The organism is Agrobacterium sp. LAD9 (genome assembly GCF_003031125.1).
In the GTDB taxonomy this organism is placed as follows: domain Bacteria; phylum Pseudomonadota; class Alphaproteobacteria; order Rhizobiales; family Rhizobiaceae; genus Agrobacterium; species Agrobacterium radiobacter.
Genome location: NZ_PHGS01000025.1, coordinates 230,686 through 346,028, shown reverse-complemented (window position 1 = coordinate 346,028; position 115,343 = coordinate 230,686). Strand labels below are relative to the sequence as shown.

98 protein-coding genes and 1 riboswitch (1 of these 99 running past the window's edge) are annotated in these 115,343 nt (G+C 59.9%); of the genes, 59 read left to right on the top strand and 39 right to left on the bottom strand.

All coding sequences use genetic code 11. The features are described 5' to 3' along the window. The 10 genes from DA915_RS23055 to DA915_RS23010 form a co-directional block, all read left to right on the top strand. Positions 1-617, top strand: partial view of an ABC transporter substrate-binding protein gene (locus DA915_RS23055; protein ID WP_060726856.1) — the end only. Its footprint begins 994 nt before the window's first position; the window shows 617 of its 1,611 coding nt (coding positions 995-1,611); the start codon falls outside the window, past its left edge; its stop codon occupies positions 615-617. Between the two features lie 9 nt (positions 618-626). Continuing rightward, positions 627-1,616 (top strand): ABC transporter permease, encoded by a 990-nt coding sequence (locus DA915_RS23050; RefSeq protein WP_107677422.1) that lies wholly within the window; start codon positions 627-629, stop codon positions 1,614-1,616. Then, the gene (locus tag DA915_RS23045; protein ID WP_099087125.1) at positions 1,613-2,443 is read left to right on the top strand and encodes an ABC transporter permease; all 831 of its coding nucleotides are present in this window, start codon (positions 1,613-1,615) and stop codon (positions 2,441-2,443) included. Before DA915_RS23050 ends, DA915_RS23045 begins: the two co-directional genes overlap by 4 nt. Continuing rightward, complete coding sequence (locus DA915_RS23040; RefSeq protein ID WP_107677421.1) at positions 2,440-3,243, top strand: ABC transporter ATP-binding protein; 804 nt, start codon at positions 2,440-2,442, stop codon at positions 3,241-3,243. Before DA915_RS23045 ends, DA915_RS23040 begins: the two co-directional genes overlap by 4 nt. Continuing rightward, complete coding sequence (locus tag DA915_RS23035; RefSeq protein WP_107677420.1) at positions 3,240-4,019, top strand: ABC transporter ATP-binding protein; 780 nt, start codon at positions 3,240-3,242, stop codon at positions 4,017-4,019. Before DA915_RS23040 ends, DA915_RS23035 begins: the two co-directional genes overlap by 4 nt. 9 nt (positions 4,020-4,028) lie before the next feature. Continuing rightward, the gene (locus tag DA915_RS23030) at positions 4,029-5,147 is read left to right on the top strand and encodes an alanine--glyoxylate aminotransferase family protein (RefSeq protein WP_107677419.1); all 1,119 of its coding nucleotides are present in this window, start codon (positions 4,029-4,031) and stop codon (positions 5,145-5,147) included. A 164-nt stretch (positions 5,148-5,311) separates the two neighbouring features. Continuing rightward, entirely contained in the window at positions 5,312-5,500 is a 189-nt protein-coding gene (locus DA915_RS29020; RefSeq protein ID WP_003506556.1) for a hypothetical protein, read from the top strand. A 66-nt stretch (positions 5,501-5,566) separates the two neighbouring features. Further along, positions 5,567-6,073 carry a helix-turn-helix domain-containing protein gene (locus DA915_RS23020; protein WP_107677418.1) on the top strand — a complete coding sequence of 169 codons (507 nt, stop codon included), beginning with the start codon at positions 5,567-5,569 and terminating at the stop codon, positions 6,071-6,073. Further along, a complete protein-coding gene (locus DA915_RS23015; RefSeq protein WP_107677417.1) occupies positions 6,070-6,474 on the top strand; it encodes a VOC family protein in 405 nt (134 codons plus the stop codon). The genes DA915_RS23020 and DA915_RS23015 overlap by 4 nt, the downstream gene beginning before the upstream one ends. A gap of 38 nt (positions 6,475-6,512) precedes the next feature. Next, entirely contained in the window at positions 6,513-6,731 is a 219-nt protein-coding gene (locus DA915_RS23010; protein WP_107677416.1) for a hypothetical protein, read from the top strand. A gap of 139 nt (positions 6,732-6,870) precedes the next feature. On the opposite strand, the gene DA915_RS23005 is transcribed toward DA915_RS23010, so the two are convergent. Then, positions 6,871-8,682 (bottom strand): IlvD/Edd family dehydratase, encoded by a 1,812-nt coding sequence (locus tag DA915_RS23005; RefSeq protein ID WP_003506552.1) that lies wholly within the window; start codon positions 8,680-8,682, stop codon positions 6,871-6,873. A gap of 521 nt (positions 8,683-9,203) precedes the next feature. Here DA915_RS23005 and ytfQ point away from each other — a divergent pair. The 5 genes from ytfQ (at position 9,204) to DA915_RS22975 (ending at position 14,535) form a co-directional block, all read left to right on the top strand. After that, entirely contained in the window at positions 9,204-10,163 is a 960-nt protein-coding gene (gene ytfQ, locus DA915_RS22995; RefSeq protein ID WP_003506544.1) for a galactofuranose ABC transporter, galactofuranose-binding protein YtfQ, read from the top strand. 75 nt (positions 10,164-10,238) lie between these two features. Beyond that, positions 10,239-11,762 carry a sugar ABC transporter ATP-binding protein gene (locus tag DA915_RS22990; RefSeq protein ID WP_107677415.1) on the top strand — a complete coding sequence of 508 codons (1,524 nt, stop codon included), beginning with the start codon at positions 10,239-10,241 and terminating at the stop codon, positions 11,760-11,762. Then, the gene (locus DA915_RS22985; protein WP_192886641.1) at positions 11,762-12,805 is read left to right on the top strand and encodes an ABC transporter permease; all 1,044 of its coding nucleotides are present in this window, start codon (positions 11,762-11,764) and stop codon (positions 12,803-12,805) included. The genes DA915_RS22990 and DA915_RS22985 overlap by 1 nt, the downstream gene beginning before the upstream one ends. After that, positions 12,802-13,782 carry a galactofuranose ABC transporter, permease protein YjfF gene (gene yjfF / locus DA915_RS22980; RefSeq protein WP_003506538.1) on the top strand — a complete coding sequence of 327 codons (981 nt, stop codon included), beginning with the start codon at positions 12,802-12,804 and terminating at the stop codon, positions 13,780-13,782. Before DA915_RS22985 ends, yjfF begins: the two co-directional genes overlap by 4 nt. 18 nt (positions 13,783-13,800) lie before the next feature. Next, positions 13,801-14,535, top strand: coding sequence for a FadR/GntR family transcriptional regulator (locus DA915_RS22975; protein ID WP_020011781.1), 735 nt, complete (start codon positions 13,801-13,803; stop codon positions 14,533-14,535). 69 nt (positions 14,536-14,604) lie between these two features. Here the strand turns inward: DA915_RS22975 and DA915_RS22970 are convergent, their stop codons facing one another. Next, positions 14,605-15,822 (bottom strand): MFS transporter, encoded by a 1,218-nt coding sequence (locus tag DA915_RS22970; RefSeq protein ID WP_080867432.1) that lies wholly within the window; start codon positions 15,820-15,822, stop codon positions 14,605-14,607. Between the two features lie 182 nt (positions 15,823-16,004). Here DA915_RS22970 and DA915_RS22965 point away from each other — a divergent pair, with 182 nt between their 5' ends. Beyond that, positions 16,005-16,943, top strand: coding sequence for an AraC family transcriptional regulator (locus DA915_RS22965; protein ID WP_003506534.1), 939 nt, complete (start codon positions 16,005-16,007; stop codon positions 16,941-16,943). Positions 16,944-17,026: 83 nt separating this feature from the next. Continuing rightward, positions 17,027-17,665, top strand: a complete 639-nt coding sequence (locus DA915_RS22960) for a bifunctional 2-polyprenyl-6-hydroxyphenol methylase/3-demethylubiquinol 3-O-methyltransferase UbiG (protein WP_107677413.1) — start codon at positions 17,027-17,029, stop codon at positions 17,663-17,665. A 12-nt stretch (positions 17,666-17,677) separates the two neighbouring features. On the opposite strand, the gene DA915_RS22955 is transcribed toward DA915_RS22960, so the two are convergent. The 3 genes from DA915_RS22955 to DA915_RS22945 are packed head-to-tail and all read right to left on the bottom strand — an operon-like array spanning position 17,678 to position 23,146. Then, positions 17,678-20,953, bottom strand: a complete 3,276-nt coding sequence (locus DA915_RS22955) for an error-prone DNA polymerase (protein WP_107677412.1) — start codon at positions 20,951-20,953, stop codon at positions 17,678-17,680. Then, positions 20,950-22,467, bottom strand: a complete 1,518-nt coding sequence (locus DA915_RS22950; protein WP_192886640.1) for a DNA polymerase Y family protein — start codon at positions 22,465-22,467, stop codon at positions 20,950-20,952. Before DA915_RS22950 ends, DA915_RS22955 begins: the two co-directional genes overlap by 4 nt. Then, positions 22,382-23,146, bottom strand: coding sequence for an ImuA family protein (locus DA915_RS22945; RefSeq protein WP_107677410.1), 765 nt, complete (start codon positions 23,144-23,146; stop codon positions 22,382-22,384). The genes DA915_RS22950 and DA915_RS22945 overlap by 86 nt, the downstream gene beginning before the upstream one ends. 223 nt (positions 23,147-23,369) lie before the next feature. On the opposite strand from DA915_RS22945, the gene DA915_RS22940 reads away from it, so the two are divergent. The 3 genes from DA915_RS22940 (at position 23,370) to DA915_RS22930 (ending at position 25,366) form a co-directional block, all read left to right on the top strand. Next, positions 23,370-23,723, top strand: coding sequence for a DUF1304 domain-containing protein (locus DA915_RS22940; RefSeq protein ID WP_003506524.1), 354 nt, complete (start codon positions 23,370-23,372; stop codon positions 23,721-23,723). Between the two features lie 4 nt (positions 23,724-23,727). Further along, complete coding sequence (locus DA915_RS22935) at positions 23,728-24,999, top strand: glycerate kinase (RefSeq protein ID WP_107677409.1); 1,272 nt, start codon at positions 23,728-23,730, stop codon at positions 24,997-24,999. A gap of 118 nt (positions 25,000-25,117) precedes the next feature. Continuing rightward, positions 25,118-25,366 (top strand): hypothetical protein, encoded by a 249-nt coding sequence (locus tag DA915_RS22930; RefSeq protein WP_003506519.1) that lies wholly within the window; start codon positions 25,118-25,120, stop codon positions 25,364-25,366. A 72-nt stretch (positions 25,367-25,438) separates the two neighbouring features. Here the strand turns inward: DA915_RS22930 and DA915_RS22925 are convergent, their stop codons facing one another. From DA915_RS22925 to DA915_RS22900, 6 genes are all read right to left on the bottom strand, one after another. Next, on the bottom strand, positions 25,439-26,626 hold the full coding sequence (locus DA915_RS22925; protein WP_003506517.1) for a Gfo/Idh/MocA family protein: 1,188 nt from the start codon (positions 26,624-26,626) through the stop codon (positions 25,439-25,441). A gap of 21 nt (positions 26,627-26,647) precedes the next feature. Beyond that, positions 26,648-27,700: a sugar phosphate isomerase/epimerase gene (locus DA915_RS22920; protein ID WP_060724713.1), complete on the bottom strand. Its 1,053-nt coding sequence runs from the start codon at positions 27,698-27,700 to the stop codon at positions 26,648-26,650. 144 nt (positions 27,701-27,844) lie between these two features. Beyond that, positions 27,845-28,918: an ABC transporter ATP-binding protein gene (locus DA915_RS22915; RefSeq protein WP_107677408.1), complete on the bottom strand. Its 1,074-nt coding sequence runs from the start codon at positions 28,916-28,918 to the stop codon at positions 27,845-27,847. 17 nt (positions 28,919-28,935) lie between these two features. Further along, the gene (locus DA915_RS22910; RefSeq protein WP_003506513.1) at positions 28,936-29,784 is read right to left on the bottom strand and encodes a carbohydrate ABC transporter permease; all 849 of its coding nucleotides are present in this window, start codon (positions 29,782-29,784) and stop codon (positions 28,936-28,938) included. Continuing rightward, a complete protein-coding gene (locus DA915_RS22905) occupies positions 29,777-30,715 on the bottom strand; it encodes a carbohydrate ABC transporter permease (RefSeq protein ID WP_003506511.1) in 939 nt (312 codons plus the stop codon). The genes DA915_RS22910 and DA915_RS22905 overlap by 8 nt, the downstream gene beginning before the upstream one ends. A gap of 70 nt (positions 30,716-30,785) precedes the next feature. Beyond that, positions 30,786-32,087: an ABC transporter substrate-binding protein gene (locus DA915_RS22900; RefSeq protein WP_107677407.1), complete on the bottom strand. Its 1,302-nt coding sequence runs from the start codon at positions 32,085-32,087 to the stop codon at positions 30,786-30,788. A 195-nt stretch (positions 32,088-32,282) separates the two neighbouring features. Here DA915_RS22900 and DA915_RS22895 point away from each other — a divergent pair, with 195 nt between their 5' ends. Genes DA915_RS22895 through DA915_RS22885 form a run of 3 tightly spaced genes read left to right on the top strand, consistent with a single transcriptional unit; the run spans position 32,283 to position 35,294 of the window. Continuing rightward, positions 32,283-33,482 (top strand): ROK family transcriptional regulator, encoded by a 1,200-nt coding sequence (locus DA915_RS22895; protein ID WP_003506508.1) that lies wholly within the window; start codon positions 32,283-32,285, stop codon positions 33,480-33,482. Positions 33,483-33,534: 52 nt separating this feature from the next. Beyond that, positions 33,535-34,635 (top strand): Gfo/Idh/MocA family protein, encoded by a 1,101-nt coding sequence (locus tag DA915_RS22890; RefSeq protein WP_107677406.1) that lies wholly within the window; start codon positions 33,535-33,537, stop codon positions 34,633-34,635. A gap of 17 nt (positions 34,636-34,652) precedes the next feature. Then, positions 34,653-35,294 carry a ThuA domain-containing protein gene (locus DA915_RS22885; RefSeq protein ID WP_003506506.1) on the top strand — a complete coding sequence of 214 codons (642 nt, stop codon included), beginning with the start codon at positions 34,653-34,655 and terminating at the stop codon, positions 35,292-35,294. A 45-nt stretch (positions 35,295-35,339) separates the two neighbouring features. On the opposite strand, the gene DA915_RS22880 is transcribed toward DA915_RS22885, so the two are convergent. Further along, entirely contained in the window at positions 35,340-36,698 is a 1,359-nt protein-coding gene (locus DA915_RS22880; protein ID WP_107677405.1) for an amidase, read from the bottom strand. 344 nt (positions 36,699-37,042) lie between these two features. Here DA915_RS22880 and DA915_RS22875 point away from each other — a divergent pair, with 344 nt between their 5' ends. The 3 genes from DA915_RS22875 (at position 37,043) to DA915_RS22865 (ending at position 41,260) form a co-directional block, all read left to right on the top strand. Further along, entirely contained in the window at positions 37,043-39,361 is a 2,319-nt protein-coding gene (locus DA915_RS22875) for an EAL domain-containing protein (protein ID WP_107677404.1), read from the top strand. 30 nt (positions 39,362-39,391) lie between these two features. After that, positions 39,392-40,285 (top strand): amino acid ABC transporter substrate-binding protein, encoded by an 894-nt coding sequence (locus DA915_RS22870; RefSeq protein WP_003506503.1) that lies wholly within the window; start codon positions 39,392-39,394, stop codon positions 40,283-40,285. Between the two features lie 72 nt (positions 40,286-40,357). Beyond that, a complete protein-coding gene (locus DA915_RS22865) occupies positions 40,358-41,260 on the top strand; it encodes an amino acid ABC transporter substrate-binding protein (protein ID WP_003506502.1) in 903 nt (300 codons plus the stop codon). 42 nt (positions 41,261-41,302) lie between these two features. Here DA915_RS22865 and minE read toward each other — a convergent pair whose 3' ends face one another. From minE to minC, 3 genes are read right to left on the bottom strand one after another with little or no spacing between them, the layout of a single operon-like run. Beyond that, entirely contained in the window at positions 41,303-41,563 is a 261-nt protein-coding gene (gene minE / locus DA915_RS22860; RefSeq protein WP_003506500.1) for a cell division topological specificity factor MinE, read from the bottom strand. Continuing rightward, positions 41,560-42,375, bottom strand: coding sequence for a septum site-determining protein MinD (gene minD, locus DA915_RS22855; protein ID WP_003506498.1), 816 nt, complete (start codon positions 42,373-42,375; stop codon positions 41,560-41,562). The genes minE and minD overlap by 4 nt, the downstream gene beginning before the upstream one ends. Before the next feature lie 35 nt (positions 42,376-42,410). Beyond that, complete coding sequence (minC, locus tag DA915_RS22850) at positions 42,411-43,139, bottom strand: septum site-determining protein MinC (RefSeq protein ID WP_003506496.1); 729 nt, start codon at positions 43,137-43,139, stop codon at positions 42,411-42,413. 408 nt (positions 43,140-43,547) lie between these two features. Here minC and DA915_RS22845 point away from each other — a divergent pair, with 408 nt between their 5' ends. The 7 genes from DA915_RS22845 to uxuA all read left to right on the top strand — a co-directional run bounded on the left by DA915_RS22845 (position 43,548) and on the right by uxuA (position 50,710). Continuing rightward, on the top strand, positions 43,548-44,234 hold the full coding sequence (locus DA915_RS22845) for an HAD family hydrolase (protein ID WP_003506495.1): 687 nt from the start codon (positions 43,548-43,550) through the stop codon (positions 44,232-44,234). A gap of 336 nt (positions 44,235-44,570) precedes the next feature. After that, positions 44,571-45,287, top strand: a complete 717-nt coding sequence (locus tag DA915_RS22840; protein ID WP_003506492.1) for a FadR/GntR family transcriptional regulator — start codon at positions 44,571-44,573, stop codon at positions 45,285-45,287. 62 nt (positions 45,288-45,349) lie between these two features. Further along, positions 45,350-46,324 carry a sialic acid TRAP transporter substrate-binding protein SiaP gene (locus DA915_RS22835; protein ID WP_003506490.1) on the top strand — a complete coding sequence of 325 codons (975 nt, stop codon included), beginning with the start codon at positions 45,350-45,352 and terminating at the stop codon, positions 46,322-46,324. A gap of 61 nt (positions 46,325-46,385) precedes the next feature. Next, a complete protein-coding gene (locus DA915_RS22830; RefSeq protein ID WP_003506488.1) occupies positions 46,386-46,958 on the top strand; it encodes a TRAP transporter small permease in 573 nt (190 codons plus the stop codon). Between the two features lie 4 nt (positions 46,959-46,962). Next, entirely contained in the window at positions 46,963-48,369 is a 1,407-nt protein-coding gene (locus DA915_RS22825; RefSeq protein ID WP_003506486.1) for a TRAP transporter large permease, read from the top strand. A gap of 69 nt (positions 48,370-48,438) precedes the next feature. Next, a complete protein-coding gene (locus DA915_RS22820) occupies positions 48,439-49,485 on the top strand; it encodes an L-idonate 5-dehydrogenase (protein ID WP_107677403.1) in 1,047 nt (348 codons plus the stop codon). 16 nt (positions 49,486-49,501) lie between these two features. Further along, positions 49,502-50,710 carry a mannonate dehydratase gene (gene uxuA, locus DA915_RS22815; protein ID WP_107677402.1) on the top strand — a complete coding sequence of 403 codons (1,209 nt, stop codon included), beginning with the start codon at positions 49,502-49,504 and terminating at the stop codon, positions 50,708-50,710. Between the two features lie 28 nt (positions 50,711-50,738). Here the strand turns inward: uxuA and DA915_RS22810 are convergent, their stop codons facing one another. After that, complete coding sequence (locus tag DA915_RS22810) at positions 50,739-51,092, bottom strand: hypothetical protein (RefSeq protein ID WP_003506481.1); 354 nt, start codon at positions 51,090-51,092, stop codon at positions 50,739-50,741. 244 nt (positions 51,093-51,336) lie between these two features. On the opposite strand from DA915_RS22810, the gene DA915_RS22805 reads away from it, so the two are divergent. Both DA915_RS22805 and aztD read left to right on the top strand, forming a co-directional pair. Beyond that, the gene (locus DA915_RS22805; protein WP_107677401.1) at positions 51,337-52,848 is read left to right on the top strand and encodes an aldehyde dehydrogenase (NADP(+)); all 1,512 of its coding nucleotides are present in this window, start codon (positions 51,337-51,339) and stop codon (positions 52,846-52,848) included. Positions 52,849-53,143: 295 nt separating this feature from the next. Next, on the top strand, positions 53,144-54,394 hold the full coding sequence (gene aztD / locus DA915_RS22800) for a zinc metallochaperone AztD (RefSeq protein ID WP_107677400.1): 1,251 nt from the start codon (positions 53,144-53,146) through the stop codon (positions 54,392-54,394). Positions 54,395-54,463: 69 nt separating this feature from the next. On the opposite strand, the gene DA915_RS22795 is transcribed toward aztD, so the two are convergent. The 4 genes from DA915_RS22795 to DA915_RS22780 are packed head-to-tail and all read right to left on the bottom strand — an operon-like array spanning position 54,464 to position 59,316. Further along, a complete protein-coding gene (locus tag DA915_RS22795) occupies positions 54,464-55,462 on the bottom strand; it encodes a TRAP transporter substrate-binding protein (protein ID WP_107677399.1) in 999 nt (332 codons plus the stop codon). Between the two features lie 16 nt (positions 55,463-55,478). Then, on the bottom strand, positions 55,479-57,311 hold the full coding sequence (locus DA915_RS22790) for a TRAP transporter large permease subunit (protein WP_099087148.1): 1,833 nt from the start codon (positions 57,309-57,311) through the stop codon (positions 55,479-55,481). A gap of 29 nt (positions 57,312-57,340) precedes the next feature. Then, a complete protein-coding gene (locus DA915_RS22785; RefSeq protein ID WP_107677398.1) occupies positions 57,341-58,468 on the bottom strand; it encodes an LLM class flavin-dependent oxidoreductase in 1,128 nt (375 codons plus the stop codon). After that, the gene (locus DA915_RS22780; protein WP_107677397.1) at positions 58,465-59,316 is read right to left on the bottom strand and encodes an ABC transporter substrate-binding protein; all 852 of its coding nucleotides are present in this window, start codon (positions 59,314-59,316) and stop codon (positions 58,465-58,467) included. The genes DA915_RS22785 and DA915_RS22780 overlap by 4 nt, the downstream gene beginning before the upstream one ends. 211 nt (positions 59,317-59,527) lie before the next feature. Between DA915_RS22780 and DA915_RS22775 the strand changes: the two genes are divergently transcribed. Both DA915_RS22775 and DA915_RS22770 read left to right on the top strand, forming a co-directional pair. Next, entirely contained in the window at positions 59,528-59,893 is a 366-nt protein-coding gene (locus DA915_RS22775; protein WP_107677396.1) for a helix-turn-helix transcriptional regulator, read from the top strand. A gap of 1 nt (position 59,894) precedes the next feature. Next, positions 59,895-60,524 (top strand): glutathione S-transferase family protein, encoded by a 630-nt coding sequence (locus DA915_RS22770; protein ID WP_107677395.1) that lies wholly within the window; start codon positions 59,895-59,897, stop codon positions 60,522-60,524. 6 nt (positions 60,525-60,530) lie between these two features. Here the strand turns inward: DA915_RS22770 and DA915_RS22765 are convergent, their stop codons facing one another. Beyond that, on the bottom strand, positions 60,531-62,366 hold the full coding sequence (locus DA915_RS22765) for an ABC transporter ATP-binding protein (protein ID WP_107677394.1): 1,836 nt from the start codon (positions 62,364-62,366) through the stop codon (positions 60,531-60,533). 49 nt (positions 62,367-62,415) lie between these two features. Further along, positions 62,416-63,612 (bottom strand): aminotransferase class V-fold PLP-dependent enzyme, encoded by a 1,197-nt coding sequence (locus DA915_RS22760; protein WP_107677538.1) that lies wholly within the window; start codon positions 63,610-63,612, stop codon positions 62,416-62,418. 89 nt (positions 63,613-63,701) lie between these two features. Between DA915_RS22760 and DA915_RS22755 the strand changes: the two genes are divergently transcribed. After that, positions 63,702-64,538, top strand: a complete 837-nt coding sequence (locus DA915_RS22755) for an IclR family transcriptional regulator (RefSeq protein ID WP_192886639.1) — start codon at positions 63,702-63,704, stop codon at positions 64,536-64,538. Positions 64,539-64,544: 6 nt separating this feature from the next. Here DA915_RS22755 and DA915_RS22750 read toward each other — a convergent pair whose 3' ends face one another. The 5 genes from DA915_RS22750 to DA915_RS22730 all read right to left on the bottom strand — a co-directional run bounded on the left by DA915_RS22750 (position 64,545) and on the right by DA915_RS22730 (position 69,798). Further along, positions 64,545-65,039 carry a RidA family protein gene (locus DA915_RS22750; RefSeq protein WP_003506459.1) on the bottom strand — a complete coding sequence of 165 codons (495 nt, stop codon included), beginning with the start codon at positions 65,037-65,039 and terminating at the stop codon, positions 64,545-64,547. Between the two features lie 84 nt (positions 65,040-65,123). Further along, complete coding sequence (locus tag DA915_RS22745) at positions 65,124-66,347, bottom strand: amidohydrolase/deacetylase family metallohydrolase (protein ID WP_080864912.1); 1,224 nt, start codon at positions 66,345-66,347, stop codon at positions 65,124-65,126. 1 nt (position 66,348) lies between these two features. Then, complete coding sequence (locus DA915_RS22740; RefSeq protein WP_003506456.1) at positions 66,349-67,224, bottom strand: ABC transporter permease; 876 nt, start codon at positions 67,222-67,224, stop codon at positions 66,349-66,351. Next, on the bottom strand, positions 67,224-68,165 hold the full coding sequence (locus DA915_RS22735) for an ABC transporter permease (protein ID WP_162729863.1): 942 nt from the start codon (positions 68,163-68,165) through the stop codon (positions 67,224-67,226). The genes DA915_RS22740 and DA915_RS22735 overlap by 1 nt, the downstream gene beginning before the upstream one ends. 106 nt (positions 68,166-68,271) lie before the next feature. Next, complete coding sequence (locus tag DA915_RS22730) at positions 68,272-69,798, bottom strand: ABC transporter substrate-binding protein (protein WP_107677391.1); 1,527 nt, start codon at positions 69,796-69,798, stop codon at positions 68,272-68,274. Between the two features lie 504 nt (positions 69,799-70,302). Here DA915_RS22730 and DA915_RS22725 point away from each other — a divergent pair. The 4 genes from DA915_RS22725 to DA915_RS22710 all read left to right on the top strand — a co-directional run bounded on the left by DA915_RS22725 (position 70,303) and on the right by DA915_RS22710 (position 77,744). Continuing rightward, positions 70,303-71,427, top strand: a complete 1,125-nt coding sequence (locus DA915_RS22725; RefSeq protein WP_003506450.1) for a glycosyltransferase family 4 protein — start codon at positions 70,303-70,305, stop codon at positions 71,425-71,427. A gap of 415 nt (positions 71,428-71,842) precedes the next feature. Continuing rightward, the gene (locus DA915_RS22720; RefSeq protein WP_107677390.1) at positions 71,843-73,039 is read left to right on the top strand and encodes a polysaccharide biosynthesis/export family protein; all 1,197 of its coding nucleotides are present in this window, start codon (positions 71,843-71,845) and stop codon (positions 73,037-73,039) included. A gap of 290 nt (positions 73,040-73,329) precedes the next feature. Next, the gene (locus tag DA915_RS22715) at positions 73,330-74,607 is read left to right on the top strand and encodes an efflux RND transporter periplasmic adaptor subunit (RefSeq protein ID WP_107677389.1); all 1,278 of its coding nucleotides are present in this window, start codon (positions 73,330-73,332) and stop codon (positions 74,605-74,607) included. Next, entirely contained in the window at positions 74,604-77,744 is a 3,141-nt protein-coding gene (locus tag DA915_RS22710; protein ID WP_107677388.1) for an efflux RND transporter permease subunit, read from the top strand. Before DA915_RS22715 ends, DA915_RS22710 begins: the two co-directional genes overlap by 4 nt. Here the strand turns inward: DA915_RS22710 and DA915_RS22705 are convergent. From DA915_RS22705 to DA915_RS22685, 5 genes are all read right to left on the bottom strand, one after another. Next, positions 77,741-78,322: an invasion associated locus B family protein gene (locus DA915_RS22705; protein WP_107677387.1), complete on the bottom strand. Its 582-nt coding sequence runs from the start codon at positions 78,320-78,322 to the stop codon at positions 77,741-77,743. The genes DA915_RS22710 and DA915_RS22705 overlap by 4 nt on opposite strands. Further along, a complete protein-coding gene (locus DA915_RS22700; RefSeq protein ID WP_107677386.1) occupies positions 78,322-82,446 on the bottom strand; it encodes an autotransporter domain-containing protein in 4,125 nt (1,374 codons plus the stop codon). Before DA915_RS22700 ends, DA915_RS22705 begins: the two co-directional genes overlap by 1 nt. Before the next feature lie 223 nt (positions 82,447-82,669). Then, the gene (locus tag DA915_RS22695; protein ID WP_003506438.1) at positions 82,670-83,194 is read right to left on the bottom strand and encodes a flavin reductase family protein; all 525 of its coding nucleotides are present in this window, start codon (positions 83,192-83,194) and stop codon (positions 82,670-82,672) included. Further along, a complete protein-coding gene (locus tag DA915_RS22690) occupies positions 83,194-84,087 on the bottom strand; it encodes an aldo/keto reductase family oxidoreductase (RefSeq protein ID WP_080866809.1) in 894 nt (297 codons plus the stop codon). The genes DA915_RS22695 and DA915_RS22690 overlap by 1 nt, the downstream gene beginning before the upstream one ends. After that, positions 84,087-85,244 (bottom strand): LLM class flavin-dependent oxidoreductase, encoded by a 1,158-nt coding sequence (locus DA915_RS22685; RefSeq protein WP_107677385.1) that lies wholly within the window; start codon positions 85,242-85,244, stop codon positions 84,087-84,089. Before DA915_RS22685 ends, DA915_RS22690 begins: the two co-directional genes overlap by 1 nt. A 100-nt stretch (positions 85,245-85,344) precedes the next feature. On the opposite strand from DA915_RS22685, the gene DA915_RS22680 reads away from it, so the two are divergent. The 3 genes from DA915_RS22680 (at position 85,345) to DA915_RS22670 (ending at position 88,555) form a co-directional block, all read left to right on the top strand. Next, on the top strand, positions 85,345-86,049 hold the full coding sequence (locus tag DA915_RS22680) for a GntR family transcriptional regulator (RefSeq protein WP_060724746.1): 705 nt from the start codon (positions 85,345-85,347) through the stop codon (positions 86,047-86,049). Further along, entirely contained in the window at positions 86,046-86,411 is a 366-nt protein-coding gene (locus tag DA915_RS22675) for a hypothetical protein (RefSeq protein ID WP_107677384.1), read from the top strand. Before DA915_RS22680 ends, DA915_RS22675 begins: the two co-directional genes overlap by 4 nt. 548 nt (positions 86,412-86,959) lie before the next feature. Continuing rightward, a complete protein-coding gene (locus DA915_RS22670; RefSeq protein ID WP_107677383.1) occupies positions 86,960-88,555 on the top strand; it encodes an EAL domain-containing protein in 1,596 nt (531 codons plus the stop codon). A 54-nt stretch (positions 88,556-88,609) separates the two neighbouring features. Here DA915_RS22670 and DA915_RS22665 read toward each other — a convergent pair whose 3' ends face one another. Next, complete coding sequence (locus DA915_RS22665) at positions 88,610-89,422, bottom strand: DUF2865 domain-containing protein (RefSeq protein WP_192886638.1); 813 nt, start codon at positions 89,420-89,422, stop codon at positions 88,610-88,612. 337 nt (positions 89,423-89,759) lie between these two features. Then, complete coding sequence (locus DA915_RS22660; RefSeq protein WP_192886637.1) at positions 89,760-92,528, bottom strand: autotransporter outer membrane beta-barrel domain-containing protein; 2,769 nt, start codon at positions 92,526-92,528, stop codon at positions 89,760-89,762. A 1,278-nt stretch (positions 92,529-93,806) separates the two neighbouring features. On the opposite strand from DA915_RS22660, the gene DA915_RS22655 reads away from it, so the two are divergent. From DA915_RS22655 to DA915_RS22635, 5 genes are all read left to right on the top strand, one after another. After that, positions 93,807-94,883, top strand: a complete 1,077-nt coding sequence (locus tag DA915_RS22655) for an ABC transporter ATP-binding protein (RefSeq protein WP_060724752.1) — start codon at positions 93,807-93,809, stop codon at positions 94,881-94,883. A 50-nt stretch (positions 94,884-94,933) separates the two neighbouring features. Further along, on the top strand, positions 94,934-96,184 hold the full coding sequence (locus DA915_RS22650) for an ABC transporter substrate-binding protein (RefSeq protein ID WP_107677380.1): 1,251 nt from the start codon (positions 94,934-94,936) through the stop codon (positions 96,182-96,184). A 174-nt stretch (positions 96,185-96,358) separates the two neighbouring features. After that, positions 96,359-97,270, top strand: a complete 912-nt coding sequence (locus DA915_RS22645) for a carbohydrate ABC transporter permease (RefSeq protein WP_003506425.1) — start codon at positions 96,359-96,361, stop codon at positions 97,268-97,270. Between the two features lie 4 nt (positions 97,271-97,274). Then, positions 97,275-98,129 carry a carbohydrate ABC transporter permease gene (locus DA915_RS22640; RefSeq protein ID WP_060726889.1) on the top strand — a complete coding sequence of 285 codons (855 nt, stop codon included), beginning with the start codon at positions 97,275-97,277 and terminating at the stop codon, positions 98,127-98,129. Positions 98,130-98,140: 11 nt separating this feature from the next. Beyond that, the gene (locus DA915_RS22635; protein ID WP_107677379.1) at positions 98,141-100,135 is read left to right on the top strand and encodes an alpha-glucosidase; all 1,995 of its coding nucleotides are present in this window, start codon (positions 98,141-98,143) and stop codon (positions 100,133-100,135) included. 22 nt (positions 100,136-100,157) lie between these two features. Here DA915_RS22635 and DA915_RS22630 read toward each other — a convergent pair whose 3' ends face one another. Then, positions 100,158-101,447 carry a pilus assembly protein TadG-related protein gene (locus tag DA915_RS22630; protein ID WP_080864900.1) on the bottom strand — a complete coding sequence of 430 codons (1,290 nt, stop codon included), beginning with the start codon at positions 101,445-101,447 and terminating at the stop codon, positions 100,158-100,160. 196 nt (positions 101,448-101,643) lie between these two features. After that, a riboswitch (TPP riboswitch) is annotated at positions 101,644-101,746 on the top strand. Positions 101,747-101,872: 126 nt separating this feature from the next. Here DA915_RS22630 and DA915_RS22625 point away from each other — a divergent pair. Genes DA915_RS22625 through thiD form a run of 5 tightly spaced genes read left to right on the top strand, consistent with a single transcriptional unit; the run spans position 101,873 to position 105,785 of the window. Next, the gene (locus DA915_RS22625) at positions 101,873-102,658 is read left to right on the top strand and encodes an ABC transporter permease (RefSeq protein ID WP_107677378.1); all 786 of its coding nucleotides are present in this window, start codon (positions 101,873-101,875) and stop codon (positions 102,656-102,658) included. Further along, a complete protein-coding gene (locus DA915_RS22620) occupies positions 102,655-103,605 on the top strand; it encodes an ABC transporter substrate-binding protein (protein WP_162724134.1) in 951 nt (316 codons plus the stop codon). The genes DA915_RS22625 and DA915_RS22620 overlap by 4 nt, the downstream gene beginning before the upstream one ends. Further along, positions 103,602-104,342 (top strand): hydroxyethylthiazole kinase, encoded by a 741-nt coding sequence (locus DA915_RS22615; RefSeq protein ID WP_107677377.1) that lies wholly within the window; start codon positions 103,602-103,604, stop codon positions 104,340-104,342. The genes DA915_RS22620 and DA915_RS22615 overlap by 4 nt, the downstream gene beginning before the upstream one ends. Continuing rightward, the gene (gene thiE / locus DA915_RS22610; protein WP_107677376.1) at positions 104,329-104,991 is read left to right on the top strand and encodes a thiamine phosphate synthase; all 663 of its coding nucleotides are present in this window, start codon (positions 104,329-104,331) and stop codon (positions 104,989-104,991) included. The genes DA915_RS22615 and thiE overlap by 14 nt, the downstream gene beginning before the upstream one ends. Beyond that, entirely contained in the window at positions 104,988-105,785 is a 798-nt protein-coding gene (thiD, locus tag DA915_RS22605; protein ID WP_107677375.1) for a bifunctional hydroxymethylpyrimidine kinase/phosphomethylpyrimidine kinase, read from the top strand. The genes thiE and thiD overlap by 4 nt, the downstream gene beginning before the upstream one ends. Positions 105,786-105,993: 208 nt before the next feature. Here thiD and DA915_RS22595 read toward each other — a convergent pair whose 3' ends face one another. After that, the gene (locus tag DA915_RS22595; protein ID WP_003500727.1) at positions 105,994-106,452 is read right to left on the bottom strand and encodes an Lrp/AsnC family transcriptional regulator; all 459 of its coding nucleotides are present in this window, start codon (positions 106,450-106,452) and stop codon (positions 105,994-105,996) included. 126 nt (positions 106,453-106,578) lie between these two features. Here DA915_RS22595 and alr point away from each other — a divergent pair, with 126 nt between their 5' ends. After that, the gene (gene alr / locus DA915_RS22590; protein WP_107677536.1) at positions 106,579-107,745 is read left to right on the top strand and encodes an alanine racemase; all 1,167 of its coding nucleotides are present in this window, start codon (positions 106,579-106,581) and stop codon (positions 107,743-107,745) included. Between the two features lie 7 nt (positions 107,746-107,752). Next, positions 107,753-109,009 (top strand): D-amino acid dehydrogenase, encoded by a 1,257-nt coding sequence (locus DA915_RS22585; protein ID WP_003506393.1) that lies wholly within the window; start codon positions 107,753-107,755, stop codon positions 109,007-109,009. A gap of 52 nt (positions 109,010-109,061) precedes the next feature. Here DA915_RS22585 and DA915_RS22580 read toward each other — a convergent pair whose 3' ends face one another. Then, complete coding sequence (locus tag DA915_RS22580) at positions 109,062-109,772, bottom strand: GntR family transcriptional regulator (RefSeq protein WP_003506391.1); 711 nt, start codon at positions 109,770-109,772, stop codon at positions 109,062-109,064. Positions 109,773-109,951: 179 nt separating this feature from the next. Between DA915_RS22580 and DA915_RS22575 the strand changes: the two genes are divergently transcribed. After that, complete coding sequence (locus DA915_RS22575; RefSeq protein ID WP_003506390.1) at positions 109,952-110,443, top strand: BA14K family protein; 492 nt, start codon at positions 109,952-109,954, stop codon at positions 110,441-110,443. Between the two features lie 99 nt (positions 110,444-110,542). On the opposite strand, the gene DA915_RS22570 is transcribed toward DA915_RS22575, so the two are convergent. Both DA915_RS22570 and DA915_RS22565 read right to left on the bottom strand, forming a co-directional pair. Beyond that, positions 110,543-111,907: a sigma-54 dependent transcriptional regulator gene (locus DA915_RS22570; RefSeq protein WP_107677374.1), complete on the bottom strand. Its 1,365-nt coding sequence runs from the start codon at positions 111,905-111,907 to the stop codon at positions 110,543-110,545. A gap of 1 nt (position 111,908) precedes the next feature. Beyond that, positions 111,909-113,750 (bottom strand): sensor histidine kinase, encoded by a 1,842-nt coding sequence (locus tag DA915_RS22565; protein WP_107677373.1) that lies wholly within the window; start codon positions 113,748-113,750, stop codon positions 111,909-111,911. Between the two features lie 236 nt (positions 113,751-113,986). On the opposite strand from DA915_RS22565, the gene DA915_RS22560 reads away from it, so the two are divergent. Then, complete coding sequence (locus DA915_RS22560; RefSeq protein ID WP_060724764.1) at positions 113,987-115,333, top strand: dicarboxylate/amino acid:cation symporter; 1,347 nt, start codon at positions 113,987-113,989, stop codon at positions 115,331-115,333. The last annotated feature ends 10 nt before the right edge of the window (positions 115,334-115,343 follow it).

The window sequence follows — 115,343 nt, the reverse complement described above, 5'->3', positions numbered from 1 at the left end:
CGGTGCCGAAAAACGCGCCGGAATTTTATACCGACGATGTCGAGACCTATGATTTCGATGTGGCCAAGGCCAATGCCCTGCTGGACGAGGCGGGTTATGCGCGCGGCGCGAGCGGAACACGTTTCTCACTGAAACTTCTTCCGGCACCCTATTTCAATGAAACCAGACAGTTCGGTTCCTATCTTCGTCAGGCGCTACAGGAAGTCGGCATTGATGCCGAGCTGGTCAATAATGATTCAGCCGCCCACCAGAAGGCCGTCTACACCGATCATGCCTTCGATCTCGCCATCGCGCCGCCGGTCTTCCGCGGTGATCCGGCGATTTCCACCACCATTCTCGTGCGTTCCGGCATTCCGGCGGGCGTCGGTTTCTCCAACCAGGGCGGTTACGAGAACAAGACGCTGGACGAACTGATCGACAAGGCGGCGGTAACGGTGGACACGGCGGCACGCACGGCGCTTTACAAGGATTTCCAGAAGCAGGTCACCGCCGATCTGCCGCTGATCAACGTCGCCGAATGGGGTTTCATCACGGTGGCACGCGATACGGTCAAACATGTCGCCAGCAATCCCCGCTGGGCCGTTTCCAACTGGGCGGATACGACCGTCGACACCTGAGGTCTCGCCGTGAAGCGTGCAACGACATTGCTGAAGCGAAGGGCAGTCAGCGCCATTCCGGTGTTGCTGATTGTTCTCGTCTTCACCTTCGTGTTGCTTGAAAATGCGTCCGGAGACGCTGTGGATGCCTATCTCGTCTCCATCGGCGGCGGCGATGCCGGGCTGCGGGATGTGCTTCGCGAACAATATGGGTTGAACGGTTCCGTGCTGGCCCGTTTCTGGCTCTATGCCAGTTCGGTCCTGCGGTTCGATCTCGGCTGGTCGCTTGCCTTCGACCGGCCTGTGCTGGGGCTGATCCTCGAGCGGCTGCCGAACACGCTTCTCCTGATGGGTAGCGCCACCACACTCGCCTTCATCCTCGGCACCGCGCTTGGCATCGTGGCGGGGGCGCGTCCCGGCGGGCTGGCGGACCGCGTGCTTTCAACGCTTTCGCTGGCGCTTTACGCCACCCCCGGCTTCTGGCTTGGCCTCGTGCTGGCCATCGTCTTCGCCGTTCAACTCAAATGGCTTCCCACCTCAGGCATAGAAACCATCGCCTCGGGCAAGCAGGGATTTGCAAGGGCTCTCGACATCGGCCGTCATCTCGTGTTGCCGGTGGCCAGTCTCGGCCTCATCTACCTGGCTCTTTTCCTGCGCGTCACGCGCACCGCCATGGCGGCGGTCTGGCCGCTGGATTTCGTGCTTTTTGCTCAATCCAAGGGGCTTTCCAAACGGCGGATCTTGCTGCGCCATGTCGCGCGCAATGCCGCTCTTCCGCTTGTCACCGTGCTTGGCCTGCAGGCCGCAACCATGCTGGGCGGCAGCGTGGTGATCGAAAGCGTCTTTGCCATTCCCGGTTTTGGCCGGCTGGCGCAGGAAGCCGTCAGCGGCCGCGACACGCCGCTTTTGATGGGGATTATTCTGACCAGCGCCGTCTTCGTCATCCTCGTCAATCTCGCCGTCGATATTCTCTATGCCGTTCTCGATCCGCGCATCGGCAGCGGGGAGCGACAGGCATGAGTTTCGCTCTCCGGCTGCTGCGCAGTTTCGAAGGTGCCACGGGCACCATCATTCTGGTGCTGCTTGCCATGACGGCGCTCGTCGCACCCGTCGTTTTTCCGGGCGACCCGCTGGCCATCGTCGGCGAGCCGCTGATCGCACCCTTTACCGATGCCGCCCTGCCTCTCGGCACCGACCGGCTGGGCCGCAACGTGCTGGCAGAACTTGCCCATGGCGCGCAGGCCTCCCTGCTCGTCGGCATCGGCGCCGCCGCCGCCGCATTGGTTATCGGCACCGTCATCGGCACCATTGCCGGATTTGCCGGCGGCCTCGTGGATGAAGCTTTGATGCGCGTCACCGACGCCTTTCAGATCGTGCCGAATTTCCTGCTCGCACTCGCCTTCGTCAGCACCATCGGCCCCTCCATGCCCATTGTCATTCTCGCCATTGCGCTCGGCGCATGGGCTGATCCGGCGCGGCTGATGCGGGCGCAGGTCTTGAGCATCCGCGAGCGCGATTATGTTCAATCCGCCCGCGCCATCGGCATGCATCCGCTGGAAATCGCGTTCAGGCAGATCCTGCCCAACGCGCTGCCGCCGGTTCTGGCGCTCGCCGCCATCATCGTCGCGGCAGCCATCCTAACCGAGGCGGCACTGTCCTTCCTCGGGCTCGGCGATCCCAATATCGTCACCTGGGGTTCGATGATTGCCGAAGGACGTAACGTCCTGCGCTCAGCTGCGTTTTTGTCCGTCATCCCCGGTATCGGCCTTCTGGTCACGGTTCTCGGTGTTTATCTTCTCGCAGAAGGCATCAACAGGGCGATGGCGACAAGGAGGCAAGCGCCATGAGCGGCAATGCGCTGTGCCGGATCGACGATCTCAGCGTTTGTTATGCGACAGGCGATGCGCCTGCCTTGCAGAATGTTTCGCTGACCATCCGGCAGGGGCAGAGGCTGGCGATCATCGGCGAAAGCGGGTCGGGAAAATCCACGCTCGGCAGAGCCATTGCCGGGCTTCTCCCCGGCAATGCGCGCGTTTCCGGTGATATTTCCTGGAGCCGCGATAGCGGCCTGTTTCACGGCAGGCCGCTGCCGGGGCGCGATATCGGCACGATCTTTCAGGATACCGGCGCGACGCTAAACCCGGTTCTCACCATCGGCGAACAGGTGGCGGAAGGGGCCGTGCGGCATCTCGGCCTGTCATGGAGGCAAGCGCGCGATCTTGCCCGTGGCCTTCTGGAGCGGGTGCGGCTGCCGCATCCCTCCCATCTGCTCGCCACTTATCCGCACCAGCTTTCCGGCGGCCAGAGGCAACGCGTGGCGATTGCTGCCGCGATTGCAGCCAGTCCTTCGATCCTGATTGCCGACGAGGCCACGAGCGCGCTCGATACCGTCAGCCAAGCCGCCATCGCCACGCTGCTGGACGATCTGGTGCGGCAGGAAAACAAAACGCTGGTCTTCATCACCCATGATATCGGCCTAGCTTCCAGCCTTGCCGACGAGATCGCGGTTTTGCGCGCGGGGCTACTGGTAGAACACGGTTCGACACGGCGGGTGCTCTCCGCACCCGCCCATGACTACACACGCGGGCTGCTTGCCGATTATCTCGATCTTTCCACCCCGCCGCTCATCAGCGAGGCCGCGTCATGAACGAGGCCTTTCTGAGCGTCGACGGACTGTCGAAGACCTATCGCACCGGCGCAAGAACGGTGGCAGCGCTTTCCGATATCTCCTTTTCGCTTCAAACCGGCGAGACGCTGGGACTTGCCGGTCCCTCCGGCTGCGGAAAATCGACGCTGGCGCGCATTCTGATGCGGCTGATCCCGGCCGACGAGGGCACGATGCATTTCAAAGGCCGCGACTGGCTGGCGCTTGACGGCGGGAAGCTTCGCGCCGCCCGCCAGCACATGCAGATGGTGTTTCAGGATACGCACGGCGCATTCAATCCGCGCGCGAGCGTCGAAGATGCCGTTGGCGAACCGTTGCGCATTCATCGCATGGTCGCAAGACGCGAGCGTGCAGCAGAAATACACCGTCTCCTCGACCGCGTGGGCCTGCCCGCCAGCTATGCCAGCCGATCGGTCTTCGAGCTTTCCGGCGGCCAAAGGCAGCGCGTCGCGATCGCGCGGGCCATTGCACTCAAGCCGTCGCTTCTCATTCTGGATGAAGCCGTCTCTGCGCTGGATGTTTCAGTTCGCAGGCAAATCCTCGAACTACTGGTGGAAATACAGCGGGAGACGGCCGTTTCCTGTATTTTCGTCTCCCACGACCTCGCAGTCATCCGCGCCGTCTGCCACCGCGTCGCCATCATGGAAGCAGGACGGATCGTTGAAATCGGCAGGACGGGAAATATCGTCTCGGCGCCGCAATCCTCGACCGCAAGAACACTGATCGACGCCGCACCGCGACTGACCATTACCACGTAAGGAAAAGACATGCCCGTTCCCGATTATGCATTGCTGCTCGACCCACCCGCTTTTCCTGCGGAGCGTTATGCCGTTCTTGCCGACCGGCTGGCAGCCTTGATGGGCACGAGGAACGACGTCCTTCTCATACAGGCAGAAGCCGTGCTGGCGCTCGAGGCAGCAGCGACAAGCCTTGCACGACCAGGCCTGCGGGCGCTCAACATCGTTACCAGCCCCTATGGCGCGTGGTTCGGCGGTTGGCTGGAAAGGGGTGGCGCGACGGTGCGCAACCTGACGGCCAGCCCGGCAAAGCCGGTCACACTGGAGGAGGTGGAGCAGGCGCTGGACGAAGGGCCGGATTTCGATCTTCTCGCCATCGTCCACGCGGAATCGGCAAGCGGCATTCTCAACCCCCTGCCCGCCATCGCCACGCTCGCTCGGCAAAGGGGCATCGTAACCCTTGTCGATGCCGTCGCGTCCATCGGCGGACATGCCTTCGAGGTTGACCGGCTGGGCATCGATATCGCCGTCATCGGCCCGCAAAAGGCGCTGGCCGGGCCGACCGGGGTTTCCGCGATTTCCGTCAGCGAAAAAGCGTGGGAGCTTCTTTCGCACGAGAATGCGTCCGACAACTCCATGCTCTCGCTTATGGACCAGAAGAAACTCTGGCTCGATGCCGGCCGCGGAGCGCTGCCCGGAACGCCCGCTCCGCTGGAATTCTATGCCCTGGAGGCCGCACTTGACCGGATAGAGGCGGAAGGTCTGGCATCTGCCAATGAACGCCACGAGAGGGCTGCTGCGGCCACACGAAACGGCATCAGGGCGCTTGGTATTCCAACCTGGGTGAAGGAGGCGCACGCCTCCGCCCTCGTTTCCACGGCAATCCTGCCGGATACCGTCGAAGCCAAGGCATTCCTCGCCGCTGCATCCCAAAAGCATGGCGCGGATATTTCCGCCGGAGTGGGCCCCGGTGCGGAACGGCTGATAAGGCTCAACCACACCGGTCGACGGGCGCATCCGGAGGCGGTGAAAGCCAATATCGTGGCCTTCTCCAGTGCCTTGAAAAGCCTCGGCCATGCCGCAGATACCGATTCCGCGCTGGAAGCGAGCGAAAAAGCCTATTCTGACGCCGATCCGAACCGCGTTTGAAGGTGGCGATAAACATTCATTGCGCAAAATCCGGCAGCAGTGAAACGTCAGTCACGACATTGTTGTTAAAAATGGTAGACAAATTCCTCGGTCAATCTTGACGAAATCATGGCAACGCGCGAAACTTAACACACCGTTAACTCGCGTGAAGAAGGGAACTGGCCATGGTAGCAGGGTTCAACATGCTCTCCTTTGACCTGTTTGGCATCGGCCGAAGGATGCCCGTCGTCAATGAGCGGGTGGAGACCGAGTTTCAGGACAAAACGCCGCGCAGACCGGACGACGAGTCGCATGACGACGACCGCGATCAGGAATATGAACTGTTCTTCTGGTCGCTTTATCCGGTGATCTAGGAGGTTTCGGTAGCCTGCCGGGCATGAAACTTGCCAAGGGCCGCCGGTTCATTCAATGATTGGAGCATGCGCCGGTCCGGAAATGATAAAAACTCTGCAAACAGAGACTTGAAACTGCTGCGCCGTCTTCTGCGCGCCAGGGATCATATGGATGCCGCACCCCATGAGGCGTGGCCTGTTTCACGACTTGCCAGTGTCAGCGGCGCCTCGCAGGCCCATTTCGCAAGATCGTTTCGCGATGCCTTTGGCATACCCCCTCACCGCTATCTACTGACCCGCCGGGTGGAGCGCGCCGTGGCGCTTTTGCGTGACACCGATCTTCCTATCATCGAAATCGCGTTGCAGACCGGCTGGAACAGCATCGGCACATTTGGCCGTGTTTTCCGCGATGTGACCGGGGAAAACCCGAGTGAATTGCGGCAACGGATGCGGCTTTCGCCTGCCGATCTCGAGCAGGTTCCCCATTGCTTCGTCAGCGCCGCAAGTCGCCCTCATCTCACAATCGCAGTTTCGGAGAAGCGCCGACGAACGAAAAGCGCTAGGCACGACGAGCGAAAGGGAGATATCTCATGAAAAATGGTGTTCAAGTTGTCGGGCTTTACGTTCATGATCAGGACGAAGCGCTGCAATTCTACGTCGAAAAACTTGGATTTCGTGTGCACACCGACGCGCGCAACGGCGATTATCGCTGGTTGACCGTGCAGCACCCGGACCAACAGGATTTCCAGCTGGGCCTGTTTCGGCCACAGGCTCCGACCGTTGACGAGGCGACGGCGCAAGATCTGAACGAAGCCGTGGCCAAAGGCGCGATGCCGCCGCTGGTTCTGGTGGTCGAGGATTGCCAGAAAGCCTTTGACGTGATGCACAAACGCGGCGTCGAATTCACCCAGGAACCGATCGCCCGCTACGGCTCGGTGGATGCGAGCTTCCGCGATCCTTCCGGCAATGGCTGGAAGCTCGTTCAGGCCCGCTGAAGCGCCCATGTGTCACATTCCATCATGGATGCTTTTTCTTGGGGGCGACTTTGATCTTGCGAAACTGGATAAGGCAGAGCCATCGGTGGCTGGGCATTCTGCTGACCATCACCATTCTGGCGAACTTCATCTCGATGGCTTTCGGTCCGACGCCACCGGTGATCGTCTATGCTCCGCTGTTGCCGCTGACTTTCAGCGGGCTGTACATGTTCTTCCTGCCGTATCTGGGAAAGTCGGCAGCCCCATCGGGGAAGTAGGCAGATAAGCAACGAAACTATAATGCTCTTCGGCCGCCCACAAAGTTTACGCGGTTGCGGAGCACGGTATTTAAAATGCTTCAGCCCCGGGTTTTACCCCGGGGCTAATTAAAAAGCGGTCGGCCGAAACGGCCTTGCCTTAGTGGTTGTCGCGCGGCAGGCCCTTGGTCTGGGCGATGCGCTGATACTTCACGGCCGGTTCCAGAACCGCACCGGTTTCCATCTGGCTGACGATGCCGCGCTGGATTTCCTGCCATGGCGTCTGATGGTCAGGGAACTTGTAACCACCCTCGGCGGAAAGCGCTTCGTAACGCTTGGCCAGTTCCTCACCTGATATCAGGATATCGGCCTTGCCGCGACCCACATCGATGCGAACGCGGTCACCCGTCTGCAGGATGGCGAGACCGCCACCGGCCGCAGCTTCCGGGGAAGCGTTGAGGATGGACGGGCTGCCCGATGTGCCGGACTGGCGGCCGTCACCGATGCAGGGCAGCGAATTGACGCCTTCCTTCAAGAGATAATCCGGCGCGCGCATGTTCACCACTTCCGCTGCACCCGGATAACCGATCGGGCCTGCACCGCGCATGAAGAGGACGGTGTTGGCGTCAATGCCGAGCGACGGATCGTCGATGCGGTGGTGGTAATCTTCCGGACCATCGAACACTACGGCGCGGCCTTCGAAGGCCTCCGGATCGTTCGGGTTGGAGAGGTAACGGTTGCGGAATTCTTCCGAAATCACGCTCGTCTTCATGATGGCGGAGGAGAACAGGTTGCCGCGCAGAACGCGGAAACCGGCGCGCTCCTTGAGCGGCTGGTCATAAGGACGAATAACCTTTTCGTCCTCGATGATGGCACCACGGCAGTTGTCGCCAATGGTCTTGCCATTGACGGTCATCGCGTCTTCCTTGATGAGCCCCTGGGTCATCAGCTGGTTGACGACCGCCGGAACGCCGCCGGCATGGTAATAGTCCTCACCGAGATATTCACCGGCCGGCTGCAGGTTGACGAGCAACGGCACGTCTTCGCCATAGGTCTGCCAGTCATCGACGGTCAGTTCGACGCCGACATGGCGCGCAAGGCCGTTCAGATGGATCGGCGCGTTGGTGGAGCCGCCAATGGCCGAGTTGACGCGGATGGCGTTGATGAAAGCATCCTTGGTCATGATGTCTGATGGTTTCAGGTCTTCCTTGACCATTTCGACGATACGCAGGCCGGTCAGGTAGGAGACTTCCTGACGGTCGCGGTAAGGCGCCGGAATGGCGGCCGAACCCGGAAGCTGCATGCCGAGCGCTTCGGCAAGCGAGTTCATGGTCGTCGCCGTGCCCATGGTGTTGCAATAACCGGTGGAAGGTGCGGACGAAGCAACAAGCTTGACGAAGCCCTGATAGTCAATCTCGCCCTTTGCCAGCAGTTCGCGCGCCTTCCAGACGATGGTGCCGGAACCGGTGCGCTCGCCACGGAACCAGCCGTTCAGCATGGGGCCGACGGAAAGGGCAATCGCGGGAATGTTGACGGTGGCCGCCGCCATAAGACAGGCAGGCGTGGTCTTGTCGCAGCCGATGGTCAGAACAACGCCGTCAAGCGGATAGCCATAAAGCACTTCCACGAGGCCGAGATATGCGAGGTTACGGTCGAGACCGGCGGTCGGACGCTTGCCGGTTTCCTGGATCGGATGCACCGGGAATTCGATGGCGATGCCACCCGCTTCACGGATGCCTTCGCGCAGACGGTTAGCAAGTTCCAGATGGTGGCGATTGCAGGGAGAAAGGTCCGAGCCGGTCTGCGCAATGCCGATGATCGGGCGGTCAGACTGAAGTTCAGCCTGGCTCAGGCCGAAATTCATGTAACGCTCGAGATAAAGCGCCGTCATATCCGCATTGGCGGGGTTGTCGAACCACGCGCGCGAACGAAGCTTGCCTTGGGTTGCGGGCAGATTGTCGGATTTGGTCATGATGCGGTCTCCAGCCGGAAGTGGCCAACGGTAAAATATTACGAAATGCGACAAGCTTATGTTGTGCGCAAGGAAAATGGAATCAGCTTTCGGAGATCACGCATAACCGACAGTGAGAGCCCAGACGAGTAGGCTTGGGCTGCTCTGCGGCTTTAACCGAATATTTTTCGGCATTTACGGCCATCGCAGGATTGCGCAAAGGAATCTCCCTCCCTCTTTTGCCGATTGAACTCCGATCACAAGACCCAAAATTCCGGCAAAAATCATCTTCTTATTTGTATTACTATTAGACACGTCCATATGCTGTCAAGCGCTATAGCGGTGTGAGCAGCAGCAGTGCCGGTTGTTCGAACCACAAAAGATGAATCGTTTATCCATTTGATATTAATTGATATATTTCAAAATCTGAGATCAGACACACCATTCTGAAATTGAAATATGCGAAAATGCCTCTTTTCAAGAGTATTACTATATGCTCATAGTGTCTCCGTCACGCTGACATCATCTCTGGGAGGATTAAGATGAGAAAAGCTCTCGCGACAGTTACTGTCGCCGTTTCGCTGTGCCTTGCATCAAGTGTTTCCGCCAAATCGCTTACCGTCGGCTTCTCGCAGATCGGTTCGGAATCCGGCTGGCGCGCGGCTGAAACCACCGTCACCAAGCAGCAGGCAGAGAAGCGCGGCGTCACGCTTAAATTCGCCGACGCGCAGCAGAAGCAGGAAAACCAGATCAAGGCCGTTCGCGGCTTCATCGCGCAGGGCGTGGACGCGATCCTGATCGCGCCGGTCGTCGCGACCGGATGGGATGCCGTGCTTAAGGAAGCCAAGGAAGAAAAAATCCCTGTCATCCTGCTCGACCGCCAAATCGAGGCTCCGGACGATCTTTACCTGACCGCCGTAACCTCCGATCAGGTTCATGAAGGCAAGGTTGCCGGCGACTGGCTGGTCAAGGACGTCGGCTCCAAGGATTGCAAGGTGGTAGAACTGCAGGGCACGACCGGCTCTTCGCCCGCCATCAACCGCAAGAAGGGTTTCGAAGAGGCCATTGCTTCGCACAAGAACATCAAGATCGCACGCTCGCAGACGGGTGATTTCACCCGCACCAAGGGCAAGGAAGTGATGGAAAGCTTCATCAAGGCCGAAGGCGGCGGCAAGGACATCTGTGCGGTCTACGCCCACAATGACGACATGGCCGTCGGTGCGATCCAGGCGATCAAGGAAGCCGGTCTGAAGCCCGGAACCGACATCAAGATCGTCTCCATCGATGCCGTGCCTGACATCTTCAAGGCCATGGCAGCCGGTGAAGCCAACGCCACCGTCGAGCTGACGCCTGACATGGCCGGCCCGGCCTTCGACGCGCTCGAAGCCTATCTGAAGGACAAGAAGGCGCCAGCGAAGTGGATTCAGACCGAATCCAAGCTTTACACGGCATCCGACGACCCGATGAAGGTCTACGAGGCGAAGAAGGGTCTGGGTTACTGATACCCCATTCTTCGGAAGGAGCGGCGCGTCGTTCGTGCCGCTCCATCATGGCATTCTTCATGCGGAACCTGCTCAATGTCCGAAACGGCACCACTTCTGGAAGCACGCGCCATCGGCAAATCCTTTCTGGGGATCACGGCGCTCGATGGCGTCGATTTTTCGCTCGGGCACGGTGAAATCCATGCCCTGCTTGGCGAAAACGGCGCGGGCAAATCGACGCTCATCAAAATCCTGACTGGCGTTTATCACCGCGACAGCGGTTCGATCTTTCTGGAGGGCGGCGAAATCTCGCCCGCCAATGTGGGCGAGGCGCAGGCGCTTGGCATCGGCACGGTCTATCAGGAAGTGAACCTTCTCGAAAATCTGACGGTTGCCGAAAACCTGTTTCTCGGCCGCCAGCCGCGCCGCTTCGGGCTGATCGACCGCAGCACGATGCAGAAGAATTCGCAGGCGCTGCTCGCCCAATACGGGCTTTCCATCGACGTCAACGCCCTGCTTTCCAGCTATTCCGTCGCCATTCGCCAGATCATCGCCATTGCCCGCGCCGTCGACCTTTCCGGCAAGGTGCTGGTGCTGGACGAACCGACCGCCAGCCTTGACGCCCATGAGGTCGAGATGCTGTTCGGGGTGTTGAAAAACCTGCGCGCCCGCGGCATCGGCATCATCATCATCACCCACTTCCTCAATCAGGTCTATGATATTGCCGACCGGGTGACGGTGCTGCGCAATGGCCGCCTCGTCGGCACCCGCGACATCGGCAGCCTGCCGAGATCCGAACTCATTTCGATGATGCTCGGTCGCGAGCTTCAGCATATTACCCACGAACACCAGGCGACCGAAGATACGGTCGCCGAGGGCGAGCCGCCAATCCGGTTCGAAGCCTATGGCAAGCGGGGCAGCATCGCCCCCTTCGATCTCGGCATCCGGCCGGGAGAGATCGTCGGCGTTGCCGGTCTTCTTGGCTCCGGACGAACGGAGACCGCCTTCCTGCTGTTCGGCATCGACCGTCCCGATACCGGAACGGCGATGATTGACGGAAAACCGGCGGCGATTTCGTCTCCCGAGGCCGCCATTGCGGCCGGGTTCGGCTTCTGTCCAGAAGAGCGCAAAACGGATGGCATCATCGGCGACTTTTCCGTCACCGATAATATCGCGCTGGCGCTTCAGGCCCGGCAGGGCTGGGCACGGCCACTGTCGCGCCGGCAGAAGGCAGAGCTGGCCGAAAGCTTCATCAAATCGCTCGATATCCGCCCGGCCGACCCCAACCGGCCGATAAAATTCCTGTCCGGCGGCAATCAGCAGAAGGCCATTCTGGCACGCTGGCTCGCCACCCAGCCCAGACTGCTGATACTCGACGAGCCGACACGTGGCATCGATATCGGCGCGCATGCGGAAATTCTCAAAATGATCGAAAAACTCTGCGGCGAAGGCATGTCGCTCGTCGTCATCTCCTCCGAACTGGAAGAACTGACGGCCGTTGCGCATCGTGTGGTCGTGCTTTCCGACCGCCGCCATGTCAGTGAATTGAAAGGCAGCGAAGTGACCGCCGACAACATCATGCGGGCAATTGCGGATGCGGCGAAAACGGAGGCGGCGTGATGGTGGCTGTGACACGACGCTTCAAAAGACTTGCTCCCCAGCTTGCCGCGCTCTTTATCATTCTGGCAGCGATTACAATCATTTCGCCGGGTTTTCTGCATGTTTCTTTCCAGAATGGCCGGCTCTATGGCAGTCTGGTGGATATTCTCGTGCGCGCCGCTCCCGTGGCGCTGCTGACCATCGGCATGACGCTGGTTATCGCCACCAAGGGTATCGATCTTTCCATCGGCGCGGTCATCGCCATCTGCGGCGCGGTCGCGGCCACGCTCATCAGCAATGGCCATTCCATTCCCTCGGTCATCGTCATCTCACTTGCGGTGGGCATTGCCTGCGGCCTGTGGAACGGCGTGCTGGTCGCCCTTCTCGATATACAGCCGATCATTGCCACCTTGATCCTTATGGTGGCGGGACGCGGCATCGCCCAGCTTATTACCGAGGGTGTCATTCTCACCTTCAACAATGACAGCTTTGCCGCCATCGGCTCCGGCTCGTTCGCAGGCATCCCGCTGCCCGTCATCATCTGGGTGGCCGCGGCGCTGTTGCTCGGCCTTCTGGTGCGTAAAAGCGCGCTCGGTTTCCTGATCGAGGCCACAGGCATCAATCGCCGTGCAGCGGCGCTCGCCGGCGTGCGGGCGCGCTTCCTGCTGTTTTTTGTTTATGCCGTCTCCGGCCTCTGCGCGGCCATTGCCGGCATGATCGTGACCGCCGATATTCGCGGCGCGGATGCCAACAATGCCGGGCTGTGGCTGGAACTGGACGCGATCCTGGCGGTCGTGATCGGCGGCACATCGCTGAATGGCGGCCGCTTCTCCATCACGGCTTCATTGATCGGCGCGCTCATCATCCAGACCATCAATACCGGCATCCTCGTCTCGGGCTTTCCGCCGGAATTCAACCTCATCATCAAGGCAGGCATCATCATGGTGGTGCTCACACTGCAATCGCCGGCAATCATGGCCGTCCTCGGTTTCGTGAAAGCGCCGAAGCCGCACGTCAAACCGGCGGCGACCAATGGCATGACCAAGGAAGGAACCGCGCGATGATCCACAGCCGCAATCTGCCCTTCCTCACCACGCTGACGATCTTCGTGGTCGCCTATCTGCTGTGTGTGCTGCAATATCCGTCGATCCTGTCGACGCGCGTAATCGGCAATCTTCTGACAGACAATGCCTTCCTCGGCATCGCGGCGGTGGGCATGACCTTTGTCATCCTGTCGGGCGGCATCGATCTCTCCATCGGTTCGGTCATCGCCTTCACCAGCGTCTTCGTGGCGGTCATGGTCGGCACCTATAACATCCATCCGCTGCTGGCCTTCGCCATCGTGCTGGCAGTCTCGACGCTGTTCGGCTGCCTGATGGGGGCGATGATCCGCTTCCTGTCGATCCCGCCTTTTGTGGTGACACTGGCGGGCATGTTTTTGGCGCGCGGCGCGGCCTATCTGATTTCCACGCAGTCGGTGCCGATCTCCCACCCGTTCATCGATGCGATACAGGGCTTTTATTTCCGCTTTCCAGGCGGCGGCAGGCTGACGGCGCTGGCCATGCTGATGCTTCTCGTCTTCGCCGCCGGCATGCTGATCGCCAGCCGCACCCGCTTCGGCGCCAATGTCTATGCGCTGGGTGGCAATCCGCAATCGGCCGAGCTGATGGGTGTGCCGATTGGCGCGACGACCATCGGCATCTATGCGCTTTCCGGTTTCCTGTCGGGCCTCGCTGGCATCGTTTATACGCTCTATACCTCGTCAGGTTATTCGCTGGCGACGGTGGGCGTGGAACTGGACGCCATCGCCGCTGTCGTCATTGGCGGTACGCTTCTGACCGGCGGCACCGGGCTGGTGGCGGGAACCTTTATCGGCCTTCTGATACAGGGGCTGATCCAGACCTACATCGTTTTTGACGGGACGCTTTCTTCCTGGTGGACGAAAATCGTCATCGGTGTGCTGCTTTTCGTCTTCATCGTGTTGCAGCGCGCAATCATCTGGTATTCAAACAGGAGACTGGCCGGACCGCATCCGGCATAATTGCCAAGGGAGGCTTGCTTGGGGCTGCTCGAAACGACGATAAGCGGGCGAAAACGCCGGAACAGCCACGCCCATGTGGTCTCCGAACTCGGCAGCGCCATCGTCTCGGGCAGGATTGCGGAAGGCTCCCTGCTGCCCAATGATGCCGAACTTTCCTTGCGGTTCGGCGTCTCCCGCACCGTGCTGCGCGAGACGATGAAGACGCTGGCGGCGAAGCGTCTGGTGGAACCAAAGGCCAAGGTGGGCACCCGCGTTCTTGACCGCTCCAGCTGGAATTTCTTCGATCCCGACGTGCTGGGCTGGCGCTGCGAGGCCGGCATAGATCAGGAATTCGTCACGCATCTGGCGGAGATCCGCCTGGCGCTGGAACCAGCGGCGGCGGCGGCGGCGGCCCTGCAGGCCTCCAATGACGATATCGTTTCCCTTTACGTCATCGCCGCCAAATTCGACAATCCGAAACATACACCGGAAAGCATCGCCAAGGTCGATCTCGAATTCCACCTTGCGGTCGCGCATATGTCTGGCAACCCCTTCATGCGCTCGGCAAGCGGGCTGATCGAAGCTGCACTTGCGATATCCTTCCAGCTCTCATCGCCGGCCGCTTCGCCTGGCACCATCGCCGAGATCGCGTCCAATCATCTGCGCATCGTACATGCGATTGCGGCGCGTGACGCGGATGCGGCGGTGAAAGCCATGCGCCATGTGATCGAGGTAGGCAAAGACCGGACGCAGAATGCGATAAAGGCGCCCTAAAGACGGAATAACGCCTTCTCTTCTCTTAAGACCCGCACGAAGGCGGGTCTTTTTTCTTCGAGGGGTGGCTTACCCCTGCGAGGCCTCGACCTGCGGGACTACCCCGCGGCGCGACGCCATCAGCGATGCACCGAGAAGGGCGGCAATCGCCACGAAGACGAAGACCATCGTCGCACCCTGAAGATCGATCAGCAGACCGCCCAGAACCGCACCGCTGGAAATCGCGATCTGGAACGTGGTGAGCAGCAGCGCGCCGGCACTTTCGGCTTCGTCGGAAGCGGCCCTCGTGATGAAGCTCTGCACGCTGACTGGAAGTGCGCCGAAGGCAAAACCCCAGGAGGCGATGGCAAGGCCGGCAATCAGGGGCGACGCACCCGCCACGACCAGAACGGAAGCCGATGCGGCGATCAGGGTGGCGGCAAACGTCACCGCCCATGCCGTGTTTTTCTCGGAGAGGAAACCGCCGAAGAGATTACCGAAAAAGCCGCCGACACCATAAACCAGAAGGACGAGCGAAATCGCCTCGACGCCAAGAAGCGTCACATCTTCCAGGAACGGACGGACATAGGTGAAGCCGGCAAAATGACCCGCAACGATGAACAGCGTCGTCAAAAGGCCGATCCGGACCTGCGGCCGCTGCAACAGGCGGAACATGGTGGAAAGACCCGGTGCGCCAGCCGGCGGCAGCGACGGAACAGTGAGCAATTGCGCGAGAAGCGCGATGACACCGAGCGCACCTGCAACCACGAAGGCAGAACGCCAGCCAAGTGTCGCGCCGATCCACGCGCCCACGGGCGCGGCGCAGACGGTGGCGACCGAAACTCCTGTCAGGATAATGGCCATGGCACGCGGCATTTTATCAAGCGGTACGAGTCTCAGCGCCAGCGCCGCGGACATGGCCCAGAAGCCGCCAAGGCCGATGCCGAGCAGAACGCGCGAGGCAAACAGCATGAAGAGACCGTTTGCGAAGGCGGCCAAAGTGCTGGAGATGATCAGCAGCGTGGTCAGCCCAAGCAATGTCCAGCGGCGATCGATGCTGCGTGTGCCAATGACAACGCCGGGGCCGGCGACCGCCGCGACCAGCGCCGTAACGGTAATGGATTGGCCGGCGATGCCGGAGCTGACGGCGAGATCGGCCGAAAGCGGCGTCAGCAGACTGACCGGCAGGAACTCCGCCGTCACCAGCCCGAAGACGCCGAGCGAAAGCGAAACCACGGCGGCCCACTTCGCATCCGGCTCTGTCTTGCGCGGCACATATTCGAGTTCGTTTATGGTCCGGTTGCTCATGTAAATCTCCTGATGCGCATTTCCGGAATGCGCTCTGAAACGGAATGGCAAAATGGTGAAACCGGTGGGAGGCCAGTTCATATTCTGCAAATCAATGGTCGTAAGCTATGCGTGACAGCCCGGCGTTTCCATGCTAGAAAATCCGTATTCCTTAACCAAACATCCAAATTTGCGAGAGCGCCATGAATGATGCCCTGACGGAAATGTTGCGTGGCCTGAGGCTCGACGGCGTGGAATACGGCCGATGCCGCATGGCCACCCCCTGGGCGACAGCTTTTCCCGAGCAGGAAGCGGCACGGTTCCATTTCATCGGTGTCGGCCAGGCGAAATTGCGCAAACCCTCCGGCGAGTGGCTGACGCTGACATGCGGCGACGCCGTTCTTCTGCCCCGCGGCCACGCCCATGTGCTGGGTAGCGGCGAGGATGTGACGCCTACCCCCTTCGACCGTTTCGGCAAGAAGGAAGTCTGCCAGGGCGTTTTCGACCTGCAATGCGCCAGCGCCGGCGGCGATACCGTGGCCTTTACCGCTTCGATGCGTTTCAACATGGATAATCTGCACCCTCTCCTGCAGCTGATGCCGGATGTGATGTTGACCAGTGATCTCGCCAAAAGCGATCCGGCCATTCCGCATCTGCTGGAGGCCATGACGCGTGAGGTGGAACTGAACCGCGTTGGCGCGGGCGGCATTCTGGCAAGGCTTGCCGATGTGCTGACCGCGACGTTGATCCGCACATGGGTGGAGTATGGCTGCGGCGATTCCAGCGGCTGGCTGGCTGCGGTGCGCAACCCCGAACTCGGACGGGTGCTGGCCGCCATCCACCTCAATCCCGAAAAGGACTGGAGCGTGGAGGAGCTTGCTTCCCTGATGGGCGCTTCCCGCTCCAGTTTCGCGGAGCGCTTCACCCGCGTGGTGGGCGAAAGCCCGGCGCGCTATGTGGTGCGCGTGCGCATGCACCAGGCACGGCTGTGGCTGCGCGAAGGCATGCGCGTGACGCTGGCGGCGGAAAAACTCGGTTACGATTCCGAAGCCTCCTTCAGCCGCGCCTTCAAACGCGTGCTCGGCGCACCCCCCAGCCAGTTTCGCCGGAAGGACACGGCCGGGTTGGAGGATGCGGCTTAAAAGCTACAAACAAACCGGATAGGATATCCGCGTGAGAGCAGATCCGCCCGAAGCGGAAGGGCGCCGTCCGGGGAGCATCCACCATGAGTATTGCCGACGACGCCCGTTTCTGGAACCGGACCGCTCGGAAATATGCAAAGGGCAGGATTTCGGATGAGGCCGGATATGAGCGCACGCTGGAGCGGACCCGTGCCCTGCTGAATCCGGATGACAGGGTATTGGAACTGGGTTGCGGCACCGGGACAACGGCGATCCGGCTTGCGTGCAGCGTCAAAGACTATCTTGCGACGGATATTTCCGCCGGCATGATCGCAATCGCCGAGGAAAGAAAACACGCCGCCGGCCCTCTCCCGAACCTCGTTTTCAGCACTGCGACCGTGGAAACGCTTGCCCCCGACCCTCATCAGTTCAACGTGGTGCTGGGTTTCAACTATCTTCATCTGGTGCGCGACCTGCGCGGCACATTGCAGCACATTCATTCCCGGCTTGGCCCGCGCGGGCTGTTCGTCACCAAGACCCCCTGCGTTAGGGATATGAACCCGTTTATCCGCCTTGTCCTGCCGGCGATGCGTGCGATCGGCAAGGCGCCCTTTGCCGGCGTGTTCAACGCGGCCGAGCTTGGCCGGCATATAAACGCCGGCGGTTTTGACATTCTGGTCACGGAAATCCACGCGACAAAGGGCAATGACAATCGTCCTTACATCGTGGCGCGCAAAAGGTGATCTGAGCCGCCTTCAGTGAAAATTGCGGGAAATGACCTTTATCCGCTCCACCTCGTCCGCATCATCCACGGCAGGCGGCGGATGCTTCCTGATAGTGCGGTGATCATCCGGTGGAATGCCGTGGTGGAACTCATCACCACGCCCATGCGGCAGGGGAAAGGCATGGTTGCGTTCGCCCACGCTGGCCAGCGCCTCCGACAAATCTGTCAGCCGATGGGCGACCAGATGCACCACCTCACCCTCCCGCTGGATCTTGCCGTAAATACCGACCATGCCGGCAGACAACACCACGCGCCGGTATTTTTCGAAGGTTTTCACCCACAGCACCGCATTGGCGATGCCCGTCTCATCCTCCAGTGTCATGAAGATCACCCCCTTTGCCGAGCCGGGGCGCTGGCGCACCAGCACCAGACCCGCCGTTTCCAGCCATGCGCCATCACGGGCGCGCACGGCCTCCGCACAGGTGACGATGCGGCGGCGGGAAAGATCGCGCCGCAGGAATATCATGGGATGTTCGCGCAGCGTCAGCCCGACATGGCCGTAATCCTGAACCACCTCACCACCGTCAGTCATGGGCCTGAGCGCGACGGAGGGTTCCTGAAGCTCATCCACCACGGTGTTTTCCCGGCTGGCGGCGGCGGCGAAGAGCGGCAGCGGCTCATCCCGCAAGGCCTTGATGGCCCAGAGCGCCTCGCGTCTGGCAAGCGAAAGCGACGGTAAAAAGGCATCGGCTTCGGCGAGACAGACGAGGGCAGCGGCGGGAACGCCCGCCCTTCGCCAGAGATCATCCACTGAGGCAAAAGGCCGATCCTGCCGCACATTGACTATATCGGCAGCATGTTTGTTGGAAAGCCCTTTCACCAGGCGCATACCGAGCCGCACGGCAAACCGCTCGTCGCCTTTCGCATCCTTCTCACCCGTGGGCTCCAGCGTGCAATCGAAGCGGCTGTTATTGACACAGACCGGGCGCACCTCCACGCCATGATCGCGCGCATCGCGCACGATCTGCGCCGGGGCGTAAAACCCCATGGGCTGTGAATTTAGAAGGGCAACACAGAAAATATCGGGATAATGGCATTTCAGCCATGAAGAGGCATAGGCAATCAGCGCGAAGGAGGCCGCATGGCTTTCGGGGAAACCATAGCTGCCAAACCCTTCCAGCTGCTTGAAGATGCGTTCGGCGAATTCTTGCTCATAACCGCGCTCCACCATGCCATCGATCAAATCCTGCCTGAATTTGGAGATGGTGCCGACATTCTTGAAGGTCGCCATCGCTCGGCGAAGCTGGTCCGCCTTACCGGGGGAGAAACCGGCGCATTCGATAGCGACGCGCATGGCTTGCTCCTGAAACAATGGCACACCGAGTGTTTTGCCCAGTACCCCTCTAAGCTCTTCTTTCGGATAATGCTCATCCTCTTGTCTGTTACGGCGGCGCAGATAAGGATGCACCATATCGCCCTGAATGGGACCGGGACGAACGATAGCGACCTGAATGACGAGATCATAAAATTTTGCCGGTTTCAGACGCGGCAGCATCGACATCTGCGCCCGGCTTTCGATCTGGAAGGTACCAAGCGTATCGGCCTTCTGGATCATTTTGAAGGTTGCGGGATCATCTTCCGGCATGGAAGTAAGGTCATATTTTTTACCATAGCGCTCCTCCAGTATGTCAAAACCGCGTTTCATGCAGGACAGCATACCGAGAGCCAGACAATCCATTTTCATGAACTTCATGACATCTATATCGTCCTTGTCCCATTCGATGATCTGGCGATCATCCATGGCGGCGGGTTCGATTGGCACCAACTCGTCCAACCGGTCATGGGTCAGAACGAAGCCGCCCGGATGCTGGCTGTGGTGACGCGGCGTACCGACAAGCTGATTGGCAAGCTCAAATGCAAGCCTCAGGCGGCGATCCTCCATATTGAGGTTCAGCTCCTTCACCTGCTTCTCGTCCACCCCCTCGCTCCAGCGCCAGACCTGCGAGGATAGAAGTTTCGTCAAATCTTCCGGCAGGCCGAGAACCTTGCCGACATCGCGCAGCGCACCCCTTCCGCGATAACGGGTGACGACCGAACACAGCGCGGCCTTGTCGCGCCCATAGGTGTCATAGACCCACTGGATGACCTCCTCACGCCGCTGATGTTCGAAATCCACATCGATATCAGGCGGTTCACGCCGTTCTTCAGAAACGAAACGTTCAAACAGAAGATCGACCTTGACGGGATCGATGGCGGTAATGCCAAGCACGTAACAGACAACCGAATTGGCCGCCGAGCCACGTCCCTGGCAGAGAATATCCAGCGAGCGTGCATGGCGAACGATGGCGTTTACCGTCAGGAAATAGGGGGCGTATTCCAGCCTGCCGATCAGTGTAAGCTCATGTTTCAGCGCCTTTTCCACCTTCTCCGGCAAACCCTTCGGATACCGCCCCGGCACCGCCTCCCAGACCATTTTTTCCAGCGCCTGCTGCGCCGTCAGCCCCGGCAGCGTGCGCTCTTCGGGATATTGATAGACCAGTTCCTTCAGCGAAAAAGTGCAGCGCTTCGTGATTTCGAGACTGCGGGCCAGCGCTTCGGGGTAGCGGGCAAATAGCCGGTGCATTTCCTCCGGCGGCTTCATATAGCGGTCGGCATGCCGCTCGCGGCGGAAACCCGCCTCGTCGATGGTGCAATTATGCCGGATGCAGGTGACGACATCCTGCAGCATGCGCCGCTCGGGCACATGGAACAGTACTTCATTGGTCACCACCGTCGGTATACCTGCGACTTGAGCCATATTGGACAATTCGAAAAGCCGCATCTGGTCATTGGGACGTCTTCTGAGGCTGAGCGCCATATAGGCGCGATCCGTAAAAGCGGCTTTCAGCCGCCGCAGGCGAAGCGCGCAGAGATCATCCGCGAGATCAGCGAGCAGCACCACGATCAGGCCTTCGCCATAGGCGACGAGATCATCCCATGTCAGCCGGCACTTACCCTTGCCGCCCCTTTTCTTGCCCACGGAAAGCAGCCGGCAAAGCCGGCCGTAAGCCGGGCGATCCATGGGATAAACAAGCACGGAAAGGTCGTCATCCAGATCGAGCCGGCAGCCGATGACGAGCCGGATGCCGTTGGTACTTGCCGCCTCGTAAGCGCGGGGAATGCCCGCAAGGCTGTTGCGATCGACGATGCCGAGCGCCTCGATGCCGAGGTTTTTGGCCTGTTCGAACAGCTCCTCACAGGAGCTTGCGCCGCGCAGGAATGAAAAATGCGTGGTCACCTGAAGTTCAGCATAACGCGGCGTGCTCATGCAAAGACCCCGTGGATGAACCAGCCCTGCGAGCCTGTCTCCGCATGTTCGCCATCGCCGGAGCGGAAAATCCAGAAGCGCTCGCCGCTTTCATTTTCCACCGTGAAATAATCGCGCACGGCTTCCTTTTCCCGGTCGCGTTTCCACCATTCGCCGAACACCCGTTCCGGCCCGTCGGCGCGCCGCACATTATGGCGCACGCCTTTCCAGATGAAATAACGCGGCGGATGATCCGGCAGCAGCGCCAGCGTCTCGATGGGTTCCGGCCTTGCAAAAAGCCTGATCGGGCGCGGCCAGTGGCCGGGCCAGCCGAGGGTATCCTCAGATGCAAGCGCCGCAACGCGGGCAACGGAGCGTTCCGGCACATCGCTTGCCACCGCCGCATAACGATAGACCCTGTGGCCGCGATTGAGGATAACATCGACCGTATCGGCGATGTCCGCACGCCCCTCCTCCAGAAGCGAGGACCGGGCCTGCGCGGCGAGAAGCGGCTCGGCATGGGTGGCAGTCAGCACCATCATCTCGATACCGAAACCGGGATCAATGGTGTCGATACGGTCGGTCAAAAGCCGGACAAGCTGCTTGATGTCGCGCACCGGTCTGGAGGTGCCGGCCCGCACCGCCTGCAGACCGCTATCGACCCGATGCAGCACCAGATCAACCCTGCGGGCGCCGAGGCCGCGCTTTTCAAGTGCTGCGCAAAGCCCCGTGACCAGCTTTTGTGTATAACGGGCAATCGTCTCCGCCGCTGCGATCGGCTCGGGAAAGGCGCGACGCACCTCCACCAGTTCGGCCGCGCGCACCGGCTCTATGGGTTCGCCGATCTCCCCGAAAGCCTGGGAAAGACGCCGGACGAGTTCGGGGCCAAAACGCAGGGTCAGCGGCGCGCGCGGGGCTTCGGCAAGCTCGCCGATGCTGCGAAAGCCGAGTACCTTCAACCCGGAAACGATACGCTCCTCCAGCCTCAACGCGGCAAGCGGCAACCCGCTGATCGCTGCCCGCTGTCCGCCCGGCGGTATGATGCTGATCTGCTCGCGGCCGAAGCGGGCCAGCGCATGGGCAGCACCCCAGCTATCGGCAATGGCAGCACGGGCGGCAAAGCCTGCGGCATGCAGGCGGTTGACCATGCCGCTCAACATCAGCGTCTCACTGCCGTGCAGATGGTCCGCTCCCGTCGTGTCCAGCACCAGCCCATCCGGCGCATCGGAGGCGACGATGGGGGCATAGATGCGCAGAAAATGAAAGGCCAGCTGCTGCAGGGCGCGGGCATCTCCAGCCGCATCCAAATCTTCCACGAGAAGGCCCGGCACCAGCGCCTGCGCCTTGCTGACCGGCGTGCCGGGCCGGATGCCCGCCGCCTTTGCCGCTTTGTCCAGCGCCAGCGCCAGCCGGCGGCTGCCCTGGCGGCCGATCATGACCAGCGGCTTTTCAACCGGTGGCGCGTTCTCTCCCGAAAGACGCCGGAAGCGATCCGTCGGCCATGTCGGCAGGTAGAGCGAGACGACCCTTTGCATCACAGGCTTCCACTTCAAATTCGGCACTTTCGCCGCCGCGACATCGCAAAAGTTCGAGAAACCAGCGCGGCCTGCCCACCCCCGGCACCGGCAAGGGCGAAGAAGGACGGACGGAGATGCGCCAGCGGGTCACCGCCGCCGTCGGCTCGCCGTACAGCGCCGCATCGGCCGCACGCCGGAAATGGCGGATGGCGATGCCGGTAACACCGGAGGTTTCCGCCGCCAGTTGCAGCCGTCGCGAGGCGTTCATCGGCAATTTTGCCACCTCACCCATCACCGCGCCGAAACCATTGCAGCGTAAACCCTCCTCGAAACAGTCGAGCACGCCCTTCTCATCGCGGCATTCAACAATGATGAGCCGGTTCTGCGAAAGGCCGGCCTGCGTCAGCCCCGGCATGAACAGATCCCGCCGGGTAACGCACCATAAAACCTTGCCGGAAAGCCTTGCCGCCACACCGGCCGCAAAAAGGGCGGCCGCCGCACCATCGGCAGCGCCATTGCCGCCGCCGCTCAGCTCATGCAGACAGCCGAGCTTGAGCCCGCCTCCCGGCAGGCGATGGTCGATGGCATCCACGCCGAAAGGCAAGGTCTCGTGCAGCCGCTCAGGGCCGTTACCGATCCTTTCCAGCCTTTCACGCAGCTCTTCGACAACGAGCAACTGATCCGCGCGCTTTTGCATGGCATGACAGGTTTCAATTCCGGTTATTCATCTCTATTGTTCTTGTTTTGTTCCTATTTCAGCAAAGAGTCAAGCAACAGGTCACCACTCTTCAACAGTTTGCACGGGAAGAGGAGATTCTGGCCTTGCAGCCCTTCGTCCCGACGTTAAAACGGAAGTGACCGCTCGCCGCCTGTTCACCCTGACAACGGCAACGGACATCATGGTTTGGAGGAACCCGCCGATGATCGCCAGCATTCTGATTGCCGTGGTTGCGGCCATCCATATTTACATCGTCATTCTGGAAATGCTGCTGTGGGAAAAGCCAGCCGGGCGCAAGGCTTTCGGTCTTTCGGCAGATTTTGCCCGGCAGACAAAGGTGCTTGCCGCCAATCAGGGCCTTTATAACGGCTTTCTCGCGGCCGGGCTGATCTATGGGCTCATGCAGGGCGATGAAGGGCTGAGCTTCAAGGTTTTCTTCCTGACCTGCGTTTTGGTGGCCGGTATTTTCGGCGCCATGACAGCCAATATGAAGATCCTGTTCATTCAGGCATTGCCGGCATTGTTTGCGCTCGGCTTCCTCTGGATCGGAGCATGAGCCGATGAGCGCATGGAACGACACGTCCGCAAGAGACGCGCTCAACCGCATCTTCATGGCCGCAGTCGCAAGCGCCGATCCGGCAAAGGTGTTGCAACACCACCTTCCCTCCCCGCCCAAAGGGCGGTGCGTGGTGGTGGGCGCCGGCAAGGCTTCCGCCGCCATGGCCGCAGCGCTTGAAGCGGCATGGCCACATGTCGATCTCTCCGGTGTGGTGGTGACGCGTTACGGCCATGCTGTCCCGACTGCGCGTATCGAGATCATCGAGGCTTCCCATCCCGTGCCTGACGATAAGAGTGCGGAAGCGGCGAAACGCATTCTCGCCGCCGTCGAGGGATTGACCACCGACGACATGGTGATCGCGCTGATTTCCGGCGGTGGTTCGGCGCTGATGGTGGCACCGGCCGAAGGCATGACGCTTGCCGACAAGATGGCCGTCAACCGCGCTTTGCTTGCCAGCGGCGCGACGATTTCCGAAATGAACGCCGTGCGCAAGCATCTCTCCCGCATCAAGGGCGGACGGCTGGCACTGGCCGCCAGACCGGCCAAGGTTGTTTCGCTGCTGATTTCCGACGTGCCGGGCGACGACCCCTCGGAAATCGCCTCCGGCCCGACGGTTGCCGATCCGAGCGACATCGAAACCGTGCGGGAAATCATCTCCCGTTATGCGCTCGATCTTCCGGAAAACGTGCGCAAGGTGCTGGAAAAAGGTGAGGAAACCCCGAAGGCCGGCGATATCGACGAGGATATCCGGCTCATTGCCGCTCCTTCGCTCGCCTTGCAGGCGGCAGCGGATGAGGCCGTGAAACTCGGGCTTACGCCGCTCATCCTCGGGGATTCGCTGGAAGGCGAATCCAAGGATGTCGGGGCTGTCATGGCCGGTATAGCGCTCTCCGCCAGTCGCAAGGGCCTGCCGGTCAAGGGCCCGGCCGTTTTGCTTTCCGGCGGCGAAACCACGGTCACGATTGGCAAGGGGCCAGCCGGCAAGGGCGGCCGTAACACGGAGTTCCTGCTGAGCCTCGCACTGACGCTGAAGGGCGCGGGCAGCATCTGGGCCATTGCCGGCGATAGCGACGGCATAGACGGCGTCGAGGATGCGGCGGGTGCTGTGGTGACGCCGGATACGCTTGCCCGCATGCGCGAAGTCGGTGTCGATCCGCGTCAGTTGCTCGTAAGCCACGACAGCTACACCGCTTTCAAGGCGGCAGGAGACCTTGTCGTCACAGGTCCGACCCTGACGAATGTGAATGATATCAGGGCGATTTTGATCGGGTGATAGCGGGGGAATTCGCAGGGCTGCTACCCGCAGAGGGCACGCATCACAGGCAAAGGCCGTTTTTGACTATGCCCTCGGACAGGAGTAATCTGGCAGGATATCCTTTGGAGCTTCAGCCATGCGTACTGGAGTGCTCATACTTGGCCTGATCATGGCCCTTATTCCTACCTTGGCGGATGCCCATAATTGCAAATGCCGAAATCGCGGCACCATGTTCGAACTCGGCCAGACATCCTGCCTGAAGGTCGACGGTGGCTCCTATCTCGCGCGCTGCGAGATGAAGCTCAACGTTTCGTCCTGGACCAAGCTCCAGGATGGCTGCCCCATAACGGAACGGGTGCAGCGACAGACGACACGCGTCAATTGATCCCGTCCGCAGATGACGTCAGGGGCATCTTCTCCCCGGCAACGGGGAGAAGAAATATGCCGCAACCTCGTCTTACAGCTTCACCCAGCCGCCATTCTTCTTGCCGGACTCGATGCAGGCCGTAACAAAGGCGACGCCTTTAACCCCGTCATCGACGGTCGGGTAAATAACCGCCTTATCGAGCGCCGAACCGGTGCGGCGGGCTTCGATGGCATGCGCCGCCTCGGTATAGATCGTGGCGAAGGCTTCGAGATAACCTTCCGGATGGCCGGACGGAATGCGGGTGACGCGTGCTGCCGCAGCCCCTGCCCCGGCACCGCCGCGGGTGATCAACTGCTTCGGCTCGCCAAGCTTCGTAAACCAGAGATAGTTCGGATCGGCCTGCGTCCACTCGATGCCGGCCTTGTCGCCATAAACACGGACCTTCAGCCCGTTTTCGTGACCGACCGCAACCTGGCTGCACCAGAGTAGCCCCTTGGCTGCCTGCTTGCCGCCCTTCGGCTTGAAGCGCAGCATCACATGCGCATTGTCATCCAGCCGGCGGCCTTCGACAAAGGTATGCACATCCGCCGCCAACTCATCCGCTTCCAGACCGGAAATGAAGCAACCGAGATTATAGGCATGGGTGCCGATATCGCCGGTGGAGCCGCCGACGCCGGATTGCGCCGGATCGGTGCGCCAGACGGCCTGTTTCGCGCCGGTCTGTTCCACCGCTTCCGTCAGCCAGTCCTGCGGATATTCCATCTGCACCAGACGGATCGTGCCGAGCGCGCCTGACTCCACCAGTTCCCGCGCATGCCGCACCATCGGATAGCCGGTGTAGTTGTGCGTGAGGATGAACAGTGCATCGGCCTTGTCGGCCACCTGCTTCAGCTTTTTGGCGTCTTCCAGATTGGAGGTCAGCGGCTTGTCGCAGATGACATGGATGCCGCGCTCCAGAAACGCCTTCGCTGCCGGATAATGCACATGGTTGGGGGTAACGATCGCCACCGCCTCGATGCCATCCTCGCGCAGCGCTTCCTTTTCGGCCATTTCCTCGAACGAACCATAGCAACGCTCGGGATCGAGCCCCAGCTCGTGGCCGGAAGCGAGGGATTTTTCCGGCGTCGAGGACAGGGCCCCTGCCACGAGATCGAAACGATTGTCGAGCCGCGCCGCCATGCGGTGAACGCCGCCGATAAATGCGCCCGAACCACCACCGACCATGCCAAGGCGAATCCGCTTGTTCGCCTTGTCCGTTGTCTTTCCTTCAATAGCCATAATATCTCCCCTGAAATGCTTTCAAAGCCCAAGCATACGGCGGTTGGCCGCATCATCGGTGCCGCTTGATGCGAAATCGTCAAAGGCTTTTTCCGTGACGCGGATGATATGCGCCTTGACGAATTCCGCCCCTTCCCGGGCGCCGTCTTCAGGGTGTTTCAGTGCGCATTCCCATTCGACGACGGCCCAGCCGTCAAAATCATTGGCCGCCATCTTGGAGAAGACCGCACCGAAATCAACCTGCCCGTCGCCCAGCGAACGGAAGCGACCAGCGCGGTTCACCCAGCCCTGATAACCGCCATAAACGCCCTGCCGCCCGGTCGGGTTGAACTCCGCATCCTTGACGTGGAACATCTTGATGCGGTCCTTGTAGATGTCGATATTGTCGAGATAATCTAGGCATTGCAGCACGTAATGCGAGGGATCGTAGAGCATGTTGGCGCGTTTGTGGTTCTTCACCCGCTCGAGGAACATCTCGAACGTCACGCCGTCATGGAGATCTTCGCCCGGATGGATTTCGTAGCAGACATCCACACCCTGCTCATCAGCGTAATCGAGGATCGGCGTCCAGCGTTTCGCCAGTTCATCAAAGGCTGTTTCCACCAGACCGGCCGGACGCTGCGGCCACGGATAAACGAACGGCCAGGCAAGCGCGCCGGAAAACGTCGCATGCGCCTTGATGCCGAGATTTTTCGAGGCTTTCAGCGCGAGCTTCACCTGCTCCACCGCCCATTGCTGACGCGCCTTCGGGTTGCCGCGCACTTCCGGTGCGGCAAAACCGTCAAAGGCCTCGTCATAGGCCGGGTGAACGGCGACGAGCTGACCTTGCAGATGGGTGGAAAGCTCGGTTACTTCCACGCCGTTCTGGCGCGCGACACCGGCAAACTCGTCGCAATAATCCTTCGATTCCGCCGCTTTTTTGAGATCGATCAGCTGCCCGGCCCAGGTCGGCACCTGCACACCGGCGTAACCCTTTTCCGCCGCCCATTTGGTAATGCCATCCCAGCTGTTGAAGGGGGCTGCATCACCGGCAAACTGACCGAGAAAAAGACCCGGCCCTTTGATCGTTCTCATAAAAATCTCCTCCTGCATCGATACAGTTGCGCGGTAACCCGCTTTGTTCCCAAGCGCCAAGCTAACCGCTCGTGATTTTCAAACAAGCCCCAAAAGCGGAGGGGCAAGAGAATTTCCGTATTTCATTTAAAAGACGGGAGGCGCTTAAAGCGCCAGTCCGCTCGCCCTGTCGAAGACGTGCACGCGCTCATGGTGCACGGTGGCTGCGAAGGGGGTGTTCACCTTCACCGGCTGCTCACCATCCACCACTGCCGTAACCTGATCGCCCGCCAGTTCGAAGACCACATGGGTCTGCGCGCCCGTCGGCTCCACCAGCACCGTCCGTCCGGTAAGCGAGATATCGCCGCCAATCGCCGAACCGATATGTTCGGGGCGAAGCCCGATCGTCACCGGCTGGCCGCGCTTGACCTTGCGGGAGGCGGCAATGCGGATCGCGGTGCCGTCCTTCAGCCGGGCGGCGGGCTGGTCACCCTCGCCATCGACCACGCCTTCGATGAGGTTCATGGCCGGCGAACCGATAAAGGCGGCGACGAAGAGATTGGCGGGTGTCTTGTAAAGTTCGAGCGGCGTGCCCTGCTGTTCGATGCGGCCGTGATTGAGCACCACCACCCGGTCCGCCAGCGTCATGGCCTCGATCTGGTCATGGGTTACATAGATGGAGGTCGTCCCAACCTTCTGGTGCAGAGCCTTGATTTCGCTGCGCATCTGTACGCGAAGCTTGGCATCGAGGTTGGACAGCGGCTCATCGAACAGGAAGACGGCCGGGTTGCGCACCACGGCGCGGCCCATGGCGACACGCTGGCGCTGGCCGCCGGAAAGCTGTGAGGGCTTGCGATCCAGAAGCTTGCCGAGATCGAGCATGCGGGCGGCTTCCGCAACACGTTCTTCAATGACGTTTTTTGGCTGGCCGGCGAGCTTCAGATTGAAGCCCATGTTTTCGGCCACCGTCATATGCGGATAAAGCGCATAGGACTGGAACACCATGGCGATGTTGCGCTCGCGCGGGGTCATGCCATTGACCACCCTGTCGCCGATGAGAATATCCCCATCGGTGATCTCCTCCAGCCCGGCGATCATGCGCAGAAGGGTGGATTTGCCGCAGCCGGATGGACCGACCAGCGCGATGAATTCACCATCCGTTATATCAAGCGAGATGCCGTGGATGACATCGAGCGCGGCATAGGACTTGCGGATATCCTTAAGTTCGACGGAAGCCATTTTTTGCTCCTTTCACGTCACGATTTGACGGCACCGGCCGTCAGACCCGCGATGATGTGTTTCTGTGCGAGGAAGAAGACGATGACGGTCGGCAGGATCGTCAGCGTGATGAAGGCGAGAACGAGCTGCCATTCCGTGCCGAATTCGCCGCGATAAACCATGATGCCGAGCGGCCAGGGATATTTCGATTCCGAATTCAGCATGATGAGCGGAAGGATGTAGCTGTTCCAGCTGCCGACGAAGGAGACAATGCCAACGGTCGCCACGATCGGCCGCGAAAGCGGCACGGAAATATGCCAGAAGAAGCGTAGATAACCGCAACCATCCACGAAGGCCGCCTGAAACAGCTCGTCCGGCAGATTACGGAAATAATTGCGGAACAGGAGAATGCTCATGCCCAGCCCGAAGGCTACCTGCGGCAGCACCACACCCCAGTAGGTATCGAGCAGGCCGAGATCGCGGATACGAATGAACAGCGGCAGGATGGCGGTCGCCGCCGGAAACATCAGCCCCAGCAGAAAATAATTGAGCAGGAAGGACGAGCCGAAGAATTTCACATGCGCGAAGGTGAAGGCCGCCATGGCCGAGACAGTCAGCGTCAGGAATACCGTCAGCAGCGCGATGACCAGCGAGTTGAAGATTTGCAGCCAATAGCGTTTGCCAAGCAGGATATCGCCGTAGTTGGACCATTGCCATTCGGCCGGAATACCGAACGGGTTGACACGCAGGTCTCCCAGCGTCTTGAAACCGCCGAGCGCGGTGGTGAGCAACGGGATAAGCACGATGGCCGCAATCAGGCTCAGCGATATGTAAAGATAAAGCTTGGTTTGCAGCGGCATGCGGACGGAAGTGGATGTGTCAGTCATGGCGCATGAAAATCCTTTTGTAACCGAAGGCGAGCGTCACGCAGATGACGAAGAGAACGACGCCGACTGCGCTGCCAAGCCCCACCTGCATGCGCATGACGCCGTAGGTGTAGAGGAAGGTGACCATGGTTTGTGTGGAGTTGGACGGGCCGCCGCCGGTGAGCGGCATGATCATGTCGAACAGCTGCAGCGAACCGATCACAGCAAAGAAGACGGACAGGCGCACCGTGGAACCGAGCATCGGCAGCGTGACATAACGGAATTTCTGCCAGCCGGACGCGCCGTCGATTTCGGCTGCTTCCAGCACGTTCTTGTCGACGGATTGAAGGCCGGCGATGAACAGCATCATATGGAAACCGAAATATTTCCAGACGATGACGCCGAGCACGGCGTAGATCGCCACATCCTTGTCGGCCAGCACGTAAGGATTTGCGAAGCCGAAGAAATTGGAAATGGCGGCGAACAGACCATAGTCGCCATCATAAACGAAGCGCCAGATCAGGCCCGCTGCGACGTCAGCCAGAACATAAGGCAGAAAGAACACCAGCCGGAAGGCTACGACGCCGGGAATGCGGTGCGCCAGCATCATGGCCAGCCAGATCGCCAGCGGAATCTGGATCAGGATAGAGATAAGGATGATCAGGCCGTTATTCATAAGGGCCTGCGAGAAGGCGGCATTACCGAACAGGACCTGGAAATTCTTCAAACCGACAAAATCGGTCGGCGTGCCGTAACCGTTCCAGCGGTAAAGGCTGTACCACGCCGCCTCGCCCATGGGCAGGATGACGAACAGGGTAAAGAGCAACAGGGCGGGCGGCAGAAACACCAGAAGGGTCAGCGCCCGGTCATGCGCGACCGAACTTTGCTTGCGCTTGGCCTTTGTCGCGCCGCGCGCCGGTATGGACGCAGAAGTCATGGAAATATCCGTCATCTCTATCCGCTTTCATGGAGGCAGATAAGCAGCGCCGCACATTCGCGGCGCTGCCATGAAAACCGTCAGATCAGCGCAGTTCGAATGCGTCCTGAATCTGCTGGGCGCCCTCTTCGGAGGTCATCTGGCCGGAAACGATCTCGACTGAAATATCGTTGACGACGCGGCCGACGGCGGCGCCCAGTGTCTGGTCGAAGAAGTTCTGGTGCCAGGTGGAGGCGGCAAGCTGTTTTGCCGAATCCGCCAGCAGCGGGTTCTTCACCGCACCGGCGGCACCCGTGGCAACCGGCAGGATCATGCCGGCGGTCGCCATTTTCTCTTCGCTTTCCTTGCTGGTCAGGAAGGCCGCGAAATCGATCGCTTCCTTGGAAGCGTTCTTGGTGAGCGCCCAGCCGTTCAGGCCGCCCAGCGTATCAGTGGCCTTGCCGGCACCGCCTTCGACAACCGGGAAGGCGAAGCGGCCGATATTTTCAGGGGCGAGCCCCTTGCCGTCGCCGGCATTCTTGCGCTGGTTGGCTTCCGTATTGTCGAAGCCGAGAATAATTGCCGCCTTGCCGTCGCCGAAGACACCGAGCGCCTGTGGCCAGGTGGAGCCGAGATAACCGGGCTGGAAGGGTTCGAGCTTGCCGAACTCGGCCAGCTGTTCACCGGCCTTGATGATCGCCGGGTTCATGAAACCTTCGCCTTCGCCCTTGCGGGCGGCATCGAACACGGCCTGCCCGCCATTGCGCATGACGAGATAGCTCCAGTAGAAATGGATCGGCCATTTTTCACCGCCACCGCCCGCGATCGGGACGATACCGGCTTCCTTGATCTTCTTGACCGTGGCGCTGAAATCGTCCCAGGTCTTGATATCCTCCGCCTTCACACCGGCCTTGGCGAACAGCTCCTTGTTATAAAAGAAGCTGACGAGGCTGACGCGGTACGGTACGGCCCAGACCTTGCCGTCAAAGGACAGGCCGTCGATTGCGGATGCATTATAGGCCTGACGCAGCTTGCCGCCGTCGGCGTCGAAAACTTCGGTCAGATCTTTCAGCGCGCCGGTCTTGGACTGTTCCTCAAGGACGCCGCCACCCCAGCTGTAGAAGAAGTCAGGCACGTCATTGGATTGCAGCAGCGTCGGCAATTTTGCCTTGAAGGCCTCGTTTTCGAGGAACTGCAGCTGAACATCGACATCGGGATGCTTGGCCTCGTATTCCTTGGCAATCTCCTCCCAGACAGCCACGGATTTGGGGTCCAGCTCCACATGCATCCATTTAACGACGGTCGCTGCCGAGGCGCTGGCCGCGCCGAGCATCAGGGCTATGCTTGTCGTTGCGGCAAAGGCAATCCGCCTGCCGCTCAGGCTTGCGCCTGCGTGCCAATACGTCATGATCGTGATCCTCCCTGGGGTTCCTCACCATTTATTCCCCAATGCGGATTAATTCACCCCACGCCCTGCCCGATGTCAAGGCGGTTTGCCAATTTTTTACCCAAACCGCTTGACACACCCCTCCCGACAGACGTTATTTAATCCGCAATCCGATATAAATTCGTTTTAGATCGAACCCGATCGCAGCAGGACCTCATGAAGACCGCAGACCCCGAATTGATGCGCGCGATCAACAGGCTGAGCGTGCTTGATAGCATCCGCCGCCATGGCCCGATCTCGCGGGTGGAAATCAGCGAAAGAACGCAGCTCTCCACCACGACCGTTTCGGCGATTACCGCCTCGCTGCTCGATGACGGGCTGATTCTCACCCGCCATATCGGTGATATCCGTACCGAAGGGGCGCGCGGCAGACCGCGCGTGATGCTGGAACTGAACCCGGATGCCGCCCGCGTTGTGGGCGCCAAGATCGCCGCAAACCGCATGGTTTTCGTCGTCACCGATTTCTGCGGCAATGTGCTGTCCACCCTTGCCTTGCCGATCCGCGTCGACCGCCAGCCCATCGGCGTCATCGCCGATCTGGTGGAAGACGGCGTACGACGCTGCGTCGTCGATGCCGGTCTTTCGCTTGAGGATGTGGACATGGTCTGTCTCGGCCTGCCCGGTGTCATCGAACACCGCACCGGCAGGATCCGCAGCAGTCCTATCCTGCGCGAAGTAAACGTCAACTTTGCCGAGGAAATGACGGCGCGGCTGAATTCGCCAACCATCATCGAAAGTGACGCACACGCCATCACGCTCGCCCACCACTGGTTCGGCCATGCGCGCGATCTCGAAGACATGGTGCTGATTTCGCTGGAACAGACACTCGGGCTTGGCGTGCTGCACCAGAACCAGCTGTTTCGTGGTGCGGGCGGTCTCAGCCACAATCTCGGCGACCTCGTCATCGGCCTTGCCAATGAAGGCACGGTGCGGCTGGCAAGCCAGGCGGGCGAAAATGCCATTTTAGGCTCGCGCCCGGTGGACGGGCGTTTTGCCGAAGCGATCCGGCTCGGCCGTGGCATGCAGCATGCCCATGCGCTGATTGCGGCTGAAGATCACGATCTCATCGCGGCGGCCCTGCGCGCCGGCGCAGCACTTGGCCTGACACTTGCCAATATCGTCACGCTGTTTGCGCCGCCGCGGGTCATCATCACCGGCTCCAGCCTCGAACTTGGCGAACCTTTCATCGCCAGCATTCGCAACAGCTACAACGCCGCCGTGCCGCCATCGCTGGCCGGTGTCGCGGAACTGGTTTTCGATGTTGCGAGCGACGAATTGTGGGCGCAGGGGGCCGCGGCCGTTGCGCTTTACGAACTTTACGAATCGCCATGGAACACAACCGGGCCAGCGCTCTAGCCCGCAGGGTTGAGCACAGGCCCAGGCATTTCTGATTTACGGGAGGAATCATATGAACAAGGTCGGTATCGGCATCATAGGCTGCGGCAACATTTCCAGCGCCTATCTCAAGGCCATGGCGTCGTTTCCTATTCTCGATATTCGCGGACTGGCGGATATGAACGAGGAAGCGGCGAAGGCGCGGGCGAACGAATTCGGCCTGAAGGCAACCAGCATCGACGCGCTTCTCTCCGATCCCTCCGTGGAAATCATCGTCAACCTGACGATCCCCAAGGCGCATGTGGAAGTGGGCCTGCGCGCGCTCGATGCCGGCAAGCACGCCTATTCGGAAAAACCGCTCGGCATCAATTTCGCCGAGGGTAAACGCCTTGCGGATGCGGCAAAGGCCAAGGGCCTGCGCATCGGCTCGGCTCCCGATACATTCCTCGGGGGCGGACACCAGACCGCACGCCGCCTGATCGATGAGGGTGTGCTGGGCGAGCCCGTTGGCGGAACGGCCACCTTCATGTGCCCCGGCCATGAGCGCTGGCACCCCAACCCGGCCTTCTATTACGAGGTCGGTGGCGGGCCGATGCTGGATATGGGCCCCTATTACATTACCGATCTCGTTAACCTGTTCGGCCCGGTCGCCAAGGTGGCGGGCTTTGCCGTTGCACCGCGCAATGAGCGCCTCATCACCAGCGAACCGAAGAACGGTGAAAAAATCCCCGTCCATGTCGCCACCCATGTGTCCGGCATGCTGGCCTTCGAGAACGGCGCCGTTGTGCAGGTGGGCATGAGCTTTGATGTGGCGGGCCACAAACATGTGCCGCTGGAACTCTACGGCACCGAAGGCACGCTGATCGTGCCCGATCCCAACCATTTCGGCGGCGAGGTGCAATTGCTGAAAAAGGGCGGCCAGTTCGAGCCGCAGGCGCTGTCGTCGCCCTATGCTGACGGCAATTATCGCTCCATCGGCGTTGCAGATATGGCCTACGCGATCCGCGAGAACCGTCCGCACCGCGCCAATGGCGATCTCGCCCTGCATGTGCTGGAAGTCATGGAAGCCTTCCAGACGGCATCGGACAGCGGCACGACCGTTTCCATCACCACCAAAGCGGAGCGCCCTGCGCCGCTCGAAACATCGCTGGTCGACGGCCAGCTCGGCAAATAATCCCGAGGAGGAAATAAATGCGCGAAGCACTCATCGTCTGGGGCGGCTGGAGCGGCCACGAGCCGCAGGAATGCGCCACCATCGTCAAGGACATATTGGAGGAAGACGGTTTCAAGGTCTATGTGGAGCACAGCACGGAGGCTTTCGCCGATCCGTCGGTGCATGATCTCAGCCTCGTCGTGCCTATTGTCACCATGTCGAAGATCGAGAAGGAAGAGATCAAGAACCTCACGGCCGCCGTCGAAAACGGCGTCGGCATTGCCGGTTTCCATGGCGGTGCGGGCGACAGTTTCCGCGAATGCGTGGAATATCAGTTCATGATCGGCGGCCAATGGGTCGCCCACCCCGGCAATATCATCGATTACACGGTCAACATCACCCGCCCCGACGACCCGCTGATGGAGGGAATTTCCGATTTCCCCTATACGTCGGAGCAATATTACATGCATGTCGACCCTTCCAACGAAGTGCTGGCGACGACGAAATTCACCGGCGACCACGCATGGTGGATCGACGGCGTGGTGATGCCGGTGGTCTGGAAACGCAAATACGGCAAGGGCCGCGTCTTCTATTCGGCACTCGGCCATCAGGCCAAGGAATTTTCCGTGCCGCAAATGAAGACCATGTTCCGCCGCGGCGCCAACTGGGCGGCGCGTTGAAGCATGCATTGAGAGGCGGCCAAACAAGGCCGCCTTTTCCTTTCATCAGCCGCGAATAATCTCTTCCGCCGCCATCGCCACGCTGAGAACATGGTCATCCGTGCCGTGTAGACCGGAAAGCAGCAGGCCAACCGGCATGTCTGCTTCACCCGTTCCGCAAGGGATGGAAACGCCGCAGAGATCGAAGAAATTGCCGATCTGGGTGTTTCGCAGGGTTTTCGCATTCATGGCGAAAAAGGCATCGTCGTCATCGAGAAGCGGCGCGACCTTGGCCGCAACATGCGGCAATGTCGGCGACACCAGCAGTTCCTGCCTGCCGATCATGCCTGAAAACGCCGCCGTCATGCGTTCGCGCGCCTCGATGATGGCGATATAATCAGGCATTGAAATATTTGCACCAAGCCTCGTTCGCGCAACCACGCGCGGGTCCATGCGCGCGGCATCCGCACCTTCCAGCCGTGTCTTGTGCAGGGCAAAGGCTTCCGCCGTCACCAGCGCACCCTTTTCTTTGATAAGATCGAATAGCTCCGAAAAAATGGGAAATGCCTGCCGCCGCACCGAGGCACCGGCGCGGACAAGACGTTCCACCGCCTGCTCGAAAGCGGCTGCAACGCCATCCTCTATGCCATCGAAAAATACAGTTTCCGGCACCACCAGCGAAAGGCCCGCGAGAGGCGCACGCTGGACGTCTGCAGCCGCCTTGCCGCGCATGGCGGCATCCACCCAGACGGCGTCCTGCACGGTGTGCGTGAGCGGCCCGAGCGAATCCAGGCTTTTTGCCAAGGGATAAACGCCACGCATCGAATAGCGGCCGCGGCTTGCCTTGTAACCCACCACACCGTTGAAGGCGGCGGGAATACGCACCGATCCGCCCGTATCGGTGCCGATCGCTACCGGCACCAGACCGGCTGCGACAGTGACGCCCGCGCCAGACGAAGAGCCGCCCGGCAGACGGTGACCATCCTTAGAAGCAGGATTGCGCGGCGTGCCATAATGCGGATTGATGCCGAGACCGGAAAACGCGAACTCGCTCATATTGGTGCGGCCGATGCAGATCATGCCCGCCTGTTTCAGCGCCGTCACCACATCCGCATCGCGAGACGCAGGCGCATCATCCGCAAGCACCGTCGATCCGGCCGTGGTCGCCATGCCTTCCAGATCAAAAAGGTCCTTCCAGGCCACCGGAATGCCATCAAGCACGCCACAGGAACGGCCCTCGGCAATGCGTTTTGACGCGGCTTCCGCCTCCAGCATGGCCCGCGCCGCCGTCAACTCGACAAAAATGGCCTGATCGCCCTCATTGCCGATCGCATCCAGCGTCTCCTCCGCCAAGGTACGCGGATCGAGATGGCCGCTCTGGATGAGAACGGAAAGCTGCGCGATATTTTTGCCTCTGTGAGCCATGGATATCTTCCCTGAAAACAGCATGTTGCGCACAACATGCCGTTTATCGACCCGTTGGCAAGGTCAATCATCGCGCCATCTATGCCCCACACGCCAGATCAGGAAACATGACGGAGATCGCAGAATTTTGGAGTCTATCCTTGACGCTTCATCTCTAACCTCCGATTTTTTCAACCTGAGGTGCAGGAACGCCATTTCTTATATAAGCTACGACTATAAAAAGACGGATTAATTCTTAATCGCCTCTAAACTTTGTTGAATTATTTAGCAGACATCATTGAAACGCATGCCCTATAAAATTCCATAAAACAATTATAACGCGACATCGCGGGGGACTATCGCGAATGGAAGAGACTGCCTATCGCGGGACGGATAGACAGGTTGAACCGGGCCACACGCTTCGCTCACCGACGCAGCCGGAAACAGGCCGGTTTTCGCGGCGGCGGTCGCTTGCCAGCAAGATAACCCTGATATTCCTGGGCGGCGTGATCTTTTCCTACAGCATCGGCGCGCTCGTCGGCTGGTACATGTTCGTTGCCGCCGCCAGCGAGCAATGGCTCAATCAGGCCCGCGTCAATTCGCAGATCGCCAGCGCCACGCTTCGCAGCATCTATACCTATGTCAGCGTCACCGCCGATGCCGACGGGCAGGTCAACGGCATATTGACCGACAAGCCGATCGGCGATGATGACTCCATTCTCGTCACCGGCTTCAACCCCAGCGACGTTCTCGCGCTTATCGGCGCGCAGACCAAGAATGCCGTCTGGCTTTTCCGTTATGATGAGGCCGATTCCGGCTTCCGCCAGATCGCCGCAGCCTTTGACAACGCCACCGATGACGACGAAAAGCCGCTCGCCACCGATCCCATCTTTTCCAGAGACGCGGTCGCCGCGCGTTTTTCCACCGGTTTTGCGACCATCGGCGAATCCAGCCATTATATCGGCCTGCTGCCGATCATCAGCACGGAAACGAAGAAACCGATCGGCGCGGTCGCCGTCAGCATCGGCGGCTCGGACGCGCTTTATGGCGCGCAGCGCAAGCTCATCTATAATTCACTCGCCGCGCTGATCGTGGTCTTGACCGTCACCGGCGTACTTGTGACGGTGATTGCCCGGCATTTCCTGAAACCGGTCCCGGCGCTGGTGCAGGCGACACTTCGGATTGCCCGCGAGGAAACAGATGTCGCCACGCCGTTTCAGGAGCGGAGAGACGAGATCGGCGACATGGCCACCGCCATCGAAACGTTGCGCGAGGCGGTTCTGGAGCGTGGACGCCTGCGGCAGATACGCGATATGGCGCAGCAGCTGGAGCATATGGCCCATCACGACGCGCTGACCGGACTTCCAAACCGCGTGCTGTTGATGAAGACGCTGGAAAACCGTCTGGAGCAACTGTCGGCGTCCGGCCAGCCCTTCAATGTCATGCTGCTCGATCTCGACCGCTTCAAGGCCGTCAATGACACACTCGGACATGCCGCCGGTGACGCCTTGCTGGTGGCGGTGGCTTCGCGGATTTCCTCCGTGCTCGGTGAAAACGATATGGTGAGCCGCCTCGGTGGCGACGAATTCGCAATCATACAGTCGACAAACGGTGACTGCGAGAGCGATGCGGCGATGCTGGCCGCGCGGGTGGTGCATGCCGTCTCGCGCAGTTTTGGCCTCGAAGGCAGCGACATCAGCATTGATACCAGCATCGGAATCGCCTGCGCGCCGGGCCACGGCACATCCGCCACGCAGCTTCTGCAACACGCCGATCTCGGCCTTTACCGGGCGAAATCCATGGGCTGTGGTTATTTCGTTTTCTATGAGGCGGGCATGGACATGGCGGCGCAGCATAAGCATGCGCTGGAAATAGACATGAAATCCGCACTCGAAAACCACGAATTCGAGCTGCACTACCAGCCCGTGGTCAATCTGCAGAGCGGTCGCATTGTGGCTTATGAGGCGCTGGCGCGCTGGCGGCACAGCAAGCTTGGCCTCATTACCCCGGACCGCTTCATCACGCTTGCCGAAGAAAACAACTTCATCAGGCCGTTGGGCGAATGGGTTCTGGCACAGGCCTGCATGGATGCGATGACCTGGCCGAAGGATATCAAGCTCGCCGTCAACCTATCCGCCGTTCAGCTCTATAATGACGACATCGTCCCTGTCGTCGACCGGGCGCTTGAGAAATCCGGTTTCCCGGCGGAACGGCTTGAACTGGAAGTGACGGAAACGGCCATGCTGGAGCGTGACAGCAGCGCCCGGGCCCTGAAACTGCTGAAGGAAAGAGGCGTTCGCCTCGCTCTTGATGATTTCGGCACCGGTTACGCCGGGCTCAGCACGTTAACCCATGTCGCTTTCGACAAGATCAAGATCGACCGGGAATTCGTCTCCGGCCTGCCGGCCAATCCCATGTGTTCGGCCATCGTCAACACCGTCATCGACATGGCTGAACAGATTGGCCTGAAGGTCACCGCCGAAGGCGTTGAGAACAGTGAGCAGGTCGAAGCGCTCAAGCTTTCCGGGTGCGACGAAGCGCAGGGCTATTATTTTGCCGAGCCCGCGCCGCTTGCCCGAATTCTCAAGAACCGCGCCGTCATCGCTCCGATTGCGCAGGATGAATTCGGCGACATCGGTCGACCGACACAGGAAATCTATTGCCCACCACAAAAAGCCATTTGAGAAACCGGCCGCCGGCCCAGAGGACATAAAATGCGTCTTTCAGTATTTTGCCTTTTCCTCACATGCTTTGCTCCCATCACGCCCCTTCAGGCCGCCGGCGAAGGCGACACGCTTCAGCAGATTGCCAGAACCGCCAAGATCCGCATTGGCTATCGCGAGGCCGAACCGCCCTTTTCCTATCAATTGCCTGATGGCGAGGTCACTGGTTTCTCGACTGATCTTTGTCGGGCGATCAGCGAAGATATTCGCAGGAAGCTGAAGCTCGACCGCATCGAGCTCGAATATGTCAAGGCAACGCCCGCGACACGCTTCATCCTTGTCCGCAGCGGCCAGATCGACATTGAATGCGCGGCCACGACCAATAATAACGAACGCCGCAAGATCGTAGATTTCTCCTATCCCAATTTCATGACCGCGACGCAGTTTCTCTCCCGCAGGCAGGACAATCTGAAAAGCCTTGCCGATCTCGCCGGACGGTCCGTCACATCCGCCTCCGGCACGGTCAATATCGAGCAGCTCAACGCCGTCAACCGGGCGAAGAACCTCAATATCTCGGTGATGCCGACAAAAACCAACGAGGAGGCCTTCGAACTCGTGGTTTCCGGCAAGGCTTCCGCCTTTGTCATGGATGGCATATTGCTCGCGGCACTGGCGGCGACATCGGAAAACCCGGACCTCTATGCGCTTTCCGAGGAAACGCTGAGCGCACCCGAACCCTATGGCCTGGTTTTCCGGCGCAACGACCCGGCTTTCAAAGCGGCTGTCAATGAAAGCCTCAGGCATATCTTCACCGGGCCGGCCATTCACGGCCTCTATGAAAAATGGTTCACCAAGCCCATTCCCCCCAACGGCATGAACCTGAACCTGCCAATGGCCGCGTCATTAAAGCAGGCCTACGAATATCCAAGCGAATACCAGGATTGAGAGCGCAAAGCGCCAACTCCTATCGATTTTCATGAAGATGTTTTGACGGATTATTTTGGCTGGAGATGCGCGATGCAGAGATCGACATTATGGCTTCTGTTGTTTTTCCTCAGTCTTCTGCCCGCCCAGGCGGCCAGTGACGGTGCCCAACCGCCGACGCTTGATACCATTGCCAGAACCGGCACGATCAAGCTCGGTTATGCCGATCGCAATATTCCCTTTTCTTATCTTGGCACCGGATCGGAACCGATCGGTTACAGCATCGAGCTCTGCCTGAGGGTGGCGGATTCCATCAAGAGAAAGCTCGGCCTGCCGGAACTGAAGGTCGAATTCGTCAAGCGCACGCCCAGCAACCGCATCATGCTTCTCAATGACGGCACGATGGATATGGAATGCGTGGCAAGCACGAATACGGAGGAAAGGCGCAAGGCCGTGTGGTTCTCCTACAGCCACTTCATCACCGGCACGCGTTATGTCGCGCTGAAATCGAGCGGTCTGAACACCGTCGCCGATCTTGCCGGACGAACGGTGGTGGTGACGACGGGAACCATCAATATCAGCCAGCTCAACGTGCTCAATCGCAAATTGGGGCTGAACATTGCCGTGCTGCAGAATGACAGCACGGAGGGCAGTTTCGACATGGTGACGGAAAACCGCGCCTCAGCCTTCGTGATGGACGATATTCTCTTGCGATCCTTCGTCGCCGAAACGGGCAAGCCGGAAGACTATGTCATCTCCAACGAATATCTCGCCCCGCCTCAGCCCTATGGGCTGATGCTCCGGCACGGTGATACCGGCTTCAGGGATGCCGTCAACGAAGCGCTCGGCGAAATCTATGCCAGCGGCGAAATCGAAAAAATCTACGACAAATGGTTCAACGCGCCGATCCCGCCGAACGGGATAAACCTGAAACGCCCGCTGCCCGGTGACCTGGAGGAAGCGTTTCACAAACCCGTCGATACGACGGCGGAATAAAAAAGCCGCCCGGTGGCGGGCGGCGTCTTTGGCGGAATGTCTTCAGGCAGCGCGCAGGTCCGCGCCAAGCGGGATTTCGACGTCGATCTCCAGAATGGAGACATGTTCGTCGCGATCCATCTTCACATGCACCCGGTCGCTGTCGATCTGCACATGCTTGGCGATGACACCGAGAATTTCTTCCCGGAGGATAGCCACGAGATCGGAGCCGGACGATGCCCTTTCGTGGGCGAGCAGCACCTGCAGACGCTCACGCGCAAGCGGTGCCGACTTCTGTTTGCGGAAAAGACTGAAGATGCTCATGCAGCCCTCCTTGCGAAGATCTTGGAGAAGATGCCGCGCTTCTCACCCGGGATGACCACCGGAATATCCTCGCCGGACAGACGGCGGGCGGCGTCGAAATAAGCCATGGCCGGCGCGCAACGGGCATCAGCCAGCGTTACCGGCGCACCCACGTTGGAGGCGCGCAGCACGTCCGTGCTTTCGGGAATGATGCCGAGCAGCGGAATGGAAAGGATTTCCAGAACGTCATCGACCTTCAACATGTCGCCACGCTCGGCGCGGGAAGCATCGTAACGCGTCAGAAGCAGGTGCTTCTCCATCCGCTCGCCGCGTTCGGCCTTCAGCGTCTTGGAATCGAGCAGGCCGATGATGCGGTCGCTATCACGCACCGAGGAGACTTCCGGATTGGTGACAACAACCGCCACATCCGCGTGGCGCATGGCGAGCGTCGCGCCGCGTTCGATACCGGCCGGGCTGTCACAGATCACCCAGTCGAAATGTTTCTTCAGTTCGTTGATGACCCATTCGACGCCTTCGGGCGTCAGATTGTCCTTGTCACGCGTCTGCGAGGCCGGCAGGAGGAACAGCGTCTCGAGGCGCTTGTCGCGGATTAGCGCCTGCGTCAGCTTGGCGTCGCCCTGGATGACGTTGACGAGATCGTAAACCACGCGGCGTTCAGCACCCATGACGAGGTCGAGGTTGCGCAGGCCGACATCGAAATCGACGACCACGACCTTCTCTTTATTCTGCGCCAATGCCGCGCCAAGCGCTGCGGTCGAGGTGGTCTTGCCGACCCCGCCCTTGCCGGAAGTTACAACGACTACCTTCCCCATATGGCTCTCTCCTGTTCCTGTGTGTTTATCTGTTATCAGCCGAGTTTTGCGGCCTTGATCGTATCGTTTTCCAGCCAGAGCTGAACGGGCTGGCCGCGCAGCTTGTCGTCAATATCCTCGGCCACCTTGTAGACGCCGTCGATGGCCAGAAGCTCCGCTTCGAGCTTGCGGCAGAAGATGCGCGCCGAAACATTGCCGAGCGAACCGGCCATGGCGCGACCGCGCAGGGCGCCGTAAATATGCACCGAACCGCCGGCGATGATTTCCGCGCCCGAGGCGACCGAGCCGATGACGGTCACGTCGCCTTCGGGAAACATGATCGACTGGCCGGAGCGCACCGGCTCGTTGATGACCAGTGACGGCACGACGGCCCTGACCTCACCGGCAGCACGCGGCTTTTCTTCCGGCAACTCGGCAGCGATGGCGACCGGCTCCACCTCGACATCGGAAGCGGGCTTTCCACCCTTCAGCGATGGCGGCATGCCCGGCTCGATCATCGACGGGCGAACACCCTCAATGCCCATAATGCCGACATTGCGCTCCGTCAGCGCCGCCAGCAGTTCTTTCAGGCCCGCCTTGTCGAGCGACAGCTCAGAGACGTCGAGAACCACCGGCCGCGACAGAAAGAAGCCCGCCGAACGGGCGGCGAGATCATCAAGCCTCTCCAGCCATTGATCGACCGGAGATTCGGGGGACAGGACGACTGCGAGGAAGGAGCGGCCTTTGATACGGATCGAACGCTGGTCTGTTAGCACTTTGGTCATCTTGGTAAATAAATCGTTGACAATTAGGTACCTCGAATATGGTTAACAAATGGTTAACGCCGACCCCAAAGAAGGGAAATCGTTAAGAAAATTCCCCTTGCGAAACTCCTCGCGCAGAACTTTCAAAAACCTCGGCTACCTTTTGATTTCGCGATATTCCACCCGCTGTGAATGCCTATGATGACAGCTCATCCTTGCAGCAGGCTGACGTCTCAGCGAAGACACGCCCTCACCTCCTTCCCTGCCCCGGGGAGATCGACTCGACGGGATCGCGGCACGTCCGATTCTGGCACAGGATTTCCGACCGACCTTGCGCCGGCCTTCGATTCCCTGGATGGAAAAGCGATTCCGTTATGTCTCCCAATACTGTAGATACGGGCTGCCCCACAGTTCCAATGGAAGAATGAGATGCACAGCAAAGTCCCGCCGCAGAACCAGATTTTTTCGCAAGAGTTTGCGGCCTTCCTGTTCGACATGGATGGAACACTCGTCAATTCGATCGCCGTCGTCGAGCGGGTCTGGCGGGAGTGGGCCGTTGCTAACGGCATCGAGCCGGTTGCTTTCCTGCAGCGCATTCACGGCATGCGGGCTTCGGAGGTGATCCGCCGGGAGGCGGTTCCCGGCCTTAATGTGGATGCAGAGGCGGACATGATATTGCGCGCCGAAATGGATGATGTGGACGGCATCATCCAGATACCGGGCGCCGCAGCCTTCCTCGCATCTTTGCCGGCAGGCAAGTGGGCCATCGTGACCTCAGCCGTGCGTGAACTGGCGGAACGGCGGCTCGCCGCGGCCGGCATTACGCCGCCACCCGTCATGATCTGTGCGGACGATGTCGTCAACGGCAAGCCCGATCCCGAAGGCTACAGGAAGGCGGCCGAAAGGCTGGGCGTTGCGCCGGAAAGCTGCGTCGTCTTCGAAGACGCGCCCGCAGGCATTCAGGCCGGAGAACGCATGGACGCCGCGGTGGTGGTCATCAACGTGACCCATTCCCACCCGATCGAAACGCCGCATCTTTCCATTGGCGGGTATGGTGAGCTGGATGTCATCATCGGCGACGACGGCGGCTTGAAGCTCGCAGGTAGTAAGAGCTGAAAAGCCAACCCGCGTCGTCATCCTCGGGCTTGTCCCGAGGACCCAACCACGTATCGCAAAGCCGATAGGTTGCAGATGCCCGGGACAGGCCCGAGCATGACGGAGGAGACGTTTTCGGACTTTGCCATCACCCTCCGGTTCAAGGCCGGAATGGCGGAAATGGAAAAAGCCTCGGAGTAAGGCAAATGCCAAGCCTCTGCATCAGCCGCGTCTTTCGCCTCGCACTTTTCCACACCGGCTAATTGACAGCCCAGCATAAATGCGCCCTAATGAAATTGGTAAGACCATCTTACCGTTTGCGCGATCGGGGGAGACTTTCGCGCTGGGAGGGACATCATGTTTGTGGCTCTGGAGCCGCGCCGCCTTTACCGGCTGGTCGCGGAACAAATTCGTTTGCTCATCGAAAGCGGGGAGCTGACCGAAGGTCAGCGCCTGCCGGCGGAACGGGACCTTGCGGAACGCTTCGGCGTTTCCCGTCCGACCGTCCGTGAAGCCCTCATCGTTCTGGAAGTGGAAGGCCACATCCATATCCGCATGGGTTCGGGCGTCTATGTCAGCGCAGCCGGCAAACAGGCTAAAGAAAAGCCGACGGTGCCGGATGCGCATGGTCCGTTCGAAATCCTGCAGGCGCGCTGCATCATCGAAAGCGCGATTGCCGAGGAAGCCGCGCGGCTTGCCAAGCCGGAATGCATCGCCAAGCTTGACGATATCATCGAACGCATGGCCGGCGCGCTCGACAATTCACCGCAGGCGCTCAATCTCGACCGGGCCTTTCACACCGCCATTGCCGACATCATCGGCAATTCGGCACTCAATCGCTTTACCGGCCTGATCTATGACGAGCGCAGCCTGTCACCCTTTTTCGAAAAGCTCGCCAGCTATTTCGAGGGTCCGCACACCTGGAACCTCGCCGTGCAGGAACATCGGGTAATCCGTGACGCCATTGCCGCCAACGACCCGGAAGGGGCCCGCGAGGCGATGCGGCAGCATCTGACGCTGTCGCAGAAGAGATTTTCCGAAAGCTTCGGGGAGGAAGCGATCGGAGAAGAATAACCGCCGCCAAACCGGCGACGGGGGAAATGAAAAATCTGGCTTTAATTCGGGAGGAGTTAAGAATGAAAATCAGATTGTCGACTTTGATGGGCGCAACAGCCGCCATCCTGCTTTCCGCTCTGGCGGCGCAGGCACAGACCACGCTGAAATGGGCCCATGTTTACGAAACCTCCGAGCCGTTCCACACGGATTCGGTCTGGGCCGCAGAAGAAATCGCCAAGCGCACCGACGGTCGTTACAAGATCGATGTCTTTCCGGCTTCTCAGCTTGGCAAGGAAGCCGATATCAATCAGGGCCTGAAGATCGGCACCGTTGATATCATCATTTCCGGCTCGAGCTTCGCGGCGCGTGACTTCAAGCCGATCGGCGTCACCTATTTCCCCTATATCTTCCGCGATCCGAGCCATTTGATCGCCTATACCAAGAGCGACATCTTCAAGCGCCTCGCCAAGGGTTACGAAGATAAAACCGGCAACCACATCGCCGCCGTCAGCTATTACGGCACACGCCACACCACATCGAACAAGCCGATTGCCGCCTGCGCCGACATGGCCGGGCTGAAGATGCGTGTTCCCGATGTTCCAGCCTATCTCGCCATGCCGCGTGCCTGCGGTGCCAACACGACGCCGATTGCCTTTGCGGAAGTCTATCTGGCGCTCCAGAACGGCACCGTCGACGCACAGGAAAATCCGCTAACCACCATCGAGGCGAAGAAGTTCTTCGAAGTGCAGAAGAATATCGTCTTGACCGGTCACATCGTCGACCACCTCAACACGGTGATTTCGAAGAACCTCTGGTCGCAGCTTTCCGATGACGACAAGAAAATCTTCACCGAGGTCATGCAGCAGGCCGCCGAGCGGACCACCAAGACAATCGATGAACGCGAAAAAAGCCTCGTCGAAGACTTCAAGAAGCGCGGCCTGACCGTCGCCGAAGTCGACAAGGCCGACTTCGAGAAGAACGTCATCGAAAAAGTGAAGTTCGAGGACTTCGGTTACGACAAGGCCGACTGGGAAGCCATTCGCGCCGTCAAGTGAAGCAAGATCCGGTGCGGCTCCTTTTGCCGCACCGCCCTTTCTCTCCAGACGGGATATCTCAATGTCGCAGGAAATCCATACTCAGGTCACGCCTGAGGAACTCGCCCATACATTCGACGAGGCGCCGCCCGAGGTTGATCTCAAGGTCTATGCATTCGAGGACTGGGTCACGCTCGGCCTTTTCTGGCTGATGACGGGCTGTGTGTTCCTCCAGTTTTTCACCCGCTACGTGCTTAACAACAGCTACGCCTGGACGGAGGAAATCGCCGTCAACTGCCTGATCGGCGTGGTGTTTCTGGGCTCGGTCATGTGCGTTCGCATGTCGCGTCACATCCAGGTGGATGTGCTTTATCACTATGTGCCGCCGCAGGTGGCCCGCGTCATGTCGATCCTTGTCGATGTGCTGCGTATCGTCTTCTTCGCTTACACATCCTGGCTGATGTGGCGCTATCTGGAAATCGTCGCAGATGAGGAGATGGTAACCGTGGCGCTTCCGCGCAACATCGTCTTCTACACGGTTCTGGCCGCTTTCGTGCTGATGTTCTTCCGGTCGGTGCAGGTCTTCATCGACAATATGCGGCGTGGCTATTCCGTTCTGGAGCGGCCCGAAGAATTCCAGAGCGCGGGGGATTGATCAGATGCTGCTTCTTATCGGCTCATTTCTTCTGCTGATGCTGATCGGCCTGCCGGTCGCCATTTCCATGGCCTCGGCCTCGCTGCTCTACATCGTGTTCTACAATGTCGCGCCTGATATCATTGCGGCGCAGCGCCTGATTGCAGGTGTCGAGAGCTTCCCGCTTCTGGCCGTTCCCTTCTTCATCCTTGCTGGTAATCTCATGAACACGGCAGGGGTGACGGGACGTATCTACTCCTTCGCGGTCGCGCTCGTCGGCTGGATGAAAGGCGGCCTGGCACAGGTCAACATCATCGGCTCGGTGATCTTTTCCGGCATGTCCGGCACGGCGCTTGCCGATGCCGCCGGCATCGGCACCATCGAAATCAAGGCCATGAAGGACCACGGTTATCCGGTCGAAGCAGCCGTCGGCGTCACCGCCGCTTCCGCGACGCTCGGACCGATCTTCCCGCCATCGCTGCCCTTCGTCATTTACGGCATGATGGCGAATGTCTCCATCGGCGCACTGTTCATGGCCGGCATCATTCCGGGTGTCGTCATGACGCTGCTGATGATGATCACGGTTGCGGTCTTCGCCTATATCAAGGGCTGGGGCTCCGATACGCCCTTCAGCCTCAGAACCATCTTTGGTGCATCAATAGAAGTCTTCGTGGTGATGATGGTGCCGCTCGGCATCTATATCCTCACGGCATTTGGCCTGTCGCTGAACCTGTCGATCCTGATCGTGCTGGTCATCCTGCTCGCCTGCGACTGGTATTTCGACTTCTCCGCCGTGATGGCGCTAATGACGCCGGTGATCCTGATCGGCGGCATGACCATGGGCTGGTTTACACCGACGGAAGCAGCCGTCGCGGCCGTGCTCTGGTCGCTGTTCCTCGGGCTCGTCCGTTACCGCACGATGACCTTCAAGACGCTGGCGAAATCGACCTTCGACACCATCGAGACCACAGCTTCGGTGCTCTTCATCGTCGCGGCGGCATCGGTCTTCGCATGGCTTCTGACCGTCAGCCAGGCGGCGCAGCTTCTGTCTGCGGCGATCCTGACGATTACCGACAGCAAGTGGATCTTCCTCGTGCTGGTCAATCTCTTGATGCTGTTCGTCGGCTGCTTCCTCGATACGATTGCGGCCATCACCATCCTCGTGCCGATCCTGTTGCCGCTGGTGCTGCAATTTAACATCGATCCGGTGCATTTCGGCCTTATCATCACGCTCAACCTGATGATCGGTCTGCTGCATCCACCACTTGGCATGGTGCTGTTCGTGCTCTCGCGCGTGGCAAAACTCTCCGTCGAACGCACCACCATCGCCATCCTGCCGTGGCTGGTGCCGCTGTTCGTCGCATTGCTGCTGATCACCTTCATTCCGGCAATCACGTTGTGGCTGCCGACCGAAATGGGCCTGATCCGCTGACGAAACCCCTGCCCGCGCGGTTCGCCGCGCGGGTTCATTCATTCCATACACAGACATGAGGGCATCGTCATGCAGACACGCGTGGCACGTCTATACGGCCAGAAGGACATTCGCGTCGAAACGCAGGACCTCGTCGAGCCGGGTCCCGGCGAAGTGCTGCTCGCCATGGCGGCGGGCGGCATCTGCGGCTCCGATCTCCATTATTACCAGGATGGCGGCTTTGGCCCGGTCCGGGTGCGTGAACCGATCATCTGCGGGCATGAGGCATCCGGCCATGTGCGGACGCTGGGGGAAGGCGTCAGCGGGCTCGCCATCGGCCAGCTCGTCGCCGTCAATCCCTCGCAACCCTGCGGCCATTGCCATTTCTGCCAGAAGGGCCAGCCGATCCACTGCCTTGAGATGCGCTTCATGGGCAGCGCCATGCGCCTGCCGCACGAACAGGGCATGTTCCGCGACCGGCTCGTGGTTCCGGCAAAACAATGTGCAACATTTTCAGACGCCACCTCGCCCGCCGAAGCTGCCTGCACCGAGCCGCTCGCCGTCTGCCTGCATGCCGCAGCGCAGGCCGGCGATCTCGCTGGCGCGAAGGTGTTGGTGACGGGGGCCGGGCCGATCGGGCTCTTGACCATCGCCGCGGCCCGCCATGGGGGTGCAAGCATCATCGTTGCGACCGATCTGACCGATGCGGCGCTGGAACGTGCGCCAGCCATGGGTGCAGATCGCACGATCAATGTCGCGAGGGATGCCGAGGCGCTTTTGCCCTATCAGGACAACAAGGGTTATTTCGACGTTATTTTCGATTGCTCCGCCGCTGGCCCCGCGCTCCGCAGCGCCTTCGCCTGCGTGCGTCCGCGCGGCACCATCGTGCAGGTGGGCGTGACCGGCGATATTACCATTCCGCTCAATGCGCTGGTGGGCAAGGAAATCCTATGGCGCGGCTCGCAACGCTTCCACGATGAATTCGCCATCGCCGCGGGGCTTATCTCCACCCGCAAGATCGATGTGCGGCCAATCATTTCCCACAGTTTCCCCCTTGGCGAGGCGAAAGCCGCATTCGAACAGGCCGGAGACCGATCCGCGGCCTGCAAGGTGCAACTGACATTTTCCGCAGAATAATGTTTGAGGACTTAAGATGAGACATACATGGCGCTGGTTCGGCCCGGTCGACAAGGTCACGGTTCAGGATGCGGCTCAGGCGGGGGCGGAAGGCATTGTCAGCGCGCTGCATCACATCGCCACCGGTGACGTCTGGCCGGTCGACGAAATCGCCAAACGGCATGAGGCCATCAAGGCCGGCGGTCTTTATTGGGACGTGGTGGAAAGCGTGCCGGTTTCCGAGGATATCAAGACCCAGACCGGCGATTGGAAAACCCATATATCCAACTGGCAGGAGACGCTGCGCCGCCTTTCCGCCTCCGGCATCCGCACCGTCTGCTACAATTTCATGCCCGTGCTGGACTGGACCCGCACCGACCTGCGCTGGGAAACCAAACACGGCGCGAAGGCGATGCGCTTCGATCTTACCGATTTCGCCGCCTTCGACATTCACATCCTGAAGCGCCCCGACGCAAAGGCCGATTATCCGGACTGGCTGGTAGAGGAAGCGACAAAACGCTTCACTGAGATGCCGGATACAAAAATCGCAGCGCTCGGGCGCAATATCGGCGCGGGTCTGCCGGGCTCGGCGGATGGTTATACGCTCGCCCAGCTTCTGGAAAAGCTGCGCTCCTATCACGGCATCAACCGCGAAAGGCTGCAGCAGAATCTGGTCGACTTTCTCTCGGAGGTGACGCCGGTTGCCGAGGCAGTCGGCATCAACATCTGCGCCCATGGCGATGATCCGCCGTGGCCGCTGCTCGGCTTGCCGCGTATCCTCTCCACCGAAGCCGACTATGCCCATATGCTCTCAAAGGTCGATAGCCGCGCCAATGGCGTGACGCTCTGCACCGGCTCTCTCGGCGCGCGGGCGGATAACGACCTGCCCTTCATCGCCAGCCGTTTTGCCGACCGCATCCATTTCGTGCATCTGCGCAACGTGACGCGCGACACCGACACCGTGCCCTGCTCCTTCTTCGAAGACGAGCATCTGGAAGGCGGAACCGACATGGTCGCCGTCATCGCCGCACTCGTCACCGAAGAGGCGCGCCGCCGGGCAGAGGGCCGTGAAGACCACACCATTCCAATGCGCCCCGATCACGGCCAGGAAATTCTCGACGATCTGACGCGCGGCGCGCAACCCGGTTATCCCGCCATTGGCCGGCTGAAGGGGCTTGCGGAACTGCGCGGCATCGAGCGCACGCTGTCGCACAGCCGTTTCGGTCTTGCGAACGGCAAAGGCTGAACAGGAGAATTGACCGCGGACGGTTCCGTCAGCCTGCGGTCAACCGCGCCCGGAAAAAGAGATAGGAGAAGGTTGCAAGTCCACCGGCAACCGCTCCAGCGGCTTTCACGGCGCCGTCCGTCAGCTGCGGATGACGTGTCGGGGACAGGAATTGCAGCGCCTCGATCCCGAAAGCCGCGACAATGCCCGCCATAATGATCGCCAGCCAATAACGCGGATAGGCCAGCACGAAGGCGGCAGAGCAGAAGGCGAAGGCGGCGGCGCGGTCTATGCCAACAGTCGTCAGCGTGTGCGGCCGAAATCCGATCGGGCAGATTGTAACGATCACGATCAGCAGAAGAACCGACCAGGCGACATATTTCGGAAGTCTATTTGTCATCATGGCGTCACAATAAAGCGCCGTGCGCGTAAACGGAAGCGGGTCTTTTTCACGCCTCGCCCAATTAATCACACTTTTCGGTCAGATAGTTGAAAAACCGGCTTTCGCTCAAGCCCCACACGGGCTAAGGCAGAAGGCAACCGGGCGAGGATCGCGGCTGATGGCGTTTGCGCTGTCGCTTTTCGGTCTGGCGTCACGGTGTCGGGTGGATTTTCCACACAGGATCAGATTTTCAGGGAAGAGCACAATGAGTTTCAAGCCGCACGGCAAACATCTGGTTGCAGGAGAATGGGTCGCAACGGAAGCAAAATTCCGCAGCGAGCCTGCACATGGCGAAGCTTTCGATTTTTCGGTCGGCACCGTCGATCTGGTGAATGCGGCCTGTGAAGCTGCCGAAGAAGCCTTCTGGAGCTACGGTTATACCACCCGCGAAGAGCGCGCCGCATTCCTCGACACCATCGCCGATGAGATCGAAGCCCGCGCCGACGCCATCACCGAAATCGGCTCGTCCGAAACCGGCCTGCCCGCAGGACGCCTGCAGGGCGAACGCGGCCGCACCGTTGGCCAGCTCCGTCTCTTCGCTTCGCATATCCGCAAGGGCGACTATCTCGACCGTCGCCATGACGAAGCGCTGCCGGATCGCCAGCCCCTGCCGCGCCCGGATATCCGGCTGATGCAGCGTCCGATCGGCCCCGTTGCGGTCTTCGGCGCCTCCAACTTCCCGCTCGCCTTCTCCACGGCCGGCGGTGACACCGCAGCGGCTCTGGCGGCCGGCTGCCCAGTGGTTGTCAAGGGTCACTCCGCCCATCCCGGCACCGGCGAAATCGTTGCCGAAGCCGTTCTCGCCGCCGTCAAGAAGCATAATCTGCATCCCGGCGTCTTCTCGCTGATCCAGGGCGGCCGCCGCGATGTCGGTTCCGCGCTCGTGCAGCATCCGCGCATCAAGGCGGTCGGTTTCACCGGTTCGCTCGCCGGCGGCCGCGCGCTGTTCGACCTCTGCGCCCAGCGCCCCGAGCCGATCCCCTTCTTCGGCGAACTCGGTTCGGTCAACCCGATGTTCCTGCTGCCGGAAGCCGTTTCTGCTCGCGGTGAAGCCATTGCCAAGGGCTGGGCGGGTTCGCTCACCATGGGTGCCGGCCAGTTCTGCACCAATCCGGGCATTGCCGTCGTTCTTGCCTCGCAGGCAGACACGGTCGCGGAAACCGCGCGTACTGCTCTTTCCGAAGTCGGCCCGCAGGTCATGCTGACCGATGGCATCGCTTCGGCCTATCGTGATGGCCGCGACCGCATCGCTGCCGGTAACGGCGTGCGCGACGTGCTGACCACCTCCTGCAACCTGCGCAATGCAACACCTTATCTCTACCGTGTTGCCGGCAAGGACTGGGTTGCCAACCATGCACTCGCAGAAGAAGTCTTCGGACCGCTCGGCCTGATCGTCACGGTCGAAAGCGCAGAAGAAATGATCGAAGTCGCCAAGAGCTTCGAAGGCCAGCTGACGGCAACCCTGCATCTCGATGCCGGCGATGCCGAACTCGGCCGCAAGCTGCTGCCGATCCTGGAACGCAAGGCGGGCCGCGTTCTCGCCAACGGCTTCCCGACCGGCGTTGAAGTCTCCGAAGCCATGGTTCACGGCGGCCCCTACCCGGCCTCCACGAACTTCGGCGCAACTTCGGTCGGCACCATGTCGATCCGCCGCTTCATGCGCCCGGTCTCTTATCAGAACATTCCTTTGGATGTTCTGCCGGAAGACATTCGCTAATCACTGAAAAGGCAGGCGCGGCAATGCGCCTGCCTTCAGCGCCGGAACCTCCGCTTCCGTCATCCTCGGGTCAAGCCCGAGGACGACGTCGCGTTTGCGGCCTGACACGGAAGCTTCAACGCTTCACCGATACACACTTTCCAGATTTTCAGCAGTACGACGTCCACGTCGGTTGACATGGACCCTGCGCATAATGCTAATACGTCTCTCGTAACGTAATAACATTACACTCATTCTCAAAGACCCGCTATCGGTTCGAACCCGTATGAGGATGACAACGTCTGGAAGGAACACCATGAGATTTTCCCTTCATCACCATTTCGGTATGAGCGCACTCGCCACATGCCTTGCGCTTGCCACGCCGCTCGTTCCAGGCATGGCGCTGGCAGAAGAAAGCAGTGACAGCATCAAGGAATGGCGGCTATTCGTTGCCGATCACAGCCAGCCGGTGGTGCGCGCAATAGATTTCGAAACCGGCAAGGAGCTCGGGCGCTACGATCTGAAGGGCTATGCGGCGTTAACCGCCAGCGCCTCCGGCAAGACGGTTTTCGCTACGCAATCGGATGCCGACATGGTGCATGTGATCAAGACCGGCATCGTTTTCTCGGATCATGGCGAACATCGCGATCTGGATGTGGAGGATACCGCGCTTTTACCCGTCACCTTCGAAGGCAAGCGCCCTTTTCACGTCGTGCCGCATGACGACCATGCGATCCTTTTTTATGACCGTGGCGGCAAGGCTGACATCATCGACGAGGCGGCCTTGCTGGATGGCAAGGCCAAGGTCCGCACCGTCGACACGACAGCGCCGCATCACGGCGTGGCGGTGACGCTGGGGCGCTTCGTTCTGGTTTCCGTGCCGAATACCGAGATCGAAACGAAACCCGATACACTGCCGCCGCGCATCGGACTGCGCGTTCTCGACAGGGAGGGCAAGCAGGTTGGCGAGCAGGCGGCATGCACCGACCTGCATGGCGAGGCGACGTCCGCACGGCTTGTCGCCTTCGGTTGCAAGGAAGGCATTCTCGTTGCCCGCCCCGGCGGCACCGATGGTCCGAAGCTTGAAATGCTGGCCTATCCGGAAGATTTCCCGAAAGCCTATACCGGCACACTGCTTGGCGGCAAATCCATGCAGTTCTTTCTCGGCAATTACGGTGAGGACAAGGTCGTCCTGATCGATCCGGATAGCAAGGACGCCTTCCGTCTGGTGGAGCTGCCGACCCGGCGCGTGGATTTCATTCTCGATCCCGCTAATCCGCGCAACGCCTATATTCTGACCGAAGACGGCGACCTGCACGTGCTTGACGTGCTGGAAGGCGCGATTACCCGCAAGGCGAAGGTCACCGAGCCCTACAGCAAGGACGGCCATTGGCGTGATCCGCGCCCGCGTCTGGCCGTTGCCGATGGGCAGGTCGCGATCTCCGATCCGCGCCATTCACTCATCCGCGTGGTAGATGGGGAAAGCCTGAAGGAAACCCGCACGGTCGCAGTGGAAGGCCAGCCTTATTCCATCGTCGCCGTCGGCGGCTCCGGCGCTTCGCATTGATACCAAAGCAAAGAAACCCCGTGCGCCCGACAGACGCACGGGGTTTTCTAATTTTGAAGAGACGTATCCTCAGGCAGACTGCACAGCCTGTATCTTCTCGATACCGCCGACGATGCCGGCGAAATCCTGCCAGACGCCCTGAGCACCCTTGCGCCATTCATCCAGCGCTTCCGGCTGCAGCACCTTGCCGCCCTTGGAGAGTGCAAGCTCGACGGACTTCGTCTCGTCTTCAACGATCAGCTGGTTGAAATATTGCGCGCCTTCGCTGGAGGCTTCCGAAAGCACCTTCTTTTCCTCATCATCCAGCTGGTTCCAGAAGGTCGCGCCATAATAGACGACGCCCGAGGCCCAGATATGGCCGGTCTCGGTCATATAAGGCACGACCTCGTAAAGCTTGAAGCCGGCATAGGCAGATTTGGTGAGGTCCATGGCGTCAGCCACGCCGGTCGCCAGCGCATTATAGGTTTCGGTGATTGGAATGCCGACCGGCGTGGTGCCGAAGGCGCTCCAGAGCTTGGTGTGCAGCGGGCTCTGGATGACGCGGATCTTCTTGCCTTCCAGCTGCTCCGGCCGGATCACCGGTTCCTTGGTCAGCAGATGGCGTGCGCCGTAATTGATGAAATCGGCGGCGACGAATTGTTGCGCGGCGAGTTTCGTCTTCAGCCCGTTGCCCGTTTCGCCCGTCACCACCTTACGCACATGGTCGGCATCGCGGAACAGGAAGGGCAGATCTAGGATCTGTAGTTCCGGCACCCAGCCGGAAAGCGAGGAAACCGTGGAGAGGCTCGCCTGAACCGATCCGAGACGGATATTCTCCGCCACTTCCTTTTCGCCGCCCAGCGCGCCGCTCTTGACGATGTTGAAGCGGAAACGGCCGGGCAGTTTCGCCTCCACCAGCTCGCTGATCTTCACCCAGATCTTCGTTTCCGGCTTGTCGTCGGCAAAAAGCGACGCGACGGTCAGGCTGCGGGTTCTTGCATGTGCGGTGCGAATGAAGGCCGGTGCGGCGAGCGTTGCCGCGCCAAAGGCGGAGAGTTTGAGGAGATTGCGGCGATCGATAATAGTCATGAATAAAACCCCGGATTTAGAAGAAAATGGCCCAGACGCACAAAATGGCAAGGGAAACGAGAAGAGAGGCGAGATAGGGAACGACGGCCCGGAACAGTGCTGTCGCCGGAATGCGGGTGACACCACTGACCACAAAGATGAGCATGCCGAGTGGCGGCGTCAGGCCGTGGATCATCAGGTTGACCACCAGGATGACACCGAAATGGATCGGATCGATGCCGGCTGCCACGGCAGCGGGCAGCAGGATCGGCCCGAACAGCAGGATGGCTGCACCGATATCTAGCACCAGACCAACCACGAGCAGGATGAGATTGGAGAGCAGAAGCACTGCGATCTTGCTGCCGCCAAGTAACGTCACGAAGTCAGTGACAAGGCCGGAGACATTATCGACCGCGAGCAGGAAGGCGAAAGGTCCGGCCGTGCCGATCAAAAGACCGATGGCCGCTGCCTCACCGGCGGATTGGCGGAAAGTCGCGAAAATGCGGCCCGCACCCAGCCGGTAACCGAAGCCGAGAAGCAGCGTGTAAAGCGCCGCAAGTGCTGCGGCCTCCGTGGTGGTGACGATGCCGATGCGGATGCCGACCACCACGATGACGCCAAGACCGAAGGCCGGTATGGCGGCGATGGCCGAGCGCCATCGCTCCGTTCCCGTGGCGCGCGGCAAAGTATCGACGCTGCGCACGCTGAAATGGATCGCTACCGCTAGGCAAACCGCCATCAGCCCGCCGGCAAAGAAGCCGCCAACCAGCAGCGAGCCGACCGAAAGGTTGGTGGCCGTTGCGAGGATAAGAAACGCGATGCTGGGCGGAATGACGTTATCCAGCACCGAGGTGGCGGCGATGATCGCCCCGGCCTGCGCCGGCGGATAACCGTGCTTCACCAGTTCCGGCTGGAAGGTGGAGGCGCCAAAGGCGGCATTGGCGACCGAAGAACCGGAGGCGCCGGAAAACAGCACGCTGGTCAACAGCGTCGTTTGCGCCAGCCCCGCCCGCCGGTGGCCGACCATGGAGGCGGCAAAACGGACCAGCTGGTTGGCGACGCCCGACTCCGTCAGCAGGCTGCCGGCGAGCAGAAAAAACGGGATGGCAAGCAGCAGGAATTTCGACATGCCGGTCACGGTCGAGGACACGATGGCCGGCTCCGGCAAGGTGCTGCCGAAGGCGATCGCCACATAGGCCGCGGCGAGGAAAGCATGGGCGAGCGGTGCCGCCAGCACCAGCCCCAGCGCCGCCGTCAGCGCCAGAAACAGGCTTGGCGGCAGGGTCGTATCGACGAAAACTTCCGGCAGGCCGACATAGGCCACGACTGCGATGGCGAGCGACGCGAGAACGGCAAACACCTTGCCTTCACTAACGCGCTGTAGCGCCAGATAAAGAAGGATCAGCGCGCCACCTGCACCCAGAAAGCCGAAACGCACCCATTCCGGCAGGCCGAGCGTGGGAGAAGTACCGCCCAGCATCGCCGCGATTTCAACCCCGCCGAAGGCGAGGATGAGCGCCGCTACGAAGGAGAAGGCATCAGCCAGAACTTCGGTCGCGGCGTGAAACCGTTCAGGCAGGAACCGCACGAAAACATCAAGCCGCATGGCGAGCGCGCTTTTGAGGCTGAGCGGCGCACCGACCGCAATCATGGCTACATGCAGCCAGATGCCGAGATCTTCCGCACCGATGAAGCCGGTGTGAAACAGATAACGCAGGGTGACATTGACCAGCACCACCACGAGAAGCGTGGCAAGGATTGCGGCGGCGACCGCACCGAGCGCCTTGTCCAGAACGGCGAGCACACGCTCGGCCACGCGTTGCGGGCCGATGCGCCTTTGTGCTGATATCGTTGCCGGACTTGCCGTCATGTCTTTCTTCTCCACTCCCAAAGCCATGCTCAGGAGGCCTTTGCCGAGAGGTCGCGGTCGAACAAAGTCGACCAGGTGAATTGTTTCGCCGACGAGACTTCACGCGACACGTCAAGACGCGGCAGGACCTTTTCGCCGAAGCGAAAAGCTTCTTCGAGCAATGGCATGCCGGAAAGGATAAAGGTATTCACGCCCGCCTTCTTATAGGCCTCCAGCGTGCGGATGACAGTATCCGGCGAACCGACAATCGCTGTTCCCGGCCCGGGCCGAACAAGACCGATGCCGGCCCAGAGGTTGGGCGCGATTTCAAGATCGCGCAGGTTCTCAGGCTTCTGCCCGCCATGCATCGCCGTCATGCGCTGCTGGCCGACCGAATCCGTCTTGCCGACGAAACGCTGGTTGGCGGCAATCGCCGCCGCATCCATACGGCCATAGAGATCAGCAGCGGCGGCCCATGCCTCTTCATCCGTATCGCGGACGATGACATAAAGGCGGATGCCGTATTCCAGCTCGCGGCCGAGCTTTTCCGCGCGCGCCTTGACCAGATCGACCTTAGCACCGATCTGGTCCGGCGTTTCACCCCATGAGAGATAGGTCTCGACATGTTTGGCGGCAACGTCGATCGCCTTATCCGACGAACCGCCGAACCAGAGCGGCGGCGGCTCTATGCCCTGCCCCACTGGCAGAGCGAGCTTTGCGCCCTCCGTCTGGAAATATTGGCCCTTGAAATCGACCGTCTCACCGGCGAAAAGCCGGTGCCATATCTGCAGATATTCATCCGCCATCTCGTAACGCTCGTCATGCGGCATGGTCATGCCATAGGCGCCGAGCATCTTCGCATCGCCCGAAACGACATTGATCAGCAGGCGTCCGCGCGAAAACTCCTGGAGCGTCGCCGCCATCTTGCCAAGCAGCGTCGGCGCGATCAGGCCCGGATGAATGGCGACCAGCAGTTTCAGCCGCTCGGTATAGGAGAGCAGCGCACCCGCCAGCACCCAGACGTCATGCGCGCCGGTGGCAAAAAGGGCGCCGGTGTAACCAAGCTGGTCGTAAGCAAGCGCCAGCTGCTTATAATAACCGAGATCGACCTTGCGGGACCCTTCCGGCTGCCAGGGATAAGCGCCATCGGGCGCGCACATGTACCAGAAAATATTCATCTGTCGCCTCCCACGCTGGCTGATTGACCCGTCAGAACCGGTAAAGAGAAATGTCCGTGTCTGTAAAGCGTATCGGCCTCCTCCTGCTGTTCGGCAAGGATATTTTCGGCGGCGGGCACTACCGAAAGATCGCGCGAGCGCAGCACCTTTGCCCATGACTGCGCGTCACCCTCGCTGCCCGGCTCGGCGGCGAGAAGAGCCGCGGCCCCGTCGATATCCGCCATCACGGCCCGACCGACACGGTCGAGTTCCGCCGCAAGCGCCTGCCTTGTCTCCGGTGTTATGTCGTGGCGTGCCAGCGTCCAGAACAGCGAGCGGTTGGGAATGGTGGAGCCGCACCGGACCAGAAGATTGATCCCGTCATGCGTAAGAGCTTTTTCGAGCCGTGGCGACATCGTCACCCAGGCATCGACGCGGCCTCCGACTAGATCGTGCAGGCTGTCGCTGTCGCCGCTTTCGATGCGCGTAACATCCGCAAGACCAAGCCCGGCCCCTTCCAGACTGCGCGCCAGAAGATAGGTATGAAAAGAGCCATCGATCAGCGATATGCGCTTTCCCGAGAGATCGGCGGCGGAGCGGAGCGGGCTGTCGCGCCGCACGAGGATCGCGCCATTTGCGGGTCTCGGGGCCGAGGCAGCGATATAGGCTGCGGAGAGCCCGCGCGCATCCGCCTCGATGGGCGGCGTCGAGCCCGTACCGCCGAAATGGATGTCGCCCTTTTCCAGAAGCGCCGCCGTATCGCGCCCCTCGCGATAGGGCACGAATTCCGGATCAAATTCTTTGAAAGCACCGGGCCAGAGCCGGGCGAGCCGCAAATGCAGATTGTTGGGATGGACCCCGATTTTCATGTCGACACCTCATTTCGCAATCAATCTACTTTTTTATAGAGTGTTTTCGAGGAACGTTTTGGCGATCCTCCGCCGGAAAGCGAAAGAGAAATCTACTAATCCTGTAGATTTTAAAAAATGCTTGATCTGACCAAAGTGAGCTTCATCAAGCCATTGAAATTTATCGCAATACAATTTACTTTTTTATAGTTTGAAAAATGGGCCTGTAGTCGTGACGAAACCGGTTTCCAATCTCATCTGCCGCAGCGTGGTGGAGGCGAGTGAGCTTTTGAAGCTTGTCGCCAATGCCAATCGCCTGGCCATCGTCTGTTATCTCATGGAAACGGAAGCCTCCGTTTCCGCACTGGAATACGAACTCGGCATCCAGCAGCCGACGCTTTCCCAGCAGCTTGCCGAATTGCGCGACGCCGGTGTGATAGAAGGCGAGCGGGAAGGCAAACAGGTGATTTACCGTGTCACCGATCAGCGCATCGTCCAGCTGGTTCTGACATTGCGCGGTCTTTATACCGACCTATCCGACGTGACCGGCAAGAAAGGCAGGCGGGCTTTGCCATTAGATGAGGCGATGTTCGATTAGTATGATCGACCTTTACACCTGGATCACTCCCAACGGCCTGAAAATCTCGATTGCGCTGGAAGAACTCGGCCTGCCCTATGTCAGACACGCCATCGACATCGAAAAAGGCGAGCAATTCTCAGCCGATTATACCCGCATCAATCCCGGCTCGAAAATCCCGGCGATCATTGATCGCGACAATGGCACCATCCTGACGGAATCGAACGCGATCCTGATCTATCTCGCCGAAAAAGCCGGGCGGCTCCTGCCTGCCTCCACTGCTGCGCGGCTGACCGTCACCGAATGGCTGATGTGGCAGGGCGCCAATTTTGGCCCCACACTCGGTTATGCCCACTATTTCCTGACGTACAATGCCGGACAGGCACCCTTTGCCGAGACGCGTTTCGCCGCGGATGTGAAGCGGCTATACAGGACATTGAACGACCGACTGATGGGCCGGGAATTCATCGCCGGAGATTTCTCCCTAGTCGATATCGCCATATGGCCATGGGTCTCACGTTTCGCGCGTCACAAAATCGACCTCGACGACTATCCGGCGGTACAGCGCTGGTATCGCCAGCTCGGACAACGCGAAACCTTCCAGCGCGGTTACCGCGTGCCTTTCGCGACTTCCGACGTACCGGGTCTTTAACCTGCTTCAGCAGGCGACAAGGTGGCTGGGCGAGACCTCGCGATACTCACGCGGCTTCACCACGTAGTCGACCGCGCGGATCGGGCTTTTCAGCTCGTCATTTGCCGCACCACGCCGTGTGTTCCTGCGATCCGGATCCGGCACCGGCACGGCAGCCATCAGCTTGCGGGTATAGTCATGCTGCGGATTATCGAACACCGCCGCGCGCGGGCCGATCTCGACGATTTCGCCGAGATACATCACCGCGACACGGTGACTGACGCGTTCCACCACCGCCATGTCATGGCTGATGAACAGGAAGGCGAGATCGAGGCTCTGCTGCAAATCCAGCATCAGGTTGATCACCTGCGCCTTGATCGAAACATCAAGCGCCGAAACGCTCTCATCGGCGACAATCACCTTCGGCTGGAGCGCTAGCGCGCGGGCGATGCAGATACGTTGCCGCTGACCGCCCGAGAATTCGTGGGGGTAACGCACCGCCATATCGGGCGAGAGACCAACCTTTTTGAGCATATCGGCCACCACATCCTTCGCCTCACGGGCGCTTCCCATGCGGTGTTCCAGAAAGGGTTCGGCAATCGCCGCACCCACGGTCATGCGCGGATTGAGCGAGGCATATGGGTCCTGAAAGATCATCTGCACCGTCTTGCGCATCTCGCGCATGCCTGATTTGTCGAGAGCGAGAATATTCTCGCCATTGACCACCACCGAACCGGCAGTCGGCTCGATCAACCGCATGATGGCTCGTCCCGTCGTCGATTTGCCGCAACCACTTTCGCCCACCAGCGACAATGTTTCACCGGCCCGCAGATCGAAGGACACGTTTTCCACCGCATGCACGCGACCGCTGAGCCGGCCTAACAAACCGGAGTGAATATCGAAGTGTTTGGTCAGCCCCTCCACCTTGAGCACTGGCTGAGCGCTCGCGTCGACGGTATCGCCCGGGCGCGCCGGCTGCTGCGTTTCGCCTGTGGTGGTGTTGACGATGGGAAACCGGAGCGGTCTTTCCTCACCCGTCATGGAACCCAGAACCGGAACGGCGGACAAAAGCGCGCGGGTATAGGGATGTTTGCCGCGATGGAAGATATCAGCCGTCGCGCCGACTTCCACCTGCTCGCCGCGATACATGACGACGGTGCGGTCGGCGATCTCAGCCACCACACCCATATCATGGGTGATGAACAGAACCGACGTGCCTTCCTCTTCCTGAAGCGTCTTGATGAGGTCCAGTATCTGGCCCTGAATGGTCACATCGAGCGCGGTCGTCGGCTCATCGGCGATCAGCAGCTTCGGGCGGGACGCAAGCGCCATCGCGATCATCACGCGCTGACGCATGCCGCCGGAAAAGCGGTGCGGGTATTCATCGAAACGCGAGGCGGCTGAGGGAATACGGACCTTTTCGAGAAGGCGGATCGTTTCGGCCCGGGCATCCGCTTTCGACATGGGCTGGTGGCACAGCAGGGCCTCGGAAATCTGGTCGCCGATGGTGAACAGCGGATTGAGGCTGGTCATCGGCTCCTGAAAGATCATCGCAACCTCGTTGCCGCGCACCCGCCGCATGGCTTCTTCGGAAAGGGACAGCAGGTTGCGTCCGCCGAGCAGGATTTCGCCCTGAACCCTGCTGCTTTCACGATCCAGCAGCCGCATGATGGAGAGCGAGGTAACACTTTTGCCCGATCCGCTTTCACCGACGATTGCGACCGTCTCGCCCGGCCCAACATCGAAGGAAATATCACGCACCACGGGTTTCCAGCCGCCGTCCACGTGAAAGGACGTGGTGAGATTGCGGACGGAAAGCACGGCATCTTCAGCACCAAGGGGTGCTGCCTGCGGCATGGTCATGATCGTTCCCTTCTTGTCGTTAGGTTTTGGCGGCGCCAGTGGTCAAGCCTTAGTCCGGCCAGCGCAGCATGCCGTCGAAGCGGTGGCGGCTGCGGTCTTCGAATGGCGTGGCGATCACCTCGTTGGAGGCGCGTGCCTTATCCAGTTCTTCCGCCAGACGCGAAGCCACGATGGTTTCCTGTCCGGGGTGAAGGTTGCATGGGTCGAGATAGAAATAGCGGTGCTCCACCTCGTGGTCGCGGGTGATGATCGGCGGATTACCCCTGGCCAGCGCCGTCGTCAGGTCCCAGGCGGTGATATGCGCTTCTTCGGCATTGATGATGACACGCATCCGGTCGAGCGGGTTGTTGGTCGGGTCGGGCTCGATCAGCGCCGTCACGCCGGGGCGTCCATCCAGTGTCTTTTTCCAGAGGTTGAGATAGCCGGTCTCGCGCTCACGGATGCCGGCATGGTCGCGCTTTTCCCAGGCTTCTAGCGCCGCCATGACGCCGTAAATGCTCTCCTTGCCGACCTTCATGCCGCGGCCAATGCCCATATTCTGCAGGAAGGCGTTGCGCACCAGTTCTTTCTTGCCGGTCACGATGCCTGACGTGGGGCCGCCGAGGAACTTGTGGCCGGAATAGAGCACCACATCCGCGCCCGTGGCCAGAAACAGCTTCAGGTCATATTCGGAAGCGGCATCAACGATGACAGGCACACCCTTGGCATGGGCGATTTCGACGAATTCGGAAAGATGCAGCAGGCCATAGTCGACGACATGGTGCGAAACGACATAAACTGCCGCCGCCGTCTTTTCGGTGATGGCGTTTTCCATGTGGAAACGATGGGTGGATGTCGCCTGCCCGACCAGCACCACCTTGCCGCCACCAAGCCGGATGGCCTGATCCACCGGTGCGCCATAGCTCACCACATGGCCCATCTGCACCAGAACCTCGTTCTTTTCCGGCGTCACATCGGGCAGCTTTTCGATGGCCAGAAGATTGTTGCCGGTGATCGCACCCGCCACCGCAAGGCTGATACCGGAGGAGCAGGAGGCCGTGACGAAACCGGCCTCGCCGCCCGTCAGCCTCGCAATCACCGCGCTTGCCTTGCGCTGCAGATCGTTGATCTCGACAAATTGCGGCAGGATGGCCGCCATGGCTTCAACCGCTTCCGGAACGACGATGGAAGCGCCGAGCGAGGTCATGGTGCCCGAGACGTTGATGACCGGGCGAAGGCCGATCCTGCTTCTGATATCCTCGGTCATGTCTTTCTCCTGTCTTTGCGATGCGTTGGGCATCGACATATATGCCATAATAATGTAATAGCTTCTCAAAATTCATGAGGAGCCGGAAATTGGACGCCCATAAGCTGGACGAAATGCCTTCGACCGCCGTGTCTCCCACGGAAGAAACCCCGGACGCGAAGGGGGCCAAACGCTCGCGCGTCAGCGGCATCGACCGCGCTCTTCAGGTGATTGATTATCTTTACGAAACCGGATCGCCGGCTGGCGCTTACGCCATCGCCAAGGCAATCAAGGCGCCGCTTTCCACCGTCTATGTGATCGTCGACGATCTCGTCGAAAAGAACATGCTGGCCCGCAATGCCGACGGCAATATCTGGCTCGGCGCGCGGCTTTATCACTACGGCCTTGCCTATGCCCGCTCGCTGGATTTCATGGGTGTCGCCACGCATGAAATGCATGATCTCTGCCGCCACGCTGGCGAAACCGTCCAGCTTTGCGGTCGCGACGGCGACCATATGCTTGTTCTGGCCATGGCCGATGGGCCGAGCCATTTCCAGGTCGCGTCCCGCGTCGGCACCCGTGTTCCGCTGAACTGGACCGCGTCCGGCCGCCTGCTGGTCGGCCATCTGCCGGAGGCGGAACGTGTCGAGCTTTTTCGGCGCTGCGCCCGTTCTTCGCCGACTGGCCGCGCGGAGATCAACCCGGAGACCCTGTCGCAATCGGCGGCGGCCGCCTTTCATGACCGGCTGTCGATACAGGTCGCCGAATCCGATTACGCCGTCGCCTGCATAGCCTCGCCGATCTGCGATAACAGGGGTGAATGCGTCGCGACGATCTCCATCGTGCTGCCGGAACAGAAGGTGCTGGCGGACGAGAACCACTACACCGAACAGGTCAGGGTCTCGGCGGAGCGGATCGAAAAGCTGATGGGCTGGCGCAACCATTAAATAGCCTCACCCCTTGAGCGCGACGATCGCTTCGATCTCGACGGTGATATTGCCCGGCAATGAGCCGAAACCTACGGCGGAGCGGGCATGTTGTCCCGCATCGCCGAACACGTCGATGAAGAGATCGGAACAGCCGTTGATGACGCTCGGATGATCGCGGAAATCGCTGACGGCATTGACCATGCCGAGCAGCTTGACCACCTTCTTCACCCGCGCCAGATCCCCCAACGCCTCATGCATGACGGCAAGCAGATTGATGCCGGTGAGGCGCGCATGGTTATAGGCCTCTTCCAGCCCGATTTCCGCGCCCACCTTGCCGGCGTAAAGATGGCCGTTTTCCTCCCGCGGCCCCTGCCCCGAGAGGTAAAGCATGTTGCCTTCCACCACATGGGTGACGAAATTGGCAATCGGCGGCGGCGGCGGCGGCAGGGAGATGCCGAGCGCGGCAAGCCGGTCATAGGGCGAAAGATGCTCTTCTGCATCAAGCGAAGACTGTTTCACGCGAATTCCTCATAATGCCGGGACGGGTATCCCGTCGTGTCTGCGGAAGGCGAAAGGCAATGCCCTCCGCCGTTCCAGTCGGGGTCAGCGCCAGGAATAACCATGGCTGTGGCGCACAAGCTTGCGCGCCCTCGGGATATAGCGGCTGGCGGTGATCGCTTCCGTGCCGATGACCGCATAACGCGGCTCGAACAGGCGCTTCAGACGCGACACGTCACCATTGGAATCGGTCGCTTCGAGATCGGCATCGACAAGATCGAAGACAGTGAAATCAGCGCGCTGGCCGACATCGAGGCGGTTTTCCATATCGAGGCGAATGATGGAGGCCGGGTTGCGGGTGACGGCTTCGACCACCTTTTCGAAGGGCATATCGACCGACAGCAGCTTCGACATGGTCGTCGCGAGATCCCAGACCGGGAAATTCATCGAATGGCCATGCAAATCCGTGGAGATCGAGAAGGGCAAAAGGCCACGCGCAATCGCCGCTTCCGCCACCTTGAAGGAGAAGGATGCGCCGCCATGGCCGATATCCAGCCGGATGCCTTCACCGGCGCAGCGTTCGGCAAGGTTGAACAGGTCCTCGTCTTCCATGATGCTGGAGCCCGACTTGCCGTTGAAGCAATGCGTCACGACATCGCCGGGGCCGAGAATTTCCAGCACCTCGTCGTAGAGTGCCGGCGGTTCGCCCACATGCACCATCATCGGCACTTTCAGGATCTTGGCGATCTTCTTGCCGAGCTTGACCGGCGTCACACCCCAGGAGCCGGTGATGACGTGGCTCGCACGCACCTTGATACCGACAATATGCTCGCTGTTTTCGGCGTAACATTCGAGGATTCGATCAAGGTCGATATCCTTGATGTCGCGCAGTTCCGGCACGCGGTTGCAGGCGACGAGACCGATGGAACCCAGATTGAGGAAGGCCTTGATGCGTTCCTTCGAGGGCTCGATGATATATTCGCGGAAACCGTGGAAATTCGCCTCACCCGCCGAACCGGCATCCACCAGCGTGGTCACGCCGCGCTCGGCCCCGCATTCGGAAGGGCGGATGGAGATGTCGGTGCCGCCGTGCCAGATATGGACGTGCAGATCGACCCAGCCGGGCGAGATGAAGGCGCCCTTGGCGTCGATACGCTGCGCATCCGCGGGCGCCTGCAGCGCAGAGCCTACCGCGGCAATCTTGCCATCGCCACCGATCAGAATATCGGTCGAGGCCTGGGACGCCCCCTTTCCGAAACCGACGGGTTTGACATTGGTGAGAAGAATGGGAGCTTGAAGAGGCGCTTTCGCCTGTTCGCCGGACGTCATATTACAAATCCCTTCGCAGTCTTGGGTCGAGCATGTCCCGCAGCCCGTCGCCGACCATTTGCAGCGAGAGCACGGAAAGAATGATGGCAAAGCCGGGGAAGTAGGTCATCCAGTCGGCCTGACCGATATATTGGCGGCCGGCGGAAATCATGGTTCCCCAGGTGGGTATTTCAGGGCTGACACCAAGTCCCAGAAACGAAAGGCCGGCCTCGGCCAGCATGGCGCTGGCGAACAGAAAGGTGCACTGCACGAGGATCGGCGAGACGAGATTGCGCAGCACATGCCGCGTCATGATGTGGAAGGTGGAAATGCCAAGCGCCTTGGCCGCCTCCACATAGGGCAATTCGCGGATCACCAAGGTCGAGGCGCGCACGATGCGGGCAAGGCGCGGCGAGTAGACGACGGCAAGAGCGATGATGACAGTCGTCAGCGACGGTCCGAGCGCGGCGACCAGCGCAATCGCCAGCAGAATATCCGGAAAGGCCATCATGGCGTCGATCAGCCGGGCGATCGGCGTATCCAGTTTCTGGAAGAAACCGGCGAGCAGGCCGAGCGTGATGCCGATCAGCGCCGAAAGCGCCACCACCGCGGCCCCGACCAGAAGCGACAGCCTTCCGGCGTAGATGGTGCGGGAGAAGACGTCACGGCCAAACTCATCGGTGCCGAACCAGTAGAGTTCGCTCGGCGGTTTCAGGCGATTGACGATCGACAGTTTCGACGGCGAATAGGGCGCGATCATCGGCGCGAAAACCGCAAGCAGCACGAAGATGAGCAAAACGATGAGACCGGCGGCAACCGTCTTGCGCTTCAGCAGACGCCGAATGAACAGGATGCTCGGGTTGCGCGCCGGCGGGGCGGTGGAGGTAATATCGGCCATCAGTAACGAACCCTCGGATCGACCAGCAGATACAGCATGTCGATTGCAAAATTGATGAGCACGTAAAGCCCGGCGATGACGAGAAGCGCGCCCTGAATGACCGGGTAATCGCGCCGGAGCACTGCCGAGACGACGAGATTGCCGACACCCGGCAGGCCGAAGACGGTTTCCGTGACGACAGCGCCGGAAATCAGCACGGCGGCCGTCAGCCCGAGCACGGTGAGAATGGGGATGAGCGCGTTCTTCAGCGCATGTTTCATCACCACCCGATGTTCCTTTACGCCCTTGGCTCTGGCAGTGCGGACGTAATCGTCACCGAGAACATCCAGCATCGAGGCACGGGTGAAGCGCAGGATGAGCGCCGATGAAACGAGGCCGAGCGCGATTGCCGGCAGGGTCAGGTGATACATGCGCTCAAGGAAGCTCGCGCCCGGACCGCCATAACCCGATACCGGGAACATATCGAGCCGGACGGCGAAGACCTGCATGAGGATGAGGCCGAGCCAGAAGCTTGGAATACTCGCCGCCAGCATCGCGACCGTGGTTGCGGCCTGATCCACGAAGGAACCACGCCGATAAGCGGCATAGATGCCGATCGGAAGCGCGATGACGCTGGCGATCAGCAGCGAAAAGATCGTCAGGAAGAAGGTCGGCTCCGCCCGGTCCAGCAGGGCCGATCCAACAGGCATGTTGAGAAAGATCGACTGGCCGAGATCGCCCTTCATCAATTGGCCGATATAATAGACGTATTGCACGCCAAGCGACTGATCGAGGCCGAGCCGGGTGCGCAGTTCCGCAATGTCCTGCGCCGAGGCATCCGGCCCCAGCATCACGGCGGCCGGGTCCCCGGGTGTGACGCGCAAAATGACGAAGACAATGGTGACGACGAGGAACATCACCACGACCATTCCGGCAAGTCTCTGGAAAATATACCGTATCACGAATAAGGGCTCCCAATGGCACAAGCGGCGGACCACTCATGCGCGATAGTTGAAGCGAAACTGCTGAAGGGTGCCGGCAGCCCGGCACCCGATTGCCGTCCTGGCCTTATTTCGTGACCGAGGCATTCCAGAAATAGGGCCACGGGGCCGGATCGACGCCTTCCAGCTTGTTGGACTTGGCCGCCACGGCATTGAAGTCGCCGATCTTGAGGAGCGGCAGCTCGGCATAGATCGTCTTCTGCACATTGGCCCAGAGTGCGATGCGTTTGTCCGGATCGGCTTCCGAGGTGAAGGCGTCAACCGCAGCCTTGCGCGTCGGCGTGTCCCACCAGCCCGGCGAACTGGTCGAAAGCGCGCCCATCAGCGCCGGTTCAGGCAGGAAGGGGCTGTGGCTGATGTAGATGTCCCAGAGCTTCGGGTCGGCGCGGCGCTGCGTCAGCGTCGCCCAGTCCACCACCTGCATATCCACCTTGAAGCCGGCAAGCTTCAGATATTCCGCGGCAACCTGCGCCATCTTGTAGTGGAACTCATATTGGCGGCTGGTGAGAATGCGCAGCGGCTCGCCATTATAACCGGCCGCTTTGAGCTTTTCGGCAGCGGCTTCCGGGTTACCGACATTGTAGTTGCCCTCGACGCCGTCTTCCGTGTGCCAGGAGAAATTGTCGGGATAATAGGCGCCGTCAAGCGCATAAAAATCCTTGCTGCCGAAAGCGGCTGCCAGCATGTCTTCCATGTTCAGCGCCTCGGTTACCGCCTTGCGGACCTCAAGCTTGGAAGAAAGCCCCTCCTTGGTGTTGAATACAAAGACCGGGAAACCGAAAGGCTTCAGCATCAGCGGCTGCGACGCCGACGACGACTTCACCTTGTCGAAGGATTCCACCGGAATGGAATCAACATAGTCATACTGGCCGGAAACAGCGGCTTCGACGCGGGTGTTCGGATCGGGCACCGGAACGAAACGGATTTCATCGAGATATTGATGGCGTGCGCCACCATAACCGTCGCTTTCGCCGTCGCGGGACTTATAGCCGTCGAAACGGACGAGCTGGATATACTGGTCGGCCTTGCGTTCCTTCAGCATATAGGGACCGGTGCCGATGAATTCGGCCATTGGCTCCGCCTGCTTTTCAGCGGGCAGGATGATCGCCGCCGAATTGTTGAAGGCGAGCAGCGAGGTCAGCGGCGCATAGGGCTGCTTGAGGGTGATCGCCACCGTCCCTGCGTCAGGCGCGGAGATATTTTCGATGAAGCCGGCTGCCTGCTTGCCGCGCGAGGCGATCTTCATCCAGCGGCCAAGCGAGGCGACGACATCTTCGGACGTCATGTCGCTGCCGTCATGGAACTTGATGCCCTGCCGCAGCTTGATCGTGTAGGTTTTACCATCAGCACTGATCTCGGGCAGGCTTTCCGCCAGAAGCGGCGTCACCTTCCAGCCCTTGTCGAAGGTATAGAGCGTTTCGAAAATATGCTGCGTGACGATGCCGACGAGATCGGCGGTAGACGCCATGGGATCAAGTGTCGGCGGCTCGCCGATCGTGGCGACATTGATGACGCCGCCCTTTTCCTGAGCCATCATCACACCCGGCGCAAGCAGCAAAGCGGCGGTGGCAAGAAATGCAAGTTTACGTCTCATGATCAAGCTCCCAGCTCTTATGTGTTCCATTATTATGTTATATGCATCTTTATAACAGAATATCTCGATAAGTCGCCGTGTCAATGACAATGCGGCACGACGATGGGTTTCCGTAGTCGGCGAAACGAAAGACGGGTTTTTGCGAAAGGTGGCGGCAGGGTTTAAGGCAATGAAAAAATGGGGATTTCACCCAAAAAGACAGCGTGCGATAGAATCCATCCCTTCCGGCCGGGACGGCGGGAATGACGACTGGCGTTTGGCTGTAAAGGAAGAAAGGGAATTAAGTCGGTTGGATATTTCGCATTTGCGAACAAAGTGCTATTAAAGATCGGACCGACATCAGATCACCACACACATACCAGCACATTTTTATTATTCGTTACGCCATTCTCCGCCGCCAGCCGTATTTTAAAAGGCTGCACACAGACCTGATACTCTACACCGCCGAACTTTATTCCAGGGCGGAACATTAATTTTTATTACGTTGAAATTATTGAGGAAATTATGAAGACGGCAATCGTGCATGACTGGCTCACCGACAGAGGTGGCGCCGAAAAAGTGCTTCACAACCTTCTTGAAATTTATCCTCACGCGGACCTCTACTGCCTCGTCGATTTCATGAGCGAGCGCGACCGGGGGTTTCTCGGCGGGCGTCCCGTCAACACCTCCTTCATCCAGAAACTGCCTTTCGCCCGAAAAAAATATCGCTCCTATCTGCCGCTGATGCCGCTCGCCATCGAACAGTTCGATCTGAGCGGCTATGATCTGGTGATTTCCTCGAGCTACGCGGTCGCCAAGGGCGTCATCACCGGGCCGGGCCAGTTTCACGTTTCCTATATCCATAGCCCCATCCGCTACGCCTGGGACCTGCAGCACCAATATCTCAAGGAAACCAGATTGACGCGCGGCTTCGCCTCATGGATCGCGCGCGCCGTTCTTCACTATATCCGCATGTGGGACATCCGCACCGCCAACGGCGTCGACCTGATGACGGTCAATTCCAAATTCATCCGCAACCGGGTGCGCAAGTGTTATGGCCGCGATTCCACCGTGATCTATCCGCCGGTGGACACGTCCCATCTTTCCCCGTCCGACCTCAAGGGCGACTATTTCGTCACGGCGTCGCGGCTGGTGCCTTACAAGAAGGTGCACCTTATCGTGGAAGCCTTTGCAAAGATGCCGGACAAACGACTGGTCGTCATCGGCGACGGACCGGACATGAAACGCATCCGCGAAATCGCCGCGCCGAATGTCGAAATCCTCGGTTTCGTCGGCAATGAGGAGCTTCACAAATATATGGCCGAGGCCAAGGCCTTTGTCTTTGCGGCAGAAGATGATTTTGGCATCGTGCCCGTCGAATCCCAGGCGCTCGGCACACCGGTCATCGCCTATGGCAAGGGTGGCGTGCTGGAAACCGTCGTTCCTCTCGGCGCCTCCAACCATCCGACCGGCCTTTATTTCGGTGAGCAGACACCGGAAGCGATCTGCGCCGCCGTACAGGAATTCGTCGACAATTCCGATCGCTTCGACAAGAACGCCTGCATCAACAATGCCGCTCGCTTCTCACGTGAGCGTTTCCTGCGGGAATTTGCGGATACCGTGAATTTCGCGCTGGCTGAGCGGGCATAACGAGCTAATAAAAACATTTATAAAACAATTGATTAGAACTCAATTGAATCAACCGCAAAAGAAACCGCGCAAGCGTGACAAAACTGCACTAGCGCAATGCGGTAATCAAAGAGATTATGGCAGCCGACTGAATATTGAAGCACAACAATACTGACACCATCAGGGGATTAAAACATCGTGCCTCGCCCGAAATTTTTCGGCGCAGTTGAGCGATGATGAACTTGAAGCATCGCCTGAAACTGGGCATATGCCTGATTGGGAGGCGTAAACATCTCGGGATGCGATTCCGCTGAACGGATGTAATGCCGGTTTTGATTTTCTTTACCGGTGTCATTTATGAAGTGCTTATTTTTAAAAACTTATACGATGTCCGGATTATTTCTGCTTTTCGGACGGCATTCATTTCGAGGACCAAATGCGTTTATTGAATGTTTCGATTCTGCTTGCCTCCGCAGCACTGGCGGGGTGCACGGTTACAGCGGCCTCAGGGCCCGATGCAGCGTCGATCGAATCTAACGCTTCCGTGAAATTCGCCTCCAAGGACAAGCAGAAAACCGCAGGTGTCGACTACGCGCTGCTCGATATCAACAGCGCCGTTCTCAATTATGTCGGCGATACCACAACCACGACCCTGCTCGGCAGTTTCGGCGGCGGCAAGGGCGGCGTTCCGGCCCTGCCGATGGGTGTCGGCGACGTGGTGCAGGTCGCGATCTTTGAAAGCCAGGCCGGCGGCCTGTTTATCCCGAACGACGCGGGCAGCCGTCCCGGCAACTTTATCAGCCTGCCGAACCAGACGGTCGACCGGGAAGGCAATATCAGCGTTCCCTATGCGGGCAAGATTCGCGCCACCGGCCGCAATGTCGAGGATGTCCAGAGCGAAATCGAGGAACGGCTCGCCAACCGTGCCATCGAGCCGCAGGTTCTCATCACCAAGATTTCCAGCCGCTCCGCGCAGGCCTCCGTGCTGGGTGACGTCAAGGAGCCGACCAAGGTTCAGCTTTCGGAAGCAGGAGATCGCGTTCTCGACGTTATCTCCTATGCAAAGGGCCTTAGCGCCCCGAATATCGAATCCTATGTCACGCTGATCCGCCGCGGCAAGACCGCGCGCGTCAACTACAACCACCTCGTCAGCACGCCGTCCGAAAACATCTATGTGGTTCCGGGCGACACGATCATGGTGGAGCGTGAGCGCCGCACCTATCTCGCCTTCGGCGCTTCGGGCCTGAATGGACGTTTCGAGTTCGAGGATGCCGATCTCAAGCTTTCGGATGCACTCGGCAAAGCGGGCGGGCTGCTCGATTCCCGTGCCGACCCCGCCCAGGTCTATGTCTATCGTATCGTCAAGCGCGATCTTCTCTTGAAGCTCGGCATCAACACGTCCAAGTTCCCCGGACAGGACGTTCCGGTCATCTTTCGCGCCAATCTGCGCGATCCGTCGACCTTCTTCGCCGCCACCAAGTTCCCGATGCAGGATCGCGACATCATCTACGTCACCAATTCGCAGGCTACCGAACTCTACAAGTTCCTGGATCTCGTCGGCTCCGTTCCGGCAACGACGGGCAATGTTGCCGAGGACGTGCTTGCCACGCGCAACGCCATCCGGGCCTTCTGATCGTCGGTTTCTCGCCACTTGTACCAAAGCCGCCCCGGAAACGAGGCGGCTTTTTCTTTGGCCGGAACCGGCGGCGAAGGTGAACGTGATCAAGCATGGGCTTTCGGCACGGACCGAAACCGTCTGCCCCCTGAAAGACAACGCATATAGCGACGGTCATTGTCGCCGCCATTACAAAAGTTTAAGGTGATTTCGCAGCGCATTGGGTGTCTTGTGGGGGAAAGCTGCTCCCAAGGCTTACCGCACATGTTCGGGAAACATGTATCGCTCTCATTACGCGGAATCGTCAGATGAAACGTTTCTGGACCGCCCTCAGCGTTCTTGCCATTGCAGCCGCCGGTACCTGGTATTTTAGGGATCGCTTGCCGCTCGACCAAGTTCCTTACCTTAAACAATTCGCCAGCGTCTCGCAGCAGGCGAACACCGGACCGGCGGCACAATCGGCCCAGAGCGGCCAGCCAGCCCGACAGCAGGGACAAAGACAAGGTGGAGGTCGGCGCAATGGCGGGCCACCCACCGTCAGCACCATCGCCGTCAGCAAGGCGACGCTGCCGATGGATGCAACGGCGACGGGCTGGGCGGTTGCAGCCGACATCACCAATATCGCGCCGCTTCAGGCCGGCCTCGTTACCGAAATCGAGGCGAAGGATGGCCAGCACATCGAGGCAGGCGATCTGATCCTCAAGATGGACGATCGCATCGCCCGCGCCGCCGTCGACAAGGACAAAGCCAATATCGCAGCTGATCAGGCAACGCTTGAGCAGACGGAGGCGGCCTTCCAGCGCGCCGTCAATCTGGTCAAGCAAAGCGCGGAATCGCAACAGGTGCTGGATCAGGCCAGGGCAGCGCGCGACAGCGCCAGCGCCAAGATCGATGCCGACAAGGCAACGCTCGCCTCAGATCAGGTGACGCTCGAGCATATGGAAATCCGCGCGCCTTTCGACGGACGGCTCGGCGACATCACTGTCAGCCCCGGCGCCTATCTCAGCGCAGGCGTCAATATCGTGACGATCACCAAATACGATCCGATCTCGGTCAGTTTCCGGCTTTCGCAACGCTATCTGCCGCAACTGCGTGAAGGCGTGACAAAAGACACCGCTGTTGATGTCGATCCGGCGGCGACGGGTGGCGAGCCGATGAGCGGTGTGCTGCGGTTCTACGACAATACGGTGGACCAGACCTCCGGCACCGTGCTGGCCAAGGCGGAATTCAAGAACGATCGCGGTCTTTTATGGCCCGGCCAGTCCGTCAACGTCACGGCTCATTTTGTTTCGGATGAGGAGATGATCGTCGTGCCAACGGTCGCCGTGCGACCCGGTCCGAAGGGCAATTTCGTCTATACCGTCGATAGCGACCATCATGCCCATATGACGCCGGTGGAAGTCGCCCGTTCGAATGGCGATCTCACGGCCATCGCGAGCGGCCTGAACGGCGGTGAGCATATAATCGTCGAGGGCCAATCGGAACTTGCCGATGGCCAGCTCGTCGTCGAGCAATTTTCCGACAAGGGCGGCGCGGCCGGTAATCTGGCCGCCAATATTCCGCAGGAAAAGGTTGGCGGCCAATGATCCCGAATTTCTGCATCAACCGGCCCGTTGCCACCACGCTTCTTGCCATAGGCCTGATACTGGCAGGGCTCGCCGGCTTCCGCCTGCTGCCCGTTGCCGCCCTGCCGAAAGTGGATTTTCCGACGATCAATGTCTCGTCATCGCTTTCCGGCGCTTCGCCGCAAACCATGGCCACCTCGGTCACCACGCCGCTGGTGAAGCAGTTCGAAACCATTCCCGGCGTCAGCGAAATCAGCGCCACCAACACGCTCGGCAACAGCTCGATCGTGCTGCAGTTTGATCTCAACCGCAACATCGATGCTGCGGCCGCCGATGTGCAGGCGGCAATCTCGCGCGCGCAGCGGCAGTTGCCGAGCAACATGACGACGACGCCGAGCTATCGCAAAACCAACCCGGCCGATGCGCCGGTGCTGCTGCTCGCTGTCAACAGCAAGGAAATGCCCACCAGCAAAGTGGACGAAATCGCCGAAAACATCATCTCGCCACTTCTTTCCACCATTTCGGGCGTCGCGCAGGTCAGTATTTATGGCGCTCAGACCTACGCCGTGCGCATCGGCCTTGATCCGACGCAGCTTCAGGCAAGAGGCCTCGGTGTCGACACCGTCACCACGGCCATCGCTCAAGCCAACAATCAGGTGCCTGTCGGCGCCCTGCAAAACGAAAATCAACGCCTGACGATCGAGGCGGACACGCAACGCACCAATGCCGAGGCGTTCCGCTCGCTGGTCGTTTCAACGACCAACGGCGCACGGATTCACCTCGGTGATATCGCCAATGTCACCGACAGCATCGACAACACCAATGCCGGCAGCTGGTTCGATGGCGAACAGGCCATCATTCTCGCCGTGCAGCGTCAACCGGATGCCAATACAGTCGAGGTTGTTGACGCCATCAAGGCCAAGCTTCCGGCGCTTCACCAGCAATTACCGCCTTCAGTCAATATCAACGTCATGAATGATGCCTCGACTGCGATCAAGGACGCGATCTCGGACGTGCAGTTCACGCTGTTCCTCACCATCGGGCTGGTGGTGGCTGTCATTTATCTCTTCACCGGACACCTGACAGCAACCATCATTCCGGGGCTTGCCGTGCCTCTGTCGCTCATCACCGCCTTCGGCATGATGTATGTCCTGGGTTACAGCATCGACAATATTTCACTGCTCGGACTAACCCTGTCCGTGGGGCTGGTGGTGGACGATGCCATCGTCATGCTGGAAAACATCCTGCGCCTGCATGAAAAAGGCCTGCCCATGCGGGAAGCCGCCCTTCAGGGCGCGGCAGAGGTCAGCAGCACCATTCTGTCCATGTCCATCTCGCTGGTTGCCGTCTTCATTCCCATCCTGTTGATGGGCGGCGTCATCGGCAGGCTTTTTAACGAGTTCGGCATGGTCGTCACGCTGGCGATCATGGCCTCGGCGCTGGTGTCGCTGACGGTGACGCCGATGCTCGCTTCGCGCCTCTCCGGCCATTCCTCCAGACCACCGGCGATCATCCGCTGGTTCGATGCGGGTTTCGAACGTACGCTACGCGCCTATGGTCGCGCCGTCGGCTGGTGCCTTTCCCATCGCCGCATCGTTTTGGCGTCATTTCTCGCCTCGGTCGCGGCATCGCTTTATCTCTTCGAAACCCTGCCCTCCAGCTTCTTCCCCCAGGAAGATATTGGCCGTCTTTCGGTCTCGACACAGGCGCGTGAGGATATTTCCTACACGGCGATGCGTGACCTGCAGGCTCAGGTCGCCGATCAGATACGCAAGAATCCGGCCGTGGTGCACGTCACCTCCATTGTCGGCGGCAATTCCCGTAACCCGCTGAACAACGGCTCGATGTTCGTGGAACTGAAGCCGAAGGAAGAGCGTGCGCCGCTGAGCCAGGTGCTCACGGAACTTGGGCAGGCCACATCGAAAGTGGCGGGCATCCGCACCTATATCAATCCGCAGCAGAGCCTGCGTTTCGGCGGGCGCAGCTCCGCCAGCCAATACCAGCTCGTCGTTCAGGGCCTGAATGCCGACACGACCAATGAATGGTCGAACAAGCTGATGGAGGCGATGCGCCGCGATCACACCTTCACGTCAGTTACCTCGGATGCCCAGAATGGAGCGATCGCCGCAACGATTTCCGTCGATCCGGAAAAGGCGGCCGCCTTCGGCATCACCAATGACCAGCTGCGCAAGACGCTGGAAATGTCTTTTGGCGGTTATACGGCGGCGCAGATCCAGTCCACCGGCGACAGCTACGACGTTATCGTGGAATTCGACAGCTCCAAACCGTGGAACGATGATTTCCTCAGCGATATCAACATTCTCTCCGCAAAATCGGGCGTTCTGGTTCCGCTTTCAAACTTCGCCACCCTCACCCGCACACAGGCGCCTGTGACCATCAACCAGACGGGCCAGCTCGTCTCCACGACGATTTCCTTCAACCTGCCTGACGGCGTGGCGCTTTCCGATGCCACAAGCCGGATCGATCAGATCAAGAGCACGATAGGCCTGCCGCAGGATGTCTTCACCAGCTATGGCGGCACGGCGGCGATCTTCCAGCAGAGCCAGGGCAATACCGGCATTCTCATTCTGGCGGCGGTGCTGACCATCTATGTGGTTCTCGGCGTGCTCTACGAAAGCTTCATCCACCCGCTGACCATCCTCTCCGGCCTGCCGGCGGCGGCCTTCGGCGCGCTGGTGGCGCTGAAGGTGATGGGCATGGATTTCTCGATCATCGCGCTGATCGGCCTGCTGATGCTGATCGGCATCGTCAAGAAAAACGCGATCATGATGATCGACGTGGCGGTGGAATTGATGCGCGAAAAGGCCGAACCACCGGCTACGGCCATTCACGAAGCCTGCGTGCGCCGGTTCCGACCGATCATGATGACGACCTTCTGCGCACTCCTTGGGGCGCTCCCCATTGCGCTCGGCTCGGGCGCGAGTTCGGAACTGCGCCAGCCGCTCGGTATCGCCGTGGTCGGCGGCCTCATCGTCTCGCAATTGCTGACGCTGTTCATCACGCCTGTCATCTTCGTGGAAATGGACAGGTTTGGCCACTTCCTCACCGGTCTGTTTTCCCGCAAAAAATCAGCCGAGAAACATGCTGAACAGCAAAAGCCGGAAGGCACCGCAGAGCCCGATTCCGTCGCGGCTTAATACAGGCTTCCGAGGCGCTTCAACGCCTCGGAAAAACCTGCCGACTGCAGCTGGAATGAGACGGTTCGGCCCTGCAGGTCCGGGGCTTCGATCGTCAGCGTCTTGCCTGTTTCCAGAGCCGAGACAAGTTCGACGAAGGGCGTGAAAGACACGACACAGCCGACAGGAAGGCAGGTGCTCACCTGCACTTCCTGCAGCCGCACATTGCCGGATTTTATCGAAAAGAGCTTGGTGACAGCCAGACCGAACGGCATGACGATGGTGCCTGAAAGCTGTCCCGGCGTTTTGGAATCATCAAGCCGGAATTCGACCGAGACGACAAGTTTGCGGGTTCTTTCCTCAAGCTGCACCTGTGCGATGGCGCAGAGCGGTTTGGCCGGCGCCGTCTCCGTGGTGTTCGGATCGGCGGGATCTTTTTTCACTGGTGCCGCACAGGCAAGTTGCCAGCTTCCATGAACTTCATGCAGCGGTACGGCCGGGTTCGCGGCTTCCTGCGCACCCGCGTCACCCGCCATGGCCCCGGCGAAGACGGCAACAACAAGCGCCGCATTCCGCGACATGTTTGGTCTGAACGGCATCAGAAACGGACTCCCAGTTCGGCTGAAGCGGATTGATCCAGCACACCCGCCCCAAAGACCGCGCCATAACGAAATGTCAAAGTGGCGGAAGGACCAAGATCGTAGCCGAGCCCCAGGTTAAGCAGCGCGACATCCTGCGTCATCGCTGTTCCTGCGACGGAAAATCCATTACCGCCGGTATAAAACAATGTGCTCACCACTGACGGGTCACCGTAGGCGTGCCGCCACCCGATATCGAACGTCGCCTGCCCGGACATGTCGTCCAACGAAATATCCTGACGCAAACGCGCACCAAGCGTCGTGTATAGCTGATCATGGCTGGCCGAACCGGACGATACTGCGGCAACGCCGCCCTTCTCGCCAAAGGCCTCCGTCTCAAGGTTCACATAGCTGATACTGGCATAGGGCTCGATGAGGGTGCGATCGAGATCGAAACGCCAGGCTGCTTCGGCAAAGGCCTGCGTTGTGGACGCACCATAGCTGGCAGTGAGATTTTCCTGCAATGTTGAAAAGGAAAGCACGCGGCGCGTGTCGATATCCTGAAAGGCATGGGTCGCGCCGAGGCGCAGCGATGCCGGACCGTTCGTCAGACCCGCATAAGCTGCCACATAATAGCTATCCACATCCGCCGATGCCGACTTCTGGCTTATGCTGTCGTGACCGTAGCCGGCGGCCACACCAGCCCGCACGCCGTCATCCAAATCTCCATCCAGACCGATAAGGACGCCCTTACCTTTGATATCAACCGTTGCGCCATTTCCATCGCCGTCGATACGGCTGCGCGATCCGAAGCCATTGGACCAGACCGTGAGGGAACCCTCGTCCACACGCTGTGGTCCGCCCCCGCCCGTCACATTGTCGGTGGACATGATCGAGCGCGAATCCACACCGCCGAAGGCGCTGCGCAACCTCTCGAGAATGACATCCCGCGTCAGCTGGCTGCGATTTATCAATGCCATGGCCAGTGAGGGATGCAGTTCGCCGGCAAGCTGTGAAAAGGCGGATTGGGGTTCATTTTGCCCCAGAAACAATGCCGCCTGATAAAGCGCCGGGTCTTCCCGTGCCGCCTCAACGGCATTCGCGGCGTTTTGGGCATTCTCCGAGGATGTCTCAGAGGCAAGCAGCCCGGAATCCGGCGATGCACGGTTAAAGGAGAGATATGCGGTGCCGTTATCCGTGCTCTTTGTGACGTTCACAACCAAATAAGCGAATTTCTCGTCCACGCCGGAAAAGGTGCCGGCAATACCGCCCATTGCCGTCAGGATCGGATATTGCGTGCCGAGACTATAGGCTGAATGACTTGCAAGCGGCGTGACAACGAGTCTGACGTTGTTGTCGATGGTGACGGTACCGGCGACGGCAATCCTGTCGGAATTGCCGGACGCGTCGATTTCAACCGCATAGGTCGAGCCACTGAGGAATCGCACATCGCCGGTCGAGGTCAGGGTGCCGATCGAATTGCCGGGCGACAGCGTGCCCCCGGAAGCGACAGTCAGCCCGCCGATGGTGCCGGAACCACCAAGCGTCGCGCCGCTGCGGACGGAAACGGCGCTCGCCAGCGAGCCGTTGACGCTGAGCTTGCCCGATGAAACCTCGGTTGCGCCTGAATATGTGCTGTTGCCGGTCACAACCAGATTGCCGTCGCCGGTCTTTTCAAAGGTGCCGGTGCCGCTGACGACATTTGAAAACGTGCCTGCTCCGTCCACGACGAGCTGCGCATCGTTGACGATCTGGCCCGAGCCGAAGCTTTTTGCCGCTCCAATCAGCGTGCCGGCCGAAATCGTTGTTATACCGGAATAGCTGTTGTTACCGGCAAGAACGAGATTGCCGCTCCCCGTCTTTTCGACAGTACCGAAACCGGTAAGATTATTTGAAAGCGTGCCGGCCCCATCCACGACGAGTTGCCCATTGTTGGCGATCTGGCCAGAACCAAAACTCGTCGCCATGCCTTTCAAAGTACCGGCAGATATGGTGGTGCCGCCGGAGTAGCTGTTATGGCCTGCGAGTGTGGTGACACCATTCTCCGCGACAACACGTCCGGTCCCAGAAATATTCGCGGAGAGGCTATAATCAGCTTCCGAATGATTGAAAACGATACTGCCGTTGCCGGCGCCGAAAACGATTCCCGCAGCGTCAACCTCACCTGCCGCTCGCGCCGTCAATCCCGCGCGGGCGCCTATGTTCAAGACGCCAGTGGAACCCGCCGCCGCCGCGATGACAATCGTGTGGGCCGCAAGCGCGCCGCCACTAGTCACCTCGACTGAACCGCTGCCGCCTCCACCGATCACGAGAGCATCGTGGACCTCAACCTGCGAGCCAATACCACCAACATGCAGGAAGCCGTTTGATCCAGTCTGCGTGCCAACAAACAGGCGATTTGTATCGAGAGAGCCGGCATCGGTCACCGCTAAATTTCCACTGCCGTGCCACCCGACATAGGTTGAACCGGAATTGACCAGATTGCTGTCAACGGAGACGGTAACGATCGAGCCCGCTCCGGTAACGCTCAGCTTGCCGGAAGAGCCGCCAAGCTCGCCGATCGAAAGCTCCTTCGCCCGGATTTCGCTGCCGGTCGTGACGGAAACCTCTCCCGTGGTAGCGTTCTCATATCCGACGATCAGCGTCTTTGCGAGCGTCAGGGTCGAGCCGCCGCCGCTGATGTTCACCGCGGCAATCATCGATTTGGTGCCGACAATTGCGCTGTCGCTTGTTACCGTTCCGCCGGTATCGACATGCAGCGAAGCGTCGCCTTCCCAACCCACATCGAGATCACCGGCGTTGTTGAAGGTGCTTCCTGACCCGGAAACCGTGATAGAGCCATCACTCCCCTCTTTTGCCCCGACAACCGTGTTGACGGAATCGACATGACCGCCGGCTTTGACGCTCAGGGAACCAGAGCCTGAAAGGCCGACAGAAAGACCATCGTCTCCGATCGTCCAGGCAGAATCCGCGCCTTCAACAGTGGCAGACCCCCTGGCACCCGAGACAGCGCCAAGTTGAACCGAAGCACTGTTGATCGCAGCGCCCGCCATTACATCAACTGTACCATCACCGATGGCACCGCCAGGATCGTTCTCATCACCGCCAATACTCAGATTGCCCGTGATCCACCGGGAATCGCTGCCCGTGACGGTGGCCCGACCGACCGAATGCCGGCCGATCACGACAGCGCCACTGATAACCTCTGCCGCCGTCCCGACAAACATACTTGCCGAGCTTTCATTGCCAACAATCAAGGGGCCGGAGGTTTCCAGAATGGAACCACGGCCGTTGACGGTCAGCGAACCTCCGCTCGATGTCGCGAGATTGCCGATGATGGTGGTCGCAAGACTTTTGACAACACCACCGCTGGAGATCGTCAGAAGCCCGTTGCCGCCATGGCCAATCACCATATCCTGCGACACGGTAAGGCTGCTTCCGCTCCCCTCGACGGAGACGGTGCCTACAGAATCCATACCATCTGCGATCACAAATCCGCCGGTCCTGAACGTGCTTGCGCCCAGAATCTGCAACTGATCAAAGCCATCATCCGCCGCGACACCGACAAAAGTGGTGCCGGTATTATCGAAACTCGATAGATTGTCGAGAGTGAGCCAACCATGGCCCGAACCGCCACCCAGGTAGACATTCCCACCGGAGACCGCCCTGCTGCCGGTGAGGGAGACTTCCCCAATGCCTACGCCGCCAATAAATATGTCATGTTTGTTCGACCAATCGCCGCCGGAAAAATTTAACGTGCCCGCGACCAAATCCTTGTTGCCGAGTTTTGTATTGGAAGTCTTAAGGCCGCCCTCCACTGACAGCGACCCATCCAGAGTAATGCCAATGCCGAGTTCATCGATTTCTGCGACACGCCCGGCGGCTATTGTCGGGCCTTGAGCGTCGATGGCGGCGAGGTCGTTCGCTCCCGGCACACGCGTGTACCCAAACCAGCTACTTGGCGAGAACCAGTCATCCGAGGAAGAGCCAACCCAGGCGATGGATTCTGCAAATGCAGCAGGCGCGATGGCAGAGGACAACGCCAGCGCAAGGAGGCTCGTTGATGCCCGCAAAAAGAACTGCCGGACGGGCCTAAAACCTGAACCGGTCTTCGACGCCTCTTCCCGCCAGAAACCACCGGTCATCAATTTTTCCTCATCGGCGCATCATTTCGCCTGTTATGTCCGGCGAATCATCTCTTGCTGCCACTTAACCCGGTTTCAGAGACCAGCGTCAGTATAAAAAGCGAAGAATGCTATTTTACTTCGCAAAAAAGGAGCGCGACCAGCGCGCTCCTTAGAAAAGTGGAGTGTTTCCCTAATAACGGCATCACTGATACCGAAGTTTCCGGAATGACTGAAGGTTCCGTTATTGCCGGGCGAAGCGACCGAAGGTGCCGCCCGAAAAACACAGCGGATCGCCATCACGATGCGCGGCGCGTAGCACCTCACCGACGATGATGGTGTGGTCGCCCGCATCATGGGCCGCCGCCTGTCGGCACTCGAAACGGGCAAGTGTTCCGGGAATGACCGGCACGCCTTCGTCGTTCAATTCCCAGTCCAGATCGTCGAAGGCACGGCCGTTGCGGGTAAAGCGGGCGCTCAGCACGTCCTGATCCGCGCTCAGAACGTGGATGGCAAAATGGGTCGCACCGCTGAAGGCCTGATAACGTGATGAGCTTTTGGCCGGTGACCAGAGCACCAGGGGCGGATCAAGCGACACGGACGCAAAGCTGTTGACTGTCATGCCGATCGGGCCTTCCGGCGTGGTGGCGGTCACGACAGTCACGCCTGTCGTGAAAGCGCCGAGCGCATTGCGAAAGCTGCGGCTGTTTTCGCCGCCGGGAACGAATACATGCTCATTGGGCATCTTGATCGCCTCTGCCACTGTCATCACGGCACCTCTTTTCCAATCGCAAGGGTGTAGAGTTCGAACCAGGTCTGGCGGTCCATCGTCACGCGGAGCGCATCGGCCGCGGTTCTGATACGCTCGATATTATTGGTGCCGAGCACCGGCACGATCTTCGCCGGATGACGCAGCAGCCAGGCGATCGCGACAGCCGTCGCATCAACGCCCTGTTCCTTGCCGATGCGCTGCAGGGCAGCCATGGTGCCACCATGAGCACCCGAAAACAGCGAACCGCCGCCAAGCGGCGACCATGCCATCGGAGAAACGCGCTTTTCCTGCAGGAAAGCGAGATCGCCATTGGTAAAGCAATCCGTGGCGAGAAGGCTCATCTCGATCTGGTTGGTCACCAGCCGGTTGCTCATGGCCGATTGCAGCAGGGAAAAGTCCCACGGGCGGAAGTTGGAGACGCCGACGGCCTTCACCTTGCCGGACGCCACCAGCGCATCGAGCGCCTTGCCGGTTTCTTCCGCGTCGATCAGCGGGTCCGGACGGTGAATGAGCAGCAGATCGACGTGATCTGTTCCCATGTCGCGAAGCGATGCCTCAACCGAAGCATTGATGTGGCCAGCCGTCGTATCGTAGTGCTTGACGCGGGCGGCGGAGTGGCGGCCGGCCGGCGCAACGATGCCGCATTTGGTAACGATTTCGATCTTGTCGCGCAGTGCGGGCGCGGCCTTCAGGCCCGCCCCCAGAATCGCTTCCGCCGTGTATCCGCCATAAATATCGGCCTGATCCATGGTGGTGATGCCCTGCGCGAGGCAGGCCTCGATCTTCGCCTGTACATGGGCGGGCGATGTATCGGCGTCGTCACCGATGCGCCACATGCCATAGACGATGCGGCTGAGTTCGAGTTTGTCGGAAAGAGCAATGCGTTCCATCAGTGGCGTTCCCCGTTGCCGAGCGGCGTGGCCGGCGTTTCAGAAGGCACCCGGCCGTAGGCATGCGGCAGGGAGCAGGTTTTCATCTGCGGCAGAACCTTGGTGCCGAAATGTTCCGCCTCGTCAAGATGCGGATAACCGGAAAGGATGAAGGCACGGATACCCATCTTCTGGTAGTCCTCCAGCGCCGAAAGAACCTGATCCGTCGAACCGACCAGCGCCGCGCCGCAGCCGGAGCGCGCCCGGCCGATGCCGGTCCACAGATTGGGTTCGACATAACCGAACTTGTCAGCGAGTTCGCGGGCTCGTGCCTGATGCGACACGCCGAGCGAACCGCTGTCATGAGCGCGGTTGCGGATCAACTGGCCATACTCATCATCCAGCTTCGAGACCAGATGTTCGGCATATTCGCGGGCTTCCTGCTCGGTATCGCGCACGACCATATGGACACGCAGGCCATAATCCAGCGTGCGTCCATGGGCGGCGGCGCGCTCATTGGCGGCGCGCATGCGGTCTGCCAGTTGATCCTTCGTCTCGGGCCACATCAGATAGACGTCACATTGTGCGCCGCAGAGTTCCAGCGCATCGGGAGAGTAACCACCGAAATAGAGAAGCGGGCCGCCATTTTGCTGGTAGGGTCTTGCCGGTTCGGTCGACACACCCTTGAACTGGTAGATCTCGCCGTCATGATCGATGGTGTCGCGGGTCCAGGCCTGACGCAGAATCTCAACGACCTCGTGGCTGCGCTTGTAACGGAAGGCGCTGTCGGCCACTTCGCCGGGGAAATCGGAGCTGATGACGTTGAGCGTCAGGCGGCCCTTCAGCATGTGATCGAGCGTGGCAACCGTGCGCGCCAGCATGATCGGCTGCATCTCGCCGCAGCGGATCGCCGCAAGGAAATTGATGCGGTCGCTGATCGGCGCACAGCCGGCGACGAAGCTCAGCGTATCCTGCCCGACCTGATAGGACGAAGGGCAGAGAATGTTGCGAAAGCCGAGTTCTTCGGCTTTTTTGACGATATCGGAGCAATGCCCGAAGCTGGAGCGCAGGCTGCCGTCAGGCACGCCGAGATAGGCGTAGTCATCGGAACACAAAGCGGAAAACCAGGAGACCTCGGCAGCATCGAGATCAGCGGATGTAACGGGTACGACGGTCATGCAATTCCTCCTCAAGGCCGCTCTCGTTTTTCTTGCATAACATCAAGAAATATGTAAATCAATGATGTATCAATTTTTGTTTTGGGGGAGGAAACGGCATATGAAACACACTGGCGGCAGCCTGCCCATGTATATGCAGATCGCCGAAATGCTGGTGCGCGAGGTGGCGGCGGGCCGGTTGATCGACGGCGAGAAGCTGGCGCCGGAGCGCGATATGGCGGCCGATCTCGGCATCGCCGTCGGCACACTGCGTAAGGCGCTTGCCGAGTTGCAGGAACGCGGCCTTCTGGAGCGCGTGCAGGGTTCCGGCAATTACATCCGCGCCGTCAGCGATCCCCAAAGCGTCTACGCCTTCTTCCGGCTCGAACTGATCGAAGGCGGCGGCCTGCCGACGGCGGAGGTTCTGGATGTGGCGCGCCTTGCCAAGCCTGCCAACCTGCCCGCCTTCGGCACATCGGCGGAAGGGCACAGGATCCGCCGTCTGCGGCGCATCGCCGGCAAACCGGCAGCCATCGAGGAGATCTGGCTTGACGGCTCTTACGTCGACTCAATCGCGATCGAGAACATGTCGGAATCGCTCTACCTCTATTACCGTACCCGCCTCAACCTCTGGATATCCAAGGCGGAGGATCGCATCGACCTCGGTGACGTACCCGAATGGACGCCCGAAGTTTTCGGACAGAAAGCCGGCGTATCGGTGCCGCGAGTTCTGCGCCTCAGCCAGGCGCAGGATGGCGCAGTGGCCGAAGTTTCGTGGACCTGGTTCGACCATACAGTCGCGCGATACGTTTCACGCATACGTTGAGATCCGGTCGAATCGGCCAATGGAAGAGGCTGCTGAAGCAGTCGGTTTCGGCGCGGCACGGCTGGCTGTTCACCGATCCGCAGAAGGCGGTGGTCACCAACTCGCTTCAGCTCGTCAAACAGCTTGCTTGCAGCGGCCGCTACATCGCGTTCACTTCGGAACTGGATGCGGCGCTGGAACTGAGCGAGGGATCGCTGATCTTCCTGCCGGTGCGCGACAAGGGTGCCGAACCGCAAACGGTTAGCGTGGCCATAGGTGCAAGAAAGCCGCTCTCCCGCATTGGCCGCATCGTCGCCGATCTGCTGACCGTGGAAATCAAAGCGTCTCTCGACAGCGCGCGGTTGCGGCACGTTCAATCTTAGCGGGGTCAATCATCACAGCCGGCTTGGCTGATACGTGGCAGCGGCTGAACCCGCCCTTCATGATGCCTTGAGAATAAGCGGCGACATGCTAATTCCAGGCGATGGGAGTGATGCCGGCTTTTTATAGGTAGGTTGGTGAAGAGCCAATCGAGATAAGGTCTTTTTTCCCGGCATTGTGGACGGCTCTGGAACGATTTGGACGTTTCGAGGTAAGCGACCTCCTGCGGAAGTACTGGCAGAAACTCGCATACTGCAAAGCGTCAACAGACCTCCGCTTTCCAATCGCAAGTTCAGGCCAGAACAGATTCCGAAACTGAAGCCCAGAAAGGGGGAAGGCCCGAATGTTACCTTTGATGCACGTCGAAAGACGTGCGGAAGGGCTCCGATGAGGTATGGTGGAGGATTTTAGCAATTGGAGATTTAAATGGGACGAGGCAGGATTGAAGGTGGCGTCTTGGATCCCTTCGAACGATCGAACTAATATCGAAAAAATATCAGGTAAGCGCATGGAGAGTAACGTGCAATTGCATCCGCGAGAGTGCCGGTAGATGGAAGCAAGGCGTTCCCGCATCATCGCGCTTGGCGTTCTTCTAGGGGTTCTCGGCGCCGTCATCCCGATTGCGACAATGGCCTATACATCATGGGTGATTGCCGTCCGGAAGGACCAGGACACTCTGAAAGTGCTTGCGAGCCAGGCAACTCAACGGGCATCCGATACGTTCAGGGCTGCCAAGGATGTTCTCGACACTGCCGAGGCAGCCCATCTGCCGCCGTGTTCTACCGAACATATTGAATTGATGCGCAAGCTGACGATGAACGCACCGTCAGTGGAGGAAGTGGGATATTTCGAAAACGGCCATCTCAAATGCACATCCTGGGGTATTACCCACGGTTTTTTTCCTAAATCCCGCACCGAATATACGACACCCGACGGGATGGAAGTCGCCATCCGAATAGAGCCTACCGTCAGTCAGGGCACACGAATGACGGCGCTTCACTTCGGGGCGCACAATGTGCTCGTCGCTCCCTCGCGTTTTGTCGATATTCTGATCGACGACAGCATGTCCCTTGCCATCACAACCGAGCAAGGCGTTCTGATAAACCAATTGAACGCGCCTGACCCGCAGTTGGTGAAAGCATTGCTGAGCGAGCCCAAAGTGGGCATGACCGACGAGATTATCTACGCAGTCAGCCGTGGCGACGGACTGGCCGCGATCGCAATGGAACCCCGCGCAAACATTACAGCGAAGGTTCGGGGCGAGCAGATATTTTACCTGCCCGCTGGGGCAATCATCGCGGCATTCCTTGTCGGCACCGTCATCTGGTTGTCGAGGAACCGCCTGTCGCCCCTGGCTGAACTTGGTATTGCCGTTCAGAAACGCGAATTCATCGTTCATTACCAGCCGATTGTGGAGCTGAAGACCGGTATCTGCATCGGCGCGGAGGCGCTTGTTCGCTGGCGGCGACCGGATGGTCTTCTGGTGCGCCCCGATCTCTTCATTCCGCTGGCGGAAGAAAGCGGTTTGATCCTGGCGATTACCGATCAGGTTGTCGATGCCATCGTCACCGATCTGCGGAAGGTGCTTGTCGAGGACCGGACGCTGCATATCGCCGTTAATCTCTGCGCGGCCGATGTCGCGTCCGGCCGTATCCTCACCGTCATCGCGGAAAAGCTGAAGCATACGGATATCCGGCCCGAACAAATCTGGCTGGAGGCGACGGAGCGCGGCTTCATCGATATCGAAGCGGCAAAAATTACGCTGGCCGAAGCACGGCAACGCGGCCACTCGGTGGCGATTGACGATTTTGGAACCGGTTATTCAAGCCTGCAATATCTGCAGGGCCTGCCGATGGATGCGTTGAAGATCGACAAATCCTTTGTCGACACGGTGGGCAAGGATACGGCCACCAGTTCGGTTACATCGCACATCATCGGCATGGCCAAAGCGCTCGGCCTGTTTACCGTGGCGGAAGGGATCGAGACGGAAGAACAAGCGGAATATCTCAGGGAGCAAGGCGTCGACTTCGGGCAAGGATGGCTGTTCTCCAAGGCGCTGCCCGTCAACGAATTCGTTGCATACCATCGCCTTACGAAGCAAAAATACGGGGCGTCTCGTGAAATTATTCAGGCAGCAGCTAAATAGAATACCAAGACCCGCGATGTGGTGCTAGCGGCCATTGATGAATATCCATTGAACCTACCGTTCCTTGTCCAACTGGGCCTTCGCACGGAACTCGCCCTCGCTGTCCTGAAGGAAAACCGGCCCGACAATTCGGACTGTCCGCTCACCGCTCTGCGGCAGAACGGCCCCCTCGAAAGCCAGGGCCGATGACGCCACGTTTGCCGGCCGCAGAGAAGGAACAGGAATAATGGAACCAGTGAGATCGGTGGTCGAAACGGTGCGGGCGCTGAGTTCGTTCATCCGTGCGAAATAGCGCGACCAGTTGCATGAATTCCGGCCCAGATCCGTCTGATATCGAAAGGCGGCCGCAAGCTCCCTGTAGGGTGTTTTTGTCTCGACCGATAGCATCTCCGATATTTCCAGCTGCGGATTTTCGAGAACATAGACGGTCATTGCCGGATCCTCGCAAATGAAGCGGCATTGCTCGATTGCGGATTTGGCATAGTTCGGTCCGCCAAATTGTGAGTTCGGCGCCGGGAAGTGATATCCATCGGAAGGCCGAACGCAATAATAAAGGGCGTTGCGGGCATAGACGTCGGACCCCGAACGTCGGTCTGCCTCCGACGTGCGTTGCTGCTTGGTGCTATCGCATCCAAGCGCCTGAAAGCGTGCCTGCAACGAGGCCGATCGCTCGCTCCGGCGGGCGGCCGCAAGTTCGCTCTCGGCATCAGCACGCTGGCGGGCTAGCCCCCGGCAGGCATTGAACAACCCGCCCGATGCAGCCTTCTCGGGCGTGCAGGACCGTTGTCGTTCAAGCGCCCGGATGGCGGCTATCTGCCGCTGCTTTTGCATCGTCTCCGCGTTGGAAGCGCTCGCGCTGGCCCCCATCTGGCTTCTTATCGTCGTGCAGCTTTGGGCGAGAGCCGGGGCGGAGCCTGAAATGAGGATCAGACCGCATATTGAGGGTAACATCCAGCGGAACGACATGAGGCAGGCTCACCTTCCGCCAGGATGTGGGATTGAGGCCGACGCGGGAAGACAGGGAGTGATATAGCCAGCGGCCTCTGCCCAACTTGGGAAGGACAATCCCAAAACGAAGGCAATCGCTGCCACAATCCTGCTTTTACGCATTCCGCAAACCCCTCAAAATGCCCCAAATGACCTGCTATGCCCGAGACGTCAGATCGTCTCGATCAGCCCGTTCCCACCTGTCCTGATTTACCGATCACCACTTGACGCTGAGGCCGATATTGCCCTCCCAGCTGCGCGATTTTTCGCCTCCGAGATTGGTCGTGTAGTCCACCGTCGCAAACAGGCTAACAGTCTCCGTCAAGGCGGCAGTAACGCCGCCGCCAAGCTCGAGCGATGTTCCGCCGAGTTCGGTAACGATCGGATCGCCCGCAAAACGGACCGTCTGGTCGGACGAAAAGCTGTGCCAGAGATTGGCCTTGAGATAGGGCTGAATGAGCCCGGCGCTCGTCTCGTATCTGCCTTGCAGCCTCAAACCCAGCCGGCCGGTGACGGTGTCGTCACTGTCGAAGGAGACAGAGGAATAACGATCCGAAGTATCGTCAAGCGAAAGGTGCTGCCAGACGATCTGGGCCTGAGGTTCGAGGCTCCATTGCTCGTCGAGTGCAACCGGATAACCGCCCTCCAGCGAGACGGTTACACCCGAACCGTCGATATCGATCGATTGGCCGGCATCTGACGAGGCGCGGCCATCGAACCAGGTGCCCATGAGGACCGCATCGACATACCAGCCCTGTGGCGCGATGTGGCTCCAGTAACCACCGAAGCTCGTGCCGCTGATTTTAACGTTGCCCACGGCAAGATCATTCCAGCCGAGCGCCTGCCCCTTCACGTCGCCATCCATCTTCGTATACCCGACGAAGAGGCCGAACCGGTCGAAATGCCCGTCGCCGCTTTCACGGCCGAGCAGATCCTGCCCGGCCTGAAGGCCGTAGAGATTGCCGTCGAAACTCGGCGAAACGGTGCCGTCCCACTTGGTGTCCGTGTTCTGGCCGAAGGTTCTGCCCCACGTGTTGGGCATCCATCCGTCGTCCTGCAACAAAGCCTGCTCGCCGCGCCGCTCATGGAAGGTGCCAAGTGTCGACAGCGCCAGATATTGAGCGAGCGGCTGCACAACCGAATAGGTCGGAACCTCGATCCGGTAGAACGGCACGATATCGGCAATCACCGGCGTGGCGCCCGGTGTCGGCGGCGCAGCGCCGGCGCTTGGGATCAATGCAAGCGTGGTCGGCGGTGCCGGTGGCGCAGGAGGAGGACTTGCAGCAGCTGCAGCCTGTGGCGTGGGCGGAGCTGTCGGTTGCGGATCGCCCGCATTGATCGGAGGCGTCGGGTCCGTCGGGGCCGTCGTCGGGTCCCCCACGGTAGGTATGGGCGTGGGCGGCAGTTGCGAAGCCGGAGGCGCTCCGGTGATTTCGGGCGCCTCTGCCTCCGGCGTGGTATTTGGCTGAAGCGGATCCGGCGCCCCGGCAATCGCCCCGCTCCCCGGCACGATCGTCGAGCGGAGATACCAATTGTCCTGAGTTCCCGCCGAAACACCACCTTTGAACAGGTAATATTCGTATGCGCCGGCAGCAACACGGCTGTTGAGCGCAAATGCGCCGCCCGCGGTGGTCGCGCCATTCACGGCCTCGATGACCATGATCCCGTCCGCACTAGTCGCCGCGCCGGAACCTCCCGCATTGACCACGTTCATGCCCGTGCTTCCGGATGCGGTGCCTCTGTCTATGACCAGCTTGTCGGAAGCGGAGCCGTCACTGCCAAGAACGGTATCGAGAAAAATCTGGCCGCCGTTACCCACGTAATTGCCGGAAATCGTAAACGTGTCCGACGCGCCGCCGCCACCATTGGTGAGATCGATACGACCTGAATTGACCAGATTGGCGAATGCACTGGCCGAAAAGGCGGAAACTCTTCCGTTCTGCCCGCCGCCATAAACCGTGCTGGCGGAATCGATCGTTAACGTGCCCGTCCCTGTGCCGCTGTCACCAAGCGTCAGCGTGCCATCGAAGACAAGCTCGGTATCGTTGGTAAGGTTTATCGTTTCCCAACTGTCGAAGCGGGCAACCCCTTCCGTCTTGACGTTGCTCATCGTCAGGCTGTCGGTGCCCAGGCCACCGCTTATCTGCGTGGTTGCCCCGATGTGGGCATTCGCGAGATTGGTGAGCGTGGCAGTGTCGTCGTCCGCGCCAAGGTCGATCGCGCCGTAGATGATGCCGCCACCGTTCCAGTTGAACCTGTCGTTGCCGAAGCTCAGCAGCACGCTGCCGCCAACCACGCCCCCGGTAACGGTGACGCTGTCGGCTCCACCGCTGACGCTGATATTGCCGCCGATCGTTCCGCCCGAGAGAATGATCGTGTCATTGCCAAAACCGGTCACAAGATTTCGGTCGATAATGCCGCCCGACATGTCGAAAACGTTGTCGTCGAGCTTCATGTTGACGCGGCCGATACGGCCGCCCGTCATGGTGGCGACATCGCCATCATCGAACGCATCGATGATACGTCCGTCGGACATGAAGAAAGTGTCGAGATTGTCGCCCTGGTTGAGGGACTGGATCGTCCCGCCTGCCATCCGGAAATCGTCTACGCCGCTGCCTTGTTGCACATTGCCGGTAACGGTCCCGCCGGACATGACGAAGGCGTCGTTGCCGTCTCCCTGGACCACGGCGCCATTTATGGTGCCGGAATAGATTTCGATCCTGTCGGCACCGGCTCCAAACGTAACGTTGCCGGCGATAGTTCCCGTGCCGGCAGTTGGAAGAAGCAACGTATTGTTGCCGCCGGTATCGGTCAGCCCACCCACCGACGTACCGCTGTCGCAGATGTAACTGTCGTCACCCGCTGTCGGAGTAAAGATGCACGCGGCATCCACAGGCTCCGAATAGAAAAAGATTGCACCGGAAACCAATGCGGTTCCAGAACAGAGAAATCGTCTTAAGCCATTCATCTGGCAACGACAATTCATAGGTGCCCCCCGTCGCATCGAATGATTTCCCAACCCATTCCATTTGACGAGTGCGAGTACGCCACAGACCCAACGGCGTCGCAACCCTAAGGAGTTGCCACAAAAACTTCTACAAATCCGTGAGACGATAGGCGGCCAACTAAAACCGGGAGACCAATCCCGACGGATCGACGCACCTGCATTTCATGACGATAACTATCAGATAAGACTAAATTTTTTCTCACGAACCAGCGCTGAGACTTGCGCTATGTCAATTCGAAAAATATCCGGAAAAAGCGTGCCGCCACGCGAAACAGACCTGGCGACCACATAGCTACTAAGTTTTTTATTTATAATATTAGGATAAACAGGAATTAAATTTATGCACGGGCCTCAAGGTCGTCACGACATCTGAGGACACCCCGTTGAATGCAAGAGGAATTTTCAGTCAGGTATGATCTGCGAGTAGCCGGGTGCTGACATCTGTCCGGCCTCTGATGCAACCTTCAAATGTCGAGGACCCGTATGAGAGTTTGCTGACCATATCCAAACCACGAAAGCGTGCTTCGATGCACTTTTTGTGTTTCGGTGTGGAATATTGCCATGTCGGATATGGAAAGGGCCGCTGTTGTTTTCGAACAGGAGCGGACGCTTCCCGCGGGCGCAGACCTGCTCGTTGCCATCAACCGGGCGAGTGGAGTGCGATGTTATCGACCGGCAGTCCTTGCTGCGGCCCAGCGCGCCTTACAGCTTGCTGCCTCGCCCCGGGGACCATCCTTCCGCGACGCGACAGTCGCGATGCGCGAACAGTCGCGCTTGGTGGGCGGCCACTCGCCAGATGTTCGGTCGACAGCACGCTACTACTCAAGGGGCTCGAAGCCGACATCGCCGTAATCCCCAATGCCGGTGTTTGAATGCGCAAACCTCTATGTCGCCATGACGCGAGGCTCAGGCCGCGTACTGATCTTGCGCAAATTTCGGGTGATCCACATGGATCAAAGAATTTGACGGGAGGCAAGCAAGCCACGGCCTGTCGTGCGGCTCATTTTGCAGTTATATTTCTTTTAATCAATGACTTAGTAGTTTTTGATTTTTGTTAGAAATAAAATTGATACACTATTGATTTCCTTTTCATGAAAGGTAATATCACGACCTCAGGGAGACAGGCGTTTCGCCATCCCACGATATCGCCAGACAATCGGGATCGATTTTCGAAGATGCGATGCGTGGAATTTGAAGGTTGATACCGGCTATTGCGTCCATTCAAATTCTGGACGCGCCGATCGTGAGGAGGAAAATATGGCTTCGGTCAGCCTGCGCAAGCTGGACAAAAGTTACGGTGCGCTTCGCATCGTCAAGGGCATCGACCTTGAAATCAACGATGGCGAATTCGTCGTGTTCGTCGGCCCTTCCGGCTGCGGCAAATCCACGACGCTGCGCATGGTCGCGGGGCTGGAAAGCATTACCGACGGCGAGGTGAGGATCGGCGACCGTGTCGTCAACCGGCTCCCGCCGCGTGAGCGCGACATCGCCATGGTGTTTCAGGACTATGCGCTTTATCCGCACAAGACAGTGCGCGAAAACATGGGTTTCAGCCTGAAGGTGCGCGGTGTCAGCGCGTCGCAGGCCAATGCCAGCATCGACGAGGCGGCAAGGATGCTCGGCATCGAGCACCTTCTCGACCGGCGACCCGGCCAGCTCTCGGGCGGCCAGCGCCAGCGTGTGGCCATGGGCCGCGCCATCGTGCGCCGTCCGCAGGTCTTCCTGTTCGACGAGCCGCTTTCCAATCTGGATGCCAAGCTGCGCGGACAGGTGCGCACGGAAATCAAGCGTCTGCACCAGCAGCTCGGCACCACCATCATTTACGTCACCCACGACCAGGTGGAGGCCATGACGCTGGCGGACCGCATCGTCATCCTTCGCGGCGGCGATATCGAGCAGGTCGGCACACCTGACGAGGTCTATAACCGGCCGGAAAGCGTCTTCGTGGGCGGTTTCGTTGGCGCCCCGGCGATGAATTTCGCCCGTGCAAAGGTGAGCGGCGACCGGCTGGCATTTTCCGATGGCAATTCCCTGCCGATGGCCGCGATCCGGCCATCGCGCGAAACGGGCCTCGACGGGCGTGAAGTCATCGTCGGTATTCGCCCGGAACATTTCGGCCCCGTCGAGGGCTTCGACACGCAGCTTGCGGTCAAGGTGCAGGTTGTGGAACCGCTGGGCTCGGACACGCTCGTCCATTTCAGCCTTGGCGATGCGGCGCTGACCGCACGCATGCCGCCGCACCTTCGGCCGACGCCGAACGAGGAACTGCGGATCGGCGTCGATCCATCCAAGGTCCATCTTTTCGACGCGGCAACGGAACGCTCTATCCACTGATCGCCCGGCGAAAAATGCTGCGGCCAAGGGTTTAATAATGGGAGGAACACATGAGATTCAAAGCTATCCGGGGCAAAGCCCTTATGGGTGCAGCGCTCTGCGCGACCATGCTCGCCTTTTCGGGACAGGCCTTTGCCGATGCCGAACTGAAAATCTTCGTTTCCAGCCAGCATCAGCCGGATGTGTGGCGCAAGGCGCTTGATCAATATGAGGCCAAGACGCCGGGTGTGAAGGTGGTCATCGAGACCGGCGGCAACACCTCGGAAATGCAGGCGCAATATCTCAACACCGTCATGTCGGCCAAGGATTCCAGCCTCGACGTGCTGATGCTCGACGTCATCCGCCCGGCACAGTTCGCCACGGCCGGCTGGACCAGCGATTTTGCCGGCAAGGACCTGTCCGCCTACCTGCCGACCTATGCGGAAGCCAACACGGTGGATGGCAAGATCGTGGCGCTGCCCGCCTTCGCCGATTCCATGTTCCTTTATTACCGCAAAGACCTCCTCGACAAATACGGCATCAAGCCGCCGACCACCTGGGACGAGCTGAAGGAAGCTTCCAAGAAGGTGATGGAAGGCGAAAAGAACCCCGAACTTCAGGGCCTGTCCTTCCAGGGTAAGGCGATCGAAGGCGCGGTCTGTACCTTCCTCCTGCCCTACTGGAGCGAAGGCAAGTCCCTGGTTGAAAACGGCAAGCTGAATTTCGACAACAAGGCCGCCGTGGATTCGCTGAAGCTGTGGAAGAGCTTCGTCGACGAAGGCATTTCCAAGAAGAACATTTCGGAAGTGGCAACCGACGATACCCGCAAGGAATTCCAGGCCGGCAAGGTTCTCTTCGCCGTCAACTGGTCCTACGCCTGGACCCATTTCCAGGGCAAGGAATCGCAGGTGAACGACAAGGTCGGCGTCGCCCGCCTGCCCGCCGTCAAAGGCGGCGAGCAGACGACCTGCCTCGGCGGCTGGGAATTCGGCGTTTCCGCCTATTCCAAGCAGCAGGACGAAGCCAAGAAGTTGGTGGAGTATCTCTCGGGTCAGGATGTGTCGAAGTTCATGGCCATCAACGCCGCCCTTCTGCCCACCTATGCCGCACTCTACAAGGATGCGGACGTGACCAAGACGATCCCCTGGTTCGCGGACGCCCTGCCAGTCGTTGAGACCGCGAAGGCCCGCCCCGTGACACCGCGTTACAACGAGGTCAGCGAGACGATCCGCACCACGGTCAATGGCGTGCTTGCCGGCGTGATGACACCGGAAGACGGCGCAAAGCAGATGGAAAGCCGTCTGCGGCGCGTTCTGCGCTAAGCTTTGGGCCGGAAGGCGGCATGCAAACCATGCCCTTTCCGGCCGTTTCGACTGACAGGAATAAAGCCGCCTGAACGGCGCGATAAACGGGCCGGATATAAACCGGTCCGATCGGGAGACGATGACGTGAATCCAGTTGCGGGAGTGGCAGACGTGACAATGCCTGATAGAACCATGGTTCGGGTGGACGAGAAACCGCAGCCGCGCTGGACGCGGTGGCTCGATCTCGGCGACCGGTCGCTGGCCGTGCTTCTGCTGGCGCCGGCAGCGATCCTGCTTTCGCTTATCATCGTTTATCCGGTGGCGCGGCTCGTCTACACCTCGTTTTTCAGCCTGTCGCTGACATCAGGCCTGCCGGCGGAATTCATCGGCTTTGAAAACTACACGGCGATGTTTGACGATCCGATCTTCTGGGAAACGACCTGGAATACGGTTCTGATAACGCTGATCACCGTGCCTGGCGCGCTGTTCATGGGCCTAGGGCTGGCGCTGCTCGCCAACCTCCCCTTCTCCATGCAGTGGCCGATGCGCCTGTCGCTGCTCATTCCCTGGGCGCTGCCGCTCTCTTTTGCCGGCCTCATCTTCGCATGGTTCTTCCATTACGAATATGGCGTGGTCAATGACGTTCTGAACCGGCTGGGCTTTGAAGGCATCATCTGGTTCAACTCGCCGAACTGGGCCTTTGCGGCCATCTGCCTGACGATCATCTGGAAAACTTCGTCGTTCATGGCGCTGATGATCCTCGCCGGCCTTCAGACCATTCCACGCTCGCTCTATGAAGCGGCTGATGTGGATGGCGCCGGCAAGGTCCGCCAGTTCTTCGAAATCACCCTGCCGCTTCTCAAGCCCTCGATCGTCGTCGCCCTCATCTTCCGTACGATCACAGCGCTGCAGACCTTTGATATTCCTTACATGATGACTGGCGGCGGCCCCGGCACGTCCACCACAACGCTTGCCATGTATATCCACCAGAACACCGTTTCCTTCCTTGATCTCGGTTACGGTTCGGCGCTGGCGGTCATGATGTTTGCGCTCTCCATGTGCGTTACCGCCGTTTATCTCCGCATCATTAGGACGAAGGACTGATCCCATGAGCACCGTTGCAAATTCCGGTCTGTCCTCCGTCTTTTCCGGCAAGCCGCTGCGCTTCATCGCGGCCTCCATCCTGCTGGTCAACGGCCTCTTCCCGGCAATCTGGATCCTCTTCACCTCGCTGAAGACCGAAGCGGAACTGACGGTCAAGCCGATCACGTGGTTTCCGCATACTCCGACGCTTGCGAACTACATGCAGGCCTTCTCAGACCAGCCGCTGCACCTCTTCCTGTTCAACAGTTTCATGGTAGCCCTGCTCTCCACGGCGCTCACCATTCTGATTTCGGTGCTGGCGGCTTATGCGCTGGCGCGGCTGAACCTCAAATACCGGGCGCTGATCCTCTCACTCATCATCGCCGTTTCCACCTTCCCGCTGGTGACGCTCTTGGTGCCGCTGTTCGAAATCATGCGCGCGCTGAACCTGCTCAACAGCTGGACGGCACTGATTCTGCCTTACACGGTCCTTTCTCTTCCGGTCTGCACGCTGATGCTCGTCTCTTTCTTCGAAAGCATTCCGCGCGATCTCGAAAACGCCGCCATGATCGACGGCTGCACCCGCATCGGCGCACTCTTCAAGGTCGTCGTGCCGCTCTGCGCGCCGGGCGTTTTCACCGCCGGCATCCTCGCCTTCGTCAATGCCTGGGATGAGTTCCTGCTGGCACTCTCGTTCAACTCGAACCCAGCGCTCCGCACGCTTCCCGTCGGCATCCAGCTGTATCAGGGCGAGTTCGCCTTCCCTTGGCCGGTCATTTCGGCGGCGCTGGTGGTCGGCATCGTGCCGGTCGCGATCCTGATCGTTATCTTCCAGGAACGGGTTGTCTCGGGCCTCACCGCCGGTGGTCTCAAGGGCTAAAAGGTTAAGTCATGCATTTCGAAACGACCAAAGACGGCTTCACACTCGCGATCGGCAACCGCACCATCCTTTCCCATTCGTCTGATAATCCGGCCTTCTTCGCCGGTTTCGGCAAGGAGCGGATGGATATGTATCGCGGCAATTTCGATATCGAAGACTATGTCATCGAGCGAACCGCCCTGCGCCATGCGGAGGTCAACGGCGACAGCGTCACGCTCTCATCCTCACCGGGACAGGCACCGCGCCTTCGCCTGACGCTCGACGGCAACGCTATCAGGCTGACGGCTCTAGATGAAACCGTCAACCGCCTCTGGCTGCGCATCGTTGCGAAAACGGACGAGCATGTCTGGGGCGGCGGCGAGCAGATGTCCTATTTCGACATGCGCGGCCGTCGTTTCCCGCTCTGGACCTCCGAGCCGGGGGTCGGCCGCGACAAGACAACCGAAATCACCTTCAAGTCTGACGTCAGCGGCAAGGCGGGCGGTGATTATTACAACACCAACTATCCGCAGCCGACCTGGCTCTCGTCGCGCAAATATGCGCTGCATGTGGAAACGAGCGCCTATTCGGTCTTCGATTTCCGCAATGACGATTTCCACGAAATCGAAATCTGGGCCATCCCTGAAAGGATCGAGTTTTTCGCCGGCGACAGTTTCACCGATATCGTTTCCGCGCTTTCGCTGCGGTTCGGACGTCAGCCGGAATTGCCGGAATGGGTCTATAACGGCGCGATCATCGGATTAAAGGACGGCGCCAACTCCTTTGCCCGGCTGGAGAAAATCCGCGCGGCCGGAACGAAGGTGTCTGGCCTCTGGTGCGAGGACTGGGTGGGTCTTCGCCAGACATCCTTTGGCGCCCGCCTGTTCTGGGACTGGCAGGCGAATGATACGCGCTATCCGCATCTGCGCCAGAAGATCGCCGAGCTTGCCGATCAGGGCATCCGCTTCCTGGGTTACGTGAACCCCTATCTCTGCGTCGACGGCCCGCTTTTCCCGGTCGCCGAAAAGTCTGGTTATTTCGCCACCGACGCCGAGGGAAAAACGGCGCTGGTGGATTTCGGCGAGTTCGATTGCGGTGTGGTCGATTTCACCAATCCGGCCGCGGCCGACTGGTTCGCCGAAGAGATCATCGGCAGGAATATGCTGGATTTCGGCCTTTCCGGCTGGATGGCCGATTTCGGCGAATACCTGCCGATCGATATCACGCTTTCCAATGGTGTCGATGCCAAGCTGATGCACAATGCCTGGCCAACACTCTGGGCCGAGGTCAATGCGAAAGCCGTCGAGAGCCGGGGAAAGACCGGCGAAGCGCTGTTCTTCATGCGGGCCGGCTTCACGGGCGTGCAAGCCCATTGCCCGCTGATCTGGGGCGGCGACCAGTCTGTCGACTTCTCCCGTCACGACGGCCTGGTCACCGTCATCTGCGGCGCGCTTTCCTCCGGCCTTATGGGCAATGCCTATCACCACTCGGACATCGGCGGTTACACCAGCCTGTTCGGCAATGTCAGGACTGCTGAACTCATCATGCGCTGGACGGAGATGGCGGCTTTCACGCCGGTCATGCGCACCCATGAGGGCAACCGCCCGCGCGACAATCTGCAGATCGATCAAGATGAGGCGGTTCTTGCCCATTTCGCCCGTATGACATCCATCTATGTCGCGCTCGCCCCCTATCTGAAGTCGCTCTCCGCCGAGGCTGCAGAGTCGGGCCTGCCGGTGCAACGCCCCCTCTTCCTGCATTACGAGGATGACCGGCAGACCTACGCCATTCAGGACTGCTACCTCTACGGGGCGGACATGCTTGTCGCACCGGTCTGGAAAGCCGGAGAAACGCAACGTTCGCTCTATCTTCCGGGCGACGGCGAATGGGTGCATCTGTGGAGCGGCGCGCATTATCGCGGCGGACGAGACATTACCGTCGAAGCGCCGCTCGGTGAGCCGGCGATATTCTACCGTGCCGATAGCAGCCAGCGGCAGCTGTTCGAAAAACTTCGCACCATCGGCTGAACGATAGCGGGTTCGTTCTCCATCACCCCGTCAGGCGGGGTGATGTGATGGCCTTTTTAAAGAGGGCGGTCATCGCGTCGCTGATGCCCTGCGACGGGCTGACTTCGAAGAACAGTCCCGGAGAAGCACATTGCTGCATGCGTGCGCCGATTTCCGGCTGAAAGGGCGCGATCCAGCTATTGTACCAGTCATTGGTCGGCAGCGGCAGATAGGTGGTGTAGAGCACGGCGATCCGGAAGCCCTTTTCCTTCAGCTTCGTGCAATATTTGATATCGATCGGCTCCTGACAGCGGCCGCTGGTCGTCTTTTTGGTGCAGCTGGATGGCTTGTAGCTATCGCCGACACCGTCTGAAACGAAGAAGATAATCTTCTCGGGGCTGGCCGAACTCGCCCCGGTGCCAGAATTGCCGATCTTGTCGCCGATCTGAGTGAGTGCCCGGTCGAAATCCGTCTGCTGGTCGTTGTTAAATCCCTGCTTTGGGATCGACATCAGGTCGACTTCACCGGCTTTCTTCTTCGCGGTCGCCAGGTCCGACGTCAAGGGAACGACCTCGAGCAGCTTCGTATCTTCGGCTTTCTCTCCGAAAGTGTAGACCGCCATGCGATATTGATTGCTGCTTTTGCGGTTGGACTTCGCCGTGTCCATAAGGCTCGCCGTGGCCTTTGCGACCACATTGATGCGCGTCGTCACTCCGAGGCTTTTGGCCTTGTAATAATAGCTGTTCTTGTCCACCACCCCGTTTGTCACGATGTGACAGGCGAAAGCGCATTTGTCGCTCGTATTCGCAACCATGGTGGCGACATCGGCCGGCGTGGCACCAACGCCCATCGAGGGGGTGTTATCCAGAAGCACATAGAAGTCGCTGAATGTTTCCGTCTCGTATTTGGCGGTCGCCTTGCCCGAAACGGTGATGAGATCCTCTCCGAGGACCCGTGAAAGCGTCGTGCCGATCGATGCCTTGAAGCTCACCGACGATTCGATGGCGTTACCGCGCTTGATCACCGACACGTCGAGAGACAGGAGCTTGTAGTCGGGATTGGCCCTCTCATTGCTTTCGAAGAATGCGGAAGCCTCATCGCCGCCAAGCGTAATGACGCCGTCACTCGACATTTCCTTTGCCTTGTGAACGCTCGCCGACGTATCGGCAACCACCGCGAGCGCCGCAGCATCCGCCGCCATCTGCAGGTCTGATTTGACGGCCATGCCGTGCGTCACATCAAGGGCCACGCCGGCGGCGCCAATCAGCGGCACCATCAACAAGGCGCTGAGAATGCCGAAATTTCCCGATTTATCCTGCCAGAAGTTCTTCAAATTCGCCCCCAATCATCTTTCCCGGGGGCCAAATTAGTCGTACAATATTGAAAGGCAGTTTCAAGAGATAACTAATTTTCGATAAATCTAATTTCCTCAATAACTAATACGCAGATGGATACGGGTACCCGCGATCGCGCCTGACGACGGATCGGCGGCGGGACGTTGACATTTATGAAACTTGACTTACAAAACAAACTCTTCCGAGGGGAGCACCAGACGGTGCTGAGATGGCGTTGAGCCGGACCCTTGAACCTGATCCGGGTCATGCCGGCGTAGGAACGGAACTGTCGCGCCCGAGGGGCGCTGCCCTTTCTCTTCTCCGCTTTGCCCTGATCTCCGTGATTGTCACATCTGGAGACGAATGATGATGCTGAAACGTTCCGCCCTTCGCACACGGTGCGTTTGCGTCTGAGGTCCGGCCCATGCGTGCCACCCATGCGCTGAACGGTGTCGGTCTTCTGCTGGTTTTCTGGCAGGCGGGAACGTGGCTGTTTTCGCCACCCCGCTATATCCTGCCATCGCCCGCCGATGTTGCCGGCGCTTTTCTGCGCCAGCCCGGCTTCCTGTTCGGACAGGCTCTGGTAACCTTCAGCGAAATGGCGCTCGGGCTTGCGGCGGGAATCACCGCCGGCATTCTCGTCGCCTTCACCATTGCCGCCATCCCGCGCCTCGGCCGCCTCGTCTGGCCCATGGTTCTGGTGTTGCAGGCCTTTCCGGTGTTCGTGCTCGCCCCCATTCTCGTCCTCTGGTTCGGTTTCGGCATGGCCTCGAAAGTGGTCATGACGGCGATCATCATCTTCTTTCCGGTCGCGTCCTCCTTCACTGACGGCCTCAACCGCACGGAGCGCGCCATCCTCGACGCCGCCTCGCTGACTGAGGCGAGCCACTGGCAGGTCCTCACCCGGCTGCGTATGCCGCTGGCGCTCCCGTCGCTGATCTCGGGCTTGAGAGTGGCGGCGCCGCTAGCCCCGCTGGGCGCCGTCATCGGCGAATGGGTGGGCGCATCCGCAGGGCTCGGATTTGTGATGATCCAGTCCAATGCCCGGATGCAGACCGACACCATGTTCGCCGCCATGGCCATTCTCGCGGTCATGGCGGTGCTGCTGCGGCTTATCGTCGATCTCTCGACAGCCCATCTCGCCCCCTGGGCCAAAGAAACAGAACACACCACTCCTTTCAGATATTTGCGGAGACTTTCGGCACCATGAAACGAACTCTTCTTTCCCTCGTCGTCGCGGCTGCAAGCGTGCTTGCGCCCATGCAATCCCAGGCGGCCGACAAGCTCACCGTTTTGCTCGAATGGTTCGTGAATCCGGATCACGCGCCGATGGTGATTGCAAAAGAACGCGACCTGTTTGCCGATGCCGGGCTGGAGGTGGAACTGGTTCCGCCCGCAGACCCCTCCGCCGTGCCGCGTCTCGTCTCGGCAAAACAGGCCGATATTGGCGTGCATTACCAGCCGAACCTCTATCTCGACCACGACGCCGGCCTGCCACTCGTGCGTTTCGGCACGCTGGTCGAAACGCCCCTCAATACCGTCACCGTTCTCGCCGATGGACCGATCAAGAGCCTGAAGGATCTGAAGGGCAAAAAGGTCGGCTTTTCCGTATCCGGCTTCGAAGATGCCATGCTGAAGCGCATGCTGGAAAAGGACGGGCTGACGAAGGATGATGTCGAACTCATCAACGTCAATTTTTCGCTCTCGCCGTCGCTGATCGCTGGCAAGGTGGATGCCACGCTTGGCGGTTTCCGCAATTTCGAGCTGACGCAGATGAAGCTCGAGGGACATGAGGGCCGCTCCTTCTTTCCCGAGGAACATGGCGTTCCGGCCTATGACGAGCTGATCTTCGTCACCCATCGCGATCTCGTAAAGGACAGCCGCCTGCCGCGTTTCCTCTCCGCCGTGGAACAGGCCGCGATCTTCATCACCAACCACCCGCAGGAATCCTGGCAGCTTTTCATCAAGGCCTATCCGAACCTTGACGACGCGCTGAACAAGCAGGCCTTCTTCGACACGCTGCCGCGTTTCGCCAAGCGCCCGGCCGCACTCGACCGCACCCGCTATGCCCGTTTCGGCGCCTTCATGCAGGAGATGCAGCTGATCAAGCAGGCGCCGGCGGCGGACGACATCGCCGTGGAGCTGCAACAGCCATGACGACGACTTATCCGACAGCGGCAAAGGCCGCCGAAATTCTGGAGCGCGTGCGGCAGACGCGCCCGCGCGTGCATTGCCTGATGAACACCGTGGTGCAGAAATTCACCGCAGACGGCATCACCGTCATCGGCGGAATTCCTTCCATGACCACCTCGCTCGAGGAAATCGAGAGCTTCGTGGCCAAGGCGGATGCACTGACCGTCAATCTCGGCACACTGGACGCCGAACGGCGCAAGGTCATCCGGCTTGCGATAGAGATCGCCAATGCCTCCGGCAAGCCGTGGATCGTCGACCCCGTGCATTGCGATTATTCACCGTCGCGACTGGAGTTCGCGCGCGAACTCATCGCACTTTCCCCGACGATCGTGCGCGGCAATCACGCCGAAATGAGCCTGATCGGCGATGTGCCTGATGTGGTCAGAATCGAGACCGGGCCTGTGGATCACCTCAGCGACACGACCCGCAGCGTCAGGATCGTCAACGGCCATCCGTGGATGGCGAAGGTGACTGGCACTGGTTGCCTCTCGGGCGGCGTCATCGCCGCCTTCATGGCGGTGGAAAAAGACGCACTGACGGCAGCGGCCTCCGCCCTTGCCGTCACAGGCGTTTCCGCCGAACTTGCCGCCAGACACGCCGGAGGCCCCGGCACATTTGAACCGGCGTTTCTGGATGCGCTTTCCGAAATTTCTGGTGAGGACATCATCAATCACGCGAGGATCGAGCATGAACAAGGTTGATTACCGCCTCAACGCGCTGGTCGACGCAAGCCTTAGCGATGTCGCACCGCTGCCGGAGCTTGCTCTCGCCGCCGCACTCAACGGCGCGACCATTCTGCAATATCGCGACAAGCACGGCTCGACGCGGGAGATGATCGAAAACGCCCGCGCCATTCACGAGGCCATCGCCGGCACCGGCGTGCCGCTTGTCATCAACGACCGTGTGGATGTGGCGCTCGCTTCTGGCGCGGACGGGGTGCATCTCGGCGTCGACGACATGGATGCAAAGACCGCAAGGCGCATTCTCGGTGAAAAGGCGATCATCGGCCTCACCGTCAAGAATCGCACCGATGCCGAACGGGCGGCTTCCCTGCCTGTCGACTACGCCTGCATCGGCGGCGTGTTCGAAACCGTTTCCAAGGTCAATCCGGACAAGCCCGTTGGCATCGACGGTTTTGCGACGCTACGCGCCCTTTTGAGGGAATGGCGACCTGATATGCCGGTGGGCGCCATCGCCGGCATCGATCTTGCGCGTGTACCGTCCGTCATCAAGGCGGGTGCGGATGGTGTCGCGGTCATTTCCGCCATTTTTCGTGCGGCCGATATTGCCAGTGCGGCCAAGGACTTCCGCTCCGCAATTGACGCCACGCTGAAAGCGAGACAACCATGACATCAATTGCATTGACCATTGCCGGCTCCGACAGCGGCGGCGGCGCGGGCATCCAGGCTGATATCAAGACCTTTTCAGCGCTTGGCGCCTATGCGGCCAGCGTCATCACCGCCATCACCGCCCAGAACACCAGAGGCGTGACCGCGGTGGAGGATATTTCCGTCGCCACCATCGTCGCACAGATGGAGGCGGTATTCTCCGATCTTGCCGTCAATGCGGTGAAAATCGGCATGGTATCGCGGATCGAAACCATCGCCGCCATCGCCGAACGGCTTCGGCAACAACCACAGCCGGTGGTGCTGGATCCCGTCATGGTGGCGACGTCAGGCGACCGTTTGCTGCATGAAGATGCCATCGAGACATTGCGGCGCGAGCTTCTGCCGCTCGCCACCATCGTCACGCCGAACCTGCCCGAAGCGGCGCTGCTGACCGGCACGCCGATCGCCACCACGGAGAAGGAGATTACCCGTCAGGCCGATGCAATCCTGAAGGCGGGTGCGAAAGCGGTGCTCATCAAGGGCGGCCATGGTGAGGGGCCGCAGAGCACGGATTATCTGTTTGCGGACGGTAACATGCAGGCGCTTTCCGCACCCCGGGTGGAGACGAAGAACGATCACGGCACGGGGTGCACGCTGGCGGCGGCGATTACGGCTCATCTTGCCAAGGGTTGTGAGTTACGGGAGGCGGTGGGGCTTGCGAAGGAGTATCTGAACGGGGCGCTCGATGCCGGGCGGGGGCTTGCCGTTGGGAATGGGCGGGGGCCGGTGCATCATTTTTATCGGTGGTGGAGTTAGTCAGAATGCGGGGCTTACCCCCCTCTGTCCTGCCGGACATCTCCCCCTCAAGGGGGGAGATCGACAAGTGGCTGGCCCACGACATTCAGTGACGCCACTTTATTGATAGTAGACGATTGCGAGGGAACAAGCGGTGGCTCCATCCGATCTCCCCCCTTGAGGGGGAGATGTCCGGCAGGACAGAGGGGGGTAAGCCCTACACTCCACGCTACCTCGCCTTCGGCGTCGCCAGCACATTCCGGATCGCAAAACTCGAATGAATGCGCGAAACCCCCGGCAGTTTCGACAGAATTTCCTTGTGAATGCGCTCGAAATCCCCCGCACTTTCCGCCTCGCAGCGCAGAAAATAATCCGAGCCACCCGTCATCAGATAACATTCGCGGATTTCCGGATATCGCCGCACCGCGTTTTCGAAACGGTTGAGAAAATCCTCCGTTTGCCGATCCAGCGTAATCTGCACGATGACCGAAATCACCTCGCCGCCGGCAAGACCGCTGGTCAGCGCCGTGTACCCGCGAATAATCCCTTCCCGCTCGAGAATATCGACCCGGCGAAGGCAGGCGGATGCCGAAAGTCCGACCTCTGCGGCAAGCTTGGCATTACTGATGCGGGCATTGAGCCGAAGCAGGCGGATGATATGGCGGTCGGTCGCATCGAGTGACGACATAGAAGATTCCAATTAGCAAAAGAAAATTGCGTGATTGCGAATTCTATCGCATTTCCTTCGAACAATCGCCAAGAAATTCGATAATCGTTGCAATACCCTCATGAGATAAAAATGAGGGTGAACGACATGGATATGCAGATCAGCCGCCAGCAGGCAGCCGGTGGTGCAAGCGGTCATCTGACCATCGACCTCGGCGCATTGCGCGACAATTATCTGACCCTCGCGGCGATGGCGCCAGCATCGCAGACGGCGGCCGTCATCAAGGCCGATGCCTATGGCCTGGGTGCGGACATCGTCTCTCAGACCCTGTTCGAGGCGGGTTGCCGCAATTTCTTCGTCGCCCATATCGATGAAGCGCTGGCGCTCAGGCTCCGACTTTCGGCAGAAGTGCGGATTTTCGTCCTCAATGGTCTTCAGCCTGGCAATGAGACCTCCTGCGCCGCCATGGCCATTACCCCGGTTCTGAACTCACTGGAGCAGATCGCTCAATGGTCGGCTCACGCCAAGAAGCTTGGCAAAAGACTTGCCGCCGCCGTGCAGATCGATACCGGCATGTGCCGTCTCGGCCTTTCCCCTGAAGAGCTTGAAGTCCTCGCCTCACAGCCGCAATTGCTTGATGGTATCGACATCGCCTTCGTCATGAGCCACCTCGCCTGCGCCGACGAACCGAACCATGCCTCCAATGCCGCTCAGCTTTCGGTGATGCGCAAAGCTGCCATTGCTTTCCCTGATGTACCGGTCTGTTTTTCCAACTCCGGCGGCATCTTTCTGGGCAATGATTACCACAATCATCTCCTGCGCCCCGGCATCGCGCTTTATGGCGGCGCGCCCTCTGTTGCCCGCCCCAACCCGATGAAGCCCGTCGTTCGTCTTGACCTCGCCGTCATCCAGACCCGCACTGTTCCAGCCGGTTCGCTGGTCGGTTACGGCGGATCTTTCGAGGCGGCCGGTCCGACGCGGCTTGCGACGATCGCGGCCGGTTACGCTGATGGCCTGCCGCGTTCGCTCAGCAATCGCGGCGCGGCGTGGTATAACGGCGTGCGCCTGCCGATTGCGGGCCGCGTTTCGATGGACAGCATTATTCTCGACATATCCGCCCTGCCCGAAGACGCATTGACGCAAGGCAGTCTCGTGCAGATGATCGGGCCAGACCAGACGCTGGAAGACATCGCCAACGATGCGGGCACGATCGCCTATGAGATCCTGACAGGCCTCGGACGCCGTTATCGCCGCAGTTACATTCAGCCGGGTGAAACCCCGGCCATTGCTTCAACATCAGTCAATCACAAGTGAGACGATCATGAACGTCACTATCCTCGGAGCCGGCGTCGTCGGCGTGACATCCGCCTGGTATCTGGCCAAAGCCGGACACAAGGTGACGGTGATCGACCGCCAGCCGGCCGCAGCACTGGAAACCAGCTTCGCCAACGCCGGCGAGGTTTCCCCCGGTTATTCCTCGCCATGGGCGGCACCCGGCATTCCGATGAAGGCGATGAAATGGCTGTTCATGAAACACGCGCCGCTGATCATCCGCCCGACGGCCGACCCGGCCGCCTGGCGCTGGATGAGCCAGATGCTGCGCAACTGCACCTCGGCACGTTATGCCATCAACAAGAGCCGCATGGTGCGCGTCGCCGAATATAGCCGCGATTGCCTGATGGCCCTGCGTGAAGAGACCGGCATCGAATATGACCAGCGCATGCAGGGCACGCTCGAAGTATTCCGCACCCAGAAGCAGTTCGACGCCATCGGCAAGGATGTCGACGTGCTGACGGCGGGCGGCGTGCCTTTCGAAATTCTCGACCGCGACGGCTGCGCCGCCATCGAACCCGGCCTCGCGCCGGCGAAGGAGAAGATCGTGGGCGGCCTGCGCCTGCCGGGCGACGAAACCGGCGATTGCTTCATGTTCACGACTGAACTTGCTCGCATGGCCGAAGAAGCCGGCGTTACCTTCCTCTACGATACCGGCATCATGCGCCCCATCGTTGAAGCGGGACGTGTCAAGGCGGTGGAAACCACCCGGGGACTGGTGGAGGCTGACATTTTCGTCGCCGCACTCGGCAGCTATTCTCCGCAATTCCTGCGGCAGCTTGGCCTTACTCTGCCGGTTTATCCGGTGAAGGGGTATTCCATCACGGTTCCGATCGTAAAGGAGGAGCGCGCGCCCGTCTCCACGGTCATGGACGAGACCTTCAAGGTGGCTATCACCCGGCTTGGCTCACGCATCCGCGCCGGCGGCATGGCTGAAATCGCCGGCTTTAGCAAGGATTTGCCAGCAGCGCGGCAGGAAACACTGGCTCATTCGGTGGAAGACCTGTTCGGCGGCGCTGGCGATCAGACCCAGGCAAAATTCTGGTGCGGCCTGCGCCCGATGACGCCGGACGGTACGCCTGTCATCGGCGCCACCCGCTACAGCAATCTTTATCTCAATACCGGCCACGGCACGCTCGGCTGGACCATGTCCTGCGGCTCCGCCCGGGTGCTTGCCGATCTCATCAGCGGGAACAAGCCCGAGATAGACACCCACGATCTGGCGATCAGCCGTTACGCCGCCTGACACGCGATTAATCCGCGCATCCCCGCCCCTCTAGACGGGGATGGGCAGTCAATCAGAGCGCCAGCGCATCCTTCAGCGCCAGACCTTCCATCATGCGCAGGTCAAGGTCGGCCTCGATGTGGTCAAGATGCTGCAACATCAGCGCACGAGCCTTTGCCGCATCCTTTACCTCCAGCGCATCCAAGAGATCGGCATGATCATTGTGGCCGCAGCTCGAGACACCCGAGCGGCCGTAAAGCGCGATCACCAGCGACGAGCGGGCGACCAGTTCGTCCATGAATTTTTCCAGAATGGCATTGCCGGCAAGCGAGGCCAGCATCAGGTGGAAATCGCCCGATGCCTTGATTTCCGCGCGTCTGGCGCTCGGGCCACGTTCATGCTGGTGGCGGCTTTCCTGTACCAGATGCTCCCGCAACCGCTTGGCTGCTGCCGGCGTGATTTTCTCGATGGCGGCATCGACGACACCGGGTTCTATCAGCCGGCGCGAGGCGAACACCTGCCGCGCTTCATCCGGTGTGGGATTGGAAACGAAGGCGCCGCGGTTGCGCTCAGCCTTCACCAGCCCCTCATAGGCCAGCATCTGAAGTGCCGCGCGCACCACGGTGCGGCTGACATCGAACAGCGTACCCACTTCCGATTCCGACAGTTTGGTTCCCGGCGCAAGCCGGCGGTCGACAATGGCGTCACGCAGCGTATCGCGAATGGCCTGGGCGCGGTCTTCATGGGAGGTGTCGGGTGAGACAGTTATGTGGGCAAGGCTCATGGGCGTGTCCTGTTTGTTCTTTTGTTCTAGCGCGAAGTGCGGCGCACGCAAACAGGAATTGCGGGCCGCCGCCGGTCCGCCACAATTCATTCAGCGCCCGTTCAGCAGCCGGGCTGTATTTCCTTAACCATCGAATTTGCAACTGGCAGCACCCTGCCACCTGTACGGAAGAACACACCATGTCGTCCTTTGCAGCTAAAACAGTTCTGACAATTGCTGTCGCCGCCGCTACCATTGTTCCCTTGAGCAGCGCATCCGCTGGCGACTGGGACCGCCGTGATCGTCGCGATGCTGCCATTCTGGGTGGCGTACTCGGTCTTGCAGCCGGTGTAGCCGTCGGCTCCGCAATGTCCCGCCCGGCGCCGGTGGATGATGAGCGTGTCTATATCGACCCGCCCCGCCGCTATGAGCCGAGCTACGTCGACGAAGAGCCGGACTATCGCTATTATCGGCCCCAGCCGCAGCCTGTTTATCGCCCCGCTCCGGTCTACCGCCCGCAACCTGTCTATGACAGCCGCCCGGTTTACGGCCAGCGCGCCACCTATCGCACCATCGAACCCTGGACCAACGCCTGGTACGACTATTGCTCGCAGCGTTACCGGAGCTTCAATTCCCGCACCGGGACCTATACGGATTATGACGGCCAGCGCCATTTCTGCGTAGCGGGTTGATCAAGCCGACCTTCGGCGCAATTACGATCGTTATTGTCAGGCCGCGGACGGAAACGTCCGCGGCTTTTCATCAGGCGTCAACCTGAACCCTGCGCCGGCTCACGCCGCGCCGCTCTTCACATAATCCGCCCGGTTGATGCCGTGGCGTTGCAGCTTGTCGTAAAAGGTCTTGCGGGCTATGCCGAGCGTGGCGATGGTTTCCGCCACGTCGCCATTCGATTGTTCCAGCGTTTCGCGGATGATGCGCGCTTCGATCTCATCCATGCGCTCCGGCAAGGTGCCGGAGGCGGGGAGCGCGGATTGCAATGCAGGCGCGTCCGCCGGTTCCGTCTCCAACCCCAGCACCACCCTTTCGGCGAAATGCCCGAGTTCGCGCACATTGCCCGGCCAATCGTGGTCATTGAGGCGACGGGAAATACCGGCGCTGATCTGCGGCACCGGCATGTTGAAACGGTTGGCGGCCTTGGTGACGAAATGGGAGAACAGCAGCGGAATATCCGCCTTGCGTTCGCGCAGCGGCGGAATGGACAGCGTCACCACATTCAGCCGGTAATAGAGGTCCTCGCGAAACGTGCCACGTTCGGACGGATCGCCAAGATCGACCTTGGCCGCCGCCACCACGCGAATATCGACCGGCCGCTCCTCGTTCGACCCGAGTGGCGAGACCTCGCGCATTTCCAGCACACGCAGCATCTTCACCTGCACCGCAAGCGGCATGCTTTCGATCTCATCCAGAAACAGGGTGCCGCCGCTCGAATGTTCGATGCGGCCGACGCGTTTTTTCTGCGCGCCGGTAAAAGCTCCCGGCTCATGGCCGAAAAGCTCGCTTTCAATCACCGTTTCCGGCAGCGCCCCGCAATTGAGCGCCACGAAATTGCCTTTTGAGCGTTTCTTGCTCCAGCGGTGAAGGGCCGTTGCCACCACTTCCTTGCCGCTGCCCGTCTCGCCTGCCACCAGCACATCCACGTCGGTATCGGCAATGTGCCGGAGCGTGGTGCGCAGGCGCTCCATGGCCGGCGTCTGGCCGATCAGCGGCAGATCATCCTCCGCCTGCCCCGCCGCCCGGCGAAGGGCGCGATTTTCCAGCACCAGCCGGCGCTTTTCCAGCGCCCGGCGGGCACTTTCCACCATGCGCTCGGCAGGAAATGGCTTGGCGATAAAATCATAAGCGCCGTTGTGAAGCGCATCGACGGCCATCGGCACATCGCCATGCCCTGTGATGAGGATGACAGGCAGATCGGCATCGATCTTGCGGACATGGTCGAAAAACTCTAGCCCGGTCATGCCCGGCATACGCACATCGGTGATGACGACGCCGTCAAAATCCTCGTTCAAGGCCGCAAGCGCCTGTTCTGCGCGAGAAAACGAAGTAACCGGCAATCCATCGAGTTCCAGCGTCTGCATCATCGCCTTGCGCAGCTGGGAGTCGTCGTCCACCAGGAATATGGTTCCGTCCACCGTCATGTCATGCTCGCTTCAGAAATACGGAAAAACGAGTACCCGCCTCGCTGCTTTCCACCTCGATACGCCCGCCATAATCCGAAGCAATATCGTTGGAGATGACGAGACCGAGGCCGAGGCCGCTTTCCTTTGATGTGTTGAAGGGCGAAAAAAGTTGGGCGCGGATGGCTTCAGGAATACCCGTACCATTGTCGCTGACGGAAAGCACGACCACGCCGCCTTCCTCGCGCACACGCACCTCGACACGGGCCGCCCCAATCTCTTCAGTGGCTTCCAGCGCGTTTTGCAGAAGGTTGATGAGGATCTGCTCCAGCCGGATACGGCTGCCGAGCACTTTCAGGTCCTGATCCGGCAACGCGATATCCAGCGCATCCATCTGCCCGGAAAAGCGGCTGCGCAACAGCATGACCGCGCCTTCGATGACCAAGCGAACGCTGACAGGCTCGGCGGCGGTGCGGCCCTTGCGGGCCAATATTTTCAGATCGCCGGTAATGGTGCCGATACGCTCGGTCAACGCCGCGATGTTTTCGAGATTTTCGGTGGCCTCGGACATGCGGTCGCGTTTCAGCAGGGTGCGGGCATTGTCGGCAAAGGCGCGGATCGTCGCCACCGGCTGATTGATCTCGTGCGCCACACCCGCCGCCACCTGCCCCAGAATGGAAAGGCGGTTGGCCTGAACCAGCTCGTGCTGCACATTACGCAACTCGCCGGTGGTTTTTTCATGCAGGGCGATTTCGGCCTGCAGGTGATCGCGGGTTCTGGTCAGGTCGCGGGTGCGTTCCTGCACCTTCATTTCCAGCTCAGTGCGGGCACGCTGTTCCTCTTCCTTTTCCTTAAGCGCCTTGTGCCGGCGCCACAGCCACAGGGCCGAAAGCGCCATCAGCGGCATCAGCGTCGCCAGCGCCACCACCCTGCCCTCGCGGATTGTGGCGTTCAGCGCCGGCGCCACGGGCTGCAGATAATGCAGGGTCCATGAAGTGGTCGGAACCGGCATTTCGAGTTGCAGGTAGTCGCCGCGCTCGCTCCCCGGTTCATCAACATGAATAAGCGGAACGCTCTCGCTCGAGCGCCGCGCCGCCCGAAATGGCAAGGTTGAAAGCGCCTCATTGCCGAATTGCAGGCTCTCGGAAATGATCTTCCGCTGCGCCTCATCAATCGGCGCGACGGTCCTGAAGCGCCATTCCGGCACGCTGGTCATCAGCACGACGCCGTTTCCGTCGACCACATAGACCGGTTTGCCGCCGATGTTCCAGTCGGTCTCCAGCCGGTTGAACTCGACCTTGGCGATGACGACGCCAAGCGGCCGCCCGTCGGCGGAATCGATGCGGCGGGAGATATAAAGACCCGGCCGGCGGCTGACATTGCCGAGGGCATAATGTTCGGACATGCCGGTCTTCATCGCCGCCTGGAAATATTCGCGGAAAGCATAATTGGAACCGACAAAGCTGTCCGCCTGCCGCCAATTGCTCGACGCAATCGTCAATCCGGTCGGCCCGGTCACATAGATCACCGAGGATTGCGTACCTTCAATAAGCCCCTCCAGCTTGCGGTTCAGCCGATCGAGGGCAGGAGCACCACCACCATCCAGCGCGGCGGCAAGATCGGGATCTCCTGACAGGACCAGCGGAATGGCGCGCGGCCGCTCCAGCGCAACATTAAGAAGCGCGATCTTCAATTCGGCATCCGTGGCGGCCTCGGAACCCGCCACCCGCAGTGCCTGGTTGCGGGCGAACTCATCGGCCACCAAGAGAACACCAAGACTGACGAGCAGCCACAGACCCGCCAGCGCCAGCCATTGCGCCCGCCGTTTCGCCTGGGAATGAGGTGTCTGATCCTGATAGGTCATGGGATAATTGTGCGGATTTACGCACAGATCGCAAGAGATTTTGTCCGGAATTCCGCACAAATGCCCTTGAGCCGGCGAAGCTTCAATAAAAACTACTTTTGAAATCAGCTGGTTACGGCAAATAAGCAAGTCTGGCATGCGTATTGCACATGACTCCACAATCGGCGCGAAGCCGTCAACGACACGGCGATCCCGGGAGGCCAATAAAGGCAGGGTGAGGCCGAGGAGGAAAAAACATGATCGATACGACAGCCGTGGCCGCAGGCCACGCCAAAATGCCATTTTACAAGCACCTGTATTTTCAGGTTCTGGTGGCCATCATCGCCGGTATCGCGCTCGGCCATTTCTATCCGGCTTTCGGCGAACAGCTGAAACCGCTCGGCGACGGCTTCATCCGCCTCGTCAAGATGATCATCGCTCCCGTCATCTTCCTCACAGTCGCGACCGGCATTGCCGGCATGAACGACATGAAGAAGGTTGGCCGCGTGGCCGGCAAGGCCATGATCTACTTCCTGGTGTTCTCCACGCTCGCGCTCATCGTTGGCCTCATCGTCGCCAATACCGTGCAGCCGGGCGCCGGCATGAACATCGATCCCGCCACGCTGGATGCCAAGGCCGTCGCGACCTACGCCGACAAGGCCCATGAGCAGACCATCACCGGCTTCCTGATGAACATCATCCCGACCACCATCGTCGGCGCGTTCGCCAGCGGCGATATTCTGCAGGTGCTGTTCTTCTCGGTGCTCTTCGGCATCGCGCTCGGCGTCGTCGGCGAAAAGGGCAAGCCCGTCACCGATTTCATGCATGCCCTGATGTATCCGATCTTCAAGCTGGTCGCGATCCTGATGAAGGCCGCCCCCATCGGCGCTTTTGGCGCGATGGCCTTCACCATCGGCAAATACGGCATCTCGTCCGTTACCAACCTCGCCATGCTGATCGGCACCTTCTACATCACGTCCGCATTGTTCGTGTTCGTGGTTCTCGGCGCCGTCTGCCGCTATAACGGCTTCTCCATCGTAGCGCTCATCCGCTACATCAAGGAAGAACTGCTTCTTGTTCTCGGCACCTCTTCTTCGGAAGCCGCCCTGCCGGGCCTGATGAGCAAGATGGAAAAGGCGGGCTGCAAGCGTTCCGTCGTCGGCCTCGTCATTCCCACCGGTTACTCCTTCAACCTTGACGGCACCAACATCTACATGACGCTGGCCGCTCTCTTCATCGCACAGGCGACCGGTATCCACCTCTCCTTCGGTGAACAGATCCTCCTGCTGCTCGTTGCCATGCTCTCGTCCAAGGGTGCGGCCGGCATCACCGGCGCTGGCTTCATCACGCTCGCAGCCACGCTCTCCGTCGTGCCTTCGGTTCCAGTTGCCGGCATGGCGCTGATCCTCGGCATCGACCGCTTCATGTCGGAATGCCGTGCGCTCACCAACTTCGTCGGCAATGCGGTCGCCACCATCGTCGTCGCCCGCTGGGAAGGCGAACTGGATCAGGACCAGCTTGCCCGCGTTCTGAGCGGCAAGGAAGAGTTCACCGGCATCGCCGATGTGGATTCGCTTCCGGCATCGGTCCAGCCGGCCGAATAATACGACCTCC

Coding starts and splice junctions, on each gene's coding strand:
- DA915_RS23045 (WP_099087125.1), top strand. CDS start 1,613: ATGAGTTTCGCTCTCCGGCTGCTGCGCAGTTTCGAAGGTGCCACGGGC.
- DA915_RS23040 (WP_107677421.1), top strand. CDS start 2,440: ATGAGCGGCAATGCGCTGTGCCGGATCGACGATCTCAGCGTTTGTTAT.
- DA915_RS23035 (WP_107677420.1), top strand. CDS start 3,240: ATGAACGAGGCCTTTCTGAGCGTCGACGGACTGTCGAAGACCTATCGC.
- DA915_RS23030 (WP_107677419.1), top strand. CDS start 4,029: ATGCCCGTTCCCGATTATGCATTGCTGCTCGACCCACCCGCTTTTCCT.
- DA915_RS29020 (WP_003506556.1), top strand. CDS start 5,312: ATGGTAGCAGGGTTCAACATGCTCTCCTTTGACCTGTTTGGCATCGGC.
- DA915_RS23020 (WP_107677418.1), top strand. CDS start 5,567: ATGCGCCGGTCCGGAAATGATAAAAACTCTGCAAACAGAGACTTGAAA.
- DA915_RS23015 (WP_107677417.1), top strand. CDS start 6,070: ATGAAAAATGGTGTTCAAGTTGTCGGGCTTTACGTTCATGATCAGGAC.
- DA915_RS23005 (WP_003506552.1), bottom strand. CDS start 8,682: ATGACCAAATCCGACAATCTGCCCGCAACCCAAGGCAAGCTTCGTTCG.
- ytfQ (WP_003506544.1), top strand. CDS start 9,204: ATGAGAAAAGCTCTCGCGACAGTTACTGTCGCCGTTTCGCTGTGCCTT.
- DA915_RS22990 (WP_107677415.1), top strand. CDS start 10,239: ATGTCCGAAACGGCACCACTTCTGGAAGCACGCGCCATCGGCAAATCC.
- DA915_RS22985 (WP_192886641.1), top strand. CDS start 11,762: ATGGTGGCTGTGACACGACGCTTCAAAAGACTTGCTCCCCAGCTTGCC.
- yjfF (WP_003506538.1), top strand. CDS start 12,802: ATGATCCACAGCCGCAATCTGCCCTTCCTCACCACGCTGACGATCTTC.
- DA915_RS22970 (WP_080867432.1), bottom strand. CDS start 15,822: ATGAGCAACCGGACCATAAACGAACTCGAATATGTGCCGCGCAAGACA.
- DA915_RS22965 (WP_003506534.1), top strand. CDS start 16,005: ATGAATGATGCCCTGACGGAAATGTTGCGTGGCCTGAGGCTCGACGGC.
- DA915_RS22960 (WP_107677413.1), top strand. CDS start 17,027: ATGAGTATTGCCGACGACGCCCGTTTCTGGAACCGGACCGCTCGGAAA.
- DA915_RS22955 (WP_107677412.1), bottom strand. CDS start 20,953: ATGAGCACGCCGCGTTATGCTGAACTTCAGGTGACCACGCATTTTTCA.
- DA915_RS22950 (WP_192886640.1), bottom strand. CDS start 22,467: ATGCAAAGGGTCGTCTCGCTCTACCTGCCGACATGGCCGACGGATCGC.
- DA915_RS22945 (WP_107677410.1), bottom strand. CDS start 23,146: ATGCAAAAGCGCGCGGATCAGTTGCTCGTTGTCGAAGAGCTGCGTGAA.
- DA915_RS22940 (WP_003506524.1), top strand. CDS start 23,370: ATGATCGCCAGCATTCTGATTGCCGTGGTTGCGGCCATCCATATTTAC.
- DA915_RS22935 (WP_107677409.1), top strand. CDS start 23,728: ATGAGCGCATGGAACGACACGTCCGCAAGAGACGCGCTCAACCGCATC.
- DA915_RS22930 (WP_003506519.1), top strand. CDS start 25,118: ATGCGTACTGGAGTGCTCATACTTGGCCTGATCATGGCCCTTATTCCT.
- DA915_RS22925 (WP_003506517.1), bottom strand. CDS start 26,626: ATGGCTATTGAAGGAAAGACAACGGACAAGGCGAACAAGCGGATTCGC.
- DA915_RS22920 (WP_060724713.1), bottom strand. CDS start 27,700: ATGAGAACGATCAAAGGGCCGGGTCTTTTTCTCGGTCAGTTTGCCGGT.
- DA915_RS22915 (WP_107677408.1), bottom strand. CDS start 28,918: ATGGCTTCCGTCGAACTTAAGGATATCCGCAAGTCCTATGCCGCGCTC.
- DA915_RS22910 (WP_003506513.1), bottom strand. CDS start 29,784: ATGACTGACACATCCACTTCCGTCCGCATGCCGCTGCAAACCAAGCTT.
- DA915_RS22905 (WP_003506511.1), bottom strand. CDS start 30,715: ATGACGGATATTTCCATGACTTCTGCGTCCATACCGGCGCGCGGCGCG.
- DA915_RS22900 (WP_107677407.1), bottom strand. CDS start 32,087: ATGACGTATTGGCACGCAGGCGCAAGCCTGAGCGGCAGGCGGATTGCC.
- DA915_RS22895 (WP_003506508.1), top strand. CDS start 32,283: ATGAAGACCGCAGACCCCGAATTGATGCGCGCGATCAACAGGCTGAGC.
- DA915_RS22890 (WP_107677406.1), top strand. CDS start 33,535: ATGAACAAGGTCGGTATCGGCATCATAGGCTGCGGCAACATTTCCAGC.
- DA915_RS22885 (WP_003506506.1), top strand. CDS start 34,653: ATGCGCGAAGCACTCATCGTCTGGGGCGGCTGGAGCGGCCACGAGCCG.
- DA915_RS22880 (WP_107677405.1), bottom strand. CDS start 36,698: ATGGCTCACAGAGGCAAAAATATCGCGCAGCTTTCCGTTCTCATCCAG.
- DA915_RS22875 (WP_107677404.1), top strand. CDS start 37,043: ATGGAAGAGACTGCCTATCGCGGGACGGATAGACAGGTTGAACCGGGC.
- DA915_RS22870 (WP_003506503.1), top strand. CDS start 39,392: ATGCGTCTTTCAGTATTTTGCCTTTTCCTCACATGCTTTGCTCCCATC.
- DA915_RS22865 (WP_003506502.1), top strand. CDS start 40,358: ATGCAGAGATCGACATTATGGCTTCTGTTGTTTTTCCTCAGTCTTCTG.
- minE (WP_003506500.1), bottom strand. CDS start 41,563: ATGAGCATCTTCAGTCTTTTCCGCAAACAGAAGTCGGCACCGCTTGCG.
- minD (WP_003506498.1), bottom strand. CDS start 42,375: ATGGGGAAGGTAGTCGTTGTAACTTCCGGCAAGGGCGGGGTCGGCAAG.
- minC (WP_003506496.1), bottom strand. CDS start 43,139: ATGACCAAAGTGCTAACAGACCAGCGTTCGATCCGTATCAAAGGCCGC.
- DA915_RS22845 (WP_003506495.1), top strand. CDS start 43,548: ATGCACAGCAAAGTCCCGCCGCAGAACCAGATTTTTTCGCAAGAGTTT.
- DA915_RS22840 (WP_003506492.1), top strand. CDS start 44,571: ATGTTTGTGGCTCTGGAGCCGCGCCGCCTTTACCGGCTGGTCGCGGAA.
- DA915_RS22835 (WP_003506490.1), top strand. CDS start 45,350: ATGAAAATCAGATTGTCGACTTTGATGGGCGCAACAGCCGCCATCCTG.
- DA915_RS22830 (WP_003506488.1), top strand. CDS start 46,386: ATGTCGCAGGAAATCCATACTCAGGTCACGCCTGAGGAACTCGCCCAT.
- DA915_RS22825 (WP_003506486.1), top strand. CDS start 46,963: ATGCTGCTTCTTATCGGCTCATTTCTTCTGCTGATGCTGATCGGCCTG.
- DA915_RS22820 (WP_107677403.1), top strand. CDS start 48,439: ATGCAGACACGCGTGGCACGTCTATACGGCCAGAAGGACATTCGCGTC.
- uxuA (WP_107677402.1), top strand. CDS start 49,502: ATGAGACATACATGGCGCTGGTTCGGCCCGGTCGACAAGGTCACGGTT.
- DA915_RS22810 (WP_003506481.1), bottom strand. CDS start 51,092: ATGATGACAAATAGACTTCCGAAATATGTCGCCTGGTCGGTTCTTCTG.
- DA915_RS22805 (WP_107677401.1), top strand. CDS start 51,337: ATGAGTTTCAAGCCGCACGGCAAACATCTGGTTGCAGGAGAATGGGTC.
- aztD (WP_107677400.1), top strand. CDS start 53,144: ATGAGATTTTCCCTTCATCACCATTTCGGTATGAGCGCACTCGCCACA.
- DA915_RS22795 (WP_107677399.1), bottom strand. CDS start 55,462: ATGACTATTATCGATCGCCGCAATCTCCTCAAACTCTCCGCCTTTGGC.
- DA915_RS22790 (WP_099087148.1), bottom strand. CDS start 57,311: ATGACGGCAAGTCCGGCAACGATATCAGCACAAAGGCGCATCGGCCCG.
- DA915_RS22785 (WP_107677398.1), bottom strand. CDS start 58,468: ATGAATATTTTCTGGTACATGTGCGCGCCCGATGGCGCTTATCCCTGG.
- DA915_RS22780 (WP_107677397.1), bottom strand. CDS start 59,316: ATGAAAATCGGGGTCCATCCCAACAATCTGCATTTGCGGCTCGCCCGG.
- DA915_RS22770 (WP_107677395.1), top strand. CDS start 59,895: ATGATCGACCTTTACACCTGGATCACTCCCAACGGCCTGAAAATCTCG.
- DA915_RS22765 (WP_107677394.1), bottom strand. CDS start 62,366: ATGACCATGCCGCAGGCAGCACCCCTTGGTGCTGAAGATGCCGTGCTT.
- DA915_RS22760 (WP_107677538.1), bottom strand. CDS start 63,612: ATGACCGAGGATATCAGAAGCAGGATCGGCCTTCGCCCGGTCATCAAC.
- DA915_RS22745 (WP_080864912.1), bottom strand. CDS start 66,347: ATGACGTCCGGCGAACAGGCGAAAGCGCCTCTTCAAGCTCCCATTCTT.
- DA915_RS22740 (WP_003506456.1), bottom strand. CDS start 67,224: ATGGCCGATATTACCTCCACCGCCCCGCCGGCGCGCAACCCGAGCATC.
- DA915_RS22730 (WP_107677391.1), bottom strand. CDS start 69,798: ATGAGACGTAAACTTGCATTTCTTGCCACCGCCGCTTTGCTGCTTGCG.
- DA915_RS22725 (WP_003506450.1), top strand. CDS start 70,303: ATGAAGACGGCAATCGTGCATGACTGGCTCACCGACAGAGGTGGCGCC.
- DA915_RS22720 (WP_107677390.1), top strand. CDS start 71,843: ATGCGTTTATTGAATGTTTCGATTCTGCTTGCCTCCGCAGCACTGGCG.
- DA915_RS22715 (WP_107677389.1), top strand. CDS start 73,330: ATGAAACGTTTCTGGACCGCCCTCAGCGTTCTTGCCATTGCAGCCGCC.
- DA915_RS22710 (WP_107677388.1), top strand. CDS start 74,604: ATGATCCCGAATTTCTGCATCAACCGGCCCGTTGCCACCACGCTTCTT.
- DA915_RS22705 (WP_107677387.1), bottom strand. CDS start 78,322: ATGCCGTTCAGACCAAACATGTCGCGGAATGCGGCGCTTGTTGTTGCC.
- DA915_RS22700 (WP_107677386.1), bottom strand. CDS start 82,446: ATGACCGGTGGTTTCTGGCGGGAAGAGGCGTCGAAGACCGGTTCAGGT.
- DA915_RS22695 (WP_003506438.1), bottom strand. CDS start 83,194: ATGACAGTGGCAGAGGCGATCAAGATGCCCAATGAGCATGTATTCGTT.
- DA915_RS22690 (WP_080866809.1), bottom strand. CDS start 84,087: ATGGAACGCATTGCTCTTTCCGACAAACTCGAACTCAGCCGCATCGTC.
- DA915_RS22685 (WP_107677385.1), bottom strand. CDS start 85,244: ATGACCGTCGTACCCGTTACATCCGCTGATCTCGATGCTGCCGAGGTC.
- DA915_RS22680 (WP_060724746.1), top strand. CDS start 85,345: ATGAAACACACTGGCGGCAGCCTGCCCATGTATATGCAGATCGCCGAA.
- DA915_RS22670 (WP_107677383.1), top strand. CDS start 86,960: ATGGAAGCAAGGCGTTCCCGCATCATCGCGCTTGGCGTTCTTCTAGGG.
- DA915_RS22665 (WP_192886638.1), bottom strand. CDS start 89,422: ATGGGGGCCAGCGCGAGCGCTTCCAACGCGGAGACGATGCAAAAGCAG.
- DA915_RS22660 (WP_192886637.1), bottom strand. CDS start 92,528: ATGAATTGTCGTTGCCAGATGAATGGCTTAAGACGATTTCTCTGTTCT.
- DA915_RS22655 (WP_060724752.1), top strand. CDS start 93,807: ATGGCTTCGGTCAGCCTGCGCAAGCTGGACAAAAGTTACGGTGCGCTT.
- DA915_RS22650 (WP_107677380.1), top strand. CDS start 94,934: ATGAGATTCAAAGCTATCCGGGGCAAAGCCCTTATGGGTGCAGCGCTC.
- DA915_RS22645 (WP_003506425.1), top strand. CDS start 96,359: ATGGTTCGGGTGGACGAGAAACCGCAGCCGCGCTGGACGCGGTGGCTC.
- DA915_RS22640 (WP_060726889.1), top strand. CDS start 97,275: ATGAGCACCGTTGCAAATTCCGGTCTGTCCTCCGTCTTTTCCGGCAAG.
- DA915_RS22635 (WP_107677379.1), top strand. CDS start 98,141: ATGCATTTCGAAACGACCAAAGACGGCTTCACACTCGCGATCGGCAAC.
- DA915_RS22625 (WP_107677378.1), top strand. CDS start 101,873: ATGCGTGCCACCCATGCGCTGAACGGTGTCGGTCTTCTGCTGGTTTTC.
- DA915_RS22620 (WP_162724134.1), top strand. CDS start 102,655: ATGAAACGAACTCTTCTTTCCCTCGTCGTCGCGGCTGCAAGCGTGCTT.
- DA915_RS22615 (WP_107677377.1), top strand. CDS start 103,602: ATGACGACGACTTATCCGACAGCGGCAAAGGCCGCCGAAATTCTGGAG.
- thiE (WP_107677376.1), top strand. CDS start 104,329: ATGAACAAGGTTGATTACCGCCTCAACGCGCTGGTCGACGCAAGCCTT.
- thiD (WP_107677375.1), top strand. CDS start 104,988: ATGACATCAATTGCATTGACCATTGCCGGCTCCGACAGCGGCGGCGGC.
- DA915_RS22595 (WP_003500727.1), bottom strand. CDS start 106,452: ATGTCGTCACTCGATGCGACCGACCGCCATATCATCCGCCTGCTTCGG.
- alr (WP_107677536.1), top strand. CDS start 106,579: ATGGATATGCAGATCAGCCGCCAGCAGGCAGCCGGTGGTGCAAGCGGT.
- DA915_RS22585 (WP_003506393.1), top strand. CDS start 107,753: ATGAACGTCACTATCCTCGGAGCCGGCGTCGTCGGCGTGACATCCGCC.
- DA915_RS22580 (WP_003506391.1), bottom strand. CDS start 109,772: ATGAGCCTTGCCCACATAACTGTCTCACCCGACACCTCCCATGAAGAC.
- DA915_RS22575 (WP_003506390.1), top strand. CDS start 109,952: ATGTCGTCCTTTGCAGCTAAAACAGTTCTGACAATTGCTGTCGCCGCC.
- DA915_RS22570 (WP_107677374.1), bottom strand. CDS start 111,907: ATGACGGTGGACGGAACCATATTCCTGGTGGACGACGACTCCCAGCTG.
- DA915_RS22565 (WP_107677373.1), bottom strand. CDS start 113,750: ATGACCTATCAGGATCAGACACCTCATTCCCAGGCGAAACGGCGGGCG.
- DA915_RS22560 (WP_060724764.1), top strand. CDS start 113,987: ATGATCGATACGACAGCCGTGGCCGCAGGCCACGCCAAAATGCCATTT.